The 115,343-nt window shown below is 67.6% G+C and carries 94 protein-coding genes and 1 tRNA gene (1 of these 95 only partly in view); 48 read left to right on the top strand and 47 right to left on the bottom strand.

The features are described from left to right. Positions 1-548, top strand: the 3' portion of a protein-coding gene (locus ACFWUR_RS21875) for a dTDP-4-dehydrorhamnose 3,5-epimerase family protein (protein WP_378909166.1). Its footprint begins 4 nt before the window's first position; 548 of the gene's 552 nt are visible here — the last part of the coding sequence; the start codon falls outside the window, past its left edge; the stop codon is at positions 546-548. A 60-nt stretch (positions 549-608) separates the two neighbouring features. On the opposite strand, the gene ACFWUR_RS21870 is transcribed toward ACFWUR_RS21875, so the two are convergent. After that, the gene (locus ACFWUR_RS21870; protein ID WP_378909165.1) at positions 609-2,087 is read right to left on the bottom strand and encodes an MFS transporter; all 1,479 of its coding nucleotides are present in this window, start codon (positions 2,085-2,087) and stop codon (positions 609-611) included. A gap of 85 nt (positions 2,088-2,172) precedes the next feature. Between ACFWUR_RS21870 and ACFWUR_RS21865 the strand changes: the two genes are divergently transcribed. Further along, positions 2,173-2,595 (top strand): MarR family winged helix-turn-helix transcriptional regulator, encoded by a 423-nt coding sequence (locus ACFWUR_RS21865; protein ID WP_378909163.1) that lies wholly within the window; start codon positions 2,173-2,175, stop codon positions 2,593-2,595. On the opposite strand, the gene ACFWUR_RS21860 is transcribed toward ACFWUR_RS21865, so the two are convergent. Further along, positions 2,579-3,424, bottom strand: coding sequence for a helix-turn-helix domain-containing protein (locus ACFWUR_RS21860; RefSeq protein WP_378909162.1), 846 nt, complete (start codon positions 3,422-3,424; stop codon positions 2,579-2,581). The two genes, ACFWUR_RS21865 and ACFWUR_RS21860, sit on opposite strands and share 17 nt — an antisense overlap. A 123-nt stretch (positions 3,425-3,547) precedes the next feature. Further along, positions 3,548-4,132: a DUF4282 domain-containing protein gene (locus ACFWUR_RS21855; RefSeq protein ID WP_378909161.1), complete on the bottom strand. Its 585-nt coding sequence runs from the start codon at positions 4,130-4,132 to the stop codon at positions 3,548-3,550. A gap of 192 nt (positions 4,133-4,324) precedes the next feature. Between ACFWUR_RS21855 and ACFWUR_RS21850 the strand changes: the two genes are divergently transcribed. The 3 genes from ACFWUR_RS21850 to ACFWUR_RS21840 all read left to right on the top strand — a co-directional run bounded on the left by ACFWUR_RS21850 (position 4,325) and on the right by ACFWUR_RS21840 (position 7,876). Next, the gene (locus tag ACFWUR_RS21850) at positions 4,325-4,816 is read left to right on the top strand and encodes a hypothetical protein (protein WP_378909159.1); all 492 of its coding nucleotides are present in this window, start codon (positions 4,325-4,327) and stop codon (positions 4,814-4,816) included. A gap of 107 nt (positions 4,817-4,923) precedes the next feature. Further along, entirely contained in the window at positions 4,924-7,083 is a 2,160-nt protein-coding gene (locus ACFWUR_RS21845; RefSeq protein WP_378909158.1) for a molybdopterin oxidoreductase family protein, read from the top strand. Between the two features lie 169 nt (positions 7,084-7,252). Then, on the top strand, positions 7,253-7,876 hold the full coding sequence (locus ACFWUR_RS21840) for a pyridoxamine 5'-phosphate oxidase family protein (RefSeq protein ID WP_378909157.1): 624 nt from the start codon (positions 7,253-7,255) through the stop codon (positions 7,874-7,876). Position 7,877: 1 nt separating this feature from the next. Here the strand turns inward: ACFWUR_RS21840 and ACFWUR_RS21835 are convergent, their stop codons facing one another. Further along, on the bottom strand, positions 7,878-8,333 hold the full coding sequence (locus ACFWUR_RS21835) for a GtrA family protein (RefSeq protein ID WP_378909156.1): 456 nt from the start codon (positions 8,331-8,333) through the stop codon (positions 7,878-7,880). Between the two features lie 68 nt (positions 8,334-8,401). Here ACFWUR_RS21835 and ACFWUR_RS21830 point away from each other — a divergent pair, with 68 nt between their 5' ends. The 3 genes from ACFWUR_RS21830 to ACFWUR_RS21820 all read left to right on the top strand — a co-directional run bounded on the left by ACFWUR_RS21830 (position 8,402) and on the right by ACFWUR_RS21820 (position 12,703). Then, positions 8,402-9,817 carry an FAD-binding protein gene (locus ACFWUR_RS21830; RefSeq protein ID WP_378909245.1) on the top strand — a complete coding sequence of 472 codons (1,416 nt, stop codon included), beginning with the start codon at positions 8,402-8,404 and terminating at the stop codon, positions 9,815-9,817. Further along, positions 9,814-10,593, top strand: coding sequence for a decaprenylphospho-beta-D-erythro-pentofuranosid-2-ulose 2-reductase (locus ACFWUR_RS21825; RefSeq protein WP_378909155.1), 780 nt, complete (start codon positions 9,814-9,816; stop codon positions 10,591-10,593). The genes ACFWUR_RS21830 and ACFWUR_RS21825 overlap by 4 nt, the downstream gene beginning before the upstream one ends. 115 nt (positions 10,594-10,708) lie before the next feature. After that, positions 10,709-12,703 carry an arabinofuranosyltransferase gene (locus tag ACFWUR_RS21820; protein WP_378909153.1) on the top strand — a complete coding sequence of 665 codons (1,995 nt, stop codon included), beginning with the start codon at positions 10,709-10,711 and terminating at the stop codon, positions 12,701-12,703. Between the two features lie 43 nt (positions 12,704-12,746). On the opposite strand, the gene ACFWUR_RS21815 is transcribed toward ACFWUR_RS21820, so the two are convergent. Continuing rightward, on the bottom strand, positions 12,747-13,376 hold the full coding sequence (locus ACFWUR_RS21815; protein WP_378909152.1) for a TIGR03086 family metal-binding protein: 630 nt from the start codon (positions 13,374-13,376) through the stop codon (positions 12,747-12,749). 83 nt (positions 13,377-13,459) lie between these two features. On the opposite strand from ACFWUR_RS21815, the gene ACFWUR_RS21810 reads away from it, so the two are divergent. The 5 genes from ACFWUR_RS21810 (at position 13,460) to ACFWUR_RS21790 (ending at position 19,719) form a co-directional block, all read left to right on the top strand. Next, positions 13,460-14,422 carry a helix-turn-helix transcriptional regulator gene (locus tag ACFWUR_RS21810; protein ID WP_378909151.1) on the top strand — a complete coding sequence of 321 codons (963 nt, stop codon included), beginning with the start codon at positions 13,460-13,462 and terminating at the stop codon, positions 14,420-14,422. Positions 14,423-14,588: 166 nt separating this feature from the next. After that, positions 14,589-15,131 carry a hypothetical protein gene (locus ACFWUR_RS21805; protein ID WP_378909150.1) on the top strand — a complete coding sequence of 181 codons (543 nt, stop codon included), beginning with the start codon at positions 14,589-14,591 and terminating at the stop codon, positions 15,129-15,131. A 192-nt stretch (positions 15,132-15,323) separates the two neighbouring features. Then, positions 15,324-15,833, top strand: coding sequence for a hypothetical protein (locus ACFWUR_RS21800; protein ID WP_378909148.1), 510 nt, complete (start codon positions 15,324-15,326; stop codon positions 15,831-15,833). Positions 15,834-15,993: 160 nt separating this feature from the next. Then, complete coding sequence (locus ACFWUR_RS21795; protein ID WP_378909147.1) at positions 15,994-19,395, top strand: arabinosyltransferase domain-containing protein; 3,402 nt, start codon at positions 15,994-15,996, stop codon at positions 19,393-19,395. A 183-nt stretch (positions 19,396-19,578) separates the two neighbouring features. Next, positions 19,579-19,719, top strand: a complete 141-nt coding sequence (locus ACFWUR_RS21790; RefSeq protein WP_378909145.1) for a hypothetical protein — start codon at positions 19,579-19,581, stop codon at positions 19,717-19,719. 74 nt (positions 19,720-19,793) lie between these two features. Here the strand turns inward: ACFWUR_RS21790 and ACFWUR_RS21785 are convergent, their stop codons facing one another. Then, positions 19,794-23,126, bottom strand: a complete 3,333-nt coding sequence (locus ACFWUR_RS21785) for an arabinosyltransferase domain-containing protein (RefSeq protein WP_378909144.1) — start codon at positions 23,124-23,126, stop codon at positions 19,794-19,796. Positions 23,127-23,546: 420 nt separating this feature from the next. Between ACFWUR_RS21785 and ACFWUR_RS21780 the strand changes: the two genes are divergently transcribed. Next, the gene (locus ACFWUR_RS21780; protein ID WP_378909142.1) at positions 23,547-24,194 is read left to right on the top strand and encodes a hypothetical protein; all 648 of its coding nucleotides are present in this window, start codon (positions 23,547-23,549) and stop codon (positions 24,192-24,194) included. Positions 24,195-24,565: 371 nt separating this feature from the next. Then, positions 24,566-25,063 (top strand): peptidylprolyl isomerase, encoded by a 498-nt coding sequence (locus ACFWUR_RS21775; RefSeq protein WP_378909141.1) that lies wholly within the window; start codon positions 24,566-24,568, stop codon positions 25,061-25,063. Between the two features lie 60 nt (positions 25,064-25,123). On the opposite strand, the gene ACFWUR_RS21770 is transcribed toward ACFWUR_RS21775, so the two are convergent. Next, on the bottom strand, positions 25,124-25,435 hold the full coding sequence (locus ACFWUR_RS21770) for a hypothetical protein (protein ID WP_378909140.1): 312 nt from the start codon (positions 25,433-25,435) through the stop codon (positions 25,124-25,126). After that, positions 25,432-25,803, bottom strand: a complete 372-nt coding sequence (locus tag ACFWUR_RS21765; RefSeq protein ID WP_378909139.1) for an AbrB family transcriptional regulator — start codon at positions 25,801-25,803, stop codon at positions 25,432-25,434. Before ACFWUR_RS21765 ends, ACFWUR_RS21770 begins: the two co-directional genes overlap by 4 nt. 853 nt (positions 25,804-26,656) lie before the next feature. On the opposite strand from ACFWUR_RS21765, the gene ACFWUR_RS21760 reads away from it, so the two are divergent. Continuing rightward, a complete protein-coding gene (locus ACFWUR_RS21760) occupies positions 26,657-27,217 on the top strand; it encodes a Uma2 family endonuclease (protein WP_378909138.1) in 561 nt (186 codons plus the stop codon). Between the two features lie 2 nt (positions 27,218-27,219). Here ACFWUR_RS21760 and ACFWUR_RS21755 read toward each other — a convergent pair whose 3' ends face one another. The 21 genes from ACFWUR_RS21755 to ACFWUR_RS21655 all read right to left on the bottom strand — a co-directional run bounded on the left by ACFWUR_RS21755 (position 27,220) and on the right by ACFWUR_RS21655 (position 57,175). Next, positions 27,220-27,801 (bottom strand): Uma2 family endonuclease, encoded by a 582-nt coding sequence (locus ACFWUR_RS21755; protein ID WP_378909137.1) that lies wholly within the window; start codon positions 27,799-27,801, stop codon positions 27,220-27,222. Between the two features lie 94 nt (positions 27,802-27,895). Then, positions 27,896-29,440, bottom strand: a complete 1,545-nt coding sequence (locus tag ACFWUR_RS21750) for an acyl-CoA carboxylase subunit beta (RefSeq protein WP_378909136.1) — start codon at positions 29,438-29,440, stop codon at positions 27,896-27,898. Positions 29,441-29,444: 4 nt separating this feature from the next. Further along, positions 29,445-34,667: a polyketide synthase Pks13 gene (pks13, locus tag ACFWUR_RS21745; protein WP_378909135.1), complete on the bottom strand. Its 5,223-nt coding sequence runs from the start codon at positions 34,665-34,667 to the stop codon at positions 29,445-29,447. Between the two features lie 99 nt (positions 34,668-34,766). Continuing rightward, entirely contained in the window at positions 34,767-36,677 is a 1,911-nt protein-coding gene (gene fadD32, locus ACFWUR_RS21740; RefSeq protein ID WP_378909134.1) for a long-chain-fatty-acid--AMP ligase FadD32, read from the bottom strand. A gap of 181 nt (positions 36,678-36,858) precedes the next feature. Beyond that, entirely contained in the window at positions 36,859-37,878 is a 1,020-nt protein-coding gene (locus tag ACFWUR_RS21735) for an LLM class F420-dependent oxidoreductase (RefSeq protein WP_056822285.1), read from the bottom strand. Positions 37,879-38,018: 140 nt separating this feature from the next. Continuing rightward, positions 38,019-39,011, bottom strand: a complete 993-nt coding sequence (locus tag ACFWUR_RS21730; protein ID WP_378909244.1) for a cutinase family protein — start codon at positions 39,009-39,011, stop codon at positions 38,019-38,021. After that, positions 39,005-39,508, bottom strand: coding sequence for a DUF732 domain-containing protein (locus ACFWUR_RS21725; RefSeq protein WP_378909133.1), 504 nt, complete (start codon positions 39,506-39,508; stop codon positions 39,005-39,007). The genes ACFWUR_RS21730 and ACFWUR_RS21725 overlap by 7 nt, the downstream gene beginning before the upstream one ends. A 110-nt stretch (positions 39,509-39,618) precedes the next feature. After that, entirely contained in the window at positions 39,619-41,412 is a 1,794-nt protein-coding gene (locus tag ACFWUR_RS21720; protein ID WP_378909131.1) for an alpha/beta hydrolase-fold protein, read from the bottom strand. A gap of 203 nt (positions 41,413-41,615) precedes the next feature. Continuing rightward, entirely contained in the window at positions 41,616-42,617 is a 1,002-nt protein-coding gene (locus ACFWUR_RS21715; RefSeq protein WP_378909130.1) for an alpha/beta hydrolase, read from the bottom strand. Positions 42,618-43,007: 390 nt separating this feature from the next. Continuing rightward, positions 43,008-44,069, bottom strand: coding sequence for an alpha/beta hydrolase (locus tag ACFWUR_RS21710; protein ID WP_378909128.1), 1,062 nt, complete (start codon positions 44,067-44,069; stop codon positions 43,008-43,010). A 324-nt stretch (positions 44,070-44,393) separates the two neighbouring features. Further along, positions 44,394-45,464, bottom strand: a complete 1,071-nt coding sequence (locus tag ACFWUR_RS21705) for an alpha/beta hydrolase (RefSeq protein WP_378909127.1) — start codon at positions 45,462-45,464, stop codon at positions 44,394-44,396. Between the two features lie 232 nt (positions 45,465-45,696). Continuing rightward, a complete protein-coding gene (gene zomB, locus ACFWUR_RS21700) occupies positions 45,697-47,592 on the bottom strand; it encodes a flagellar motor control protein ZomB (protein WP_378909242.1) in 1,896 nt (631 codons plus the stop codon). A gap of 4 nt (positions 47,593-47,596) precedes the next feature. After that, positions 47,597-48,529 (bottom strand): decaprenyl-phosphate phosphoribosyltransferase, encoded by a 933-nt coding sequence (locus ACFWUR_RS21695; protein ID WP_378909126.1) that lies wholly within the window; start codon positions 48,527-48,529, stop codon positions 47,597-47,599. 66 nt (positions 48,530-48,595) lie between these two features. Then, a complete protein-coding gene (locus ACFWUR_RS21690) occupies positions 48,596-49,192 on the bottom strand; it encodes a phosphatase PAP2 family protein (RefSeq protein ID WP_378909240.1) in 597 nt (198 codons plus the stop codon). Between the two features lie 26 nt (positions 49,193-49,218). Beyond that, the gene (locus ACFWUR_RS21685; protein ID WP_378909124.1) at positions 49,219-51,291 is read right to left on the bottom strand and encodes a glycosyltransferase; all 2,073 of its coding nucleotides are present in this window, start codon (positions 51,289-51,291) and stop codon (positions 49,219-49,221) included. A 71-nt stretch (positions 51,292-51,362) separates the two neighbouring features. After that, positions 51,363-52,601: a UDP-galactopyranose mutase gene (gene glf / locus ACFWUR_RS21680; RefSeq protein WP_378909123.1), complete on the bottom strand. Its 1,239-nt coding sequence runs from the start codon at positions 52,599-52,601 to the stop codon at positions 51,363-51,365. Positions 52,602-52,763: 162 nt separating this feature from the next. Beyond that, entirely contained in the window at positions 52,764-53,396 is a 633-nt protein-coding gene (locus ACFWUR_RS21675; RefSeq protein ID WP_378909121.1) for a hypothetical protein, read from the bottom strand. A 90-nt stretch (positions 53,397-53,486) separates the two neighbouring features. Beyond that, positions 53,487-54,032 (bottom strand): hypothetical protein, encoded by a 546-nt coding sequence (locus ACFWUR_RS21670; RefSeq protein ID WP_378909120.1) that lies wholly within the window; start codon positions 54,030-54,032, stop codon positions 53,487-53,489. Positions 54,033-54,109: 77 nt separating this feature from the next. Continuing rightward, on the bottom strand, positions 54,110-54,517 hold the full coding sequence (locus tag ACFWUR_RS21665; RefSeq protein WP_378909119.1) for a hypothetical protein: 408 nt from the start codon (positions 54,515-54,517) through the stop codon (positions 54,110-54,112). A gap of 248 nt (positions 54,518-54,765) precedes the next feature. Beyond that, complete coding sequence (locus tag ACFWUR_RS21660; protein WP_378909117.1) at positions 54,766-55,524, bottom strand: MerR family transcriptional regulator; 759 nt, start codon at positions 55,522-55,524, stop codon at positions 54,766-54,768. Positions 55,525-55,741: 217 nt separating this feature from the next. Then, complete coding sequence (locus ACFWUR_RS21655) at positions 55,742-57,175, bottom strand: SpoIID/LytB domain-containing protein (protein WP_378909116.1); 1,434 nt, start codon at positions 57,173-57,175, stop codon at positions 55,742-55,744. 214 nt (positions 57,176-57,389) lie between these two features. Between ACFWUR_RS21655 and ACFWUR_RS21650 the strand changes: the two genes are divergently transcribed. Further along, a complete protein-coding gene (locus ACFWUR_RS21650) occupies positions 57,390-59,780 on the top strand; it encodes an N-acetylmuramoyl-L-alanine amidase (RefSeq protein ID WP_378909115.1) in 2,391 nt (796 codons plus the stop codon). Positions 59,781-59,862: 82 nt separating this feature from the next. Here ACFWUR_RS21650 and ACFWUR_RS21645 read toward each other — a convergent pair whose 3' ends face one another. Beyond that, the gene (locus ACFWUR_RS21645; protein ID WP_378909114.1) at positions 59,863-60,690 is read right to left on the bottom strand and encodes an HAD family hydrolase; all 828 of its coding nucleotides are present in this window, start codon (positions 60,688-60,690) and stop codon (positions 59,863-59,865) included. 86 nt (positions 60,691-60,776) lie between these two features. Here ACFWUR_RS21645 and ACFWUR_RS21640 point away from each other — a divergent pair, with 86 nt between their 5' ends. The 13 genes from ACFWUR_RS21640 to ACFWUR_RS21580 all read left to right on the top strand — a co-directional run bounded on the left by ACFWUR_RS21640 (position 60,777) and on the right by ACFWUR_RS21580 (position 77,158). Next, positions 60,777-61,754 carry an ABC transporter permease gene (locus ACFWUR_RS21640; RefSeq protein ID WP_378909112.1) on the top strand — a complete coding sequence of 326 codons (978 nt, stop codon included), beginning with the start codon at positions 60,777-60,779 and terminating at the stop codon, positions 61,752-61,754. Continuing rightward, positions 61,751-62,719, top strand: coding sequence for an ABC transporter permease (locus ACFWUR_RS21635; protein ID WP_378909111.1), 969 nt, complete (start codon positions 61,751-61,753; stop codon positions 62,717-62,719). Before ACFWUR_RS21640 ends, ACFWUR_RS21635 begins: the two co-directional genes overlap by 4 nt. After that, positions 62,716-64,560 carry a dipeptide ABC transporter ATP-binding protein gene (locus tag ACFWUR_RS21630; RefSeq protein WP_378909110.1) on the top strand — a complete coding sequence of 615 codons (1,845 nt, stop codon included), beginning with the start codon at positions 62,716-62,718 and terminating at the stop codon, positions 64,558-64,560. Before ACFWUR_RS21635 ends, ACFWUR_RS21630 begins: the two co-directional genes overlap by 4 nt. Positions 64,561-64,593: 33 nt before the next feature. Continuing rightward, the gene (locus ACFWUR_RS21625) at positions 64,594-66,291 is read left to right on the top strand and encodes an ABC transporter family substrate-binding protein (RefSeq protein ID WP_378909109.1); all 1,698 of its coding nucleotides are present in this window, start codon (positions 64,594-64,596) and stop codon (positions 66,289-66,291) included. After that, the gene (locus tag ACFWUR_RS21620) at positions 66,288-67,976 is read left to right on the top strand and encodes an ABC transporter family substrate-binding protein (RefSeq protein ID WP_378909108.1); all 1,689 of its coding nucleotides are present in this window, start codon (positions 66,288-66,290) and stop codon (positions 67,974-67,976) included. The genes ACFWUR_RS21625 and ACFWUR_RS21620 overlap by 4 nt, the downstream gene beginning before the upstream one ends. Positions 67,977-68,014: 38 nt before the next feature. Further along, positions 68,015-69,691 (top strand): ABC transporter family substrate-binding protein, encoded by a 1,677-nt coding sequence (locus tag ACFWUR_RS21615; RefSeq protein WP_378909107.1) that lies wholly within the window; start codon positions 68,015-68,017, stop codon positions 69,689-69,691. Positions 69,692-69,710: 19 nt separating this feature from the next. Continuing rightward, entirely contained in the window at positions 69,711-70,352 is a 642-nt protein-coding gene (locus ACFWUR_RS21610) for a hypothetical protein (RefSeq protein WP_378909106.1), read from the top strand. A gap of 146 nt (positions 70,353-70,498) precedes the next feature. Further along, entirely contained in the window at positions 70,499-71,230 is a 732-nt protein-coding gene (locus ACFWUR_RS21605; RefSeq protein ID WP_378909105.1) for a FadR/GntR family transcriptional regulator, read from the top strand. 18 nt (positions 71,231-71,248) lie between these two features. Further along, entirely contained in the window at positions 71,249-72,043 is a 795-nt protein-coding gene (locus tag ACFWUR_RS21600; protein WP_378909104.1) for a sterol desaturase family protein, read from the top strand. Positions 72,044-72,210: 167 nt separating this feature from the next. Then, complete coding sequence (locus ACFWUR_RS21595; RefSeq protein WP_378909103.1) at positions 72,211-73,626, top strand: MFS transporter; 1,416 nt, start codon at positions 72,211-72,213, stop codon at positions 73,624-73,626. A 54-nt stretch (positions 73,627-73,680) separates the two neighbouring features. Then, a complete protein-coding gene (locus ACFWUR_RS21590; RefSeq protein ID WP_378909102.1) occupies positions 73,681-73,881 on the top strand; it encodes a heavy-metal-associated domain-containing protein in 201 nt (66 codons plus the stop codon). A 20-nt stretch (positions 73,882-73,901) separates the two neighbouring features. Continuing rightward, positions 73,902-74,840: a hypothetical protein gene (locus tag ACFWUR_RS21585; protein WP_378909101.1), complete on the top strand. Its 939-nt coding sequence runs from the start codon at positions 73,902-73,904 to the stop codon at positions 74,838-74,840. A gap of 62 nt (positions 74,841-74,902) precedes the next feature. Next, positions 74,903-77,158: a heavy metal translocating P-type ATPase gene (locus ACFWUR_RS21580; protein WP_378909100.1), complete on the top strand. Its 2,256-nt coding sequence runs from the start codon at positions 74,903-74,905 to the stop codon at positions 77,156-77,158. A 59-nt stretch (positions 77,159-77,217) separates the two neighbouring features. Here ACFWUR_RS21580 and ACFWUR_RS21575 read toward each other — a convergent pair whose 3' ends face one another. After that, on the bottom strand, positions 77,218-77,832 hold the full coding sequence (locus tag ACFWUR_RS21575; RefSeq protein ID WP_378909099.1) for a hypothetical protein: 615 nt from the start codon (positions 77,830-77,832) through the stop codon (positions 77,218-77,220). 147 nt (positions 77,833-77,979) lie between these two features. Next, positions 77,980-78,051: transfer RNA gene (locus tag ACFWUR_RS21570), tRNA-Gly, on the bottom strand. 227 nt (positions 78,052-78,278) lie between these two features. On the opposite strand from ACFWUR_RS21570, the gene ACFWUR_RS21565 reads away from it, so the two are divergent. After that, positions 78,279-78,701 carry a hypothetical protein gene (locus ACFWUR_RS21565; RefSeq protein ID WP_378909098.1) on the top strand — a complete coding sequence of 141 codons (423 nt, stop codon included), beginning with the start codon at positions 78,279-78,281 and terminating at the stop codon, positions 78,699-78,701. A 63-nt stretch (positions 78,702-78,764) separates the two neighbouring features. On the opposite strand, the gene ACFWUR_RS21560 is transcribed toward ACFWUR_RS21565, so the two are convergent. Beyond that, positions 78,765-79,613: an NAD(P)H-binding protein gene (locus ACFWUR_RS21560; RefSeq protein WP_378909097.1), complete on the bottom strand. Its 849-nt coding sequence runs from the start codon at positions 79,611-79,613 to the stop codon at positions 78,765-78,767. An 86-nt stretch (positions 79,614-79,699) separates the two neighbouring features. Here ACFWUR_RS21560 and ACFWUR_RS21555 point away from each other — a divergent pair, with 86 nt between their 5' ends. Further along, positions 79,700-80,497 (top strand): helix-turn-helix domain-containing protein, encoded by a 798-nt coding sequence (locus ACFWUR_RS21555; RefSeq protein WP_378909096.1) that lies wholly within the window; start codon positions 79,700-79,702, stop codon positions 80,495-80,497. A 26-nt stretch (positions 80,498-80,523) separates the two neighbouring features. On the opposite strand, the gene ACFWUR_RS21550 is transcribed toward ACFWUR_RS21555, so the two are convergent. Then, positions 80,524-81,285 carry a lysophospholipid acyltransferase family protein gene (locus ACFWUR_RS21550; protein ID WP_378909095.1) on the bottom strand — a complete coding sequence of 254 codons (762 nt, stop codon included), beginning with the start codon at positions 81,283-81,285 and terminating at the stop codon, positions 80,524-80,526. Between the two features lie 200 nt (positions 81,286-81,485). On the opposite strand from ACFWUR_RS21550, the gene ACFWUR_RS21545 reads away from it, so the two are divergent. The 3 genes from ACFWUR_RS21545 to ACFWUR_RS21535 all read left to right on the top strand — a co-directional run bounded on the left by ACFWUR_RS21545 (position 81,486) and on the right by ACFWUR_RS21535 (position 84,389). Beyond that, positions 81,486-82,379: a hypothetical protein gene (locus tag ACFWUR_RS21545; protein WP_378909093.1), complete on the top strand. Its 894-nt coding sequence runs from the start codon at positions 81,486-81,488 to the stop codon at positions 82,377-82,379. A gap of 101 nt (positions 82,380-82,480) precedes the next feature. Next, complete coding sequence (locus ACFWUR_RS21540) at positions 82,481-84,016, top strand: Rieske 2Fe-2S domain-containing protein (RefSeq protein WP_378909091.1); 1,536 nt, start codon at positions 82,481-82,483, stop codon at positions 84,014-84,016. Between the two features lie 103 nt (positions 84,017-84,119). Next, positions 84,120-84,389, top strand: a complete 270-nt coding sequence (locus tag ACFWUR_RS21535; protein ID WP_378909090.1) for a DUF4242 domain-containing protein — start codon at positions 84,120-84,122, stop codon at positions 84,387-84,389. Here the strand turns inward: ACFWUR_RS21535 and ACFWUR_RS21530 are convergent, their stop codons facing one another. Next, entirely contained in the window at positions 84,390-87,269 is a 2,880-nt protein-coding gene (locus ACFWUR_RS21530) for an ATP-binding protein (protein ID WP_378909089.1), read from the bottom strand. 150 nt (positions 87,270-87,419) lie between these two features. Here ACFWUR_RS21530 and ACFWUR_RS21525 point away from each other — a divergent pair, with 150 nt between their 5' ends. After that, entirely contained in the window at positions 87,420-87,782 is a 363-nt protein-coding gene (locus ACFWUR_RS21525; protein WP_378909087.1) for a cupin domain-containing protein, read from the top strand. Positions 87,783-87,809: 27 nt separating this feature from the next. Continuing rightward, positions 87,810-89,186, top strand: coding sequence for an FAD-binding oxidoreductase (locus ACFWUR_RS21520; RefSeq protein WP_378909086.1), 1,377 nt, complete (start codon positions 87,810-87,812; stop codon positions 89,184-89,186). 16 nt (positions 89,187-89,202) lie between these two features. On the opposite strand, the gene ACFWUR_RS21515 is transcribed toward ACFWUR_RS21520, so the two are convergent. From ACFWUR_RS21515 to serS, 9 genes are all read right to left on the bottom strand, one after another. After that, entirely contained in the window at positions 89,203-90,252 is a 1,050-nt protein-coding gene (locus ACFWUR_RS21515) for a Gfo/Idh/MocA family oxidoreductase (RefSeq protein ID WP_378909085.1), read from the bottom strand. 64 nt (positions 90,253-90,316) lie between these two features. Continuing rightward, on the bottom strand, positions 90,317-92,218 hold the full coding sequence (locus ACFWUR_RS21510; RefSeq protein ID WP_378909083.1) for a protein kinase: 1,902 nt from the start codon (positions 92,216-92,218) through the stop codon (positions 90,317-90,319). Further along, complete coding sequence (locus tag ACFWUR_RS21505) at positions 92,215-94,053, bottom strand: serine/threonine-protein kinase (RefSeq protein ID WP_378909082.1); 1,839 nt, start codon at positions 94,051-94,053, stop codon at positions 92,215-92,217. The genes ACFWUR_RS21510 and ACFWUR_RS21505 overlap by 4 nt, the downstream gene beginning before the upstream one ends. Positions 94,054-94,090: 37 nt before the next feature. Further along, the gene (locus ACFWUR_RS21500) at positions 94,091-95,248 is read right to left on the bottom strand and encodes a hypothetical protein (RefSeq protein WP_378909081.1); all 1,158 of its coding nucleotides are present in this window, start codon (positions 95,246-95,248) and stop codon (positions 94,091-94,093) included. Between the two features lie 96 nt (positions 95,249-95,344). Continuing rightward, a complete protein-coding gene (locus ACFWUR_RS21495; protein ID WP_378909080.1) occupies positions 95,345-97,312 on the bottom strand; it encodes a serine/threonine-protein kinase in 1,968 nt (655 codons plus the stop codon). A 31-nt stretch (positions 97,313-97,343) separates the two neighbouring features. After that, a complete protein-coding gene (locus tag ACFWUR_RS21490) occupies positions 97,344-98,285 on the bottom strand; it encodes a DMT family transporter (protein WP_378909079.1) in 942 nt (313 codons plus the stop codon). 82 nt (positions 98,286-98,367) lie between these two features. Further along, a complete protein-coding gene (locus ACFWUR_RS21485; protein WP_378909077.1) occupies positions 98,368-99,681 on the bottom strand; it encodes an MFS transporter in 1,314 nt (437 codons plus the stop codon). An 89-nt stretch (positions 99,682-99,770) separates the two neighbouring features. Next, positions 99,771-101,606, bottom strand: coding sequence for a putative bifunctional diguanylate cyclase/phosphodiesterase (locus ACFWUR_RS21480; RefSeq protein WP_378909076.1), 1,836 nt, complete (start codon positions 101,604-101,606; stop codon positions 99,771-99,773). Between the two features lie 76 nt (positions 101,607-101,682). Further along, on the bottom strand, positions 101,683-102,939 hold the full coding sequence (gene serS / locus ACFWUR_RS21475) for a serine--tRNA ligase (protein WP_378909075.1): 1,257 nt from the start codon (positions 102,937-102,939) through the stop codon (positions 101,683-101,685). An 80-nt stretch (positions 102,940-103,019) separates the two neighbouring features. Between serS and ACFWUR_RS21470 the strand changes: the two genes are divergently transcribed. The 6 genes from ACFWUR_RS21470 to ACFWUR_RS21445 all read left to right on the top strand — a co-directional run bounded on the left by ACFWUR_RS21470 (position 103,020) and on the right by ACFWUR_RS21445 (position 108,587). Then, complete coding sequence (locus ACFWUR_RS21470; RefSeq protein ID WP_378909073.1) at positions 103,020-104,702, top strand: aldehyde dehydrogenase family protein; 1,683 nt, start codon at positions 103,020-103,022, stop codon at positions 104,700-104,702. Between the two features lie 36 nt (positions 104,703-104,738). Next, positions 104,739-105,806: a septum formation family protein gene (locus tag ACFWUR_RS21465; protein WP_378909072.1), complete on the top strand. Its 1,068-nt coding sequence runs from the start codon at positions 104,739-104,741 to the stop codon at positions 105,804-105,806. A gap of 14 nt (positions 105,807-105,820) precedes the next feature. Then, on the top strand, positions 105,821-106,159 hold the full coding sequence (locus tag ACFWUR_RS21460) for a metallopeptidase family protein (RefSeq protein ID WP_378909239.1): 339 nt from the start codon (positions 105,821-105,823) through the stop codon (positions 106,157-106,159). 109 nt (positions 106,160-106,268) lie between these two features. Further along, positions 106,269-106,580, top strand: coding sequence for a PE family protein (locus ACFWUR_RS21455; protein WP_378909071.1), 312 nt, complete (start codon positions 106,269-106,271; stop codon positions 106,578-106,580). 46 nt (positions 106,581-106,626) lie between these two features. Beyond that, entirely contained in the window at positions 106,627-107,754 is a 1,128-nt protein-coding gene (locus ACFWUR_RS21450) for a PPE family protein (RefSeq protein WP_378909070.1), read from the top strand. Then, positions 107,751-108,587, top strand: a complete 837-nt coding sequence (locus tag ACFWUR_RS21445; RefSeq protein ID WP_378909069.1) for an ESX secretion-associated protein EspG — start codon at positions 107,751-107,753, stop codon at positions 108,585-108,587. The genes ACFWUR_RS21450 and ACFWUR_RS21445 overlap by 4 nt, the downstream gene beginning before the upstream one ends. 95 nt (positions 108,588-108,682) lie before the next feature. Here ACFWUR_RS21445 and ACFWUR_RS21440 read toward each other — a convergent pair whose 3' ends face one another. Genes ACFWUR_RS21440 through ACFWUR_RS21430 form a run of 3 tightly spaced genes read right to left on the bottom strand, consistent with a single transcriptional unit; the run spans position 108,683 to position 110,725 of the window. Further along, complete coding sequence (locus ACFWUR_RS21440; RefSeq protein ID WP_378909068.1) at positions 108,683-109,351, bottom strand: histidine phosphatase family protein; 669 nt, start codon at positions 109,349-109,351, stop codon at positions 108,683-108,685. Then, positions 109,348-110,262, bottom strand: coding sequence for a prephenate dehydratase (gene pheA / locus ACFWUR_RS21435; protein WP_378909066.1), 915 nt, complete (start codon positions 110,260-110,262; stop codon positions 109,348-109,350). Before pheA ends, ACFWUR_RS21440 begins: the two co-directional genes overlap by 4 nt. 40 nt (positions 110,263-110,302) lie before the next feature. Continuing rightward, positions 110,303-110,725: a hypothetical protein gene (locus tag ACFWUR_RS21430; protein WP_378909065.1), complete on the bottom strand. Its 423-nt coding sequence runs from the start codon at positions 110,723-110,725 to the stop codon at positions 110,303-110,305. A 102-nt stretch (positions 110,726-110,827) separates the two neighbouring features. On the opposite strand from ACFWUR_RS21430, the gene ACFWUR_RS21425 reads away from it, so the two are divergent. The 5 genes from ACFWUR_RS21425 (at position 110,828) to ACFWUR_RS21405 (ending at position 115,253) form a co-directional block, all read left to right on the top strand. After that, positions 110,828-111,589 carry a DUF2470 domain-containing protein gene (locus tag ACFWUR_RS21425; protein ID WP_378909064.1) on the top strand — a complete coding sequence of 254 codons (762 nt, stop codon included), beginning with the start codon at positions 110,828-110,830 and terminating at the stop codon, positions 111,587-111,589. Positions 111,590-111,641: 52 nt separating this feature from the next. After that, the gene (locus ACFWUR_RS21420; RefSeq protein ID WP_378909062.1) at positions 111,642-112,418 is read left to right on the top strand and encodes a type II CAAX prenyl endopeptidase Rce1 family protein; all 777 of its coding nucleotides are present in this window, start codon (positions 111,642-111,644) and stop codon (positions 112,416-112,418) included. Positions 112,419-112,599: 181 nt separating this feature from the next. Then, positions 112,600-114,015 carry an LCP family protein gene (locus ACFWUR_RS21415; protein WP_378909237.1) on the top strand — a complete coding sequence of 472 codons (1,416 nt, stop codon included), beginning with the start codon at positions 112,600-112,602 and terminating at the stop codon, positions 114,013-114,015. A gap of 10 nt (positions 114,016-114,025) precedes the next feature. Next, positions 114,026-114,556: a ferritin gene (locus ACFWUR_RS21410; protein WP_378909061.1), complete on the top strand. Its 531-nt coding sequence runs from the start codon at positions 114,026-114,028 to the stop codon at positions 114,554-114,556. Positions 114,557-114,704: 148 nt separating this feature from the next. Further along, positions 114,705-115,253 carry a ferritin gene (locus ACFWUR_RS21405; RefSeq protein ID WP_378909059.1) on the top strand — a complete coding sequence of 183 codons (549 nt, stop codon included), beginning with the start codon at positions 114,705-114,707 and terminating at the stop codon, positions 115,251-115,253. The last annotated feature ends 90 nt before the right edge of the window (positions 115,254-115,343 follow it).

Below are 115,343 nucleotides of genomic sequence, written 5' to 3'. Positions count from 1 at the left end.
AGTTTCGTGAACTGGCCATCCCCGGCGCCTGGGTGGTGACGCCACGTCTGCTCGGCGACGACCGCGGCATGTTCTGTGAGTCGTTCAAGGCCTCGGAGTTCGAGAAAGCCACCGGGCGGGCGTTCGAGCTGCACCAGGTGAACACCTCGGTCTCGGCGGCCGGGGTACTGCGCGGTATCCACTACACCGACGATCCGCCCGGCCAGGCCAAGTATGTGACCTGTGTGCGCGGTGCGTTCCTCGACGTGGTGGTCGACCTGCGGCCCGCCTCGCCCACCTACGGCCGGTGGGACAGCGTGCTGCTCGACGACGTGTCCCGCCGCTCGGTGTTCCTGTCCGAGGGCCTCGGCCACGCCATTCTCTCGCTGGAGGACCAGTCCACGGTGACCTATCAGTGCTCGCTCGAGTACTCCCCCGAATTCGACAGGGATATGGACGCTTTCGATCCACGACTCGGAATCGACTGGCCGACCGAGGGCAGAGACGGTCGCGCGTTGACCTACATTCGCTCGGCGAAAGACGAAGCAGCGCCGAAGTTCTCCGCCTGATTCACGTGAAACGCGCGACGGCACCACCTGGCCGAGGTGGTGCCGTCGCGCGTTGTCCGATCAGGCGACCGGTTCGAGAACCTTCGCCTCCACGACCGGCAGGACCTCCGTCGGCTTGCGGAACCGGGGCAGGAAGACCGTCAGCGCGACCAGTGCGCCGACGATGGTGACACCCGCCGCGAACTCCAGGCCCGGTCGGTAGGCGTCGAGCATCTGCTGCGGAGTCGCGCTCGTGACGTGCCCACCGGAGGTGACGATGGCGGTGGTCACCGCGAGCACGATGGCCGCACCGACCTGCATGGAGGTCTGCAGCACACCGGCCGCGAGACCCTGCTCGTCGTCGTCGATACCGCTCGTGGCCTGCACATTGATGGCCGGGAACCCGACCCAGCCGATGCCGATCAGCAAGATGGCGGGCAGCAGCATGGTCCAGTAGTCGGGCGCGGTGTCCAGCCGCAGGAACAGCAGGTAGCCGATCGCCATCACGCTCAGGGTGACCGCGATGACCGGCCCGGTGCCGAAACGGTCGATCAGCTTCTCGGAGAAGAAGGCCGACCCGACAACCATGATGCCGACCGGGAGCAGCGCCATCGCCAGCTTCAGCGCCGACCATTCCAGGGTGTCCTGCATGTACAGGGTGACGATGAACTGCCAGGAGAAGTAGGAGCCGGCGACCGCGATGATGGCCAGGCTGGCTCGCACGAGCGTGGCCTTGCGCAGGATGCCGAGTCGAACCAGCGGGTGCTTCACGCGCTGTTCGGTGATGACGAACGCGGCGAACAGGGCGATCACGGCGAGGAACGACCCGACGGTGCGCACAGAGGCCCACCCGACTTCCGGCGCGGTGACCACGGTGTAGACCAGCAACAGCATGCCCGCGGTGGACAGGAGCGCACCGAGTAGATCGTGTCCGCCTTCTTCGGCCTTACCGTCCTTTGGCACCAGCGCGAACGCGGCGATCAGGGCGGCCACGGCGATCGGGACGGGCAGTAGGAAGGTCCAGCGCCAGCCGACGCCGGTCATCAGGCCACCGAACAGCAGACCCATGGAGTAGCCGCCCGCACCGAAGACGGTGTAGATCGACAGCGCCTTGTTGCGCGCTTTTCCTTCGGCGAAGGTGGTGGTGATGATCGACAGACCGGTCGGCGCGGTGAACGCGGCGGCCAGGCCCTTGATGAAACGGGTGGCGATCAGGAGCGCGGGGTCGCTCACCAGGCCGCCGACGAGCGAGGCGACGGCGAACACCGCGAGTGCGATGAGGAAGACCTTGCGGCGGCCGAGCAGGTCGGCGGTGCGTCCGCCCAGCAGCAGCAGGCCGCCGTAGCCGAGGATGTAGCCGCTGACGAGCCACTGCAGGGTGGAGGTGGACAGATCGAGTTCGGCGCCGATGGACGGCAGCGCGACACCGATCATCGAGACGTCGAGGCCGTCGAGGAAAAGAACGATGCACAGAGTGATCAGCATGCCCCAGAGCCGGAGGGGCCACCTGGTGGGATCGGTCGCCTGATCTGCGGCCGAAAGCGAAGCTGGCGAAGTCATGCGAGGGACATTACATGCGCACGCATTAATTGCCAACACATAAATTGTGGTTGCATAGACTTGCGTGCACCACTAGGATGGGGCCATGTCGAACCCGGCCGTCACATCAGCTCGGCGCAACGAGGCGCCCACCGAGCTGGTCGGTCAGTGGCGCGAACTGCTCGATCGGCATGCCGCCGTGAGCTGCGCGCTGGAGAAGGCGCTCCAAAACGACCACGAGATCGGTCTCAGCGAATTCGAGACCCTCGACAGACTGGTCGACGCAGCGTGTCAGAAGTACCGCATGACGGAGCTGGCCCGAGACATCTACCTGAGCCAGAGCGCGCTCTCGCGCGCCGTGGCCCGGCTCGAACGCGACGGCCTCGTCGAACGCAGCATGTGCGATCTCGACCGCCGCGCGATCTTCGTGCATCTCACCGAGAAGGGCAGGCAGGTCTACGACCGCGCCCTGCCCACCCACCGTTCGGTGCTCGCCGGCTCCTGGGACAGTCCTACAAAGTGCCCGTAGCCGCCACGGTGATCTCGGTGAACGCACGCCGGTAACGGTCACATTCGACCGATTTGTCCAGATAGGTGCTGCCGGCGAGGGTTTCCACGTAGACCACCGGCGGTTCCGGTCGATCCACCGAATCGTCGACCCCGAAATCCAGGATCACGAACCTGCCCGACTCGAGGCCGGCGTGATAGCCGGAATCGGCCGGAACCACCCGGATGCGCACCGTTTCACGCTCGGCCAGCTCCCGTAATCGCGCGAGCTGGCCCGCGCGCACGCGGTCGTCGCCGATGGTGCGGGTGAGCACCGACTCGGCCAGCACCACGTCCAGTCGCAACGGGGTGTCGGCCCTGCTGATCAGGGCCTGCCTGGCGGCCAACACCCGCAGCCTGCGCTCGAGCTCCGCCTCGGTCAGCTCGGGAATCGCCTGCTCGAGCAACGCTTTCGCGTAGTCTTCGGTCTGCAACAGCGCCGGAACCGCGCCGTCCGCGTAGAGCGACAGCCCCGACGCGGCCTCCTCCAGCCCGATGTAGACCTCGAATCCCTCCGCGATCACGTCGCCGTAGCTCGTCCACCAACCCCTGGCTTTGGTTTCGCGAGCCAACGCGGCCAGCGGTTCGACCAGGTCGGCCGGCGCGCCGTACACCTTGCACATGGCCTCGACGTCGAGGCTGCGCAACGACGTCTGCCCCGTTTCGATCCGCCAGATCTTCGCTTCCGACCACTCCAGCTGCGCCGCCGCGGTTCTCGTCGTCATCCGCGCTCGATTGCGCAGGTCACGTAAGTGCCTGCCCAACTGCCTGCGCGGCATCGTGGACCCCGTGACGCCCTGTGGTGAAGCCATATTTCCCCCCTGTATCCGAACTCCGGTCTCCGGACAGAACTTTCGGAGACCGCCCTACGCAGCCGACATACCGCCGGATCTGCGTACGGATCATTTCACAATGAATCGGACACCGCGCAAGACCTATTTTTTCTTCCTGAACCGCCAGAACTGCACTGCTCGAACATCTTCGGAGAGCTGGTTCACCGGCTCGGCGACATCGGACAACGCCTGGAACAGGCCGTCGGCCAGGTCACTGATGTGTTCGACCCGGCCTGCCAACCGGGCCGCGTTGTCGGCGAATTCGAGCATCAGGCGAACCGAGGCGGCGATGGTGAGCCCCAACGGAACGGCCACCAGCATGGTGAGCACCCCGAGTACAGCGGAGGTCTTCCACATCAGCACCGTGAGCGCGATCGGCAGGCCGATCCCGAAGGAGACGACGCCCAACACGTAGGCCAGCGGCAGCAATGTCCTGGTCGCGGGCCTGCGGAACTGCACGTCGAGCAGGGAACGGCCCGCCTCGGCGGCCCACTGTTTGGCCGAACCGGTGCTGCGGAACGGCTCGTCGAACCCCGCGTCGCGAGCCAGGTCCGCCTCGTAGGAAGCCTCGTCGGCACGCGTCGGCCGCTTGCCGTCGGTCTCTTTCCAAGACAGCCAACGGGATTCGGCTTCGAACTCCTGCGCGTCCTCGTCGTTCGACTCAGGGGTGCCCGGCGCTTCGGTCATGGCCCGAATCCTGCCCGCTTTCGGCCCCTACGCCAACCTCGGCGACCCCGTACCTGCGATAGCGAAGGTTATCGGACTGAGACGTAGGAGACACTCTCGAATATTTTTCGGCAATCGCGTAACAAGTCGACTACCCCGCACCGATACGCCCATGAACGCAGGAACAGAGCTCTTCGGGGAATGGAGAACACAGTGCGCACGACGTTTCCGACCACCACTACGGCCGCCGACAGAGGTGCCGCCGCGCAGGAGTACGCCGCGCGTGGATGGACGGTTGCCGAAACAACCAACGGCCTGTGCTTGATCACCGACGACGATGTCTCGGCCATCGAGATCATCGGCGAGATGGCGGGCGAGGTCCGCCGCTTCCTGCGCGCCAACAACCTGTCCGGCCCCGTAATCGAGATCCCGGGCCAGGAGCGTCGCGAGATCCACCTGGTCACCGGCGTCGGCAAGGCCACCATGGCGATCGAGGCCATGCGTGAGGCAGGCGTCATCGTGCACACCGACGGTGCCAGCATCCCGCTGCCGCCGACCCAGCTGGCCGCGGGCAGCGCCTCCTGGGGTGTCGCTCCCACCGAAGCTCGCTGGATCCCGCCGGTCGTCGCCCTCGGCGCGGCTGTGCGCTCGGCGATGGCACGCAAGCAGACCGGCAAGCGCACCACGCTGACCCTGGCCAGCTGAGACCGAACCTCCCGAAACCCGCGATCCGCGACGCTCCCCGACGTCGCAGCTCGCGGGTTTTCGGCGTTTCCGGCCGCAGCCCGGCCCGGTGGGCGTAAGCATGAGATATGGCTCCGCGTTCGCTGCTTCGAACCTGTCCGCTCTGTGAGGCCGTCTGCGGTCTCGCGATCACCCTCGACGACGACGACAGGGTGCTGTCGGTGCGCGGTGATCGCGACGATCCGTTCAGCAAGGGCTTCCTGTGCCCGAAGGGCGCCAGCTTCGGCAAGCTCGACGACGACCCCGACCTGGTCAGCACCCCGCTGATCCGCGAGGGCTCCGGCTTCCGCCCCGCGAGCTGGGACGAGGCATTCGACCTGATCGCCGCGGCGTTCGCCGAGCTCCCCACCGGCTCGACCGCCGTGTACCTGGGCAATCCCAACGCGCATACCGTCGCGGGCGCCCTCTACGTGCCCGCCCTGATCCGCGCGTTGAGCACCCGCCACATCTACACCGCGAGCTCCGCCGATCAGATGCCCAAGCAGGTCGCGGCCGGGCTCATGTTCGGCGACCCGCTCACGGTCCCGGTTCCGGATCTGGACCGCACCGATTTCCTGCTGATGCTCGGCGCCAATCCGCTCGAGTCCAACGGATCGCTGTGCACCGCGCCGGACTTCCCCGGGCGCTTGAAGGCGCTGCGGGCTCGCGGGGGCAAGCTGGTCGTGGTCGACCCGCGAGAAACCAGAACCGCCGCACTCGCCGATCAGCACCTGTTCATCCGCCCGGGTTCCGACGCGTATCTGCTGTTCGGGGTCGTGCACACGCTGTTCGACGAGGGTTTGACCGATGTGCGCATCGACGTCGCCGGGCTCGACGACCTGCGCGAGGCCGCCCTGGACTTCCCGCCCGAGGCGGTGGCGCAGCGCACCGGCGTCCCCGCCGACACCATCCGCACGCTGGCCCGCGAACTCGCCGCCGCGCCCACGTCTGCCGTCTACGCGCGGATCGGCACCTGCACCGCCGAGTTCGGCACGCTCACCCAGTGGCTGGTCGACACCGTCAACACGCTCACCGGCAACCTCGACTCCCCCGGCGGCGCCATGTTCGCCGACGCGGCGGCAGGCGGAGTGCGGCGCAGCAAGCCCTTCCGGCTCGGCCGCTGGACCAGCCGGGTCCGCGGGCTGCCCGAGTCGATGGGCGAGCTGCCCGTCGCCACCCTCGCCGACGAGATCGCAACTCCCGGGGAAGGCCAGATCAGGGCGCTGGTGACGGTGGCGGGCAACCCCGTGCTGTCCGCGCCGAGTGGTGCGCGGCTGGACAAGGGCTTGGCCGGGCTGGACTTCATGGTCAGTGTGGATCGCTACGTCAACGAGACCACCAGGCACGCGAACGTGATCCTGCCGCCGCCGCGCTCGGTGCAGTCACCGCACTTCGACTTCGCGCTACTGCAATTCGCGGTGCGCAACTACGCGCGCTACTCGCCGCCGCTGGTCCCGCTGGGCGAGCGGCCGTCGGAATCGGCCGTGGTGGCCCGTCTCGCGGCCGCGGTGAGTGGTCAGCCGCATGCCGGGACGGGCGCGGACAGCGCGATCGCGATGGTCGACGAACTCGTCATCGCCGCCACCTTGCACAAGGCCGACATGAGCGAACGCCGCGAGGAACTGACCGGCGCGAACACCACCGAACAGCGCCTGGACCTGATGCTCAAGCTCGGGCCCTACGGCGCGTGGAACGGCGGCGAACTGAGCTTGAAAACCCTGCTCGACAACTCACACGGCATCGACCTCGGCCCGCTGCGACCCCGGCTGCCCGGTGCGCTGCGCACCGCGTCGAAGCGGGTCGAGCTGGCACCGCCGCAACTGCTGGCGGACGTGACGCGCCTGCGCGCCGGACTGGCGAGCACCGCGCCGGCGATGGTGCTGATCGGACGACGTCAGCTGCGCTCCAACAACAGCTGGATGCACAACATCGCCGGCCTGGTCGGCGGCTCCAACCGCTGCACGCTGCAGGTCCACCCCGACGACGCGTCTCGGCTCGGCCTCGGCGAGCAGGCCGAGATCACCTCCGCGGCCGGATCGTTGACGGTGCAAGTGGAGCTGACACCGGCGATCATGCCCGGCGTGGTGAGCCTGCCGCACGGGTGGGGCCACGGCGCGAGCACCACCCAGACGGTCGCGCGGGCGCACGCCGGGGTGAATGCCAATGTGTTGACCGATGATTCGGTGGTCGACGAGGTGAGCGGCACCGCGGTGTTCAACGGAGTGCCGGTGACGGTAGGTCCGGCCTGATCGGTCGGCGATCCGGAAACCATTGCGCAAACCCCGCATTCATTTCGTTCGCAACAATGGACACGCCCCGCTGTTGGTGAGAGTCCCCTAGACTGGGTGAGATTGCGGTCACAGCGGGGGTTTCGGCTAGAAGCCCGCATCAACCGGTACGGCTAGCAGAGGGGGCCCGATGCCCGAAAAATTCGTCGGCAGCGACGGAGAACACGAGCTACAGGACACGTTGGGCACCACCGACAGGGCCGAGCGGTTCTACGACGACCAGGTGATCGACTACCTGAATCCCACGATGGTCGATTTCGTCGCCCGGATGGACATGGCCTTCATCGCCACCTCCGATTCGCACGGCGAATGTGACTCCAGCTTCCGGGCGGGAACCCCCGGATTCCTGCACGTGATCGACGATCGCACGATTGCGTACCCCGAGTATCGAGGTAACGGGGTGATGGCCAGCCTGGGCAATCTCCTCGAGAACCCGCACGTCGGGATCTTGATGATCGACTTCGTTCGCGACCTCATCGGCCTGCACATCAACGGGAAAGCCCGCATGGTCGCCGACAGCGAACTGCGCGGCACCGTCACCGATCTACCACCGGCAGAGCGGGGAAAGACCTCGCAGGTATGGGTCGTCGTCGATGTCGAGGAGGCCTATATCCACTGCCGCAAGCACATTCCGCAGATGGTGCCGGTCGCGCGTGACCAGCGCGAATGGGGCACCGACAACGTGCGAGCCAAGGGTGGCGACTACTTCGGCGTCAAGGCGGGCCGACAGCATGTCGAGGCCAAGGCAGGCTGACCTACCTGATCTTGAAGATCACCACACGCTGCACGACGAAGTTGATGACGGTTGCGGTGCCCTGCGCGACGACGAACGCGAGGGGCTGGCGCCACCATTCGTCGGCGAGCGCGAAGTACAGCAGCGCGTAGATCCCGACCTGCACGGCGAAGGTCACCGCGTACAGCGCCACCACCGCGAGGAACCGCGCCCTGCTCGGCTCGGCGTTGAACGTCCAGCGGCGGTTGATCAGGTACGCGGTGGTCGTGCCCGCGACGAAGCTGATCGCCTTGGCGAGGATCTCGGGCAAACCGAGCACATTCGACAGCAGGGTGAGCAGGCCGAAGTCGACGACAGCGGAGAAACCGCCGGTCAGCGTGAACCGCACGATCTGCGTCTTGAGGTCGACATCGGTCCCGCCGGGCTCGTCGACCAGGGGAATTTCGGCGGGCAGCGGCAGATGCGGTTGGGCTTGCACGTGAGAAGAGTACGAGACCAGCGCCCTGTCATGCCATGCATGTAGCCTCTAAGCCGATGTCTGAGAAGATTTCGACCACCGCCGACGCTGCGTTCGCGCTCCCCACGCGCACCCGCACGCTCACCGGTTGGGGTCGCACCGCACCCACCTCCGCAGAAGTGCTCTCGACCGGCGATCCGGAACTGATCGCCAAGGCCGTGAGCATGGTCGCGCAGGACAACGATTCCAAGCCGGCGCATCTGCGACGCGGCGTGATCGCGCGTGGCCTCGGCCGCTCGTACGGCGACCACGCCCAGAACGCGGGCGGGCTCGTCATCGACATGCCCGCGCTCAACCGCATCCACCGCATCGACCGCGACTCCCGCATGGTCGAGGTGGACGGCGGCGTGAGCCTGGACCAGTTGATGAAGGCCGCGCTGCCGTTCGGCCTATGGGTTCCCGTGCTACCCGGTACTCGCCAGGTGACCATCGGCGGCGCCATCGCCTCCGATATCCACGGCAAGAACCACCACAGCGAGGGCAGCTTCGGCAACCACGTCCGCTCGATCGACCTGCTCACCGCCGACGGTTCGGTGCGCACGATCTCGCCGACCGCCGATGCCGAGCTGTTCTGGGCGACTGTCGGTGGCAACGGGCTGACCGGCATCATCCTGCGGGCCACCATCGAGATGGCGCCCACGGAGACCGCGTACTTCCTCAACGACGGTGTCAAGACCTCGACGCTGGACGAGACCATCGCGGCGCACAGCGACGGCAGCGAAGCGAACTACACCTACTCGAGCGCGTGGTTCGACGTGATCAGTCCGCTGCCCAAGCTCGGTCGCAGCACGATCACCCGGGGCCGCCTCGCCAAGCTCGATGAGCTGCCCAAGAAGCTGCAGAAGAAGCCGCTCGCGTTCGACGCGCCCCACTTGATGACGGTGCCGGACATCTTCCCGAACTTCACCATGAACAAGCTGACGCTGTCGGCCGTCGGTGAGGCGTACTACGCCATGGGCGGGAACTACACCGGCAAGGTGCAGAATCTGACGCAGTTCTACCACCCGCTCGACATGATCTCGGAGTGGAACCGGGGCTACGGCTCCAACGGCTTCCTGCAGTACCAGTTCGTGGTGCCGACCGAGGCCGTCGAGGAGTTCAAGCGGATCATCATCGACATTCAGGCTTCCGGGCACTACTCGGCGCTGAATGTGTTCAAGCTGTTCGGCCCGGGTAACCAGGCGCCGTTGAGCTTCCCGATGCCGGGCTGGAACATCTGCGTCGACTTCCCGATCAAAAAGGGCCTCAACGAGCTGGTCACCGATCTGGACCGGCGCGTGATGGAGTTCGGCGGACGGCTCTACACCGCGAAGGACTCGCGCACGTCCGCCGAGGCTTTCCACAAGATGTACCCGCGGATCGACGAGTGGATCAAGGTCCGCCGCAGCGTCGACCCGAATGGCGTGTTCATGTCCGATATGGCCAGGAGGCTGGAACTCCAGTGATCAACGCAGTTGGCAACCCGCAGACCATCCTGCTCTTCGGTGGCACCTCCGAGATCGGTCTCGCGATCTGCGCCGAGTACCTGAGCAAGAGCCCGGCCCGGATCATCCTGGCGAACCTGCCCGGCGATCCGCTGCTCGAGAACGCCGTCACCACGCTGAAGGCCGCCGGTGCGACCCAGGTCGACGTCATCGACTTCGACGCGCTCGACACCGACTCGCACCCGAAGGTCGTCGATTCGGCGTTCGCCGCGGGTGACGTCGATGTCGCGATCGTGGCGTTCGGTGTGCTCGGTGACGCCGAGGAGCTGTGGCAGAACCAGCGCAAGGCGGTCATGACCGTCGGCATCAACTACACCGCCGGTGTGTCGGTGGGCGTGCTGGTGGGCGACAAGTTCAAGGCTCAGGGCCACGGCCGGATCATCGTGATGTCGTCGGTGGCGGGCGAGCGCGTTCGCCGCTCCAACTTCGTCTACGGCTCCACCAAGGCCGGCCTCGACGGCTTCTACCTCGGCCTCGGCGAGGCGCTGCGCCCCCACGGTCCGCGCGTCACCGTCATCCGCCCGATGCAGGTGCGTACCTCGGCGACCAAGGCCCACTGGGAAGCCACCGGCTCCAAGGAAGCCCCGCTCACCGTCGACCCGGAAGACGTCGCTCGTCTCGCGGTCGCCGCCTCGGAGAAGGGCACCGAAATCGTGTGGGCCCCGAACGAGGCCCGCTTCCTGATGTCGGCCCTGCGCCACGTGCCGCGCCCGATCTTCCGCAAGCTCCCGATCTGATCGTCTGCGTGTCGGACTGCCGCATCATCCCCGGATGGTGCGGCAGTTCTGCGTCGCGGCTCCACTAGGCTGGCCCGGACCGTGGAGCACAGTGGAGCCGGAGGATTGCGCGCCGATGACGACCAATGACGAGGTGCGGGCGGTGCGCAGGATCTGGACCGGTGTCGGCGAGGGGGCTGCGGCCGCGGCGGTGGCGCTTGTTGTCGCCGTGGTGGGTCTGTTCGCGTTCTCGGCGGTGCAGTGGCCTGCGTTCAACTCCTCCAATGTGACTCGCGCGCTGACCACGGTGGGACAGGTCGCCGCGGTCGCGCTGCTGGTGGTGTCGGTGCTGTTGCTTCGGCTGCGCAAGTGGCCGGTGGTGGCGAAACTGCTCTCCTGGGTGGGGATTTCGAGTTTTGTGACGGTCACGCTCGGGATGCCGTTGGCCGCGACGAAGTTGTATCTGTTCGGTGTCTCGGTGGATCAGGAGTTCCGGACCGAGTATCTGACGCGGCTCACCGACAGTGCCGCGCTGCGCGATATGGCCTATGTGGATCTGCCGCCGTTCTATCCGGCGGGCTGGTTCTGGCTCGGCGGGCGCGTGGGCAACGTGCTCGGAATGGACGGCTGGGAAGTGTTCAAGCCGTACGCGATCGGGCTGCTCGCCGTCGCCGCCGCGGTGGCGTTGGTGTTGTGGATGCAGTTGGTGCGCGCCGATATGGCGGTGGGCGCGGCTGCCGCGGTGACGGCGATGACGTTGGCTTATGCCTCGCCGGAGGCGTACGGCGCGGTGCTCGTGGTGTTCGTACCGCCGGTGTTGGTGCTGGCGTGGGGTGCGTTGCATCGGCGGTCCGGTGGGTGGGGCGCGGCGCTCGGAACCGGGGTGTTCCTCGGGGTGGCGGCGTGTTTCTACACCTTGTACCTGGCGATCGCGGCGTTCACCGTGGTGATCATGGGGGTGGTGGCTGCCGGGCTCGCCGTCTACTCGCAGCGGGCAGCTCGACGGCGAGCGAGTCGGGTGGGCGGCGCGCGGGCTGGTTCAGCGGTCGCGTCCGCCACCACCTCGGCCGGAGCCACCTCGACGAGCGCGTCGCCCGCCTGGCGTGCCGCGATCGCGCCCCTGACCAAGCTGGCGGCAATGGGCGGTATCGCTATCGTGCTCGCCCTTGTCGTGTGGGCGCCGTATCTGCTGGAGATGCTGTCCGGTGCGAAGATGCCGTCCGGCAACGCGTTCCACTACCTGCCCGAATCCGGCGCCCAGCTGGCGTTCCCGATGTTCGAGCTCTCCCTGCGCGGAGCGCTCTGCATGCTCGGTGTGCTGTGGCTGGTGATTCGGGCCGGATCATCCAGGCGCGCACAGGCACTGGGCATCGGCGTCGTCTCGATCTACCTGTGGACGCTGCTCTCGATGGCGGCGACCGCGGCGGGCACGACCCTGCTGTCGTTCCGCCTCGAGCCGGTCCTGCTCGCATTGCTCGCCGCCGCGGGTGTTTTCGGTTTCGTCGAAGGCGCGACCGCCGTCTACCAGGCATTGAACGAGCCCGCCCCGATGCGCACCGCGGCCGCCGCGATCGCGGTACTCGGCGCCATGGCCTTCGCCCAGACCATCCCGACCGTGCTCACCCACGAAATCGACACCGCCTACACCGACACCGACGGCAACGGCGAACGAGCCGACCAGCGCAAACCCTCCGCCGTCTCCCACTACCGCGAGATCGACGCGGCCCTGCTGGCCCAAACCGGCCGCCCCCGAGACGAATCCGTCGTCCTCACCGCGGACACCACCTTCCTGGCGTTCTACCCCTACTGGGCCTTCCAGGCTCTCACCTCCCACTACGCGAACCCCTTGTCCGACTTCAAGGCCCGCGCCGCCGCCATCGCCGAGTGGAGCAAGCTCCCCGACTCCCCCGCCCTCGTAGAAGCCCTCGCGAAGTCTCCCTGGCGGGCCCCCGACGCGTTCCTGTTCCGCAACGACGGCGACAACTACACCCTCCGCCTGGCCGAAGACGTCTACCCCAACGACCCGAACGTCAAGCGCTACACCGTGTCGTTCCCCAAATCCCTCTTCACCGACCCTGCCTTCACCCCCACCGAGATCGGCCCCTTCACCCTGATCACAGTCCGCCGCTGATCCTCGCGACTGTGGCCGACGGGCCCGCTCGGACGAGCCCAGCTCACGCCGAGGCGCGGCCGAGATAGTGGAGGAGTTCGGTGGTCGGCGTGGTTGTCGGCGCTTCGACGACGGGGGCATAGGCACCCCATTGGCGCAGCGGTTCGATGATCTCGGCGGCGGTGCCCGAACCGGGGGCCGGGTGGATCGTGCGGGCGGCCGTCAAAAGGTGGGTCGAGAGGTCGTCGGTGAGGGGCGACGGCTGGCCGGTGGCGATCGCGATGTCCCAGGCGTGGACTGCCGCGTCGAGCGCGGCGAGGGTGGCCGCGACGGGGGTGGGCAGGTCGCCGTGGGGAAGGGGGGTCGCGACGGTGGCGGTGTCGATGGAGACGGTGGTCCAGGCCGCCGCGGTCTGGTCGACGGCTTCGCGGACCAATTCCACCGCGGAGCCGTCGATCTCCCCGGAGGGATCGAAGGGGTTGTAGGACGGGCCGGGGCCGACCCCGAGGGCGGCGGCATAGGCGAGCTGGTCGCCCGCGGCGTGCTGAACGACCTGCGTGACGGTCCAGTCCGAGCAGGGGGTGGGCAGGTTCCACTGGTCATCGGCGATACCGGCGACCACCTCGCTCAGTGCCCGGTAGGAGGTGGCGACCACGTCGCGCCAGACGTTTTCGAGGGCTGCGGTGCTGTTCATGATGGTGCCTTTCGTTTCGGTGACGACTCCAGCCTAGAAACCCATTAGGATTGTTTCTTTCCTAATTTTCTACGAGGTGAAAAATGGCTGCTACGACACCGCGCGTGCTGCGTTTGCTCGCCTTGCTGCAGGACCGCAGCTTCACCGGCCGCGAACTCGCCGACCGCCTCGAGATCACCGAACGCACCGTGCGCAACGACATTTCGCGCCTACGCGAACTCGGCTATCCCGTCCACGCGGAACGGGGCGCGATCGGCGGGTATCGCCTCGGCCGTGGCGCGACAATGCCGCCGCTCCTGCTCGACGACGAGGAGGCCGTCGCGGTCGCGCTGTCCATCGCCGTCGCCCACGACGGCTCGCTCGCGGTCTCCGACATCGGCGACCAGCTCACCAGAGCCCTGCGCAAGATCGAACAGATTCTCCCGAAACGGCTGCAGCGCAAAGTGTCCGCACTGCGCGACGCCACCGAGATCGGCCCCGCCACCACCGGCTCCCGCGAACCGGACGCGCCGGTCGCCACGGGCATCCTCACCACCCTCGCCGACGCGGTCCGCCGCACCACCACCGTCAGCATCGAAACACCCGACGGCACAACAGAACTCGAGCCCTACCGGCTGATCAACTGGCAACGCCGCTGGTACCTGGTCGCCTACGACATGAAAACTCATGACTGGACGGCACTTCCCGCCGCCGGGATCACCCGGGCCGAGACCGGCGCTCGCGCCTTCGCCCCGCGCACCCTCCCGGACGAGGACCTCGTCGCCTTCGTCATGCGCCACATCGCGTCCACCGGCTGGCGTGTGCACGCCCGCGTCATCGTCCTCGAATCCGCCGAGACTGTCATCGCCAGGATCAACCCGGCGGTCGGTGTGGTCGAGCCGATCGACGAACACCGTTGTGTGCTGCTCACCGGCGCCGACGCGATGGAGACGATCGCGATCTACCTGAGCATGTTGATGATGGATTTCCGCGTCGACGGCCCGCCGGAACTGGTCGAACACCTGCGCACCCTGGCCCGTCGCTATACCGAGTCGGTGGCCCCCTGATCGTGTGCATCCGTGCCGGAACCGGGTGTTCATCCCACCCGACGGCACTACACTGACGGGTGCGGCACGGTCGTCGCCGACGGATCGCACAACCCCTCGGCGGCCGGCGTTGGAATCAGATCCTGCACGTCACGGGTCCCGGCGACCCGCTACCGGAGGAGGACGTATGTCCGATCCGTTGCACACGAGGGTGTGTCTCACCGGCCTGAACTGTTCCTGCCCGAGCATCAGCGTGTTCCTGGTGCCCGAACCGCTGGTCCTCGGCGGGCAGATGATGCACCTACTCGAACAGGCGCCGGTCGCCGGGCGAATACCCCAGCCCACCCCCGACTCCGAGCTGATCGACCTGATCCAGGCCGTGCGCACGCCGCTGGACACCCGTGGGCTGGCTCGCGCACAGCAGGTCGCGTTCTCGGGGCCGCGGCACGATCCGCCGGTCGCGCGGGAGGTGCTGCACGACCATCTCATCGAAGAACCCGCACCGTGGGGGCTCGATGTGGACGATCCGGCCGAACTGATCCGGCTGGCGATGCTGCCCGAGCGTCGCATCGGGGTACGTCGCATCGACGATTTCCAGGCGCATTCGGTCCGTCAGGCGATGAATGCCGTCTACCGGTATTTCGAGATCGACCAGCGCATCCCGTTGGTCTATCACGGCTTCGCCGATCCACGCGACGGGTGGTTCGCACTGCGCGCCTCGGCGGCGTGATCGGGACATGTGTTGATGGACACCCGTTAGCCACTGGTGTGCGGGCACGCGATAGACCACAATATGTGCGGTCAGTGTCAACAAACCGCGCGGTCGGTGTCGCGGGGCGAGTACGCTGCGAAATGTTGGAAGTTCGGCCGACCGAAATCAGTTTTTGGTAGTGCTGATCGGTACGGATGCAGAGGTATAGCTATGACGCTCAGCCGACCGGAGCGGATCGATCTCCTGTTGACGCCGCAACGCCAGGGCCGTGAACCCCAACAGCGTGCGCAGCTCGACTCCCTCGCCGCGATCGAGCGGGTGGTCATCGACGCCACCATCGACCTGCTCGCACCCGGCCAGAAATTCGCCCTGCTGTGGTCACTGCAGGTCGGCGAGAACGCGGTCGCCGGGGTGCAGATCAAAGAGCGGGACGGAACGGTCACCAACCTGATGCCGCCCACCGAGGTGCTCGACTACCTCACCGACCACAAGCGCATGTCCTACAACCCGGATGTCGGCGCCTGGCTCAGTGCCGAGATCTTCATCGCGGGCCCCACGCGCTACAAGACCAACTACTCCACCACCGCCGTCGCGGACTGGATGCCGGAGATATCCGCCGACGATCTCACCGCCGAGTTCGCGGCCTTCCCGCGCCCCGACGCCGAGATCCCCGACTGGGCCCGATCCCAGCTCGACTGGGCCGCCCGCCGCACCGGCTGACACCTGCCCCGGCCGTGCGCGGTCGAGGAGCGCCGCGTCGGCGTTACCGAGGCATACTTCGTCTTCGCTCGGGCCTTGCTCAACCCACGAACACCGCGCGTGCGCCCATATCAGGGCGGCGCCGACCAGCGCACAGGTTCGATGGCTAGCATCAACCCCCGTGCGACCGGACCGATCTGAACGAGCGTTCACCCGATACCGCCTGATCGCCCTCGTCTGCGGGCTGCTCGGGTTCGTGCTTGCCCTGCTCGCGCCGCTGTTGCCGGTGCGCCAGGACCGCGCGAGCCTGGAGTGGCCGCAGGCGGGCGCGACCAGCGTCGAGGCACCGCTGGTGTCGTATGTTCCGCAGCGTCTCGACGCGCAGCTACCGTGCACGATGCTGAGTGGGTTGCCCGCTTCCGATGCGGAGAACCCGACCACCACCACGCTCTTGACGACGATTCCGGCTGCCTCCGGCAAGGCCGACCGCGGTCTGAGCGTCACCGTGCGCGACGGCGTGGTGGGGGTGCAGGCGCGCGATGTGCCGATGCTGTCGGCACCGATCGCCGAGATCGCCGGCTGTGCGCACATCAGCGTCGTCTCGACCATCGAGGCGACCACCGTCGAGTTCGTCGGAGCAGCGCGCCAGGACGGCACCCCGTTCCGCAACACCGTCACCGTCGACAAGCGCCCGCAGATCGTGGGCGTCTACACCGACCTCGACTCGGCCGCCCTCGCCGGCGCCCGGCTGCACGCCGACATCGACTCCCGCTTCACCTCCACGCCGACAACGCTGAAACTGGCGGCGATGATCGGCGCCGGGGTGTTCACCCTTCTCGCCCTGATCGCCCTGCACCTGCTCGACACCACCGACGGCCGCCGCGCCCGCCACTTCCTGCCCCGGCACTGGTGGCGGATCACCCCGACCGACATCGTGGTGGTCGTGACGCTGCTCGGCTGGCACGTGATCGGCGCCAACACCTCCGACGACGGCTACATCCTCAACATGGCCCGCGCGTCGGGCCCGTCGGGCTACATGGCCAATTACTACCGTTGGTTCGGCGTGCCGGAGGCGCCGTTCGGCTGGTCCTACGAACTGCTCGCCTGGATGACGAAGGTCTCCGACGCCAGCCCGTGGATGCGGTTGCCCGCGCTGGCCGCCGGACTGGTCTGCTGGGCGGTGATCAGCCGTGAAGTGCTGCCCCGCCTCGGCGCTCGTGTGCGCCGCGACAAGGTGGCGCTGTGGACGGCGGGCCTGGTGTTCCTGGCCTTCTGGCTCCCCTACGACAACGGCCTGCGCCCCGAACCGCTGATCGCGGCGGGCGCCCTGCTCACCTGGTGCCTGATCGAGCGCGCCATCGCCACCGCGCGACTGCTGCCCGCCGCCTTGGCGATCCTCGTCGCCGCGTTCTCGCTGGCGGCCGGCCCGACCGGCCTGATCTGCATCGCCGCACTGATCGCGGGCACCCGCCCGGTCATGCAGATCATCATCAAGCGAGCCCAGGGTCTGCGCCCGCGCCGGATCGCGGCGGACAGCGACGTCGACCCCGCGCACGACCGACCGACGACCGATGCGGGTAGCACCGTCACGCCGGACGGTACGGACAGCGCGAGGAGCACGGCTGATCCGAGCGGCTCAGGGAGACGACTGTCGCTGGGCACCAAGATCTTCCGGTACGCCGCGCTCCTTGCCCCCGGTGTCGCGGCGGGCACGCTGGTGCTGATCATCGTGTTCGCCGACCAGACGCTGGCCACCGTCATGGAAGCCACCCGCGTCCGCACGCTCGTCGGCCCGAACGTCGCCTGGTTCGACGAACGCACCCGCTGGGACTCGCTGTTCATGCTCTCCCCCGACGGCTCACTGGCCCGCCGTTTCGGCGTGCTGGTGATGCTGTTGTGCCTGCTCGTCTGCATCCTGCAGGTCCTGCGCAAGGGCCGCATCCCCGGCACCTCCCGCGGCCCCTCGGTGCGCATCCTCGGCATCGTCTTCGCCGCGCTGCTGCTGATGATGTGGACGCCGACCAAGTGGACCCACCACTTCGGTGTCTACGCGGGCCTGGCCGGCTCGCTGGCGGCCTTGGCCGCGGTGGCTGTGGGCACCAACGGGATTCGTGCTCCACGCAATCGATCGCTGTTCGCCGCGGCCGTCCTGTTCCTGCTCGCGATGACCTTCACCGGCTCCAACGGCTGGTGGTACGTGTCCAGTTACGGCGTGCCGTTCTGGGACAAGGCGCCGATGGTGGCGGGTAAGGGCGTCTCCACGCTGTTCCTCGGACTCAGCATCCTCGCCCTGATCGTCGCGCTGTATTTCCATTTGCGCGCCCCCTACCGGACGCCCTCGGACACGGGACGGTTCGACCGCTTCGCGACCATGCCGCTGACCATCGCGGCGGCATTGCTCGTGCTGTTCGAGGTGGCGTCGATGGCCAAGGGCGCCATCACCCAGTACCCCGCCTACTCCATCGCGAAGTCGAATATCAACGCACTACAGGGCGATACCTGCGGGATGGCCAACGATGTCCTGGTGGAATCGAATACCGCCGATTCGCTGCTCACCCCCTACACCGGCGCCCCCGCCGACGGGCTGGTCGCCGAATCCACCGGCTTCACCCCCAACGGCGTAGCCGAGGACCTCACCGCCGATGCCGACGAAACCGTGGTCGGCGGCGCCAACTCGGTCGACAACGACTCCGCCAACAAGACCACCGAGACCACCGGCGCGGGCACCGGCGGTGGCACCAGTGCCGAACCAGGTATCAACGGCAGCACCGTCGCCCTCCCGTTCGGCCTCGACCCCGCCCGCACCCCGGTCCTGGGCTCCTTCCAGGACGGCGTGCAGCAGCAGGCGAAGCTCACCTCTCAGTGGTATCGCGTCGACCTCGACGACAGCGTGCGCGACGATCCCGCCTATCAGGCCCTCGTGGTCACCGCGGCCGGGCGTATCCGCTATGTCGACACCGACGGGGTCGTGCACTACGGCCAGGATCTGCGTCTGGAATACGGCACCCGTGCCGCCGACGGCTCGGTCGAGGTGACGGGCTCGGTGGTGCCCATGGATATCGGTCCCTCGCCCTCGTGGCGCAATCTGCGCGTGCCGATCGATCAGCTGCCCGTCGGCGTGAACGCGGTCCGCCTGGTGGCCGCCGACAACGACATCACCGGCAAGCAGTGGCTCGCGGTCACGCCGCCGCGGCTGCCGAGACTGGAATCCCTCGACTCGGTGGTGGGGCGAGAAGACCCGGTTCTGCTCGACTGGCACGTCGGCCTCGCCTTCCCCTGCCAGCGGCCGTTCGAGCACCACGACGGCGTCGCCGAGGCTCCGCGCTGGCGAATCCTGCCCGACCGGGTCGGCTCCGACGCGTCCAACGCCTGGCAGGACGACATCGGCGGCGGCCCGCTCGGGTGGACGAACCTGCTGTTGAAGGCCGAGACTGTGCCCACCTATCTCGACCACGATCTCGGCCGCGACTGGGGCTCGCTGGAGCGGTTCACGCCGCATCAGCCCGCCCCGCCCGCGAAGATCGAGGTGACGGTGATCGATCAGTCGGGTCGGGCGAAGGAACCGGCAATTCGGGCACAGTGATGCGGGTGACAGACACAGGCAGCGTAAGGGCAGTGACCAGGCACTGGCGCATGTCTCTTACGAAAAACTCAGTGCCCGTTAGGGTTTCGATTGGATGAAGCACCTGTAAATGACAGCGTAAAGAACCTGTGCCTGCACGTTTGAGCACGTACGCTGGTGGGTATGACAGGAGCCTTCGATGACATGGATCTACGAGATCTCGTCGAGTTGCTCAGCAACGACGAGAAGCAAGAACTACGACCGGCCGTAATGCGGGTACTGGAAAGACTGCCTTCACAAGAGGTATTACGCCGCGACCTCACCCGTCGCATGCTCAACGTCTGACTCCTGTTCCCCATCCAACCGAAAAGGCGCGGACCACATACATGTGATCCGCGCCTTTCACCGTCCGGCCGAGGTCAGAACACCCGCAGCGGGCCCGGGCTCCACAACCCGTTACGCGGCGCGGTGCCGGTCTCGAGCTCGGCGGGCGTCGCCTCCATGTACTGGTCGTAGCGTTCCAGCGAACCCCAGTCGCGGGCCCAGTCGTCCTTCAGGTAGGTCGGGATGGTGACCCGGGCCGCCAGCATCTGCGTGAGACCCAACGGACCACCGAACTCCTGCGCCTGCCAGGTGTCGGTCGACGAGATCGCCAGCGGACGGTCCGGCAGGATCCGGTAGTTCGGCACCTCGGCCACGCCGTTCTTGTGCGCGAACGGACGCTGGCACGGGAACTGCAGGCCGACGGCCCAGTCCAGCAGCACCGGCTGGTCACGGCCGATGAACGTGTCCAGCGTCTGCAGCTCGGGCACCCGCGGCGGGGTGAACGCCAGCCACTGATCGCCGATCAGGATCGGGTCGTTTGCGATCACACGCACCGCGTTCGCCTCGGCAGGCAGGTCGGCCAGCGGCACGCGCAGATTGCGCCACGACGGGGCGGGACCGATATCGCGCGGCTGGTAGGCGCCGAGTGCGGTGACGCTGCCATCGGGGTTGCGGGTGCCGTATTCGACGAACAGCGCCTGCCCGTAGTTGTCGGCGCCGGAGTCGCTCTTGGAGGCGATGCGACCAGCGGCGCTGATCACCACCAACGGTGAGTCGTCCGAGCGGGCGGGCAGCCCGTACCAGGCCGATTCCAGGTTGGCCGGTCGCTGCATGCCCTCCTGGTAGGAGCCGAGAATCGGGATCTGCGCCGGGTCGAGCCCGAACGGCAGCGCCACGGTCGAACCGTTGATGCCGCGTGCGCCCTCGCCGCCGCCGGTGCCCGCGCTCTCGCCTTCGGCGAAGGCCGCGCCGACCGACTGGTTGCTGGTATTACCGGTGCCCGGTTTCACCTCCACCGCGTCGGCCGACAGATCGCCCGGCACGCCGTTGGGAGTGAACCCGACCGAGCCGGTGCCCGCGAGCGGGTTGCCGGGGTCGGTGAACGGACGGGCCGGGTCGACGATCGGGTCGAGCCTGCCGCCGTTCGGGTCGGATTCGACCAGCACGTCGTTGGCCAGGCCACACGAGTTGTTGCTCAGCGCGTCGATGTTGGAGCGGGCGAGCGAGTAGCCCGGGTACTGCTGTGTCGCACCCTTGACCAGCGAGAGCACTTCGAACAGCACCATCAGGCCGACCACGACGGTCAGCGGGATCGCGGCGAACTTGCGAATCCTGTTGCCTCGCTTGGTCTTCACCGACGGCACCGGCTTCACATAGTCCTCGCGCAGCGCGTACCAGCCGACCAGCGCCAAGGCCACGCCGAACAGGATCAGCATCACGGTGTTGGAGTTGATGCCGCTCACCGAGATGGTCCTGTCGAACCACGGCACGCCGTAACTGGACACATACCAGTAGCCGTTGATGCCCGAGAACGACAGCGCGAGCACGAACAGCAATCCGGCCAGGAAGATCGCCCGGTTCTTGCGCGAACGCAGCGCGCTCTGCGACACCGCCACCGCCGTCACCGCCGCGAGCCCACCCGCGATGCCCGCGTAGGCGCCGAAGTGGTGGGTCCACTTGGTGGGGTTGAACATCATGAAGAAGATCGTGCCGAACACGATCCCCATCAACCGCCAGGTCGGACCCGACGCGATGCCCGGCACCTGACGGCGACGCAGCAGCACCAACAGCGTGGTGAACAGGCACAGCAGCATCACCAGGAAGGCGAAGCGCCGCGCCAGCGAGCCGTCGACGGTCTCGACGAACATGTAGTAGTAGCGCAGGTAGTCCTCGTACCAGGCCAGGTTCGGACCGGTGGCCTGACGCACCCGGTTGGCTTCCTGGATGCCCGCGAAGGTCTGGTCGCCGTAGACGACCGTGAGCACGAGCAGGCCCGCCGACGCGATCGGGGCCAGAAGCGCGACCGTGCCGAACTGGCGGTGACGACGCACGATGATCCGCACCAGCGGACGGATACCGGCCAGCAGCGCGGCCACACACATCAGGCCCGTCGGCGCGGCGGCGAGAGTGAAGGCCGCGATCAGCACCGCGATACCCGCGGGCAGCAGTCGACCGGTGGCGATGGCGCGTTCGATGGAAACCCAGGTGAGCAGCGCGCCGAGGGCGACGATCGGCTCCGAGCGCAGGCCGTTGTCGAACGGCAGCCAGAACGCCAGGAACACCAGACCACCGGTCCACAGCGCCACCTGAGAGCGCTTCACCGCGTTGCCGAGGCGAGGCACCACTTCGCGGCTGATCACCATCCAGCACAGGATCGCGCAGATCAGCGCGGGTACGCGCACCCACGGGCTGGCCGTGGAGATCTCGGCGAACACCTGGATGACGTAGTAGTACCAACCGAACGGCGCCTCGGGGACGCCGTACCAGCGGAAGTAGTTGGCCGTGTAGCCCGCGTCGGGGGCCACGCGCACCATCGACAGGATGTAGCCGTCGTCGGAGGTGTTGGCGCCGACGAAATGCCAGACGAGCAGTGTGCCGATGACCGCACCGTCGGCCCATGTGGGCTTCAGCCAGTTGCGCGGCAGGAAGCGGCGGTGCCCGCGCCCGTCACTGCCGTCGAGGCGGGCGAGCGCGCCGAGCGCGAGCAGGGTGCACAGCACAGCCGCGATGATCGCGACCAGCTTGATCGGCGACGGGCTCGACGAGAAGCGGGTGTCGATCGTCGAGGTCAGCGACAGACCCTGCGGCACCGCACCCTCGAGATCGGTGAACACGCCGACGATCTGCGGCCGCAGGTCACCGGCGAGCTGTCCCTGTACGGGCACCTGCACGGTTTCCACCGCACCCGGCTGGCCGGCGACAGGCCGTTCGACCTGCTTGGTCAGTCCGACGAACTCCGCACTCGTACGGTTCTGATCGGAGCTGATCCGGATCGCCGAGCACCCGTCCATCGCCGACCGGTCCGCCGAGGCGACCACGGCATTGCGATCCACCACGTCGACCGCGGTATCGGAGACGCGCACGAACAACGCTTCCAGGGCAGCGCGATCACCCTGCGCGGGCGCGGTCGCCAGCAGCATGCCGCCCTGCTCGGGCAGCGTCGCCACCGCCGAGCACGGGATCGACGCGTTCAGGTCGATCGGCACCTGCGACATCAGCGGCGCCTGCACATTGGCGAGCGTGCCGTTCTGTGGCCAGTTCAGTTGCGCGGTCGTCTGCGTGACCGGCAGAAACGGCGTCGCCACCGCGAAAAGGGCACCGAGGATCCCGGCGACCATCGCGATCCATCGCGCGGTCCGGAAGTCCTTCGCGGATGCCACCGGTTCTGCGGGTGGCTTGGTGAGAACAGCTGTTGCGGCGTCTGGCACGGTTCGCCATGGTATCTGTCCGCCCCTGGTTGTGAGGGGTCGCTCGCCACAGGGTGCGCAGTCAGGTCATCTTGACGGCGGTCGGCGGGTGACCCGACACCGAGTCGTTCCAGCGTCATATCGATCGGCTATCACTCCGAGCACGGTCGCGACATCCACACGCATCTCGGGTCTGCACAGGAGTTTTTCAATGGTAGCAGTATGCAAAATACACACCGATTGGAATTGCGGCAATAACGTCGTACCACATGCCCTTCCCGCATTTTAAGGGCGAGAACGCAGGCCGGGGACTGAATCACCGAGATCCTTTCCGCAGTAATACTGGAACAACGATTCACACACAACAAACAATTGCGGTTGTAATCTTAAATACGACAGCTTCACTTCGAATGTCTGTCGGTTTCACCCTAGGAGTACGCAATGTTCGACAAAAAGGTATTCGCGCGTGCGGCCATGGCTTCCGTGAGTTGCGCGGCAGCTGCGGTCACCTTCGGAATCGGACCGGCGCAAGCCGCCGGATCCACCACCATCGCCCCCGCGGGGGCGAATGTGACGGCGACCAATTCGGGCACGGTGAAATTCGTGGCGGGCAGTGTGACCGTCACCTGCACCAGCTCCACCACCACCGGAGCGGTACCCGCCGCACCCGGCAACACCAACCCGAGCGGGCCGGTGTCGGTGTCGATCGGGGCGCCGTCCTTCTCCGGCTGCACCACCAGCATGTGGGGTGTCAGCGCCACCGTCACCACCAGCGGAAGCTGGGCGATCACCGGCCAGAACGGCACGCCCATCACCGGTAGCCTGGCGATTCCCACCGGCGGCATGGTGATCAAGACCAGCGGCTTCGCCTCGTGCACAGCCGTAGTCGCGCCCACCGCGCCCGCCTCGATCGCCGGCACGTGGACCAACGGGGCGCCCTCGACGGTCTCGCTGGCCAGCGCGTCGGCCCCGATCAAGGTGACCGGCGGGTTCGGGTGCCCGACCAGCTCCACCACGGGCTCGGTGACGGGCACCTACAAGGTGGCCAACACCACCACCCCCTCGGTGCCGATCACGGTCGGCCCCTGATTCCATCGGGGATATTCGGGTGACGGGTAACGCGACGAAGTCACTGCGAATTCGATGAAATCTCTGCGATAAAGGCCCGCGTGCGTAGCACTACGCACGCGGGCCCACACATTACGGACCGTACTCCGTCGGCGATACCGCGCGCTTATTCGAAGCGCGCGGATTTCGGCATGCCATGGGCGCGTTCACGCTGACCTTCGACATCGATCATGTTATTGCGAATGCCCACGGAAATCAGTCCGCACGGTTATCCGTTCAGGTTGTGCCCACCGCGAGTATCCAGCCCGGCTTCGCACAGAAGAAGATGAGGCGACGCGCCCGCCCGGACCCCCGCGCCCTTCCTGGCCTGCACCCTCCTTAGACTCGACTCCATGACCAAGGTGAATCTCGAAACCAACTACGGACCGATCGTGCTCGAGTTGGACGACCAGGCCGCGCCGAACACGGTCGCCAACTTCGTGAACTACGTGAACTCGGGCCACTACGCCGGCACCGTGTTCCACCGCGTCATCCCCGGTTTCATGGTGCAGGGCGGTGGCTTCGAGCCCGGCCTGAAGCAGAAGCCGACTCAGGCGCCGATCCAGAACGAGGCCACCAACGGCCTGAAGAACGACAAGTACACCGTCGCGATGGCCCGCACCAACGACCCCCACTCGGCCACCGCCCAGTTCTTCATCAACATCTCCGACAACGCCTTCCTCAACCACTCCGCCCCCCAGGGCCAGGGCTGGGGCTACGCCGTCTTCGGCAAGGTCACCGACGGCTTCGAGGTAGTCGACAAGATCGCCGCCGTCTCCACCGGCAGCGCGGGCCCCCACCAGGACGTCCCCGTCGACGACGTCATCATCGAATCCGCTTCTGTCGCCTGATTTTTTCACCGCGGGGAAGGGTCGCATCCGATGATGCCGACCCTTCCCCGCGCGACGCGTTCAGGGCTGCCGGCAGATTCCGTGGTTGCCGATCCGTCGCCAGATAAGAATGGGATCGCCCTCGCCGGTCTTGTCCAGGTGGAATGTCGCGCGCCCATCAGGAGCCGCGAAATTCCATGTCAGTGAATAGATTTCGGTGTTGTTCAGCCGGTGTATTCGCAGCCGCTTCGGCCAAGGCGGGCTGCCCGCGAACGCACCCTCATCGATCGCAGGCAGGAAGTGGTCCCTGACCGTCGACTGGAACAGACGCTGATGTTCGGCCGGCAAACGTCGGAAATCACTGCGAAATGCGTCGAGAACTCGGTATTTCACTTCGACGGAGTCTCGGGCTCAGCCGCCATCGCAGCCAGGTCAGCGAGAAATGACTCGGCATCGTCGAATGTGCGGTACCGGCCTGCCTCCAGGTCCGCCTCAGCTTCCCGCTCGGCCGCCTGATGACCTTCCGACCAGAACCACATCTCGTCCACGGGAACCGGCAAAGTGGGTCGCAGCTCGATGACACCGTCGCTGCGCTCGGCAATTTCCAGTTGAGCTCCCGGTTCATCGAGTCGGTACTTACGACGCAGTTCAGCGGGCAGCGCGACAGTGCCACGCCCTTGAATCGCCGCGTATCCGTGGTAGTTACCCATACCCCCATGCTCCGATCTGGCTGCAATGCTGTCAAGCAGCAATACTGCCAATGACGAAGCGTTTCAGCTGTGCGCTGATCAGCAGTGCCCGGAACTCGGGGCCGGAGGGAAGGTTCTGGCGTTCCGTCGTGGCTGCTCGTCGCCAGGTCAGTGGGACCCGCCATCGAACGTGCTGGGCGAGAGTGCCGTCACTCATCCGCGTCTGCGAGGCGATCGCGGTGACGGCTGTGGTCGCGGAAGTCCCTGGCCAGAGCGGGAACTCGTTAGTTGCCAGTGCGGGCGGGAGTGTGTAGCGTCACACGAACAAGAACGGCCGCCCGGCGAGCGCCAACTCACCGAACGGCCTGGGTACGAAACAGTCAGAGCCTGTTCGCACCGTGGGATGAAATCCTACATGCAACGGCTCGGCGTCTCTTGATGCCGGGCTTTCGTCGTTCCAGGGGTCTGTCCGTGCCCTGACGGCGGGCTACCTGTGTCGTGTCCTGGGCTCCGGCCGCTCCTGTCGGTCGTTATCGGAGAGCCCGACCGAGGGACAGACAACCCTGACACCCAGCCTCCTGCGAGCACCTTCGTCGTACGCCTCGCACGTACGCACCTGGTCGGTTCGGGAGTGCACACCTTCGACCGGGTCCAACATCGCCACACGCCGAAACAGGCGTGGGGCCGATTGTGTTGGCCGAGGACGCAAATCGGGGTTCGGTGCGGGGAAACGGGCAGGGATGGTTACGACACCGGCACCCTTGGGTGCTCCGAACGGGGCACTACAGCCGCACTGTGCTGACGCACGCTACCCAGAACATGTAGACGGTCATAGCGTCGCGTACTCCTTCGAGCTTCCCCATCGCGCGATCAGACTTGGTCCAGCTGGTTCGCCGACCGCACGAGGATGTCCGGAAGGAGCGCCATGACTGCCATCGCCCCCGCGTTGGATGCACGAGCAGATCACGGCAGCGGAGTACGACACCTGGTCCGAGGAGCAGTGTGCGGCATCGAGATCGTGGACGGGATGGTCGTTGTGAGCCCGAGTGCGTCCAAGCGGCACAACCGACTGGCTCGCATTCTGGCAAACGCCTTGGATGCGGCGGCCGGACCGGACTGGAACGCCGACACCGTTTTCGACGTACGGCTACAGGACGTTCCGCTCACCAATCGGCGACCCGATGTGGTCGTTTACCGCGCCGACACCATCGACCTCACCCCAACGCGCCCGGAACATGTGCTGCTGGTCGTAGAGGTTGTCTCACCCAGGTCGGAGACCACCGACCGGATTGTGAAGCTGGACCAGTACGCGAAAGCAGGAACCGCCTTCTATTGGCGAGTCGAGCAGGCCGCGACCGGCCTCCCCCTGATCTACACCTACATTCTCGACCCCGCGACCGGGTCATACCGGACGGGCGACATGTTCACGGGAGTGGTCGCGGCATCGGCCCCGTTCCCGCTGGAGATCGACCTCGGCAAGATCTGACCTCAGGACACCCAGGCCTTCAGCGGTTCGGTGTCGAGGGTGATTCCGACTGGGTCCGGGATGGGAACTTCGGCTCCGAAAGGCTGGATCAGGATTCGTTCGTATTCGCCGTCGACGGGGTTGCTGCGGACTACGACACAGCCCTTCTCGCGGTCGATCAGAAGGTAGATCGGGATGCCCGTTCGGGCATAAGCGCGGGGCTTTTCACAGCGGTCGCGACGGTCGGTGTCTTGATCGTGCGAGGTCACCTCGACCACCATCAGGACCGGGGCCGGGTCGGCCCACTCCGACTGGCCTGCGAAGACTCCAGTGGGCGCCAGGGTGCCGTCTGGGCGTGCTCGGCCGGTGCGGTAGGAGTCGATCTTCAATCCACGTTCGGGGAATAGCCATAGCTCCGGTCGAAGCACCAGCAGGACCCGCATCAACCACTCGAGCACGCAGTCATGGTCCCCGTCCGGCACCGCTTTGGCCCCCAACTTCCCCTCGACGTACTCCAGTCGAACACCCTCCGAGACGCGACCGGCGACCCGAGCGAGTTCTTCGAACTCCCCGGTCGTCATGAGCGGCTCAGGCGCTGCGGTCATGCCACAACGATACCCAGCGGCGATACAGTCCGAGAAGGATGCGCGAACGGGCCGCAGCGGAAGTGCTCCGTGGCGGCCCGTCCGGGGGTTCGATTTACAGCGGCAACACGTGGTGCTTGCGCGGGTTGCGTTGGATCTTCTTGTCCTGGAGCAACTTCAGGGCTCGGCGGAGTTCGAGGCGGGTGGTGGCCGGCTCGATGATGGCGTCGATGAAGCCGCGTTCGGCGGCTACCCATGGGGTGGCGACGTTCTCGTTGTAGAAGTTGATCAGGTTCTGGCGGATCGCGGCGCGCTGGTCTTCGGGGGCGGCGGCGATCTGGGCGGCGCCCAGGAGGCTGACGGCGCCTTCCGCTCCCATGACCGCGATGCGGGCGGTGGGCCAGGCGAGGTTGATGTCGGCGCCGAGCTGCTTGGAGCCCATCACCGCGTAGCCGCCACCGTAGGACTTGCGGACCACCAGGGTGATCTTGGGGACCGAGGCCTCGACGTAGGAGAACAGGAAGCGGCCGCCGCGCTTGATGACGCCGACCTTCTCCTGTTCGACGCCGGGGAGGAAGCCGGGGGTGTCGACGACGAAGACCAGCGGGATCTCGAAGGCGTCGCACAGGCGGACGAAATGCGAGGCCTTGTCGGAAGCGCGGGCGTCGAGCGCGCCGGCCGCCGACATCGGCTGGTTGGCGACGACACCGACGGTGCGGCCGTCGATGCGGGCGTAACCGGTGATGATGTTCTGGCCGGTGTCGGCGCTGATCTCCTTGAACTCACCGTCGTCGAAGATGCGCAGCAGGATGTCGTACATGTCGTAGCCGGCGTTGTCGGAGTCGGGCATGAACGTGTTGAGCTCGCGGTCGGAGTCGGTGATCTCCGGCTCGAGACCGGGGTTCACCACCGGCGGCAGTTCCTGGCAGCTGCTCGGCATGTAACCCAGGTACTCGCGCACCCAGGTGAAGGCCGCCTCCTCGTCCTTGGCGACGTGGTGGATGTTGCCGTACTGCGCCTGCGTGCGCGCACCGCCGAGCTCCTCGAGGCTCACGTCCTCGCCGGTGACCTCTTTGATGATCTTCGGGCCGGTGACGAACATGTGCGCCGACTCGGTCGCGACCACCACATCGGTGCAGATCGGCTCGTACACCGCGCCACCGGCGCAGTTGCCGAGAATCACCGACACCAACGGAACCATGCCCGACAGCGGCTCGAGATTGGTCGCCATCCAGGCGTACCAGGCCAGCGAGCTGATCGCTTCCTGCACGCGCGCGCCACCGGAATCATTGATGCCGACCAGCGGGATGCCGACCTTGGCGGCGTACTGCATCAAGCCGCACAGCTTGCGACCGAACGCCTCACCGACCGAACCGCCGTAGACGGTCTGATCGTGGGAGAACACCGCGACGGGGCGGCCCTCGACCTTGCCGTGGCCGATGACGACACCGTCACCGTAGAGAGCGGTGGGGTCGCCGGGCTTGCGCACCAGCGCGCCGATCTCGACGAAGGTGCCGGGATCGAGCAGCTGGTTGATCCGGTCGCGGGCACTGGGAATGCCCTTGTGCGCCCGCTTCGCGATGCCTTTCTCGCCCGCGGGCTCTTTGGCGAGCTCGAGCCGCTCGTGCAGATCGGCAAGCTTTTCGGCGGTCGTGCTCACTTACTTATTCTCCCTTTGCGGAAATCGCGGCCAGCTTGGCGGCGAGGTCTGCACCGATCTGGCCGATCCGCGGTTCGTCGACAATCTGTAGGTGGTCGCCCGGAATGTGGACGACCTCCAGGTTGGGAATGAACTCGTCCCAGCCGCCGTTCGGCTTGCGATCGGCGAAGCGCGGCTCGAGCTGGATCATGCCGTCGTGGTAACGATCAGCCAGGTAGAGCACCGCGTCGCCGTCGTACCGGGTCGGCTTCGCCTTCGCGAGATGGCGGCTCTCGATCCATGAGGTGCGCTGGTGTTCGAGCACACCACCGGGGATTTTCGCGCCGGTCAGCTTCACCAGACTGGCGACGATGTCGTACTGCTCCTCGTCGTTGGCCTGGGCGAGTTCCTGCAACTGCTCGTCGGGCAATTCGCCCTCGACGCCGTAGGTGGTCTTGGCGAACTGCTGGTAGCGCTGAATGCGGCGCACCCGCTCCTCGGGGCTGTTGTCTTCGCCCTTGACCGGAAGCGCGAGGTCGATCAGGCCGACGACACGCACATCAGCGCCTTCTTCGCGAAGGAGCTGAGCGACCTGCAGCGACAGCACCGCGCCGAGCGACCAGCCGTACAGCACGTACGGGCCGTTGCCCTGGAGCTTGCGCAGCTCGGGCAGGTACTGGCGAGCGCGTTCCTCGATATCGCCCTCGACCCGCTCGAATCCGTACATCGGGGTGTCCGCGGCGAGACGCTTCAGCAGCGGCTCGTACACGAGGGTGTTGCCGCCCGACGGATGGAACACGAAGACCGGGATGGCGTCCGAGCCCTCGACGCGGGCACGCAGCGGACGCACGAAGCCGTCGACGTCGGCGCCGCTGTCCTGCAGATTGCGCACGATCTCGGCGAGCTGTTCGATCGACTCGCAGTCGAGCACGTCGTCGACAGTGACTTCTGCCTTGACCCGCTCGGTGAGGCGGGCCGCCATCTTCTCGGCGACCTCTTCCTCGAGGATCGGCAGGGTGTTGTAGACGCCGCCGGGCGAGGTGCCGGTGACGACGGCCCAGGTGGCGTAGGCGAGACGCTCGGCAGCGTCACGTGGCGGAACGTTGTCCTCGTCCGCGCTCGCATCGGCGAAGTAGTCGATATCGGCGACCGCCGACTCAGCGGACGCCTGCTCCGACACCGATTCGCCAGCAGCGGCATCGACTGATCCGGTCGCCGCAGCAGCAAAATCAGCGGCGGCAGCATCCGACACCGATTCGGCCTCGGCAGCATCCGACGGCAGCTCGGCACCGGCCTTCTTCGCCACCGCCAACGGATCCTCACCCGCGGCGATCGCGGCCCGAGCGGCCTCGACGAAGTTGGCGTCGACACCCAGCTCGACATCTTCACCGGCGGCCTTGGCAGCGGCCTGCTTCTCCGCCATCGCCGCGACCTCGTCACGATGCTCGATCGCGTAGCGCAGTACCTTCGACACCTCGTGGAGGCTGGCGTCGCGCACCGCGGAGATCTGCAACTGCGGGATGTCGAATTCGTATTCGACGCGGTTCTTGATGCGCATCGCCATCAGCGAGTCGAGGCCGAGTTCCATCAGCGGGATCTCCATCGGGAGGTCCTCGACGGCGTAGCCCATGGATTCGGCGACGATGACGCACAGCCGCTGCTCGATGGTCTCGCCGCTGTCGGGACTCCAGCGGTCGCCGGTGGCGATGGCGATCTCGGCGGCGGTCGGCGCGGCTTCGGCAGCAGCCGGAACCGCCACGGCGGCAACCGGTTCGGGGAGCGCGGCACCGGAGGTGACGACCGCGTCGAACAGCAGGGTGAACCCGACCGCGGACTTGGCGTGCACCTGCACCGACGCACCACCGAGGTGCGGGGTCAACGTGGTGGTCAGCGTGCCCGTGGTGGGCAGCACGGCGTGGGGATGGGAAACCGAGACCGCGACATCGGAAAGAACCTGTGCGGCAGCGGCTTTCACCAGCGCGGCCAGGTCGCTCACCGAGGACGCTTGGATCTCCCAGGCATGACGGCCGTCGGGCATGGCGACGTGCGCGCCGGGCACCCGAGTGCTACCACCACCGGAGGACATCGAGACCTTGGGCCAGTACGGCTTGCGCACGAACGCGGTTCGCGGCACGTCGGCGTAATCACCTTCGGGCACCAGCGAACTCAGGTTCACGGGGTGGCCGTGCACGTAGAGCTGGGCGAGCGCGCCGATCACACCGGCGGACTCGTCTTCCTTGCGCTTGAGCGTCGGGATGAGCTGCGCGTCGTGCACGCCCGCCGCGAAGGTGGTGCCCAGAACCTGCATCAGCGCGACGGAATTGGGCGCCAGCTCCAGGAACGTGGTGTGCCCGGAGTCGACGGCGGCCTTGATCGCGTTGGTGAACCACACGCTGTGGCGCATGTTCTTCACCCAGTAGGGCTCGTCGTGGATCGGCTCGGAACCGGGCTTGAAGAACAGGCCCTCGTGCACCGTGGAGTACAGGCCGGTCTTCAGCGAGGTCGGCTCGATGCCCGCCAGTTCGGCGGCGAGCTCGCCCAGCAGCGGGTCCATCTGGGAGGTGTGGCCCGCGCCGCGAGTGGGGAGGATGCGGGCGAACTTGCCCATCGCCTCGACCTCGGCGACGATCTGCTCCACCTGCTCACGCGGCCCACCGATGACGGTGTTGGTCGGCGCGGCGTACACCGCGCACTCCACGTCGGGATACTTCGGCAGCAGCTGCGCCACATCGTGGGCGCTGAGTTCGACCAGTGCCATGTTGCGCACCTCGTCGTCGGTGAGCATCTGCTCGCCCTCGCCCATCAGCCGCGATCGGGCGCAGATCACGCGCACCGCGTCTTCGATCGACAGGCCACCGGCGATGTAGGAGCCGGCCACCTCACCCATCGAATGACCCACCACCGCAGCGGGTTCCGCGCCGTGGGCACGCAGCACCGCGGCCAGGCCCAGCTGGATGGTGAAGATGCCGACCTGGCAGGTGCCGACGTCGTAGTCCTGCTCGTCGTCGAGGATCATCTCGCGGATCGAGTAACCGGCCTCGTCCTGCACCAGCTCGTCGACCTCGTCGACGGTCGTGCGGAAGACCGAGTTCTCGCCGTAGAGCTGCTTGGCCATCTTGCGGTGCTGGGAACCGAAACCGGCGAACACCCAGACCGGACCGTTGGACGCGGGCGAATCGGCGGTGAACACCCCGGCGCCGGGCTTGCCCTCGGCGATGGCGCGCAGACCGGTGACGGCCTCCTCGTGCGTCTTCGCCAGCACCACACCGCGCGAACGCTGGTGGCTGCGCTTGGCCAACGAACGGGCGACGTCGACCAGCGGCACGTCCTTGCCCGCACCTTCGAGCCAGTCGGCCAGCTCGGCGGCGGCGCGCTTGCGACGCGAGGGCAGGTAGGCCGAGACGGCCAGGATCACGGGCAGCGGCTCGTCGCGCTCGCCGTCCCATTCGACGACCGGCTCCACCGGCTCGACGGCGGCCTCGGTGATCGCGATGGCCTCGGCGACCACATCGGTGGTCTCCTCGCCCTCGATCTCCTCGGCGGCGACCTGCGCGGGGGTCACGTCCTCGACGACCGGGGCCGTGGGCACGTACTCCTGCAGCACCACGTGCGCGTTGGTGCCGCCGAAACCGAAGCCGGAGATGCCGACGGTCGCGACGCCGCTGTAGCGCGGGTACTCGGTGGCCTCGTCGACGACCTTGAGGTTGGCCTGCTCGAACGGGATGTACGGGCTCGGGCCCGCGTAGTTGATGTTCGGCGGAATCACGTTGTGCTGGAACGACATCAGCACCTTCGCGAGACTCGCCGCACCCGCGCCGGATTCGAGGTGGCCGAAGTTGGTCTTGGCCGAACCGAGCAGGGCCGGCTTGTCGGCATCGCGGCCACGGCCGATCACACGGGCCAGCGCCTCGGCTTCGATCGGGTCACCGATCGGGGTGCCGGTGCCGTGCGCCTCGATGTAGTCGACGGTGTTGGGGACGATGCCCGCGTCGCGGTAGGCGGCGCGCAGGACGTCGGCCTGTGCGTCGGGGTTGGGCGCGAACAGGCCGTTGGAGCGGCCGTCGGAATTCACCGCGGAACCCTTGATGACGCCCATGATGTTGTCGCCGTCGCGCTCGGCGTCGGCCAGGCGCTTGAGCACGAGCATGCCCGCGCCCTCGGAGCGAACCATGCCGTCGGCATCGGAGGAGAACGCCTTGATGTGCCCGTCCTTGGCGACGGCGCCGTTCTGGTCGAAACCGAGGGTGATGACCGGGGCCAGGATCATGTTCACACCACCGGCGAGCGCCACCTCGGCCTCACCGGTGCGCAGCGCGCGCACAGCCTGGTGCACGGCGACGATGGTGGACGAGCAGGCGGTGTCGACGGTGACCGACGGGCCACGGAAGTCGTAGAAGTAGGAGACGCGATTGGCAATGATGCCGGTCGAGCCGCCGAGCAGCGCGTATCCCCGAGACGAGGCGGGCGCGTCGGGATCGGTGTCGCCGAGACCGAGCGAGGCGATCATCTGGAAATCGTTGGTGGACGAGCCGACGAACACGCCGACCTGCCCACCCTTGAGGTCGCTCGCCGGGATGCGGGCGTGCTCGAGCGCCTCCCAGGTGAGCTCCATCATAAGCCGCTGCTGCGGGTCGACCTGCTCGACCTCGATCGGAGACATCGCGAAGAATTCGGCGTCGAAACCCTTGATGACGTCCTGGTCCAGATAGCCGCCGAGCGTGTTGGCCTGGTCGATGGTCTTGGCCACGGACGGATCGGTCAGGAACTCCGACCAGCGACCTTCGGGCAGCTCACGAATCGCGTCACCGCGCCCGATGATGAACTCCCAGGTCGACTCGGGAGTGGTACCCGCACCCGGCAGACGGGTGGACAGACCGACCACCGCGATGTCGTGCGCCTCGGAAGGCGCGTACGCGGCGGTGTACTCCGAGGAATCCTCGGCGGGCGGCTCCGGCTCACCGTGCACGATGACCTCGGCCAACGAGGCGATCGTCGGGTGCTGGTAGACCACCGTCGGCGTCAGCACCACACCGGTCAGGTCCTCGATGTCACCACCGAGGGCGAGGGCATCGCGCGAGGCGAGCCCGAACTCCTCCATCGGCCGGTCGACGGTGATCGCGTCGACGGACTGTCCGGTCGCGTCGGCGACCCAGCGTCGCAGCCATTCACGCAGCTCCGCCACCGAGAGATCGTTCGTCTCGGCGGGGAGGTCGGGGTTCGGGTTGGGCGTGCCCTCGTTGTTAGCCATCAATTCCTCAAGCTACCTGTCTGCGTACAGGGCGCGCCGTGGAATGACGCCCGGCCTGCGTGGCACACCGGGCGTCACCTCCTACTCGGACGTGCCGAATCACTCTTCCGGTGCATCGGGGAAAGCCTGCTGGGTGTAACCACCGCGCAGCGTTCCCTCGAGGTAGGCGGCCTTGCAGGCGCGCCGGGCGATCTTGCCGCTGGAGGTTCGCGGGATGGAACCGGCGGGCACCAGCAGGATGTCACGAGCTGTCACGCCGTGGCGGGTCGAGACCGCGGCACGCACCGCGTCGGCGATCGGGCCGGGATCGGCCTTGCCCGCGCCGGGACCACGTTCGGCCACCACCACCAGTTGCTCGGAGGCGTCGTCGACGTCGAACTTCAGGCCGGAATGGCTGTCGGCGGCGAAGACCTCGGCGGGCAGCTGATTGGCGGGCACCGCGAAGGCCGCGACGAAACCGGGACGCAGCGACTTGGACGCCTCCTGTGCGGAGAACTCCAGATCCTGCGGGTAGTGGTTGCGTCCGTCGACGATCACCAGGTCCTTGACGCGACCGGTGATGTAGAGCTCACCTTCGAAGTACACGCCGAAGTCGCCGGTGCGCATCCAGTCGGCATCGGGATCGGTGCCGTCGGCGTGCCCACCCTCGACGGGCTCGGTGACCTTGTTGCGGAACGCCTTGGTGGACTCGGCGGGACGACCCCAGTAGCCGATGCCCATGTTGTTGCCGTGCAGCCAGATCTCGCCGACCTGCCCGTCGGGCAGCTCACGGCCCTGCGCGGTGTCCGCGCTCTCGGGGTCGACGATCACGGCCCACTGCGACAGCCCGACGTAACCACACGAGACCTGCGCGATGGCCGACTCGTGGGACTGGTCGACGCGCACCATGCGGCCCGCGTTGAGTTCGTGACGATCGACGTAGACGTATTTGGCCTCGTCCTCGGCGCGGGTAGCCGAGACGAACAGCGTCGCCTCCGCCATGCCGTAGCAGGGCTTGATCGCGGTCTTGGGCAGCCCGTAGGGCGCGAACGCCTCGTTGAACTTCTTCATCGAGGAGACCGTCACCGGCTCGGACCCGTTGATCAGGCCGATCACATTCGACAGGTCCAGCGACTCGCCGGGCTTGGGCACACCGCGCGCGGCGGCGTGCTCGAAGGCGAAGTTCGGCGCGGCCGCGAACGTGCCCGCACCGTCGGAAACGGCGGCGAGCTCGTTGATCCAGCGCGAGGGACGACGCACGAACGCACTCGGCGACATGATGGTGATGAACTTGCCGCCGACCGCGGGCAGGATCACCGTGAGCAGACCCATGTCGTGGAACAGCGGGAGCCAGGTGACGCCGCGCGAGTTCTCGTTCATGTTCAGCGAGTTGATCATCTGCAGCAGGTTGGTGCCGACCGCGCGGTGGGTGATCTCCACACCGGCGGGCACCCGGGTGGAACCCGAGGTGTACTGCAGGTAGGCGATGTCGTCGATCGCGGTGTCGGGGCGCACCCAGGAGTCACCGAGGGTGTCCGGGATGGCGTCGACGGCGATGATGCGCGGACGCTGCGCGGCGGGCAGCGAGCGGAAGAACTGGCGAACGCCTGCGGCCGAGGAGGTCGCGGTGAGGATCGCCGACGGCTCGCAGTCACCGAGGACGGCGTGCAGGCGGTCGGTGTGGCCCGGCTCGTCGGGATCGAACAGCGGCACCGAGATGGTGCCCGCGTAGATCGCCGCGAAGAAGGAGATCACGTAATCCAGGCCCTGCGGCGCGAGGATCGCGACCCGGTCGCCCGGGTTGGTCACCTGTTGCAGGCGAGCGGCCACCGCGCGCAGCCGTACTCCGAACTCCTGCCAGGTCAGCTCGTGCACCTCGCCGTCGCGTTCCCGCGAATAGTCGATGTAGCGGTACGCGAGCGTATTCGCATCGTTACGGGTGTGCTTCTCGACGTGATCGACCAGGGTCCGGCCCTCGGGAATGATGATATTCCCGGTCGCGTCCAGGTAGTCGTCGAAAGTCTCTTCCATTCCTTCTTCTCCTTGCGAGGACGCGATGACAAGCTCTGCGGCCTCGACTCGCTATATCGCCACCGGACGTCGAACTCACACGAACGTGCGTCGACAGCCTGCGGATTTTCGAGCGGTCTGCGCGGTGACCGCTATCGGCTAGATGTTCTCAAACCAGAGTCATGTTACAGAGAGCCCCCGCTCAGTCCTCCCGCAGCAGCGGAATGACGGGCGCGAAAGCGTCCATCTGGGTGGGGAAGATGCCCACATACGACATCGAAGTGAGTTGTCGCACACGCTTGACCTGTTCGGCGATTTCCTCGAACGTGCCGATCGCGATGTAGGGCGAGCTCAAAATCTCCTCGACGGTCAGTTCGACGTCGACTTCGAGGTCGGGATGCAGGCCGCGTTCGATCGCGCGCAGCGCCATCTCGGCGGTCTTCTCCCGGTCGTCGGTGATGACGATGGCGGTGATGGCCCAGTTCAGTTCGATGTCGGCGAACCGGTCGCCGGCAGCGGCCTTGACGATGTTGACCTTCTCGATCGTCTTCTCGAGCGTGATGCCCGAGAGCAGGCCCTTGCCGTTCTTGGTGGTCTGCGGCACGACCGAGACGATGTCGGCGTGCTTGGCCGCCAGAGCCAGCATCTTCGGTCCGCCGCCACCGGTGCACAGCGGCGGGCGCGGGCCCTGCCGAGGCCGAGGAGTGCCCTTGATGCCACGCACCTGATAGTGCTTGCCCTCGAAATTGCACTCCTGGCCGCGCAACAGCGTGTCCAGGATGGTCAGCGACTCGTCGAGCTTCTCCAGCCGGATGCCCGGACGCTCGAACGGGATGCCCGCGTTGTCGAACTCTTCCTTGATCCAGCCCGCGCCGACACCGACCTCGAGCCGCCCCTTGGACAGGACATCGAGGGTGGCCAGCTCCTTGGCGACCACGACCGGATGACGTAAACCGTTCGCCAGCACCGAGGTGCCGAGGCGGATCTTGGAGGTGGCTTGGGTGAGTGCGCCCAGCGCGGCGATCGGGCCGATCTGATCGCCCAGGTGATCAGGAACGAAGAAGGTGTCGTAACCCATCTCTTCGGCTTCCTGCGCCGTCTGAACGAACTTGCGCGCGCCACCCTCCTGCTTGTTGCCCTCTCCGGCCGCTCCGAAGCGGAACGGACGCAGCGGCGTACCCAGCGCGGTCAACTCACCGACGGGTGCGGCAGCTTCGGTCATGAACTCTTCGCTCCTGGCTGGTGTGGACTCGGGCGCAATTCCCAGCGCACTTTACAGCGTGCGAGCGATCCAGCGTGCGGATGTCACAGCGAGGCGTGATCCATGGCAATCACGCCCCCGCTGTGACTGTGACAACTCCGTCAAGAATGCGGCGGATGCGGTGCGTTCTCGATGAGTTCGGCTGCCCAGTCGACCGTCCACTGGGTGGCCGTTGTGCCGTTGCTGTCCACCGGGTTCGAGGCGTACAGCGCGTGCACCGGATTGCCCGCGGAGCGGATCAACGCCGCGAGACTGCCGAGCGCGTTGGCCGGATTGAGGGCCTGGCGGGGCGCGTCGCAGATCATGTCGCCGGGCGCGCAGATGGAGTACACCTTCGGCGCCAGCGTGCCGAAACCGCCCGGTCGCGGGCCGGTCATGCTGATGCCGGGCACATTGACGCCTTTGAGCGCCACCTCGGCACCCTCACCGGTGGGCGGGGGGTTACCGATCTCGGTGGGTTGGCCGGGCCCGCTCGCGGTGCGACGGCCGTCGGCGATCACCGTCACGCCGAGCACATTGGCTTCCGGGATCGGGCCGTTGCCCGCACCGATCTGGGCGGCCACGTCGCCGGCGATCACCGCGCCCTGGGAGAAGCCCGCGATGACGAAGTTCGTCAACGGGCATTCCTTGTGTCGCTGGGCCAGCACATCGGTGGCGCGCGCGGTGCCCTCGGTGCGGCTGTTGTTGTAGGAAGCCTGGCCGTCGGGCGGGAACGCGATCGGGTTCGAGAACTGGGCCACGTACGGGACCGTGTACACCTCGAGCCGGTTGTCCGGGAACTGCGCGCGCAGCGGCCCGGACACGCTGAGCATCAACGAGATCGGGTTCGCCTGCGGGTTGTACGGATCGTCGGTGCTCGACGACTCCCAGGTGCCCGGGATCGAGAGCATCATCACATCGGGGCAATCCGCGGACTGCGACGTCGGCGGCGGCGGACCGGGCGGGGTCGGCGGCGGCTCTTTCAACCGGCCCGCGAGCAGGTACCAGAGCAGCACGATGACGATGATCGCCAGCACGAGCAGCGCCAGCACGGTGAAGCATCCCGCAGGCCAGAACCTGCGGGAGCCTCGCGTCGATCGGGGCGTCACTAGCAGTAGGTCGAGTTCGCGGCGGCGATGTAGATCTGCGCTGCCTGGTTGACGTCCATCTCGGTCGCGTCGAACGCCGGGTCGGTGCCCGCCATCGCGGCGACGAAGGTGGCGACATCGGCGTCACTGGCGCCGGTGCCCTTGGTCGAGCAGATGTAGGTCGCGGTGGTCAGCGCGGTCGTCTGGTCGCCCGGGGTGATGCCGTTCTTGGCCAGCTCGTCGAGAAACGCCTTGTCATTGCCGGTCGCGGGGGCGGCGGCACTGGTCTGCGGGAGGGGCGTCGGTTCCTCGGCCGGCGCGTTGGTCTCCGCTGCCGTGCTCGACGGCGCCTCGGCGGGCGGCTCGATGACCACGGGCGGCGTCGTCGACGACTTCGCGGCGGCGCTGCTCGAGAGGGTGGGCGTCTGCGACGCGGTCGAGTCGTTGCCGCCACAGGCGGACAACAGGGCGACGGCAGCGAGCGCCGCGACCGATCCGGCTACCGTGCCAGGGATCCGATGCATGAAGATGTTCCTCGATCGTTCGTCAGGGAAGCGGTCGCAGACCAGGCTAGCCGGACTGTCGGCGCTGCCGGGTACCGCGCGGCGATGCTCAGAGAGTTCTCAGCCCGAGCTCACACACCATGAACCTCGGATTTGCCGTCCCGCACCACGATGAACCCGGTCTGGAAGTTCTGCTGGATTCCGCCCGGAACGGTGAACTCGTCGCTCACCGGATACCCGAGCCTGCCGTTCTCGAACCCCTGCGCTCCCCAGGCGTCGGCGAGCGCGCCGTTGCGCACCGACCAGGCCCCCGACAGCGGGCTCCAATAGATGTTGCCGCCCTCGAACCGACTGTAGCGCCCGAGATCCTTCAGCGGCGCTTCCTCGGCGATCGGGAAACCGAGCGGGCTGGTCTCGAAGCCGAGCTGGCTGTACTTGTCCAGGACGAAGCCCTGTACCCGGTGCGCGCCGGTGGCCGGGCTGTAGAACATCGGCCCGTGCTCGAAGGCCTGCACGGAGCCGTGACGGCTGGGTGTGGGGGCTTCGGCGGCCACCGGATAGCCGGCGGGACCACCCTCGAACCCCTGCCTGCCCCACTCTTCGAGGAACGCCCCGCGCACCACCTGAGCGCCGGTCTGCGGGGTCCAGTAGATCGAGCCGCCCTCGAAGGTCTGCATGCGGCCGCGCCCGTCGGGCAGGCCGCGCTCGCCATCGGTGGGCAGGCCGAGCGGCGACGACGCGCCGCCGATGCCCGCGTAGGTGCCACCGATGCGCCCGGCCACCGCGTGCGTGCCCGCCGTGGCCGAATGGAACACCCGACCGTTCGAGAAGTCCTGCACCATTCCGGCGCCCGCGGGGTATTCCGCGGTCAGGCAGTTGCCCAGCCAGTTCGCCGCCTGCGCGACCCCGCCGATCGCCCCGCCCAGTGTGCAATTCGAGCCGCCGGGATCGGTTCCGAGCGCCGCGGCCGCCTGCGACCACGACTGCCGCATCTCGAAATCCCAGTACGGCCACGTATGTGTGCCCGCGGGACGGTAATTCGCCTGCACCGGGATCGCCAGCTTCTCCAGCTTGGCGACGAAATTCTGGGTCGACAGTCGCGAGAGGATCTCCAGGCCGGTGCCCGCCCAGTTCTCGCTCATCAACGGCACTTCGCCGAGCTGATCGTGCGAGCCGGCCAGACCGCTGCCGCTGGAGACATACATGCTCACGCCTTTGAGCTTGTCGGCCAGCAGATACGGATCGTGTGCCTCCCACTCGGGACTGCCGGGCGGGCCCCACATCGCGCCCGCGTCGAAACCGCCCGCGTCCTTGTTGGCGAACGTGATCGCCTGTGGCATTCCGAGCGTCGTGGTGGTGAGCAGGCCCGAGTACGAGGCCACATATCTCATCAGCCCGGGATTGCGGCCCGCGAGGTTCATCGCCGCCGTGCCACCCATCGAAAGTCCCTGCACCCCACGAACATCCGTGGTTCGCCAGTCACGTTCCAGGATCGGCGGAAGTTCCTCGGTCAGGAACGTCTCCCACTTGTAGGTGAAGCCGTTGTCGGGCGCTAGCCAGTCCGAATACCAGCTCGACTGGCCGCCGACCGGCAGCACCACGTTCACGTTCTTGTCGGCGTAGAAACCCTCCGCATCGGCGTCCTTGGTCCAGCCGTTCTCGTCGTCCTGCGCGCGCAGGCCGTCGAGCATGAGCATCATCGGGAACTTCGCGTCGGGGCGCACATTCCAATCCCGCGCCAACAGCATCTGCACCTGGATCGGGGTCTTCATGGCCGCCGAGTACACCCACAGCGCTACCCGCCGATCCGAGAGCCAGTCCACTCGCTGCACCGCCGACACCGCGGGCTGCGCCTGCGCGGGAACGGTGACAGTCGGGGCGAGCAAGGCCGCCGCCATGGCCGCGATGCCGAGAATCCGCCGCATCGGCGCTGAAACACTATGAACCGATACACGATGTTTCATCACACGCGACCCTCCTCATCCCGGAACGGGGACACAGCATCACTGTCGGTTGTACCGCAGCGATTGCCGATAACTGGGGAGGACACGCGAAGGGCTCACACAGCAAAAAGACCGGCTCACCCTGGGGATGAGCCGGTCTTCGAGTTGTTGCTGAGCGGAAACTACTAGGCGCCCAACGCATTCAGGATGTGCGGACGCGCCTTCCACAGCTCGTCTTCCCAGTACTTCCACGAGTGGGTACCGGAAGCGCCGATGTCGTAGACGGCATTGATGCCCAAGCTGTTGAGCCGACGCTGGAACGCCAGCGTGCTCACGAACGAGATGGCCTCGATGGCCATCGCGTTACCGGTGTTGTAGACGCCGCCGAGACCGGCCGGCTTGTCGTGCTGGGCGGGCAGGCCGTTGGCCGAGGAGATGAACATCGGCAGGCCGCGCAGCTCGGGCGCGAACACCATCGGGTCCATCCGCAGCCACGCCGAACTCCACGGGGCGGCCATCGCGTCGACGTTGAAACGGCCCGCGTCGAGCATCATCACGCGGATGGCCTCACGCATACCCGGAGCGCCCCAGTTCAGCGGGCCCGAGAGCGAGGAGGCGTGCTTGAACTGATTGCGGTTCAGCGCGGCCAGACGCAGCGCGGCCGGGCCCGACATCGACAGGCCGAGCACCGCGTTGTTCTTGCGGGAGACGCCGTAGCCTTCGAGGAAGGCGGGCAGCTCTTCGGTCAGGAAGGTCTCCCACTTGTAAGTGGTCTTCTGGCCGTTGGTGTTGCTCGCGGCGGTCCAGTCGGCATACCAGCTGGACTGGCCACCGACCGGCATCACGAGGGTGACGTTGTCGTTGCTGAACTGCTGCATCGCGTTGGTCTCGAAGGACCACGCGTTGCGGTCGTCGCGAGCGCGAAGGCCGTCGAGCAGGTAGAGCGCGGCGTTGCCACCATTGCGCGCCCACTGCACCTGGACCTTCACCGGGCCCATCTTCGAGGGCACCATGAGTTCTTCGTAGCCACCTGCCGGCGCACGCAGCGCGGGTGCCGACACCGGGGCGGCGAATGCGGTCGGGGCCGCTCCCGCGGCGATCGGCAGCACGAGGGCTGCAGCGCCGACAGCTAGAATTCGTTTACGCCAACTACGAGATGCCGGCGCGACGGCCTTGCCGAAACGCATGTGAATTCCGCTCTCTTTCTGCTGTTATGGCATGCCAGACCCGTCCCCGACGTCGACACGGCCCCGACAGCACGGTCGATCAGCGGGCGAAACAACGATCTGGTCACACTTACGCTCGCTGGAGGATATTCGACGCGCGAATTAACTGCAAGGGCAGGGATATTCGCGGCTGGCGCCGCGGGGTTTTCGGCCCTGTGGGCCTCGAATCCGAGGGGCGATACTGCGCCTTCGGCGTTCCGTCTCGCCCGTCGGATCCGAGGCGGCCGAAAACCCGTGGTCGGCGAGTTCGACATGGGGCGTGGTCAGCTTATGGACGTATTGTTCAGTCGCCGCACGGGCCGGGACACACGGAACCGGCACCGCAAACTTTGCGGTGCCGGTTCGTGATGTTCACCCGATGTTGTTCGACAAATCCGGGATCATCCGCAGGGCTTCGTCATTCCAGTTGTTCCAGGCGTGGATGCCGAAGGCCGGGAAAGAGTAGTGGACGTTGCGGGCGCCCAGGGTCGCCATCCGGACCTCGAAAGAGCGAGTGTTGGCCAGCGCCAGCGCTTCCAGTGCCATGCCGTTGACGGTGCCCATGTTCGGGCCGTCGGTATTGGTGGGCAGGCCTGAGCCCGCCGCTATCCACAGGCGGGTGTTGTTGGCTACCAGGTTGGGGGCGAACACGAACGGGTCCATCCGCAGCCACTGTGGGCCCCACGGCGGTGCCATGGAGTCCACGTTGTAGCCGCCCGCGTCGAGCATCGCGATACGGATCGCCTCGCGCATGCCGGGCGCCGAGATGTTCAGGTAGCCGGAATACGCACCGGCGAAGGAGAACTGGTCGGGATGGTAGGCGGCCAGGGTCAGCGCGGCCGAGCCGCCCATCGACAGGCCGAACACGCCGTTGCGGAAACGATTGAAGCCGAGGCGGTCGGCGAGGGCGTTGCGCAGGTCGCCGGTGAGGAACGATTCCCATTGGTAGCGGTAGCTCTTGCCGGGCCCGCCCGACAGCGCGTTGCCCGCCCCGGAACCCGAGGACGGCGCACCGTTGCCGGGGATGCCGAAGAAATTGCTCGGCGCGTTCCAGTCGGCGTAGAAGCTCGACATCCCGCCCACGGGCATCACCACATTGATATTGGCCGCGGCGAGCGCATTGGGGATATCGGTTTCGATCTCCCAGCCGTTGAGGTGTTCCGGTGCGCGCATGCCGTCGAGGACGTAGACGACGCGGTTGGTATTGCCGTCGGCGGCGCGCAGCACGCGCGATTTGATCGGACCCATGCCGGAGTCGACCCAGAAGTCGAAAGCATTGCCGTTGAAGCCGGCCGAGGCGGGCGCGATACCCCCGGAAACAGCCGTCGCGATCGGAACGAGCAGAGCCATGGATACGCCCGCGGCCCAGCGCCGCGCCCACGAACCAGCGGCTGCGGTCTTCACGGGCCCACGCTTGCGGCGCAGTGTTCGCATTCGACTAGACCTTTCTCGCAGACCGAACGCGCAAACCCCGAGCTACGCAGTCGGATCCCTCATCGGACGTCGAGAAAAACCAATCCAGGGCAAAACGGACGATTCAACCTCGACGCATGCTCACTGTGTATAAATCGGTGACGATTGGTCTACATGTTGCTGGAAAGTGACCCGAAGCACAACTCCGGGCAATCTGTCGCCCATGATTCGTCACCGAGCATCACTCGGATCGTGACAGAAACGAGAAAAACCCGCCCCGTGCAGGTGCACGGGGCGGGTCCAACTCAACACGCGGCGCCGGCCGCCGAGAAGTCAGCCGAAAACTCAGCCGATGTTCGCGGACAGGTCCGGGATCATGCGGTTGACTTCGGTTTCCCAGTTGCGCCAGTTGTGCACGCCGGTGATCGGGAAGTCGAAGTGGGCGTTGCCGCCGCCGAGGGTGGCCATGCGGACCTGGAACGCGCGGCTGTTCACCATCGCGAGCAGCTCCAGCGGAACGCCCTGAACGATCTCCATCGGGTTGGACACGTCGCCTGCACCGGGGATACCGCTGGCCGCGGAGACCCAGATCCGGGTGCCGTTGGCGACCAGGCGCGGGGCGAACACGAACGGGTCCATCCGCAGCCACTGCTGGCCCCACGGCGGCGCCATCGCGTCGATGTTGAAGGCGCCGGCCGAGATCATCGCGACACGCATGGCTTCACGCATACCGGGCGCCGAGATGTTCAGGTAACCGGAGAACGAGCCCGCGAAGCTGAACTGGTCGGGGTGGTAGGCGGCCAGCGTCAGCGCGGCGGAGCCGCCCATCGACAGGCCGAACACGCCGTTGTTGTTGGGGTTGAAGCCCAGACGAGCCGCCAGCGCGTTGCGCAGGTGGCTGGTGAGGAAGGTTTCCCACTTGTAGGTGTTCTTCTTGCCTGCCACCTGGGTGGGCGCGACCGACGAACCGGTCATCGACGACCCGGTCGCGGCCGAACCGGTGGAGCTACCACCCGAACCGGCATCGAGACCGAAGTAGCTGCTCGGCGCGTTCCAGTCGGCGTAGAAGCTGGACTGGCCGCCGACCGGCATCACGACGTTGATGTTGGCGTCCATCAGCGCGCGGGCGACATTGGTGTCTTTTTCCCAGCCGCTGAGGTCGTCGCCGGCACGCATACCGTCGAGCGCGTACACGACCCGATTGGTGTTGCCATCGGCCGCGCGGAAGATCCGCGACTTGATCGGGCCCATCTCCGAGTCGACCCAGAAGTCGAAACCGGTGGGATCGAAGGCCGCCGTCGCGGTGCCGGTGGGACCGGCCACCGCCGCACCGATCGGCAGCACTACAGCCAGGGAGAGAAGCACCGATCGTTTGAGCCAGCCGGCTCCCCGGGCTCTGAGACGTCCGCCACGCATTCTGGTATGGGCCTTTCCTCGTGCGGTTCGCGCGGAACCGCGGTTGCAATGACCGCCGACTGGATACCGGCACACCAGTGCGCCGACGGGCCGTTCTTCAGAGACCATATCGCTACATCGATAGCCTGGCGTTACCGAAAAGTGATTTAGCGGCGAACGCCACTAAATAAGTCCAGGCCAGCCGGTGTAGTTCATAGCTCGGTGGGTAGCTGAACCGGCCATCCGGACCGGTTCAGCGAGGAGGTTCAGGGAAGGGGTCGACCAGCCCACAACGCTGGATTTCGTACTTGGGGATCCGATCTATCCGGTACTTCGAGAACGCCAGGGCATTGCGGAAGTTGTGCTTGAACCGGTCGAAGGTCAACGGGTCGCGCACGGAGACCATCAGCGCCTGGGTCTGCGGGCACGACATCGCCGTACGCGCCTGGGTGACCCATTGTTCGTCCAAGTACCAGGGCATCCACGGGTGGATGTCGACCATCCCCGAGTCGGCGACGACCCAGTCCGGCAGCAGGCTCTTGTCGTGGCCGATGCGGCCGTCCGCGAGCCGGTCGGAGTGCGCGGCGAGCGGGTAGGCCAGACCCATCGGATCGATCACGCGGACATCCAGCGGCACGTTCATGCTCGTCATGCCCAGGTTCAAGAAGTAGACCGTGTGCCCTGCGCCCCCTTCGGGGATCGGCTCCGGCGGCGGGTCGAGGTACCAGAAGGTGAACGCGGGCGAGTTCAGCAGCAGGCCGCCCTCGGGGTTGGCGGCGATGTCGTTGACCATCGCCCGCATCCGCGGGTAGTCGAGGTAGTCCTCGGCCAGGATCGGGTGGTCCTTGCCGGTGTTGAGCACGTAGTAGATGCGCTCGTCGACGATGCCGGAGGGCCGGATCTTGGTGCCGGTCGTGATCGCCGTCGTGTTCGACGCGTACAGCGACCAGCCCGCGGCGCCGAGCAGCGCGATCAACAGCGCCACGACCGACCAGTCGGCCTTCTTGATACGCGTCGGGATGGGCACGACGGCCACCGGCAACAGCAGCAGGAACAGCTGGGTGAGCAGCATTCGCCCGTGCATGAAGTCGCCGCCGACGCGCACCGCGTACACGGTGAGCAGCAGACCGCTGCCGAGCACCAGCGCGACCACCGCGCTCGGCGAACGCAGCCACGCCCGCACCCCGGCCACCGACAACGACGGCAACGCGAAGCCGCGCGCGATGCCCGCGACCACACCGGCGATCAGCAGCACGAGCAGCGGAATCCACAGGTGGTACGGACCGACCAGGTCCCACAGGTACGTGAGGCCCTGGCTCCACTTGGCGCCGCCCGCGTCCTTGGCGACCGCGGTGTTCGGGTAGGGCAGGCCGTAGTAGCCCATCCGCCAGATCTGGTAGCCCACCGGCACGATCCCGGCGACGAACACGATCAGCGCGCGCAGCGCGATCGGCCCGAAACGGAACCGCGGCATCGGCGCCAGGAAGATCATCCCGAGCGCGAGCACACCGATCAGCGTGGCCTCGGGACGGACCAGCGGCGCGAGCCCGGCGAGGAAGACCAGGCCCAACAGGCTCGGCACCCGGACGACAGCGGCCTGACTCCAGCGGATCATCAGCCACCACAGCAGCCCGACCCAGCAGATCACCAGACCGCTCTCCAGCCCGGAGGTGGCGTAGTCACGCGCGGGCGGCAGGGCGATGTAGACCAGCACACCAGCCGGGATCAGCAGTTGACCACCGGTTCCACCCCACAGCCGCGCGGTGCCGAGCATCGCGAACACCACCGCGAGCACCGAGACCACCAGCGCAACCCCGAGCACCACGTACTCGAGGCGGGCCTGGGTGACCCAGGAGAAGAACCAGATCAGGTAGGTCCACACGGTGCTGGTGTTGGCCTCGACCCGCTCGTCGGCATTGAAGACCGGGCCGTTGCCCGCCAACAGGTTGCGGACCGTGCGCAGCACGATCAGGCCGTCATCGGCGATCCAGCGCCGCTGCCACGCACCCACCGTGAACAGCACGGCGGCGAGTACCACCCCACCGACGAAGATGGTGCGGGACAGAACCGAGGAACGCGCGTCGGTACGCGGCGACTCGTCGTCGCGTAGCTGCTCGTGTTCGGTTGAATCCTGCTCCGCTACCAGCATCTCGTCAGGTGAGATAGACAGCGACACCTACCGCTCCGATCCAGGCAATAGCGAGGAACTGCAGGATGCGGTCCCCCAACGCGATCTCTTCGGGTTCACCGGCCCCGCCACCATCGACGTCGACCGCGTAACGCAGGATTGCGATGGTAAACGGGACCATCGAGATCGAGTACCACTGGGTGTCCCGAGCGGAGTCCTGCTGGAATGCCCACAGGCCGTAGAAGACCACGACCGCGGTGGCCGCGAGCGTCCAGATGAAGCGCAGGTAGGTCGGGGTGTAGTACTCGAGCGACTTGCGGATCTTGGCGCCGGTGTCCAGCGCGTACTGCAACTCGGCGTACCGCTTGCCCGCCGCCATGAACAGCGAACCGAACGCCATGACCAGCAGGAACCACTGCGACAGCGCGATGTTGGCGGCCGCGCCACCGGCCACGGCGCGCAGCAGGAAGCCCGAGGACACGATGCAGATGTCGAGCACGGCCTGGTGCTTGAGACCGAGGCAGTAGGCGAGCTGGATGCCGATGTAGACCGCCATCACCACGGCCAGCTGCCACGACGCCAGCAGCGAACCGGCGATCGACCCGATCAGCAGCACCGCGGCGAGCGCGTAAGCCAGGTTGACAGGAACCACGCCCGCCGCGATCGGCCGGAAGCGCTTGGTCGGGTGGGCCCGATCGGCGTCGACGTCGAGTGAGTCGTTGACCAGGTAGATACCCGAGGCCGCCATGCAGAACACGACGAACGCGATCGCGACGTGCAGGAGAATGCCCGCGTCGCCGACCGTTTCCGGTCCGGCGGCGAGCGGCGCGGCGAGCACCAGGACGTTCTTGACCCACTGACGCGGGCGCATGGCCTTGATGACACCACCGAGCAGCGTCTTCGGCGGGCCCTTCACAGCACCCTCTTCGAGGACGGCGGCGGACGGTTCTTCACTCATCTTGGCCAAGGTTCTTTCAGTCGCGGTCACTGTGTTCCATTCTGGCGCTCACAAGCCCTGCGTGGTTTACGCACGGCTTCCGCCTCCGGGCTTTGCGCTCGCGCCAGGGCGAAGTCTCTTCTCAGCGGCTAGCACGGCAGCAGCCGACGCGGCCCCCAACGCGGAACCGGCGATCACGTCGGAAGGGTAATGCACCCCGAGCACAACTCGCGACAGCAGCATCGGCGGGACGATCACCGCAGGCAAGGGTAGCCCGGTCAGTCGGCCGAGCAACACCGCCGCGGCCGTGGTGGATGTGGCGTGCGAGGACGGGAAGCTCAACTTGCTCGGCGTCGACACGTTCACCTGCACCGACGGATCGTTGGGCCGCGGGCGCCGCACGATCCGCTTGATCACGATCGACGCAGCGTGCGCGCCGACCGCGCCCACCGCCACACCCGCCCACTGACGGCGGCGTGGCTTGTCGACCAGCCAGCCCGCGGCGGCGATACCGACCCAGCCGAGCGCGTGCTCACCGAAGTGCGACATGCCGCGCGCGGCGGAGACGACGGCCGGGTTGTTGCCGATGGTGCCTTGCACGGCGTTGAGGATCGCGACCTCGACCGGGACCTCGACGTAGTCGCCGCCGCAATCGCAGCCGCCGCAGCAGCCTTCCTCGGCCATGTCCACTTCGGGCATTTCGGTGTTGGTCACTTCGCGGTTCCGTTCAGGCTGTCGTCTTCTGGGCGTTCCCGGGGCTCTGCGTGGTTACGCTCGCTGCCGCCGCCGAGCCCGTCGTGAATGCCGAAGGTCTTCTCCCACGCCGCCGTGCTGGTGAGCTCGGCGTGCGCGGCCCGGTAGCGCTGCTGCATCTCCGGGAAGCGGGCGGTGAGTTCCTTGCGCAGGCGCATCGCTTCCTTGAGCAGGTCGCGGGCCTGGCGCGGGTCACGCTTGCGGTAGACGACGCCGCGACCGTCGGCGGTGGTCACGGTGACACCGTCGACCTGGGAGAGCAGGTACCAGCGCGCGTCCAGGGTCGGCACATTGAGCTGCGGCGTCTCGTAGGCGGCCGGGTCGGCCTTGCGGAAGTTGTGCACCACGCCCTTGGCCAGGCGCGCGACCTTCGCGATGGGGTTGCCCGGTTCGCCGACCGCGCCGACTCCGTGCCGATTGGCCAGCGGCAGTTCGGTGGACGAGGGCACCACCACCGCGTCCGGGAACTGCTTGCGCATGGCGTGGATCTTGCCCAGCGCGGTGGGGAGCAGGTCGAACAGACCCTCCGGGCCTGCCAGGAAGTCGCGGATCGCCTCGTTCTGGATGGCGACCGTGGAGTACTCCAGGCACAGCAGGTGCTTGAGGGTGGCCTTGATCGTGTTCACGATCATCGGCTTGCCGTCACCGGGCAGGTGCAGGGAGGCCACGACCAGGCGGTTGCGCAGGTGGAAGTAGGCCTGCCAGTCGATCGCGTCGTCCTTGTCGGACCAGGCCATGTGCCACACGGCCGCACCGGGCAGGGTGATGGTCGGGTAGCCGGCATCGCGCGCGCGCAGGCCGTACTCGACATCGTCCCACTTGAGGAACAGCGGCAGCGGCTGACCGATCTGCTCGGCGACCTGACGCGGGATCACGCAGGTCCACCAGCCGTTGAAGTCGACGTCGATGCGCCGGTGCAGCAGCTTGGAGTTGTCGCGGTCCTTGAGCGGGTACTTCGAGAAGTCGTGGTCGTATTCGACATTCGGTGCCGAGGACCACATGAAGATCGAGCGGTCCACGACCTCGCCCATGCTGTGCAGGTGCGAACGCTCCTGCAGGTTCAGCATCTGCCCACCGACCAGCAGCGGCGACTTCGCGAACCGGGAGAACGCGAGGGCCCGCAGGATGGAGTCGGGCTCGATCTCGATGTCGTCGTCCATGTAGACGATGTACTCGGCGTCGGTCTCGAGCGCCTCGTACATGACGCGGCTGTATCCGCCGGAACCACCGAGGTTGGGCTGGTCGCAGATGGCGAGCCGGTCACCGAGCGTCGCGGCGGCCTCGGTGAAGCCGGGCTCGTGGACGACCTTGCGGTTGCCCTGGTCGGCGACGATCACGGCGGCGATGTTGTTGAGCACCAACGGATCCGAGCCCAGTGCGCCGAGCGTCTTGACCAGGTCGGTGGGGCGGTTGAACGTGGGCATGCCGACCGCGATCGAGCCCGTGCCCGGCGCTTCCCGCGGTGCGTACCAACCACCGGACAGCAGCGTGACGGCCGTGTCGGTGGTGATGTCGAACCAGATCCAGCCGCCGTCCTCGAACGGGCCGAGATCGGTTTCGAACTCCACGACCACCGAGTCCGCGGCTGTGTCGAATTCGCCGAACTCGCTGTCCCCTTCGTGGTTACGCTCCGCTGCCGCCTCCGGGGCCTGAGCTCGCCCGGCAAGCGCGACGGCGAACTCCTTGCCCTGCACATGAATTCGCGAGCCGTCGGCCTTGGAACGGTAGACATCGACTCGGCCGTGCCCGGCCAGTTCCAGGCGAAGAACCACCGACTTCAGCACGCTCCAGCGACGCCAGTAGCTGGCGGGCAGCGCGTTGAAATAGGTGCAGAACGACACCTCCGACTCCGCGCCGATCGAGAGCGCGGTACGGCTCGTGGCATGCGCGCGACGGGCGTTGGTGGTGGATTCCTCCAGGTAGAGGGTTCGCACATCCAGCGGCTCACCCGGCCGGGGCAGGATGACGCGCTGCAGCAGCGAGATCGCGCGGGATTCGGTCGTCACGTCTTCGAGCATGGCCTTGGTCATGCCGCGTCCTTCCTGGCGTGCTCGGGCGCCCTGCGTGGTTACGCGGGCTGCCTCCTCCGGGCGCTGACCGCTCACGCCGGATCCACCAGCGTCGCACCGGATTCCAGGTGGGGGCGCAGCACATTCTCGAACATGTTCAGCGCCGAACCGATCGCCATGTGCATGTCCAGGTACTGGTAGGTGCCGAGCCGGCCGCCGAACAGCACCTTCTTCTCGGCGGTTTCCCGCTTGGCCCGCTCGCGGTAGGCCAGCAGCTTGGCGCGGTCGTCGGGGGTGTTGATCGGGTAGTACGGCTCGTCGCCGGTCTGCGCGGAGCGGGAGAACTCGCGCATGATGACCGTCTTGTCGGTCGGGTAGTCGCGCTCGGGGTGGAAGTGGCGCGGCTCGATGATGCGGGTGAAGGGGACGTCGGCGTCGTTGTAGTTCATGACGCTGGTGCCCTGGTAGTCACCCTGGGAGAGCACCTCGGTCTCGAAATCGATGGTGCGCCAGCCCAGTTCACCTTCGGCGTAGTCGAAGTAGTGATCCAGCGGGCCGGTGTAGACCACCGGGGCGTCCGGGTTGGCGGCGACGATCTCGTCACGCACGTCGAACCAGTCGGTGTTCACCCGCACCTCGATCAACTCGGATGCGGCCATGTTCTCCAGCCACTTCGTGTACCCCTCCTTCGGCAGGCCCTCGAAGGTGTCGTTGAAGTAGCGGTTGTCGAAGTTGTAGCGCACGGGCAGGCGGGTGATGTTGCCCGCGGGCAGCTCACGCGGGTCGGTCTGCCACTGCTTGGCGGTGTAGTCGCGCACGAACGCCTCGTAGAGGGGGCGGCCGATCAGCGAGATCGCCTTCTCCTCGAGGTTCTGCGCGTCACCGGTCTCGACCTCGGCGGCCTGCTCGGCGATGAGCGCCTTGGCCTCTTCCGGGGTGAAGTAACGACCGAAGAACTGCGAGATCAGGCCCAGCCCCATCGGGAACTGGTACGCCTGCCCCTTGTGCATCGCGAACACCCGGTGCTGGTACCCGGTGAACTCGGTGAACTGGGTGACGTAGTCCCAGACCTTCTTGTTCGACGTGTGGAACAGGTGCGCGCCGTACTTGTGGATCTCGATACCGGTTTCCGGTTCGGGCTCCGAATAGGCGTTGCCACCCAGGTGGTAGCGGCGGTCGAGCACCAATACCCGCTTGCCCAGCACGTTCGCTGCACGCTCGGCGACGGTCAGCCCGAAGAAACCGGAGCCGACCACGATCAGGTCGTACTGGTTGGCCGGGGCGGTGGAATCTGCGTTGACGGGGTTACCCTCAGGCGATGCGGCGGTCACGGGTGCCCAGCGTATCGGAAGACCACGGTTTGTCCCGGCGGAGTCTCCCACCAACCCCTGACCAGGGGTTATATCGCCGGTCCGCCAATGGGGGTATCCAAGCCGACTCGCAACGCCTCGGAAACAGCACGACGACCGGCGTGCGGCGGCCGCCTGCCGATCTCAGTACTGCGGGTAGTGCTGATGGCCGCTCGGTCGCCCGGCCCGGATCCAGCGGCCCGTAGACGGTGCCGCGGCCAGGCACAGGATCAGCAGCGCGAGGCCCCCGCCGAGCACGCCGCCGATGATGGTGGGGGCGGGGTCACCGGTATTTCCGAGGCTGACCACCGTGGAGACGCCCATGCCGAGCACAGCGAGCGAGGACAGCATGATCAGGATCACCCGGCCCGCGGCCTTGCGGCGGAACAACAGGATGGAGCCGAGGAACCACAGCAAGCACACGCCGCCGCCGACGATGAGCGGCACCATGACGACAGGGGCGTCGATGCTGCTGGACTTCGAGGATCCGAGTGTCGCGGCTACGCCGATCGCGAGGAAGAGCCCGGAGATCAGCGACAGCAGCAGCGTGATCACCGCGGCGGTAATGGCCGTGCCACCGCCCGGGCGCGGCTGACCGTAGCCCGGCGCGTACGGGTAAGGCGCGGCACCGTAAACCGGTGCGCCATAACCAGGTTGAGCGTATGGCTGTGCGGCGTATCCCGGCTGACCGCCGTACGGGTCCCCGTAACCGGGTTGCGCGTACCCCTGTCCCCCGTATGGGTCGTGGCCCTGCTGTGGGCCGTACGGATACCCCATGGTGTTCCCCCTCCTGGCGAGCTGTATCTGTCGCCGCTATCTCGTACCCGGCCGCGCAACACCCTCCGCGGCGATGCTGACCTGCTGAAACTATACGTCCGGTCCGACAACGCTTTCCGGGCGAACGAGCGTGTAGGCCGCGGTCTGCGGCAGCACCGCGGGCAACAGCACCACCCCTCCGAACACGGTGCACGAAAGTGCCGCCGCCCAACTGTGATTCACGATCGCTGTCACGGCTCCGGGCACCCCGCCGAGGCCGATCAGAATCGAGCGAACAACGGGTTCGTCGGCGAACCAGTGGATGCCGTACCCGGAGTCGTAGTTCACGAGTGTGGCGAGCAGGCCGAGTACTCCGAGGGCGAGCTGCGCGCCCGCGGCGACAGCGATCACCCACCGACCGGACTCGTCCCGGCGCGCCAGCAGTACGCCCCCGTAGGCGAACGCGAACATCGCCACCAGCGCGCCGAGCGTGGCGAACAGTGCCAGCGAGTCGTCGAGCTCGCCCGGATCGCTCAGGAACGACCGCACGAGAACCACGGCCCCCACCAGGTTCGCCGCCGCGGCGAGCCCCGCGAGGCACACGGCGACGATCGCCGCCACCTCGCCCCTCTTCGATTTCGTCTCCAGCACGACCATCCCCCGAACTTATCCCGTTCCGCCTCGATCGGCGCGCCCGTCAGCTGCGCGCGGCCGGTGCGAAGCAGCGAGTACCCCTACCGCGTAGTGGTCCAGCGCCGCGTCGGCTCGCTCAGACTGAGGGCGAGGATCACCACATTGAGCACCAACCAGAAATCCAGCGGCCCGAACCGCCATCCGTGGCTGGCCCCGTTGAGCACGATGACCAGCGAAGTCGCCCCGGCCATCACCGCCGCCACGGTGAGCAGCGCTCGCCTGCCGAGCATTCGCCGCCGCAGCAACAGCACTGCCCCGAGCAGGTAGACCACCCCGAGCCCGCCGACGATTCCCGCGCCCACGTAGTCGAGGTCGAGCTCGCGCCCGACCGCCCGCAGCGCCGCGGTCGCCGTGCCGACACCGATCCCCGCCACGCCGACCAGCACCCCGAGCCAGCCCGCCACCAGCGCGGTACCACGCCGCGGCCGCCGCTCCCGCTGATCCACCACAGTCCCCCGCTACCTACTCGACGTCGTCGCCGTCAGTTATACGGCGCGATCCGCGATCGAGCACGGTGGTGCTCCGCTCCCGCACCGCCGATGCAACCTCCGCGCGAGCACGCCGCAGCCGCTGGACGCGCACGCACCGAAATCCGATCGCGGGCGAAACCGTTGCGGGCGAACAGCACTGCGCCGCGCCCCGACCAGCGGGGCGCGGCGCGGCTGACAACTCATCGACCTGTCCGGCAAGCCCTCCGTCAGGCGGACTGCCCGGCGACGTAAGCCCGGAAGGCCTCGAGGATGTACTCGGCGACGCCTTCGCCGTGCACGTCGTAGTTGCCCCGGAAACGCGGGTCCGCGACGTACATCTCACCGAGCCCGAGAAGGTATTCGTTCGACACCGGCCTGCCTTGCGTGCCGACGCCGAGCCAGGCGCGATGCCGGGCGACGATCGCCTGCACGACGTCGCCTTCCACGGGAAGACCTGCGGTGCAAGCCTTTCCGAAGTCGTCGGCGATGTCGAGCTGGGTCTGTTGAAACGCCTTCTTCTCGTTGTCGGTCAGCGAACGCCACCAGCGATCACCGCTCTCGTACGCGTCCTTACCCCAGCGCTCGGTGACTTCGTCCTTGTACTGGGTGTGGTCGAAACCGTCGAAAACCTCTGCGGCCATGAGTGGTTCACCTCTTTCTGTCTTGCGCAGCGTGGTCGACACCGATTCGATCTGCCGCGCCACCCGATCCTGTTGCTGCCGAAGCAGTTCCAGGTGGGTGCGCAGCGCACCGGCGGTGTCCTGTTCACCGGCGAGAACTTCGGCGATCACAGGAAGGCCGAGGCCGAGTTCGCGCAGCAGCAGAATGCGCTGCAGTCGAACAAGGGAGGTCTGGTCGTAATAGCGGTACCCGTTGGCCCCGATCCTGCTCGGTTCCAACAGCCCGAGTTGCCCGTAGTGGCGCAACGTACGACTGGTGGTGCCCGCGGCCTTCGCGAGGTCCTGAATGGACCATTCACCCACCATGACCTGCTCCCTTTTCTCGCCGGTACCTCCACTGTGCAAGTTGACGCTACGTCAAGGTCAAGTGGTGATGCCGACCGGCGAAACCCGGCCCGGTGCCGCCCGTCCGCCCTTCAGCGACCGGCCGGCCGGAATCGGGCCGAACACGGTCGCCGCGAGAGCTACTCCGAGGTTCCGGCCGTCGGACCGGACGACACCACTGCCGACCGGCAGGGCCTGCTCACTCCCCGTCGTACACGCTGGGCGCGGCGGCGGGGTTCACCGGGCCGTGCACGGGCTCACCCCTGACCTCGGCATCGGAGGGAATCTGCATGCCCTGCGGGTCGCCGGGTGAGACGACCTGGGGGCCGGCGATCTCCGGCGCCCGCAGGCCCGGCCGACCCGAAGCCGTCGCGGGCAACTGATCACCCACGTCGGGAACGAGCTGCAACAGCGTGGAGAAGTCGACAACCTGGGCGCCGAGCGTCTCCGTCGCGACGATCACCCCGTTGGCGTACAGCCGATAGGTGCCCGCCCGTTGCGGCAGCAGCATTTCCGGACCGATCGGCTCGCCGACCGCGCTGTCGGCACCGCCGATGCGCCGGTACTCGGTGTCGATCACCGATTCACCCGCCAATGCCTCGATGGTCAGGTCCGGTTGCGCCGGTGCGGCGGGCACCGCTGGGGCCGGGACGGTTTCGACGAAATCGCCGGGCGCCGGTCCCACCGCGAAGGTTTCGATATCGGCGGGCCTACCGCCGTCCGGAGCCGCCGAGTATTCCGAGCGCAGGATCTGCCCGCGACGCAGCAGCACGGTGCCCGAAGTCGCGGCCACCGCTTCGGTGGAGCGCGAATCCTCCTTCACCGTCCCGGGATACGCCTGGCAGTCGGTGGTGTCACAGGTTCGCGCGTAGTCGTAGCGGGTCTCGGCCAGCGCGTAGGAGCGGGCCGCGATCGCCTGTGCGCGTAAGGCTTCGAAGGCGCCCTGGTCGGCCCAGTTGGCCTGCATCTCCGCGGGCAGCACGCCGGCGAGGTAGTCGTCGAGGTCCACCTGGTTGACGGTGCGATAGGACTCGCCTTCCAGCGCCACCCCGAGTGCGCCGCGGTAGGCGGTACCCCCGCACAGCGTCAGGTGTTCCTCGGCCGGCCTGCCCGCGCCCGCGCCGATCGGATAGACGAACGGATCGTCGGTCGCGTCCTGCCACAGCACTTCTCCGTCGCAGCCCGCGGTCACCACCACGTTCGCCCCGCCGTCGGGCAGCGGCGTGAGATGCGCCGCGTCGCCGGGGCCGATCATGCGACCGGCCACCTGCGCACCGGCGGCGGCGAAGGTGTCGAGGGTGGCGTCGTCCTGCGCCTGGAGCCGGACATCGATCGTTGTCGGCCCGATTTGCCCGAAGTCTGCGCCGGGGTAGTAGTGGCCGAGGATTTCCTCGGCCGACCAACCCGCCCGCGCGTTGTCGAAGGCGCCGACCTGGCTCATGCCGCGACCGTGCCCCGCGCCGACGGTGGGGGCGATCTGTCCGGGCAGGATCTGCCACAGCCCGATCGCCCCGGCCAAGGCCAGCACGGTGCCGCTGACCAGTACCGGCAGCGGGACGCTCCGAATCACTGGCACGGCCCGGCGACGGGTGCCACGGCCGGTTCTGCGGTTGATCGAGGCGTTCGGTCTCATGCTGCGCTCCCACGGTTTCGCGGTTCTACCGGCGGAGCTCGCGTCGGCATGTCGTCGTCGCCAAGCGGGTTCCGAGGGCTACATTCGAGCAATCACATAATCCTCAACTTGAGGTTGAGATGTGTGACGTATGTTAACTAGTGTGATGTGTGAGGTTAGAGGAAGCAAGCATCACATGCGCGAAACACGAGCTCGACCCTGATAGGAGTCGCACGTGCGATACCGAAAGCCGAAACGTTCCTATGTGCTCCCGGTGCTCACCACCTTCGCTGTGGCCGCGCCCATCGGTGCGTTCGCCCTCAGCGACTCGACCGATTACCGCAGCGCGAACGATTCCCAGGTCGCGGCCGTACCGACACAGCTGGCCGAGGTCGCGCTGACCTCGGTGCCCGACATCACGGTCCCGCTGCGTGACCTGACCGGTCTCGATCTGCCCGACCTGCACCTGTCGGACCTGCGCATGTTGCAGCTGCCGACCTCGATCCCGATTCCCCCGGGATTACCCGCGCCCCCGGGCGTGGCGCTGCCCACCGAGATCCCGCTGCCGCAGATTCCGACGAAGCCGCAGCCCACCCCGACTCAACAGACCGAACCGGGCGCCGCAGCACCTGCCGCCCCCGCGCCGCCCGCGCGTCCGCCGGTCCCGAGCACGTCGGTCCCCACCGCGCCCCCCGCTCCCCCGGCCGCGCCACAGGCAGCACCTGCTCCCGCTCCGGGCGCACCGGCCACCGAGGCTCCTGCCCCAGCACAGGCAGCGCCCGCTGCTCCAGCACAACCGATTCCGGGAGCACCTGAGGCCGCACCGACGCCTGCCGCGGCACCTCCCGCCGCGCCCACCGGCGCCCCGGTATCCCAAGGCCGTTCCACCGGAGCGAAATTCATCGCCGACCCGGAGAACCTCGAACCCGGCACCACCCCCGACACTCCCGCGTTGTCCCCGGGCGCGGTCGGCGCCGATGTCATCGACCAGGTGGGTGCGCAGGTCAAAGAGCTCACCCAGGACACCCCGTTCAGCATGGTCGCCGTCACCGCCCGCGACCTGGCCAACACCACCACCAAGCTGCGGGCTCGCCAGCTGGACGGCAACTGGGGCCCCTGGTACAACGCCGATCCGGTCGACACCAGGGCCACCGATCACGCCCCCGCCGACGCGCCGACCGGCACCGAACCGATCTACGTCGGTGAGACCACGGCGGTGCAGATGCTGGTCACCCGCAAGCCCACCGCGGGCCCCGACCACGACCCCGCCCACCTCACCGAGGCCGCGCTCAAGGCCGTCCTGATCAACCCGGGCCGGGCCGCGATCGATGCCGCGCTCAACGATGTCGCCGCGGCGTTGCCCGGTGGCGGGCCGAAGGTGATCACCCGCGCGCAGTGGGGTGCGGACGAGTCGATCCGTTGCCAGGAACCCACCTACGACGACGGCGTCGGCGGCATCACCGTGCATCACACGGCCGGTCGCAACGACTACAGCCGTTCCGAATCCGCGGGCATCGTCCGCGCGATCTACGCCTATCACGCCGAAACGCTCGGCTGGTGCGACATCGGCTACAACGCCATGGTCGACCAGTACGGCCAGATCTTCGAGGGCCGTTACGGCGGCCTCGACCGAGCGGTGCAGGGCGCGCACTCGGGTGGCTTCAACGAGAACACCGCCGGTGTGGCGCTGATGGGCAACTACGAGACCGAGCAGCCGAGCAACGAGTCGATCAACGCGCTCGGCAAGTTCATCGGCTGGCGGGCCGAGCTCGCCGGGCTCGACCCCAAGGGCTACACCACGATGTACTCCGAGGGCACCGAATTCACCCCGTACGCCCAGGACGAGGCGGTCGACCTGCCGGTGGTGTTCGCGCACCGCGATGTGGGCAACACCGACTGCCCCGGTGACGCCGCCTACGCGCTGATGGACCGCATCCGCGGGATCGCGGCGGGCAACAGCGGCACCTACACCTCACCGCCGATGGCGAATCGTCCGCCGAGCCAGCAGGCTCGGGCCCCGCAGGGCAATATGGCCGAGCTGGGCGCGATGGTCGACAAGTTCCTCGGCCTGTCCGGCGACAACGCGATCGCCAAGCACTGGGTGGCCAGCGGTGGGGTCGACGGTCCGCTCGGCGCTCCGCAGTCGGACCTGATCGCGGGCGCGCAGGGCCGTCAGTACGCGAAGTTCGCCAACGGTTTCGTCTATTCGGGCGAGGGCGGTGCGGTGTTCGAGGTGGTCGGCGCGATTCTCGACCGCTATCTGAGCCTGGGCGCCGACACGGGCGTGCTCGGCTTGCCGACCGCCAGTTCCTACCTGGTCCCCAACGGTCTGCGTACCGATTTCCAGCACGGTTCGCTGGTGCTCAACGAGCTCACCGGCATCGTCACGACGTTCTGGAAGACCTACGACGAGACCTACAAGCAGGAGATGAACGGCCGAGGGCCGCAACCGGGCCAGGCACCGACGGCCCCGACGCTCGGCCTGGCTGTGCCCGCACCCGCTGAGGCCGCGCCGGTCCCCGCCGATCAGCAGGCACCGCCTGTGGAACAGGCGCCCGTGGTACCCGCCCCGGTGGAACAGGTCCCGGCGGATCCGCCCGCCCCGGAACCCGCCCCGACCGGTTAGCCCCGGTCACGGCGAAGAACGGCCGGTGCGCCCTCCGAGCGAGGGGCACCGGCCGTTTTCGGTCCCGCGACTGCGGGTCCGCCTAGCTCCACCAGCGCTCGAGGACCATCGCCACGCCGTCGTTCATGTTGCTGCCGGTGACTTCGTCGGCTGCCGCGCGTGCCTCGGGGTGGGCGTTTCCCATGGCGACTCCGTGGCCGGCCATGGCCAGCATCGGTACATCGTTGGGCATGTCGCCGAAGGCCACGATCGACGAGTTCTCGGCGCCGATTCGGTGTGCGACCTCGGCCAGGCCGGATGCCTTCGTCACCTGCGGGACCGCCAACTCGATCAGCCCGCTCTCGGTGGAGTAGGTGATCTCGGCGCGGTCGCCGATGAGCGGGGCGAGGGCGGCGCGCATCTCGGAACTGCGAGCCGAGCTGAGCCGGATGAGCATCTTGATCGCGGGCGAGTCGATGACCTCGGCGTGCGAGACGACGGTGTCGTCGGGATTGAGCCAGGCGTGTTCGTAGGTGGGTGAACTGACGAACTGCGGAGTCACGGCGTCGTGCGCGCTGGCCCCGACCCGCTCGGTCGCCAGGCCGCATCCGGGTAACGCGTGTTCGGCGACCTCGGCGAGCCAGCTCAGTGTCTCGACGTCGAGGGTGTGGCTCGACAGCACCCGGTCGGTGGCGCTGTCGTAGAGGACCGCGCCGTTTCCGCAGATCGCGAGCGGTGCGTACCCGAGTTCGCTGACCACCGGGTCGATCCAGCGCGGCGGGCGGCCGGTGGCGAGCACGAAGGTGGCGCCGTCGGCGACGAGCGCTCCGACGGCGGCCTTGGTGCGCGCGGTGACCTTCTCTGAGTCGTCGATCAGCGTGCCGTCGACGTCGCTGGCCACCAGCCGCGGTTTCGGGTGCAGGTGCGTCATCCCATCCATCCTGCCGCACGTCGCCACACGGGGACGCCGGAGTGTCCCTATGATCAGGGCCTGATTACCCGATCCAGAGGGGACTGATGACCGGCTTCTTGTTGCGGCGCACACTCAACTACGTTGTGCTCCTTCTGCTGGCATCGTTTCTGACGTTCAGCCTCGCATCGCTCACGTTCAACCCGCTCGAGAGCCTCGAGCAGCGCAACCCGCGTCCGCCGCAGTCGGTGATCGACGCGAAGGCCGAGCAGTTGCATCTGGACGAGCCGATCCCCCAGCGCTATCTCACCTGGCTCGGCGGGGTCGTGCAAGGGGATTTCGGGACCACCCTCGCCGGGCAGCCGGTGAGCGAGGAGCTGGGCAGGCGGGTGGCGGTGAGTCTGCGGCTGCTGATCCTCGGTTCGATCATCGGTACCGTGCTCGGCGTGCTGATCGGCGCCGCGGGCGCGATCAGGCAGTACAGATTCAGCGATTACTTCTCGACGGTGCTGTCGCTGCTGATCCTGTCGACGCCGATCTTCTTGCTGGCGACGCTGTTGAAATACGGTGCGCTGCAGATCAACACGATGACCGGTACGCAGATATTCCTCTACACCGGCGAGACCTCGGCCACCGCGGTCCACGGGTTCTGGAACCAGATGGTCGACCGCGCACAGCATCTGGTGCTACCGACGTTGGCGCTGGCGTTGGGCGGCATGGCCGGCTACAGCCGCTACCAACGCAACGCCATGCTCGACGTGCTCGGCAGTGATTTCATCCGCACAGCGAGAGCCAAGGGCCTGACCCGCAATCACGCGCTCTACAAACACGGCTTGCGCACCGCGCTGATCCCGATGGCGACGCTGTTCGCCTACAGCCTCGGCGGCCTGATCACCGGCGCCACCTTCGTCGAGAAGATCTTCGGCTGGCACGGTGTGGGCGAATGGTTGATCGATTCGATCAACGCCCAGGATCTGTACGTGGTGGTGACGGTGACAGCGTTCGCCGGACTGGTGGTGCTGGTGTCGGGGCTGCTCTCCGATGTCGTCCTTGCCCTGCTCGACCCGAGGGTGCGTGTCTCATGACCGAAACCGAACTCATCGTCGTCGGCGCACCCGAGATCGCCGCCGCCGGGCGCCGCAAACTGGTGTGGCGTCGCTTCCTGCGCAACAAGCCCGCTGTGGTCGGCGCGGTGATCCTGATGGTGCTGCTGGTGGCCAGTTTCGCGCTGCCGCCGCTGCTGCCGTGGGACTACCAGCAGATGGACTACAAGGCACTGCTGAAACCGCCCAGCCTCGAGCATCCGTTCGGTACCACCCAGATCGGCCAGGACGTGCTCGCCCAGACCATGCGCGGTCTACAGAAGTCGCTCATCATCGGCTTCTGCGTCGCGATCTGTTCCAGCGTCATCGCCGCGACAGCGGGTGCGGTGGCCGGACTGCTCGGCGGCTGGTCCGACCGGGCCATCATGTGGTTGGTCGACCTGCTGCTGGTGGTGCCCAGCTTCATCATCATCGCGCTGTTCGCGCCGCGCACCAAGGGTTCCGGGTCGATCGTGATCCTGATCGTGCTGCTGAGCGTGTTCGGCTGGATGATCGCCGCTCGCATCATCCGCGGCCTCACCCTGAGCTTGCGCGATCGCGAATTCGTCCGCGCCGCACGGTATATGGGCGCGCCGACCCGGACGGTGATCCTCAGCCACATCATCCCGAACATCGCGTCGATCCTGATCATCGATACCACCCTGGCCGTCGGCGCGGCGATCAGCGCCGAAACCGGTTTGAGCTTCCTCGGTTTCGGTGTGCAGCCGCCGGATGTGTCGCTGGGTTCGCTGATCGCGGCCGGTACCAAGTCGGCGCTCACCTACCCCTGGTTGTTCCTGTTCGCCGGTGGTCTGCTGATCACGATCGTGTTGTGCGCCAACCTCGTCGGTGACGGCCTGCGTGACGCGTTCGACCCCGGCGCCCGGGGTGCGCGTAAAACCCGCAAGGAGGTCGCCGAGCGCAAGAGCCGAGCGCAGGTGGAGTCGAAGAAAGCCGAGAAGCGATGACCGCGTCGACCGCACCCCTGCTCGAGGTCACCGACCTGCGGGTCTCGTTCCCCGGTGAGGAAGGCCGCGTCGAGGCCGTGCGCGGGGTGAACTACACCGTCGCCGACGGCGAGGTGCTCGCCATCGTCGGCGAGTCCGGTTCGGGCAAGTCGGTGTCCTCGCTCGCGGTGATCGGCCTGCTGCCCGATCAGGCGCGAGTGCAGGGATCGGTGCGCCTGCGCGGGCGCGAACTGCTCGGCCTGGGCGACAAGCAGATGTCGAAACTGCGCGGTTCCTCGATCAGCATGGTCTTCCAAGATCCGCTCTCCGCGCTCACCCCGGTGTATCGCGTCGGTGACCAGATCGCGGAAGCCCTGCTGGCACACGGCAAGATGAGCCGTAAGGAAGCGGGCGAGCGGGCCGTCGAGCTGCTCGAACTCGTCGGCATCGCCGATGCGAGGGCCCGGTCGAGAGCGTTCCCGCACGAGTTCTCCGGTGGTATGCGCCAGCGCGTGGTGATCGCCATGGCCATCGCCAACGACCCCGCCCTGATCATCTGCGACGAACCCACCACCGCGCTCGACGTGACGGTGCAGGCCCAGATCCTCGACCTGCTCCGCAAGGCCCGCGACATCACCGGCGCGGGCGTCATCATGATCACCCACGACATGGGTATCGCGGCCACCGTCGCCGACCGGGTGGCGGTGATGTACGCGGGCAAGGTGGTCGAAACCGCGCCTGTCGCAGAGCTTTTCGCCGCTCCACGAATGCCGTACACCGTCGGCTTGCTCGGCTCGATCCCGCGTATGGACGGCCCGCCGCGCACCCCGCTGATCCCGATCCTCGGCGCCCCGCCCGCCATGCACGCCCTACCGCCGGGCTGCTCGTTCGCGCCGCGCTGCCCGGTCACGATCGACGACTGCACCGCCGCCGAACCCCCGCTGGAGAAGGTGAGCCCCGGCCATTCGGTCGCCTGCATCCGCACGGCCGAGGTCGGCACCCACGAACTCTTCGAGGCCTATCGCCAGAAGATCCCGACCCCGGCGCACCCCGACCGCACCGACGACGAGGTGGTGCTGCGCGTCACCGACCTGGTGAAGGTCTTCCCCCTCACCTCCGGTGTCCTGCTGCGCCGCCGCACCGGCGAGGTCCGCGCGGTGGACGGCATCAACTTCTCGGTGCGCGCGGGCCGTACCCTCGCACTGGTCGGCGAATCCGGGTCGGGCAAGTCGACGACACTGTCGCAGATCATGGACCTGGCGCGCCCACAGTCGGGCAGCATCGAGGTGCTCGGCCACGATGTCGCCACCCTCACCAAGTCGGGCATCCGCGAGATCCGCCGCAAGATGCAGATCGTCTTCCAAGACCCCAGTGCCTCCCTCGACCCGCGCCTGCCGATCTTCGACGTCCTCGCCGAACCGCTGCGCATCGACGGACGGTCGCGCGAGGAGGTGAACCGACGGGTGCCGGAGTTGTTGCGGCAGGTCGGATTACGCCCCGAGCACGCCGATCGCTACCCCTCGGACTTCTCCGGCGGGCAGAAACAGCGCATCAGCATCGCCCGCGCGCTGGCCCTGGACACCAGGTTGCTGGTACTCGACGAACCCGTCTCGTCGCTGGACGTATCGATCCAGGCGGGCGTGCTCAACCTGCTGCGCGACCTACAGGCCGAGCACGGACTGTCCTACCTGTTCGTCTCCCACGACCTGTCGGTGGTGCGCAATCTCGCCCACGACATCGCGGTGATGTTGCAGGGCAAGATCGTCGAATCCGGTCCGGCCGAGCGCATTTTCGCCGATCCTCAGCACGAATACACACGTTCGCTCATCGCGGCCGTACCGGAACCCGTCGTCAGCAGCTGAGCACGTCGGTCCAGCCGAACACCAGGAGACGCCATGAGAACCCGTCGAATGCAAGCAGGCCGTAGCGCCCGATTGCGCTGTGCCGCCGTGGTGGTGGCGGCCGGGATGATCGTGGCGGGCTGTGGGGGCGGCGGTGACGAGTCGGCGGCCGGGTTGAGCGATGCCATCGGCTCCACCAGTGACATCAACCCCATGGGCACCGACGAGCTGCGCGAGGGCGGCAACCTACGCCTGGCGACCACCGGCTATCCGGCCAATTGGAACATCCTTTCCAACGACGGCAACAACGGGGAGATCGGCTACATCGTGCGCGCGATGCTGCCGCGTTCCTTCGAGATCGACGCGGCAGGCCGGCTCAGCGTCGACACCGATTTCTTCACCGATATCCAGCTGACCGGTACCGATCCGATGCAGGTGACGTACTCGATCAATCCGAAGGCGGTCTGGTCGGACGGGTCGCCGATCACCTGGGAAGACCTCGCCGCCCAGGCGCACGCGCTCAGCGGCCGCGACAAGAGCTATCTGATCGCGATCACCAACGGTTTCGAGTTCGTCGACAAGGTGGAGCGCGGCACCGACGACCGGCAGGCCGTGCTCACCTTCAACAAGCCCTACGCCGACTGGCGCGGTCAGTTCGCCGGCAACTCCGCCCTCTACCCGAAGTCGGTGACCAGCACACCGGAGGCCTTCAACAACAGCCTCGCCGAGGCCATCACGCTCACCGCCGGACCGTTCATCGTCAGCGCCACCGACCGCGGTCAGGGTCGGATCACCCTGGGCCGCAACCCGAGATGGTGGGGTGACAAGCCCGTTCTCGACACCATCACCTACAGCGTGCTCGACGCCACGTCGTGGGTGCAGGCATTGCAGAACAACGAAATCGACCTGGTCCGCCTGACCACCCTCGACGACGTGAAAACCGTGCGCGGCACCGAGGGACTCGTCGTGCGCCGCGCTCCCGGTAATCGCTGGCGCCACCTCACGTTCAACGGAGCGCCCGGCTCCATCCTGGCCGAAGAAGGGGTGCGCGTAGCGATCTCACAGGCGATCGACCGCGTCGGAATCGTCAACGCCTTGCAGAACGGGCTGGTCGAAGATCCGAAGCCGTTGAACAATCACATCTTCCTCCAAGGCCAAAAGGGTTATCAGGACAACAGCCTCGCCTTCGACCCGGCCGCCGCAGCGGCACAACTGGACGCACTCGGCTGGAAACTCAACGGCGAGGTGCGCGAGAAGGACGGCCGCAAACTGGTCATCCGCGACGTCATGTACAACGACCCGACCTGGGTCCAGACAGCCCAGATCATCCAGCAGAACCTGGCCGCCATCGGCGTGCAGCTCACCATCGATACCAAGCCCGCCGCGGGCCTTTTCACCGACGTCATCCAGCCCGGCGACTTCGACGCCGCCCAGTACGTCTACGAAGGCGACCCCTTCCCGCTGAGCAGCATCCGCCAGATCTACTACTACGACCCCACCGACCTCCAAGCCAACTACGGCCGCATCGGTTCCCCCGAACTCAACGCCCTCATCGAACGCACCCTCACCGAACTGGACCCCCAAAAGTCCATCGAACTGGCGAACCAGGTCGACCGCAAGGTATTCGAAGAAGGCCACTCCCTGCCCCTGATGCAGTCCGACGGCAGCTTCGGCGCCCGCACCACCCTCGCCAACATCGGTTCCCCTGGTTTGGCAACGTACGACTACACGAAGATCGGATTCACGAAATGACCACAGCAACGTACGCCAGGCGGCTACGCCGGGCCGGTTTCCGTATCGCGGTGCCCGTTTTCGCTTTGACATTGGTGCTGGGTGGTTGTGGGTCCGATACCGACGTGCAGTCGGGGTCGAGCACGATCGGCGCGATCAACGACATCAATCCGCAGGACCGCGATGCCCTGCGTGACGGCGGTAATCTCCGGTTGGCGCTGACCAGCTTCCCCGCGACGTTCAACAACCTCCACGTCGACTCCGACGGCGAGATCAGTGACCTCACCGCGTGGGCACTCCCTGGCACGGTCAATTCCGACGCGGCGGGCAATCTCACGATCGACCACAACTATTACACCGATGTCGAGCTCACCAACACCAACCCGCAGCAGATCAAATACACGATCAACCCGAAAGCGGTCTGGTCGGACGGGTCTCCGATCACCTGGGAGGATCTACGATCTCAAGCCACTGTGTTGAGCGGGCGCGACACCGCCTTCAAGATCGCGGCAAGCCAGGGTTACAGCAGCGTCGAGAAGGTCGAACGCGGTGTCGACGACCGGCAGGCGATCGTCACCTTCGCCGAGCACTACGCGGAGTGGAAGGGCCTGTTCAATCCGCTGTACCCACGCCAGCTCACCGCATCGCCACAGGCGTTCGACGACTTGTACCGCAATGACATGCCGTTGTCGTCCGGGCCGTTCATCATCACTTCGATCGACCGCGCCCAACAGCGGGTCGTGTTGAGCCGCAATCCGAGATGGTGGGGCGACACCCCCAAACTCGATACCGTCACCTATAGCGTCCTCGACAACGCCGCGCGTCTGAATGCGTTGCAGAACAACGAACTCGACGTATCTACCCTGTCCGGCATCGAAGAGGTCAAAACCGCGACCGACACGCCTGGCATCGAAGTTCGCCGCGCGCCCGCGAACAGGTTCTCGCACTTCACCTTCAACGGCGCGCCCGGCGCGTTGCTGTCCGATCCGAAGCTGCGGATCGCGATCTCGAAGGGCATCAACCGGCAAGCGATCGCCACGGCCACCCAGAACGGTGTGGTCACCGACCCGAAGCCGCTGAACAACCACCTCTTCCTGGTCGGCCAAAAGGGTTACCAGGACAACGCGGAATCGGTCTCCTACGACCCTGTTGCCGCTGCTCGCATGCTCGACGAGCTGGGCTGGAAACTCAACGGCGACGTCCGCGAGAAGGACGGTCGCAAGCTGGAGATCCGCGACGTCATGTACCAGGCCGATACATGGACTCAAATCGCGCAGATCGCCCAGCAGAACCTCGCGGAAATCGGCGTGAAGCTGATCATCGAGACCTACCCCGGCAATGGCTTGTTCACCGATGTCATCGACCCCGGCAACTTCGATATCGCCCAATTCGTCTGGTCGAAGAGCATTTTCCCGCTCGGCGCATTGCCTCAGATCTACGCCTACGATCCCGCGAACCCGCTGAGCAACAAGGGCCGTATCGGTTCACCGGAACTCAACGCGCTGATCGAGGAGGTCATCGCCGAACTCGATCCCGAGAAGGCGATCGAACTGGCGAACAAGGCCGACCGAATGATCTTCGAAGAGGGCTTCTCCCTGCCCATCGTGCAATCCGCCGGCACGGTCGCGACGCGGGACGGCCTCGCCAATTACGGCGCGGAGGGGCTGGCATCCTACGACTACACCAAAGTCGGCTTCCTCGAGTAGACAGCACCCGTCAGCGAAATTCTGGAAAGGAGCGAACCATGCGGATTCGTTCAATGACCACCCGACTGGCATTACCCCTGGTCATCGTCAGTTTGATCGCTGCCGGGTGTGGCTCGGGCGATGACATCACGGCGGACGGCGACGCCAAGCTCGGCACCACCAATGACATCAACCCGAAGGACGTCAGCGAACTTCGCGACGGTGGCAATCTTCGACTGGCGATCACCTCGCTGCCGGAGAACTGGAACGGCCTGCACGCCGACGGCAATACCGGAAACACCGGCTCGATGCTGCGTCCGGTGATGCCGCGAGCATTCACGACTGACGCGGCAGCGGAACTCTCGGTCAACACCGACTACTTCTCCGACGTCGCATTGACCAACAGCGATCCGCAGCAAGTCACCTACACCATCAATCCGAAGGCGGTCTGGTCCGACGGTACTCCCATTTCGTGGGAGGACATTCGGTCCCAGGCCGCGGCACTCAGCGGTGTCGACAAGGCATTCCTGATCGCCAACAACAGCGGCTTCGATCGGGTCGAAAAGGTCGAACGTGGTGTCGATGACAGGCAGGCTGTCATCACCTTCAAGAAGCACTATGCCGACTGGCGGGGACAGTTCGCGGGCAACTCTTTCCTCTTCCCGAAGTCCGTCACGTCGAGCGCCGAAGCTTTCAACAACAGCCAGGTCGAGGCCCTCACTCTCTCGTCCGGCCCGTTCATCATCCAATCTGTAGACCGAGGGCAGGGCCGCGTCGTTCTCGGACGCAATCCCCGATGGTGGGGTGCCACACCGAAACTGGACACCATGACCTTCAGCGTGCTCGACAGTTCCGCGTTCACGCCCGCGCTGTTGAACAACGAGATCGACGTGGTGGGCATCGCCAGTATCGACGATTTGAAGTCGGTGAGCAGTGCACCCGGCATCGCCGTGCGCCGAGCGCCTGGCAACAGTTGGGGTCACTTCACCTTCAATGGCGCACCCGGTTCCATTCTGGAAGACCAGGGTGTGCGGGTTGCGATCTCCAAGGCGGTCGATCGGCAGGGTATCGCCAACGCGATCCAGAACGGCCTCGTCCGGGACCCCAAACCGCTCAACAATCACGTCTACCTGCAGGGCCAGGACGGCTACCAGGACAACAGCCTCGGCTTCGACCCGGCGGCCGCGGAAGAAGAGCTCGACGCCCTCGGCTGGAAGCTCAATGGGGATGTACGCGAGAAGGACGGCCGCAAGCTCGAGATCCGCGACGTGATGTACAACGACCCGATCAACATTCAGGTCGCGCAGATCATCCAGCAGAATCTCGCGCAGGTCGGCGTCAAGATGACCATCGACCCGAAGCCGGGGTCGGGCCTGTTCTCGGATGTCCTCGAACCAGGCAATTTCGATGTAGGCCAGTGGTTCTACGCCGGTGACCCCTTCCCGCTCAGCAGCCTGACGCAGATCTACGGCTTCTATCCGGACGATACCCAGGGTAATTACGGCCGCATCGGCTCGGCCGAACTCAACGACCTCATCGAGCAGACCATCTCTGAACTCGATCCGGCCAAGGCCAAGGAGCTGGCCAACCAGATCGATCGGAAGGTGTTCGAGGAGGGACATTCCCTGCCGCTCGTTCAATCCGCCGGCAATGTCGCTGTGCGCGACAACCTCGCCAACTTCGGTGCGGCGGGCCTCGCCTCCTATGACTACACCAAGATCGGCTTCCTGAAGTGAGCGCGAAAGCTCTCCCGCAGTGAGTTCCGGCCCGGCGCGCGCGCTCACCTATCCGTTGCTCGTCACGAGCGGCACCCTCGCGGTCATCGCCGCGTGGGTGCCGTTCGCGGATCTCGATCAGCTGAGCGCGCTCGCTGTGGTCGCCCTCGCCGTACTCGCCTACACCGCTTATCAATTGGGCCTGGCTTTCGGTGTATTTCCGAGCGGTCTGGTCGCGGCGGGCACGGTGCGCGGTAGGCGGGTGCGCCAGCAGTATCGACTGGTCAGCAGATCGTGGCTGGAGATCACCAGTGGGGATCGCATGGTGTGGCAGCCGGTGTTCTACGACCCGGCTCTGTCGACGCTGACCCCGACCGAACTGGAGCTGACCGGTCGCTCCATCCAGGACTGGAACACCCGCTTCTACCCGTCGGGCCGAGCCCGTACGACCGAGCCGACGGGCAAGCTCGTCGACAACCCCTCCCGCCCCGCCGATCCTCCCGCGTACGGCATCGCGCGCCGCCTGATCCTCGACAGCCAACCCGCGATCGGCGCACCCCTCGTCGGTCTGCTCTGGGTCTACGTCATGAACGGCGGCCTCGGCGCCTTCGCCGCCGCGACGACGGTCGCCGCCGCCGCCTTCACCTGGCTCACCGCCATCCGCGGCTCCGACCCCAGCTGACACCTTCCTGGACGGTCGTTCACCAGGTCTCCACGGTTTTTCCTTCTCGGGGAATGTCTACCTGAATGCCTGGTGATCAATCGACCAGCTTTGATTCACTGGTCTGACCACTTGACCTCTTACCTCTGACGGTGCACTATCGGGGTATGGCATGGACTCCTGTGGTGAAGCGCTCGGTTTCCGGTGATGTGTTCGAGCAGATCGCCGCCGAGGTGCTGGGTGGGGAGTTGGCGGCGGGGAGCGCGTTGCCCAGCGAGCGGCAGTTGGCCGAGGCGTTGGGGGTTTCGCGGCCCGCGGTGCGGGAGGCGTTGCAGCGGTTGGCGGCGGCGGGGCTGGTTGCCGTGCGACAGGGAGAAGCGACGACCGTGCTCGACTATCGACGCAGTGCGGGGCTGGAAGTGCTTCCGCGACTGTTGCTTCGGGGCGATTCCATCGATCCCGCGGTCGCTCGCAGCATTCTCGAGGCGCGGCTGCACAACGGGCCGAAGATCGCCGAGCTCGCCGCTGCACGGGTTCGCCGTGCCCAGGGCGCCGCGGTCGACGGTGAGCTGACCCTGTTGCGCGAATCCGTCGATGCGCTTGTCGCCGAATCGAATCCACTCGCCCAGCAGCGGGTCGCGCTCGAATTCTGGGATCACATCCTCGATCTCGCCGATTCCATCGCCTTCCGGCTGATGTATTCCATGCTGCGCGCCGCCTACGAACCCGCCTTGGCCGCGCTGGCGCCGATCATGTCCGCCGAGGTGGGCAATGCCGACGCCTATCGAGACCTGGCCGCCGCGATCACCGCGGGCGAGCCGGAACGGGCCGCCGACACCGCGCGAGCACTGCTCGGGCCGGCGACCACCGCCCTCATCCATGCCCTGGACGGGGCATGATCCACCCGAGGAAGCACCATGATGAACGACCGTTCGACAACGACGTCGCACAACACCGCCACGCCTGACGCTGCCGACCGTCAGCCCGCCGTCACGGTGAATGCCGACTCGACCCACGCCGTCGCCGCGCGCTCTACGGACCCGACACCACCCGCGGCTCGCCCCCCGCGCGCGATCCGCCGCAGCTTGACGTTGCGCGCGGCGGCGCGCGAATTTCTTCGGCACCCGTCTCCATGGATGATCGCGACGGTATTCGTCGCCGCGCTGGCGGCCCGCCTGGTGATCGGCGACTGGCAGCTCACCGACGCCCTGGTGCCCCTGGTGATTCTCGCCGCGTTCCCTGTTGTCGAATGGGTCATCCATGTCACCGTGTTGCACTGGCGCCCAAGGCATCTCGGTCCGGTGACCATCGACAGCGAATTGGCCCGCAAACACCGCGAGCACCACGTCGACCCGCGCGACATCCCACTGATCTTCATCCCGTCGAAGTCGCTGCTGCTCACGATCCTCGCGCTGGTCACGATCGCCCTCATCGCCTTCCCCCGCACCGGCCTAGGCCTCACCTTCCTGCTCACCATCACCACGCTCGGCCTGCTGTACGAGTGGACCCACTACCTCATCCACACCGACTACAAGCCGAAACATGGCTTGTATCGCGCGATTTGGCGCAACCATCGCCACCACCACTACAAGAACGAGCACTACTGGTTCACCGTGACCACCTCCGGCACCGCCGACCGCCTACTCGGTACCGCCCCCGACCCGGCCACCACGCCGACCTCCCCCACGGCGCGCAACCTCCACGCCGAGTAGGCCCGCCGAACCGCCACACGACGACCAGCCCGGCTCGCATCACCGCGAGCCGGGCTTTCGCATGTCCACCAGGGGAAATCCCATCCCTTCGACTGCTTGACACATTTATACCCTAGGGGGGTATGGTACCGAGCACGGAGATGCGCTCCGCTCGAAAGGACACAGTCGTGACTACGCAATCGCAATCCACCCGGAAGTGGTGGGCGCTGGCGGTGATCGCCGCCGCGCAGTTCATGGTCATCATGGACACCTCGATCATCGGGATCGCACTGCCGAAGATGCAGGGCGAGCTCGGGTTCACGCCGGGCAATCTGACGTGGGTGTTCAACGCCTATGTGGTTGCCTTCGGTGGGCTACTGCTGCTCGGCGGCAGGCTCTCCGATCTGCTCGGCGCTCGCCGGGTATTCGCCGCAGGCTGGGTGGTACTCGGCATCGGGTCCGTAATCGCCGGTGCCGCGGGCAGTGTGGGGGTCGAGCTGGCGGGCCGAGCGATTCAGGGTGGTGGTGCGGCACTGATCGCACCGTCTGCCCTCACGCTGTTGATGATGTTGTTCGGTGGCTCGCCGCAGGAACTCACCAAGGCGCTGGCCGTGTACGGCGCGGCCGCACCCGCCGGTGGTACCGCGGGAGTGTTTCTCGGTGGTGTGATCACCGAATACATCAGCTGGCCTTGGGTTTTCTACATCAATGTTCCGATCGCCGTGCTCGCGTTGATCGCCGTGCCGATGCTGATGCCCGCGGCTGCGGCACGTAAGGGATCCATCGATATCGCCGGATCCGTCACTGTGACAGCCGGGCTGGCGGCCGCGGTGTATGCGATCGTGCAGGCGCCGGAGGCCGGTTGGGCGTCGGGTGAGACCTGGGGCGTGTTGGCGTTGGCCGCGGCACTGCTGGCAGGCTTCGTCGCCATCCAAGCCCGGCGCGGCGAACCACTCATGCGGCTGAGCGTCTTGCGCGCACCGAACCTGGCCGCCGCCAACTTCGCCCAGTTCGCGCTGGCCGCCGCGTGGGTGCCGATGTGGTTCTTCCTCAACCTGTATCTGCAGCAGGTGCTCGGCTACAGCGCCTTCCCGTCGGGCGCGGCGCTGCTGCCGATGACCATGCTGATCATGCTCGGCATGGTGGTGCTGGCCCCGAAGGCGATGCAGCGTTTCGGCGCGAAGCCGATGATCGTCACCGGACTGCTGGTGCTCGGCGTCGGCCTCGCCGTGATGTCTCTGGTGCGAGCTACCGGCAACTTCTGGATCGACGTCCTGCCCGCCTCGCTGATAGCGGCGGGGGGTATGTCACTGGCCTTCATCCCCTCGCTCGGCACGGCCATCTCGGCGGCGCGTCCCGAGGAAGGCGGGCTGGCCTCGGGCATCGTCAATGTCAGCTACCAGGTGGGTTCCGCGCTCGGCCTGGCCGCGATGACGGCGGTGGCCGCCGCGTTCGGGGCGAGCGAGCTCGGGGATGCCTCGGCGCTGACCGACGGCTATTCCGCGGCCTTCCTTGGAGCGGGTGTGCTGGCGCTGGCGGGCGCGGCTGTCACCGCGGTGACCATGCGCAACCCAGCCACGGACAGAGTCGACGCGGCCGTTTGACAACGTACCCTAGGGGGGTATGGTAAAAGCTGAGTGCGAAACGAGGAGAGTTCCATGACCACCACCGTCACCGTCAACGGCATGACCTGCGGCTGCTGCGTCGACAAGGTCCGCGACAAGGTCGTCGCCCTTCCTGGCGTCACCGGTGTCGACGTCGACCTGGTCGCGGGCACGGTAGCGATCGACGGCATCGCACCTGAACGCCCGGCCCTCGCCGACGCCGTGGCCGCGGCCGGCTTCCAACTCGCAGACTGAACCCGGAACGGAGCATCCCGATGAACGCAACACCCAAGTTCGCCGGATTCACCCTCGGCCTCGCGGCGGTCTTCGGGATCGCTCTGACCGTCGGAGCCCTGGTCGGTCCGGAGCCTTCCGCACCGACCGGGCACGACGAGCATTCGACCGCGGCCACACCGTCGGGCGATCTGCCCGGCGGACTGCTCGCCTCCGACCAGGGCTACACGCTCGCCCTGGACAATCCGACCACCACCACCGCACCGCAGTCGCCGACGAGTTTTCGCATCCTCGACGCGAACGGCGCACCGGTCACGAAGTACGTGACCAGCCACGACAAGGACCTGCACCTGATCGTGGTCCGCCGCGACATGACGGGCTTCCAGCACGTCCACCCCGTCCTCGATCCGGCCGGAACCTGGACCGTTCCGCTGAACCTCAGCCGGGGCGGCGACTACCGCGTATACGCCGACTTCACTCCCGAGGGCGGGTCGAACCTGACCCTGGGCGCCGATCTGCGCGTCGCGGGCAACTACGACGCGCGGGCGCTCCCTGCCCCCGCCGCCACCGCGCAGGTCGACGAGTACTCGGTTTCGCTCAACGGCACCGTCACGCCGGGCACGGCGTCGAAGCTGACGCTCTCGGTCAGCCGCGACGGCGCGCCCGTCACCGACCTCCAGCCCTACCTCGGCGCCTACGGTCACCTGGTCGCGCTTCGGGCCGCCGACCTCGCCTACCTTCACGTTCACCCCGAGGGCACGCCCGGCGACGGGACTACCCCGGCCGGTCCCGGCATCGACTTCGTGGTGAACGCGCCGAGCACCGGCGACTACCGCCTGTTCCTCGACTTCCAGCACCGAGGCGTGGTGCGCACGGCCGAGTTCACGGTGCGAGTCGCCACACCGAACGCCACAGGTGCGAGCAATCCGGCCCCGACCAGCGCACCCGCCGACCACGGCACACCCGGCCACGGCCACTGACCCCACCTGTTTCACCCGCGATCGCTCAGCGAGAATTGCTATCAGGAACGAAGGAGCACCCCATGACCACCGTGACGCACCCACCGGGCACCGGCCAGGTAGAACTGGTGATCGGTGGCATGACCTGCGCTTCCTGCGCGAACCGGATCGAGAAGAAGCTCAACAAGCTCGACGGAGTCACCGCCACGGTCAACTACGCCACCGAGAAGGCGCGCGTCGACTTCACCGGTGACGTCTCCCCCGAGGAGCTGATCTCCACCGTCGAGCAGGCCGGCTACACCGCGGCACTCCCCGCGCCGAAGAAGCCCGAGACCGACGAGACATCGACCGCCGAAGCCGACCCGACCGCCTCGCTGCGCACCCGGCTGATCGTGTCGGCGCTGCTCACCGTCCCGGTGATCGCGATGGCGATGGTCCCGGCGCTGCAGTTCACCAACTGGCAGTGGCTTTCGCTGACGCTGGCCGCCCCGGTCGTGATCTGGGGCGCGCTTCCCTTCCACAAGGCGGCGTGGACAAACCTGAAGCACGGCACCGCCACCATGGACACGCTGGTGTCGATGGGCACGCTCGCCGCATTCGGTTGGTCGCTGTTCGCCCTGTTCTGGGGCACGGCGGGCACCCCGGGAATGAAGCACCCGTTCGAATTCACCATCGCGCGGATGGACGGCACGGGCAGCATCTACCTCGAAGCCGCGGCGGGGGTGACCACGTTCATCCTGGCAGGCCGGTATTTCGAGGCGCGGTCGAAGCGTCGGGCGGGCGCGGCCTTGCGGGCCCTGCTCGAGCTCGGCGCGAAGGATGTCGCGGTTTTTCGCGACGGCGTCGAGACGCGAATCCCGGTGGAACAGTTGGTCGTGGGTGACGAGTTCATCGTGCGCCCGGGCGAGAAGATCGCCACCGACGGTGTGATCACCGAGGGCACATCGGCGGTCGACGCGTCCATGCTGACCGGTGAGTCGATGCCGGTGGAGGTCGGCGTCGACGACGCTGTCACCGGCGCCACCGTGAACGTCGGCGGCCGACTCGTCGTGCGCGCCACCAGGATCGGCGCCGACACCCAGCTCGCCCAGATGGCACAACTGGTCGAGGACGCGCAGACCGGCAAGGCGCAGGCACAGCGTCTGGCCGACAGGATCTCCGGCATCTTCGTTCCGATCGTCATCGCGCTCGCCGTGGCGACGCTCGGATTCTGGCTCGGCACAGGCGGTTCCATCGCCGCGGCCTTCACCGCGGCCGTCGCGGTGCTGATCATCGCCTGCCCCTGCGCCCTCGGCCTGGCCACCCCGACCGCGCTGATGGTCGGCACCGGACGCGGCGCGCAGCTCGGCATCCTGATCAAGGGCCCCGAGGTGCTGGAATCGACCCGCGAGGTCGACACCATCGTGCTGGACAAGACCGGCACCGTCACCACCGGCAAGATGACGCTGCTCGAGGTGATTCCCGCCGACGGTGAACCGCGCGGTCGGGTGCTGGCACTCGCTGGTGCGCTGGAGGATTCGTCGGAGCACCCGATCGCGCAGGCGATCGCCAAGGGCGCACGCGAGGAGTTCGCCACGTTGGCGCCGGTGGAGGGCTTCGCCAATGTCGAGGGCCTCGGCGTGCAGGGCGTGGTCGACGGACACGCGGTGATCGTGGGCCGGGCGCGACTGCTGGCCGACTGGTCACAACCGCTCGACGAGAAGCTGGAAACCGCACTGGCGCAAGCGGAATCGGCGGGCAAGACCGCGGTCGCCATCGGCTGGGACGGCAAGGCGCGCGGCGTGCTCGTTGTCGCCGACGCGGTGAAACCGACCTCGGCCCGGGCCATCGCCCAGTTCCGCGAGCTCGGTCTGACCCCGATCCTGCTCACCGGCGACAATGCCCGCGCCGCCCGCACCATCGGCGACGAGGTCGGTATCGACGAGGTGATCGCCGAGGTGCTGCCGCAGGACAAGGTCGACACCGTCAAACGGCTGCAGGCGCAGGGCAAGGTCGTCGCCATGGTCGGTGACGGCGTCAACGACGCGGCTGCCCTGGCCCAGGCCGATCTCGGCCTGTCCATGGGCACCGGCACCGACGTCGCGATCGAGGCCAGCGACCTCACCCTCGTCCGCGGCGACCTGCGTGCCGCCGCCGACGCGATCCGGCTGTCGCGGCGCACGCTGGCCACGATCAAGGGCAACCTGTTCTGGGCCTTCGCCTACAACGTGGCCGCCATCCCGCTGGCCATGGCAGGCCTGCTCAACCCGATGCTGGCCGGCGCCGCCATGGCGTTCAGCTCGGTCTTCGTGGTGAGCAACAGCTTGCGCCTGCGCCGGTTCAAGTCGACCGCGCAATAGACCGGTCGAGTAGGCGAGGTCCGCGAATCCACGGACCTCGCCTCGTGCTGTGGTGGTGGTCAGAACAGGTACTGCTGGTCGGCCGCGATGAAGAAGCCGCGACCGCCCACGTCGCAGCGCACGCCCTGTTCGGTGGAGGTGCAGGCGGCGGAGCGAACGATGACGGTGTCGCCGTAGTTCAGCACCTTGCCCCCGCCCTTGCTGGTGCCGTCCACCGGTTCGCCGACGAAGAAGCCCTGGTTGACGCACAGGAATTCGGATCTGCCGCCGGCCACATGGGCGGCGACCTTGCGGGCGGGGGAATTGTCACAGGTGGGTAGGTCGGCCGGAATCACCTTCGCATCGGCCAGCTGGCAGCCGACGCCGAGCGACTCCGCCTCGACGAAGCCGCACATGATGTTGCCGCTGGGCGATTGGAAGTAGAAGTTGTCACCGTGCTGCTGGTAGTCGCGGGCGTCGACGGTGGCGTCGTCACGCGAGGGGAGGTCGGAGCGATCCGCACCGGTGCCGGGCGCGGCGGGCGGCTCGTTGGAGGCAGGCGCGATGGTCGAACCCCCGCCCTGATCGGCGGGCTGAGTGGTCACCGGCACCCGCGATGGCGACGACTCACCGTCGCAGGCGGCGAGTCCCCCGGCGAGCACCACGACCACGGCCGACACGAATGCTGATCTCATGAGAATTTCCCCTCGCGTATCCCGACCCTTACGAGTGAGATCGAGGGCAACCGCGCAATCGTTTCCTCAACTCAGCAACCGTTACCGCACCGAGTCGGGCCCGAAACGACGAATGGGCGAGGTCACAAGGACCTCACCCATTCTTCGAGCGGATGACGAGATTCGAACTCGCGACCCTCACCTTGGCAAGGTGATGCGCTACCACTGCGCCACATCCGCGTGCCTTCCGAAGCCGTTGCGGCGACCGCCGCTGACTTCGTCGTGCGAGAAGGAACTCTAGCGCGAAACTGTCGAACTACGAAATCCGCGCTCACCGACGACCCCGGATGGCGGTGAGTTCCGACAGTGGCCGGCCTCGTTAAGCGGGTCACAAGCTCGCGGAAATGGTTGCGGGGCAGAGTCTTTCCCAGGGCGGTCGGGACCGCGGGAATCATGGGAGGAACACAATGAAGACTCTGAAGATGATCGCGGCGGGTGTTGCGGTGGCGGCGATGACCGTGCTGGGGGCCGGGTACGCGCATGCCGACTTCGCCGATCCGGTAGAGCTCAGCGACAGCGACGAGAACATGCCGGACGAAGGGTTCGGGGAGTACGCGGTCAACCGTGCGGCGCCGGGGTCGTGCCTGGTGGTGCAGAACCACACCGGCAAGGGGGTGACGATGCGATTGAACTACCCGGCCAGCCGTGGGAAATGGCAGTTCAGGCACAACCAGATCGGCGTGCTCACCCACAACGGCAAGGTGGTGACCTCGCCGTCCGGCCGGTGGAATGTGCGAACGAACCCGCCGATCGAGTTCGTTTGGGTCTACGACGCCAACATGAACAGGCACATCGGCTGCAACGGGGCGTGGCTGCTGACGATGAACTGAGCGAACGGGGTCCGGTGCGCGCCGGACCCCGTTCGGCGCGGTCGCGACGACCGCACCGCGACGTCAGGCGAAGGAGTCGCGGTGGTCGGCGGCCCAGGTGGCGTAGCTGCGGGGCGGGCGGCCGAGGACATGTTCGATGTCGGCGGTGAGCAGCTCGTTGTGGCCGTGCCGGATGAATGATTGGCCGTTGGCGGCGGCCTCGACGAAGGCAGGTGGCAGGCCCGCCGACCGCATGAAGTCGGCCGCGTCGTCCTCGGCGATATCGGTCACCGTGATCGGGCGGCCGATAACCTCCGCCAGTGCGCCGGCCTGCTCACGTCCGGTCTGCAGGATGGGGCCGGTGAGGGTGTAGGTGCGGCCGTGATGCGCTTCGCCGCGCAAGGCGGCGGCAGCGACCTCGGCGACGTCACGGGGGTCGACCACCGCCTGCCTGCCCTCGCCGGTGAGGTTCGGCACCGGCGCACCGGCGCGCAGCGGTTCGATCCAGCTGAGGGTATTGGAGGCGAAAGTGTTGGGGCGCAAGATCGTCCACTCCAGGCCCGACTCGCGCACCGCTTCCTCACCGGGCACGTGCCAGCGGCCGGGCTCGCCGAGACGGGGATCGCCCGCGCCGATGATGGACAGTTTCACCACCCGTCGCACGCCGGCGGCGCGCGCGGCCTCGACCAGCGCGGCGTCGACACCGGTGTCGTCGGGACCGGGCAGGCCGTTGAGGAACGCGGCCTCGATCCCGGCCATGGCGGGGGCGAAGGTGTCCGGGTCGCGGTAGTCGACGTGAACCGCCTCGACGCCGGCGGGAAAGCTCGCGTTCGCCGGGTCGCGGGTGGTGGCCCGGACGGAGACGCCGTCGGCGACGAGATGGGCGAGCAGGGCGCTACCGATGGTGCCTGTCGCACCGGTGATCAGGATCATGGTTCGAGCATGGTCGTGCGACCGCTCGTGCCGATAGGAAAAATCGGCACGGACGAGCAGGCCGTGGCCCGCCTACTGTTGACCGGGTGAGCACCCGGTACCTGACCCCCGCGCAGATCGAGACATCGGTGCCGATGCCGGAGTCGCTGCGCCCCTGGCTCACCGAGCTGACGGCAACCTCCGTGCGACACGACCTCATCCAGCCCTTCGCCCATCCGCCCGGGACTGCGACGACGGTGGTATTGCGCACCGAATCAAGCGGCAGGACAGCGGCTTTCGTTATCGGAGCGCAGACGAAAGCGGCCTACTCACAGCCGGAGAAGCCCGGCGGATGCGTGCGACTGCGGGTGGCGCCGGGGGCGACCCGTCAGCTGCTCGGCGTGGCCGCGGCCGAGCTCACCGATCGCGTGATCCCCCTCGGCGACCTGCCCGGGCTCCTCAGCGCGGTGGCGCCCGCGCTCACCAGGCTCACCGCCGACGAGGCGATCACCCGTCTGGCCGACGCACTCCCGCGTCAGGCGTCCGAGAGCGAAACCCTGCGTGCGCACCGCCTCGTGTTGCGCGAGGCGATCTCCGTGCTCACCGCGAACACCGCCCAGCCGGTTTCCGACCTCGCGGCCCGGCTCGCGGTCAGTGAACGTCACCTGCGCTCGCTGTTCGTCACCGGAATCGGGCTGTCGCCCAAGCACTTCGCCCGGATCGCGCGCGTGCTGCGGGTGCTCGCCCACGCGGGCGACACCCCGTGGTCGACCCTCGCGGCCGAGGTCGGCTACTACGACCAATCCCATCTCACGGCCGACTTCCGCGCCCTCATGGGCGTGCCTCCGGGCGCCTACCTCCACGGCGAGCTGCCCCACCCGGTCCGCTGCCGGGCGACGGGCTGAGCGCAGCCGTGGGTGGCCCGGCGCGGTCAGGCCTCCGGGTTCGCCCGCTCGGCGGCCTTGCGGGCCACCCGCTCGGCGGCTTCGGCGTCGTCGAGGGCGGTCGCCTCTTCCAGTGAGGGCGCGCTGCCGCCGAGGCGCTTGGGCACCCAGTAGGCACCGGGCTCGTGCTCGTAGGATTCCTGCAGGTCGGCCAGCATTTCCTGCATGGTGGAGCGCAGCTGTGCGGTGAGGTCGGCGATGGGTTCGTAGGGCTGAATAGGCGCGCCGACCGCGATGGAGATGGGGGTATTGGTGCGACCGAGGCGCTTCGGGAAGCCCTTGGTCCACACGCGCTGGGCACCCCAGATGGTCATCGGGATGATCGGGACATCGGCTTCCAGCGCCATGCGGGCCGCGCCGGACTTGAATTCCTTGATCTCGAAGCTGCGGCTGATCGTGGCCTCGGGATACACGCCGACGAGCTCGCCGTCGCGCAGGTATTTCACCGCTGACTTGTAGGAGTCGGCGCCCGCGGTGCGGTCGACCGGGATGTGCTTGAGAGCGCGCATGATCGGGCCGGAGATGTTGTTGTCGAACACCTCCTGCTTGGCCATGAACCTGATGTAGCGACCAGGGGTGCGCGCGGGCAGACCTGCGTAGGTGAAGTCCATGTAGCCGGTGTGGTTGATCGCCACCACGGCACCGCCGGACGCGGGGATGTTCTCCGCTCCCTTGACGGTGAACTTCAGACCTTCGAGGAAGAAGACGGTTCGGGCCAGGCCGATGATCGACCGGTAGACGGGTTCCACAATTCAGTGAGCGTAGTCGCAGATCCTCGTCTCCGGCAGGTCGCCGCCGACCGGGCATATCACCGTACAATCGCGGCGTTCGCTCGCGCAGGCGAAACCGCTTCGCGCACACCGGTCTACACCCGGCGAGTCCGCTCGCCCCGACAGTCAACGCCCGCAGCACCGCGGGTGCCACGACCTAGGAATTGAGGAACGTCGAAGTGCAACGCGCTCAGCTGGCCCCGTTCGTCCCGCACCGTCGCGCGTACGCGCTGGTCGCGGGACTGACCGTCACCGCGGCTCTGGTCACCGGGTGCGATTCGGTCTCCGGCATCCCGGGCGATCCGGTCGAGGCGGCCACCACCGAGTCGACCACGGCGGCCGCGCCTGCCACCACGGCCGCTCAGGGCGTCGCACCGGGCGAACCGGCGCCGACCAGCCCGCTACCCGCCGACGCACCGCCGGTCGGCGCGGTCGCGGGTCATGCCGACGCGGTCACCGCCGTGCGCCGCTGGGCCGTCGACCTACAAAGCGGCACCACCGCTGAACTCCAGGCGAAATGCTGGACCATCCCCCCGGCCACCGTCACCGAGATGTACGCCGACCCGCAGTCGGTGCTGGCCGCGCTCGCCGGCCCGGGCACCGCGACCGCCGACACCGTGACCTGGCGTAACAGAACCACAACGGTCACCGTCGAACGCGAGTCCGTCGCCTCGGGCTACGCCTGTGGGCGGGTGTCCGCGGCCGGCGTCGAGCCCGCTTACGACGACGCGGACGCGCGCCACACCGTCCGCCGCTACCTGGCCCGCGCCAGCGGCAAACCCCTCGACCCGGCCGACATCGAAGCAGACCATCCACTGACCTGCAAGGCCTCCCCCGCCACCTGGGATCCGGAGGGCACCGGCAACCCCGTAGCAGCCCCCTTGACAGGCGACTCGGGCAAAGTAGGCAATGTCACCTCCTACACCGGCGAGGAGTTACGATCCGAGCAGGTTCGTGGCGACTACCTGGCAGTTCACGTTCCGGTGACCACCTCGCCGGGGGGCACGCGGACGCGCACTTTCACGGTTGTCGCGACCGCTGAGGGCTATTGCATCGGTGACGTAACGATTTAGCCACTACCCTGGTTGGCTGGTACGCCGAAGCAGTCAGGGGGCCTGAGGCGGTAGCTCGCCATTGATCCGGCGAATCAGATCCTGGTAGGAGGAAACAGCTCGTGCAGATCACCAGCGTCGGACATGCCGGCTTCCATATCCGAACCGAGGCCGGCACGATCCTGTGCGATCCCTGGGTGAACCCCGCCTACTTCGCGTCGTGGTTCCCGTTCCCGGACAACTCCCAGCTCGACTGGGAAGCCCTCGGCGATGTCGACTACCTGTACGTCTCGCACCTGCACCGCGATCACTTCGATGCCGCGCACCTGGCGAAGTACGTCAACAAGGACGCCACGGTCCTGCTGCCCGACTACCCGGTGCTCGACCTGCGCCGTGAGCTCGAGGCGCTGGGATTCACCAAGTTCTTCGAGACCGAGGACTCGGTCAAGCACACGATCACCGGGCCGAAGGGGTCCGTCGACATCATGATCGTGGCGTTGCGCGCGCCCGCCGACGGCCCGATCGGAGACTCCGGCATTCTCATCTCCGATGGTGAGACCACCTGCTTCAACATGAACGACGCCCGGCCGGTGGACATGGACGTCATCCACGACACGTTCGGCGACATCGACATCCACCTGCTGCAGTACTCGGGCGCGATCTGGTACCCGGCGGTGTACGACATCCCGGCGCGGACCAAGGCCAACTTCGGCAAGCAGAAGCGTCAGCGCGGAATGGATCGCGCGCGCTCCTACATCGAGCAGGTCGGCGCGACCTGGGTGGTGCCCTCGGCCGGGCCGCCGGTGTTCCTCGACCCCGAGCTGCGCTATCTCAACGACGATCGCGGCGACGAAGGCAACATCTTCCCTGACCAGATGGTGTTCCTCGATCAGATGAACATCCACGGCAACGCGGGCGGGATCTTGATGATCCCCGGCTCGGTCGCCGATGTGCGCGGTAAGGAACTCGACCTCGCGCACCCGTTCGACCCCGCGAAGATCTACGGCGACAAAGCCGCCTACATCGAGGAGATGGCGCAGCGTTTCGCGCCGGTCCTGGCCGCGGAGAAGGCGACGTGGGAGACCGGCGAGGGTTCGCTGCTCGAGCCGCTGCGCGAGCTGTTCGAACCGATCATGAAGCAGAGCGCGCTGATCAGCGACGGCATCGGCTACCCCGTGGGCCTGGTGATCGGCGAGGAGACCATCGTCCTGGACTTCCCGCATCGCACCGTGCGCGCGCCGCTGGAAGGTGAAGGCCGCTACCGCTACGGCTTCCGTATCGCCCCCGAACTGGTGCGCACGGTGCTGCGCGACAACGAGCCCGACTGGGTGAACACGATCTTCCTGTCCACCCGCTTCCAGGCGTGGCGCATCGGCGGCTACAACGAGTTCCTCTACACCTTCTTCAAGTGCCTCACCGACGAGCGCATCGCCTACGCCGACGGCTGGTTCTCCGAGGCCCACGACGACTCCGCCGTCACCGAACTCGACGGCTGGGAAGTGCAGCGCCGCTGCCCCCACCTCAAGGCCGACCTGTCCAAATTCGGCGTGGTGGAGGGCAACAACCTCACCTGCAATCTGCACGGTTGGCAGTGGGATCTGGAATCGGGCCGCTGCAAGACATCGAAGGGCCACGAGCTGCGCTCTCGGAAGCTCTGAACCTTGAACCGGGAACGGCAGCAGAGGAAGCTTGAGTCGGGGGTTCGCCGTTCCGGCCGGTGACCTGCGCGGTGCCGCCGGAGCACGATGAAAGGCACAGCCGATGCCGGTATTCATGGTGGAGCGGCAATTCGCCGAACAGCTCGAGGTCGCGCCGGAAACGGCCGCGGAGATCAACCGGATCAACGACGAGGCCGGGGTGCGCTGGCTCAGCTCCTTCCTGTCCTCGGACAAACGCAAGACGTTCTGTCTCTACGAGGCGGACAACGTCGACGCGATCCGCGCCGCGGCGGTGCGCGCGGGAATCCCCGCCGACGCGATCATGGAACTGTCCGGCACGATCGCGCCGGACGGCACCTTCGCGCCGATGTGACTAGAGCAGCCCGTGCTCGGTGGCGAAGATCGCGGCCCTGGTGCGATTGGGTGCGGCGGTCTTGATCAGGATGCTGCGCACGTGGTTGGCGGCGGTGTTGGCGCTGATGAACAGCCGTTCGCCGATCTCCCGGTTGGACAGGCCGTCGGCGACCAGGCGCAGTACGTCGACCTCGCGATCGGTCAGTCCGTTCGGTAACGGCACATGGTCGGTACGTGGCGCCGGGTCGGCGTCGAGATCTCGCAGGATGCGCCGGTGCCCGATCCGCCGTGCCAACGCGCGCGCCTCGGTCGCGAGGTCGGCGGCGGAAGGGCCTGCCACGTCGCCAGGGCGATGGAGTCGGTGCCGACTCCAGGCCGCCAGCGTTTCGGCCTGGTGGGTCACCGCGCCCATTCGCCGGTCCATGGCCAGGGCGAGTTCGAAGTGCCGGTCGGCGGTCTGGGCGCCCAGCACGGAGTCGAGTTCGGCGAGATAGCGGTCCGCACTGCCGAACACCGCGACGCTCGCGCCCGCCATCAGGTTGGCCCCGGCGTATTCGGCCAGCAACGGACGCAACGTCGCCGCCGCCACGGTGTCGTCGAGCCCGACCGCTGCCTCGGTCGCGAAAGCCAGTACCGCGGCCCATTGCGCGCCGGAACGGTGATCGTCGAGCCCGGCGCACAGGTGGGTCAGCAGGCGGGCGGCGGGCGGCCACATCTCCAGCTCGGTGTACACGGCGAGCAGGCCGGGCAGCCAGTGGTCGTCGAAGCTCTCCGTGCCGGTGATGAGCGGGCGCACCTGTTCCAGGCCACCGGTGACCCGCCGCAGCATGAATTGCTGTACGCCCCAAGAACCTTCGGTGGCGCCGTCGAACTCGTGGGTGAACTGGTCGTCGAGCCAGTCGATGATGCGCTCGGTGCCCGCGAAGTCGCCGACCGCGTACCGGTGCGCGCAGCGGGAGCACCCGGCGACATAGCGGAAGAACGGTTGCCCGCGGGCGAGCGCCAGTTCGGTCAGGTCACGCTGGGCGCTGCTCCAGGCGGGCTCGTCACCGAGCAGGTAGGCGAAAACCGCGCGGTGGAAGGCGGCGGGACCGCGGTGATCGTCGTCGCCGAGGCGTGCGCCGATCTCGTTGAGCTCGACAGCTCTGGCCAGCAGCTCAGGTGCGAGGTCGGGGCGCAGGCCTTGCCACAGCGTCGTACGCAACGCGTGTGCGAGCAGTTCCTCGTCGCCGAGAGCCCTGGCGCGCGTCAGCGCGTCCTCACCGACCTGTCGAGCCTGCTGGGAATCCCCGGTGAACGAGGCCGCCCGGCCCATGCTCGCGCCGGCGCGCACCGCCAGCGGATCGTCATGATCCAGGCCGGCCGCGGCCAGTGCCTCGCGCAGCAGGGTCAGCGAACGCTGACCATTCGCCGAGGGGCGCCACGACGCGTCCTCGTGGCCGATGGCGGCCGTCAATCGGACACGGGGGTCCTCGTCGGCGCACAGGTCCTCGTAAAGGCTTCTGGCCGTTGTGAAGTCACCGCCGTGCATGTGGCAGCGCGCTGCCGCCGAAAGGAGCTCGACCCGCGTCGGGCCCTGCGCGACACGCACCTGCGCGGCGCGCTCGTACAGCACCGCCGCCTCACGGTAGGCGATTCCCCGCTCGGCCTGGTGGGCGGCGAGCACGAGATAGTGCACCGCTTTGTCCGCGTACCCGCGAGCGCGAGCCCGAAAATAGTGATGAGCGAGCGCGACGACCAGAGCTGGATCCCGCGCTTCGATCGCCCGCGCGATCCCGGCGTGCGCCGCCGCGAGATCGCTCGACGACATCCGGTCGAGCACGGCCTGGCGAGCCAGGGCATGCGCGAAGCGGTACTCGCCCTCGGCGGCGTCGGCGACGAGGAGTCCGGCTCGCACGCCGAAATCGATGCCCGCGAGGACCTCGGTCGGGTCGAGCGCGTCGGCCAGCAGCGCCGGATCTACGGCGTCGCCCGCCACCGCGGCCAGTTCGATCACTCGCGTGTGGTCGACATCGAACGCCGCGAGCCTGCGGGCGAGCGCGTCCTGGACCGAGCGCGGCGCGGCGACGCCGGATCGAACCGCGGCGAGGCCGCCTCGATTGGCCAGGTCGTGCCAATATTCCTGGAGGAAGAACGGATTGCCGCCGGTGTGATCGCGCAGCACCGGCGCGGCCGATCTCGCCGAGCCGGGCGACACCCCGGCCGCCCGGACGAGGTATTCGGCCACATCCTCGGTACTCAGCCCGACCAGGTCCATCCGGGCGACGCCGTCGAGGCGGTGCAGATCGGCGAGGGCGAAGCTGACCGCGTCGGTGAGGTCGGGGGCGGTGGTCCGGCGGGTCGCCAGCACCAGTAGTCGCTCCCCTGCCGTCGACTCGACCAGATGGGTGAGCATCGCCAGGGTCGGTTCCTGGGCCCAGTGCAGATCCTCGAGGACCAGCACCAGCGGGCGTCGCTCGGCGGTCGCCAGCAACACCCGCAACAGGGCGTCGAACAGGGCGGGCCGCGAGTCCGGCCCGCCGGGAACGGGCTCCGCGCTCGGCCAGTACCGCGACACGCTCGCGGTCAGGCGCCGCAGCGGAGCCGCCGCCGTGGGCGCGATATCGCGCAGGACCTCCGGCGGCAACTGCTCGAGTGCTTGTTCGAGAACGGCCACGAAGGGCCGGTAGGCGATGTCGAGATCTTCGCGGCACGCACCCCACAGCACCGTGGCGTGGGGGCGCAGCGCGGCGGCGGCCTCGGCGACCAGCCTGGTCTTACCGACGCCGGGTTCCCCACCCACGAAGACGACCTGCCGCCGATCGCTCTCGACGGCCGCCCAGACGGCTTCGAGCCGCTCGACTTCCGCACGCCGACCGACGAAGTCGGTGCCGCTGCTCGGCGAAGCCGATTCCGTCACTCATCGACCATAGCCGGATTCTATGACCGGCGAATAGTCCGATCTGACCCCCTCGCGATCGCGCGGATTCGGTCAGATCAGGTCAGGTGCGCGGAACCGGTTCTTCGTAGCGTCGGAAGAACCACAGCGCCCGCCGCGAAGGAGCACACCATGGCCACTCCGATCGAGGATCTGCCCATCGAGGTCGCCCAGGGCGACATGCAAACCCGGTACATCGAGTTGGGTGACATGGCTGTCCGGCACGCCCGGGTACCGGCCGGGACCGACTTCGGCCCTGTGCTGCGAGGCCTGCCCGACGACCGTTGTCCCTCTCCGCACTGGGGGATCGTGCTGGAGGGGTCGCTGCGCCTCGAGCACGCCGACGGCACGGTGGAGACCGCGAACGCGGGCGAGGTCTACTACTGGCCCGCCGGACACACCGCGACCTCGGCCGATGGCGCCGTTTTCCTCGAAGTCGGTCCTGTGGCGCCGATGCGCCAATTCCACGATCACGCGCTGCGCTTGTTCGGCTGACCGATCCGACCCGTCCAGGGAGCGACAATGAACGGCACACCCGTACTGACCATGCTCGAAGCGGTCCGCGGCGAGGTGATCACCTCGCAGTCGCCTGACTACGACGAGGCTCGCTCGGTGTACAACGCGATGATCGACCGCCGACCCCTCGCCATCGTCGGCGCGGTCGACGTCACCGATGTGCGCATCACCGTCGATGCCGCCCGCGAGAGCGGACTCGACCTCGCCATCCGCGCGGGCGCCCACAGCGTGCCGGGGTTCGGCACCGTCGACGACGGCATCGTCTTGGACCTGAGCGCGATGAAGGGCATCCGCATCGACCCCGAGCGGCGAACGGCCCGCGTGCAGGGCGGCTGCGACTGGGGCGATTTCGACCATGCCGCGCATTCCTTCGGGCTCGCCACCACCGGCGGCATCATCTCGACCACCGGCGTGGCAGGACTGACCCTCGGTGGCGGCATCGGCTACCTCGCCCGCGCGTACGGTCTGTCCATCGACAACCTCCGGGCCGCCGATGTGGTGCTGGCCGACGGCACCTTCGTGACCACGAACGCGACCGAGCACCCCGACCTGTTCTGGGCACTACGCGGCGGTGGCGGCAACTTCGGTGTGGTCACCGAGATGGAATTCGATCTGCACCCGGTCGACACGATCTACGGCGGACCCATGTTCTTCGAGCTCGACGCCGCCGAAGAGCTGTTGCGGACCTACCGCGACTGGATCGCCGCGGCACCGCGTGCGATGGGGGCCTTCCCCGGCTTCCAGATCGCCCCGCCGCTGCCGTTCATCCCCGAGGACCGCGTCGGTGAGCCGTTCGTGCTGGTGGTGTCGTGCTTCAACGGCGCCGACGAGCAGGCCGAGGCGCTGCTCGCGGACTTGCGGGCGGTCGCGACACCGGTGGCCGAACACGTCGGCCGGATGCCCTACCCGGCCCTCAACGGCGCCTTCGACGGACTGCTTCCCCCCGGCCTCCAGCACTACTGGAAAGCGGCGTTCCAACCCGAGCTCACCGACGGCGCCCTCGCCGCCCACCTCGAGTTCGGCCCGCGCGTGCCCGCTGTGCAGTCCACGATGCACCTCTACCCGATCGACGGCGCCGTGCACGACGTCGCGGTGGGTGACACCGCGTTCGCCTACCGCGACGCGAATTTCGCCCCCGTGATCGCCGGTATGTGGCCGGATCCGGCGGACAACGAGGCCAACATCGCCTGGGTGCGCGACTACCACGGCGCGCTCGAGCCCCACACCGCCGACGGTGGCTACATCAACTTCATGGCCTCCGACGACCAGGGCCGCATCCGCGCCAACTACGGCCCCAACTTCGACCGTTTGACCACCGTCAAGAAGACCTACGATCCGACCAACCTGTTCCACCTGAACCAGAACATCGCACCGGCGCGATAGTCGCCGGTGCGAGTTGTCAGGAAGTGAGATCGGCGGGTTCCGCTACGTGGCGGGCGTATTCGAGGATGCGCAGGGTTTCCACGGCGTCACGAGGGTCGACGGGGACCGGAGCTCCGTCGAGCAGGGCGGCGGCCATACCCGCGTAGAAGGCGGGGTAGTCACCGGGGAGGGTGGGAATGGTGCGTAGGTCCTCGCCCGCGCCGAAAGTGCCCCACTTCTCGGGTACGACTGTGCCCCAAGGTTTTCCGTCATCCGGGCGGCGGCCTGCGCGCAGATCGTCTTCCTGGGGGTCGAGGCCGGAGACGGTGTAGCCGCTGGCGGAGCCGAGCACGCGCATCCGCGGACCCAGCTGCGGCGCAACGGCGCTCATCCACAGTTGGGAGCGGGTGCCGTTGGCGTGGGTGAGGGCGATGAAGGCGTCGTCATCGGCTTTGACATCCGGGCGGCGGCGGTCGAGTTCGGCGTACACCTCGGTGACCGGACCGAACAGCGTCACTGCCTGATCAACGAGATGACTGCCGAGATCGAACAGGATGCCCGCGCCGTCCTCGGCATCACCGACTTCGCGCCAACCGCCCTTGGGCACCGGCCGCCACCGCTCGAACCTGGACTCGAACCGGCGCACCTCACCCAGCTCACCGGCCTCCATCAGCGCACGCACGGTCAGGAAGTCGTTGTCCCAGCGACGATTCTGGAAAACACTCAGCGGCAGGTCGGCCCGCACGGCGGCGTCGACCACTTCCTCGGCGTCGGCCGCCGTCACCGCGAACGGCTTGTCCACCACCACCGGCAACCCGGCGGCCAGCGCCTGCAACGCCAGCGGCGCGTGCGAGCGGTTGGGCGTGGCGATCACCGCGAGATCGACGTCCTCGTCCTCGACGAACATCTCCTGTGCCGACCCCCACACCCGCACCCCCGGATGCTCGGCCCGCGCCTGCTCGGCCCGCTCTTGCGATGAGGTCACCACGGCAGCTACCCGCATGCGCGGATCGGCGGCGATGAGCGGTGCGTGGAACACCGACCCGGCCAGGCCGTAGCCGACTACCGCAACTCCGAGCTGGTCCATCGCTGCCCCTTCGTGGTGGTCTGTCGGGAATCGAGTATGCCCCGGCGACCCTCCTGACGGAATCTCAGCGCGCGGGCAGGCGCCCCACCACCTCGCGCAGCACCGCGACGGCGACGGCGCAGTATTCGTCGCGTCGGTCGGCGCCGATGCCCGCGATCTCGACTTCGATCGTCTCCTCGTCGGAACCCGGCGCGCGGGCGGCCCGGGTGCAGATCGCAGAAGATCTTCCTTGGTCGACGAATATCGGGAGGCCGTCGACGGTGGTCACCTTGTCGCCGGTGGTGAAAGTGCTCGTGCGGAGCAGGTCGACGGTGAGGTCGACCCGGCCGGTCCACTCGCAGGTGTGCGCGTCGGCGACGGTCGGTTCCTTCGGCAGTGGGCCGATCTTGCGATCCAACTCCGCACGGTCGAGCAGCTCGCACGGGTCCTGCGTGACCAGCGACTTGTCACGGCCGGGAGCTCGCGGCGCACTGGTCAGTGACCGCGCGATCGCGCCGATCAGGTAATCGGCTGCGCCGCAATCCTTCTCCTCGGTGTGCTGGCTGAAATCGACGACCAGTCCGGCATGGCGCTCCCTACCCGGGCTCGCGATCACGCGGGCACAGCCGTGCGGGGTGCCGTGGATGATCGGGACATCGTCGACGAAACTCCGGTGCGCCGTCAGGTACTCCATTTCCTTGCCGAGGTTCAGCTCGAGATTGTTCTTGCCCGATACGGCCCGACAACCCCAACTCGAGGTCGGCGTCAGCTTCCAGGCGTCCTTGGGCAGCGGGGTCGGCGGGACCGGGACCGAATCACCCATAGCCGTGTCGAGCCAGGCGCAGGCGTCGATCTGGCGCAGTTCGGCGAGAGTCAGGCCCGTCACGGGCGCGGCCTCGCCCGAATCACGGCCGAGCACAACGACGCTCGTGGCCACGATGAGCAGCAGCGCTGCCAGGCCTGCCGCGAGCGCACGCCGAGCCCGTGGCTCGGTTTCTCGCCACCGGCGCACTGCCTCCGCGCGGACCGTCGCCACCGCAGCGGTGATGATTTCGGGAAGCGCACGCGTGGGTGCGGGCTCCGGCGCGATTGCCGGTGGCAACGCGGCAAGCAGCGACGACACCTGCTGCTCGATGCTGTCGATGTCGGCGACGACGGCCGGGGGCCACGGCGCCGGTGCGCTCGACGGCCCACCGAGATAGTCCAGGATCTGCGCCGGAGTCGGGCGTGCGCCCGGCTCCTTACGCAGGCACGCGGCGATCATCTCGCGCAGCGGCTCGGGTACGTGGCTCAGGTCGGGTTCACGCTGGGCGATGTTGAACAGGATGTAGGGCACCGACGGCGCGGTGAACGGGGCGAGGCCGCCCGCGGCGAACGCGAGCACCGAGCCTAGGGCGAAGACGTCGGCGGCCGGGGTGAGTTCGAGGCCGAGTGTCTGTTCCGGGGAGAGGAACTCGGGTGTGCCGAGGACCGTCGCCGTCCCGGATCGTGGCGGGCTCGCGGCCGGGGTGATGCCGATCTCACCGAGGCGGCCGCTGTCCCTGGTCAACAGGACGGTGTCGGCGCGCACTCGCTGGTGCACCAGACCAGCGCCGTGCACGGTTCGCAGTGCTGTCGCCAGCGCGGCGGCGAGCGCGCGCACCGCGGGCACCGACAGTGGGCCGTGCGTCGCGACCGCACGGTCGAGCCGCGTTCCGGGCACGAATGCCGACGCCAGCCAAGGCTTTTCCGCATCGGCATCGACATCGAGCACGGTGGTGTTCGACGCGCCGGCTACGCGCATCCCCGCGATGGCGCTGTGCCGCAGCCGGATTCGGAGATCCGGTTCGGCGAGCAGTTCCGGCTGCACCTGGTGCACGACGACCAGGGAGTCGTCCGGGGCGACGGCGAGCATCGGCCGGAAGCCGACCGTCGGCTCCAGCGCGCCGAGCAGGCGGTAGCGGCCGATGCGTTCTGGATCATCGGGGCCGAGCGATTGGATCGTCATGAGGTGGGCAACTTCGCGAGAATGGGGGCGAACAGCGCGGCCGCGGTGTCGCAGGCGTCGGGTGCGGGGGCGTTCGGGTAATAGGCCATCTTGATGATCTCCGCCCGGTCGTCGCGGGTCGGCCGGTGCATGGCGATGAGCACGCAGTGGTGGGGGGACCGCAGGTCGATATAGGCGGTCCGACCCGCGACGGTCATCTCTTTGTCCTTGTTCTCGCTGCCGTTGTCCGGCCGCATCCGGTCGTCGAAGGCGAGTCCGACCGCCCCGTCGGGACCCAGTGCCATACACCCGTGCGGGCCGTCCACCCGCGGCCACGCCGGGTCACCGATGATCGGCAGCACTGCCGCGCGATCCAGCACGACACAGGGATCGAGGAGCAGGACCGAATCGGATTCGTAGTCGACCAGCGGTGGATTCACCGACAGCCGATGCACTATCGCGGCGAGCGCACGTTCCGCGGTGGGACAACCGTCACGTTTCGACGGCTTCACCTGGGCCTGCATCGTAATGGCCAGCGGTAGGCCGCTCTGGGTCAACACGGTACGGTCGCAGGCGCCCGCCTCCTTGCGCTGCCCGAGGACCGGCATCCAGGCGATCGTGCTGCCGAACGGCGTCTTGTCCCTGATGATCTCCTCTTGTGGGACAGCGACATTGAAAGTGAAGAACGTCTGGTCCTCGTCCCAGCCGTAGATCGTGCTGCACCCGTCGGCGCCGTTTCTCGTGAGCTCGGCGGTGTGCTTACCGAAATCGCGCAGGACATCGGGCTTCAACAGCTCGCAGATGTCGAGGCGGCGGGCCTCGTCGGCGGTCAGCGCCAGCGGCGGATCCGCCATCGCCCGCGCGTGCCCGTCCATCCCGATTCCCAGGAACGCGATACCGGCGAGCACGAGCGCCGAGACCGCGGCGGCACCGACGACGAGGACGGCGCGGCGCGGAGGGCGGCCGAACGCGGGTCTGCTCGGTGGCGGCTCGTCCACCGCCTCGATGCCGGCCGCCCACCGCCCCGCCTCGGCCTGATGGTCGGCGATGCGTCTGCGGATGCGGACCGGCCAGACCGGTGTGGCGTCGAGCCCGCTCGCCACGTCGAGCAGCTGTTCCGGGGTGGGGCGCTGCGCCGGGTCCTTGGCCAGGCACGCGTCGACCAGCGGGCGCAGTCGCTCGGGAAGCGCACTGGTATCGGGCGTCCGGTACAGCACGTTGTAGAGCACCTGCGGTGTCGATGCCGCCTCGAACGGGCTCGCGCCGGACGCGGCCATCGCCAGGATCGCGCCCACCGCGAACACATCGGAAGCCGGGGTGAGCGGGCGGCATTCGGCCTGCTCGGGCGACATGTACGCCGGTGAGCCGAGAATCGCGCCGGTCGTGGTGAGCGCGACGTCGTCCTCGAGCGCCCTGGCGATACCGAAGTCGATCACCCGGGGACCGTCATTGGTGAGCAGCACATTGCTCGGCTTGAGATCGCGATGGATCAGTCCGGTGCGATGAATCTCGAGCAGCGCCATCGCCAGCCCGGTGGCGAGCAACCTGAGCCCGCTCGAGTTCAGTTTCCCGAACTCGCCGACCGCCTCCTGCAGCGACGGGCCCGCGATGTATTCCGAAGCCAGCCAAGGAACCTCGGCATCCGCGTCGTGGTCGACGACGCCCGCGGTGTACGCGCCGGTGACCTGCTGAGAGGCCAGCACCTCCCGGCGGAAACGCGCACGGAACTCGGGGCTGCCGGTGAACTGCGGGTGAATCTGCTTCACCGCGACCAGTCGGCCGTCGGGACCCTGGCCGAGCAGCACCTGGCCCATGCCGCCGCGACCGATCGTCGCGAGCATGCGATAGCGGCCCACTGTTTCAGTATCCTGCGGCCCAAGGGCTTTCATCGAACTACGCCCCCTCGGTACCGGCGAGCAACGCGTACTGCGCCGCCGCCATCTGCCGGACATCGTCGTCCTGGTTGCTCAGCAGGCGAACCACGAACTCGCCGTGTACCACCACGCAGGAGAACCGGATGGCCTCGAACTCGGACGGATTGGGCCGCAGCGCGCGGTGACACCGCACCATGGGGAGCTCGGGCACACCCGCCATGTCGGTGTAGTCCGCGGTCAGGGAGGCCGCGAGCTCATCGGCGTAAGCCACCGCGGCGGCGGGTGAGCCGGTGCGGAACAGAAACTTGTTGTGGGACACAGCGACCGCGGTGACCTGAGTGCGCTCGAACAGCGCCAACCGCGCCGACGGCCGACCTACCAGCAGGGCGAACGCGCGCGGACCGTACACCGCGAATTCCTGGTGCTCCGGGATGGTTCGGCCGGTCGACACCACCCGGGTCAGCAAACCGTCGGGGTCCATCCTGGTCATCGCGAATCGCTCGGGAGGCGTCGACGTGAAGCCGTCCAGCTCGGCGAGTTGCGCGCGATAGGTGCGGGTCAGCAGGTCGGTCAGCACGTCGGGATTCGGTTCGACGACCTTGGCGTAGATCCGGATCACCAGGTTCTTCCACACCAGCCAGCTACCGACAGTCGGCACACCGGGGCGCCAATGGTTCAGTGCCGCACCGAACTCCGGCACCGGCAGCGGCGCGTTGTCGATATTGGCCGCGAAGTCGGACGCGGCCATCGCGGCGGCGGCCTGCCCGGCGATCTCCTCGCTGGGCAACGCCAGGATCGCGATCGACAGAAATTTGAGAGTGGCCTCGTTGTGCACTTGGTCGTTGCCCGCGATCGCGCCGAAGCCCGCCAGCACGTCGAAAGGCGCCAGCGCCTCGCGCTGTGCGCTGGACAGCATCTCGTCGATTCCGTCGAAGTCGACGATCACTCCGCCGCCGCGGGTCCGCGACAGGTCCGGGTCGATCTGCTCGGCGATCACCAGCCGCTCACCGATCCGCAGCGACTCGGTCAGGACACCGCGGTGATAGCTTGCCTGAGTGTCGTAGTCGACGGCGATCGGCTGGATCGCGTAGTCGCCGTAATCGGGACCCGGCTGGTCTCCACACGCCGTGGCGAGGCCGACGATCAGAACTGTGAGCGCCGCGAACCTACGCGACATGTACCGCACGAAACATTCCCCTCCGACCGAGCCGCCGCCGTGCGCGGCCGGTCCTCCCTACCTGCGGTGAAACTATCACCAGATGATCCGTGACCGCTACCGCGGCAACCGGCCGACGATCGCCTTCAGCACTGTTTCGGTATCGGCGCACAAGCCCGCGTCGGGCTGTCCGGTCGGGCGGGTGACCTGGACCGTGACCGCTTCCACGTAGGACTCGCCGATGTCTCGGAAGCGGTAGAGGCGTGGACAATCGGTCATCGCATCGGCCGCGTTCAGTTCCTCGAACACCACACCGTCACCGACATCGAAGGTCTTGCGCAGGAATGTCGGGAGGTCTTCGCGCCGGGGAACGGCGAGGGTGAGCCGCACGGTGGATGCGCCTCGCCACTCACAGGTGTGCGCGACACCGGAGCCGGGGACCGCTGCTCCAGCGGCGGTGATCTCGGCGTCCGATGCCAGCGCGCACGGATCGAGCGTGGCCAGTGTCCGCAGGGCTGCCGGCCTGCGCGGTGCGGCGGCGATCGTGGCGGCCAGCCGATCGAGGGCGTACTCGGCCAGCGCACAGGTTGTGCGTTCGGCGGTGCTGAGGGAAATACCCCAGCGCCCGGTGGCCGTGCCGTTGTCGATGCCGAACAGGCATTCGGAGCCGCTGCGCTGCACGGCGAAGCCGTTGGTCTGGGCGCCGGTCGGTGTGAATCCATCGGTGGCCGTGCCGATCTCGATCGTTATTCGGGCCGCGGCCGAGGTGCCCTCGCAACCCCAGCTGGAGGTCTGCTGCCACCGCCACTGCGCGATTTCGGCCTGACCTCCGGAGACGAGGTCATCGGGCAGACTGGCGCCGAGCGCCTGGGGCAACCAGCTGCAAGCATCGATCTCGCGCAGTTGCGCCATGCTCGGCAGGACCGCGGCCGGACTCGCTCGCACCGCGGGTTCCTCGCCGCGCAGCAGGACCGCACCGACCGTCCCCGTGATCACCACCGCCGTCACCACCGCGAGCGCGAGCGTGAGCCTGCTCCGATACCGCTTCCGGGCCGGGTCGGGCGGCAGCGCGGAGGCCTGGGGGATCGCGAAGGACGAAATAATCTGCGTCGCTTCCGGATCCGAGGTGAGCGAGACCAGAAACCGTGACTGCTCAGCGATCTCGGCATGGATCGATGCGGGCCAGGGCTGCGCCTGCACCGGCAGTACGCCCAGATAGTCGAGGATCTGCGCCGCCGTCGGGCGGGCAGCCGGGTCCTTGCGCAGGCACGCGCCGATCAGCTCTCGCAACTCGGGCGGCACCGCGTCGAGCTGCGGTTCGCTGTGCACGATGTTGAACAGGGTGTACGGCGCCGAGGTCGCGGCGAACGGACTCTGCCCGGTGGCCGCCATGACCAGCAGCGAACCGAGCGAGAAGACATCACCGGCCGCCGTCACCGGCCCGCTCATCGCCTGCTCCGGCGACATGTACGCGGGCGAGCCGACCACGGCTCCGGTCTCGGTGAGCTGTGCGCTGCTCTCGCCCGCATGGGCGATACCGAAGTCGATCACCCGTGGTCCGTCGGCGGCCAGGATCACGTTGGCGGGCTTGAGATCTCGATGTACCAGTCCTGCGCCATGAATGGAATGCAGCGCCGAGGCAAGGCCGGAGGCGAGCATGCGCAGGGCGGCTACCGGCAGCGGGCCGAGGTCGCGCACCGCCCGGTCGAGCGGCACTCCGGCGATGAATGCCGAAGCCAGCCAGGGATTCTCGCCGATGTCGAAATCGACCACGGCGGCAGTGAACGCACCCGAGACGCGGGTGGAGATGCTGACCTCGCGAGCGAAACGGGCCCGAAAATCACTGTCGTCGAGCAGATGTGGATGAATCTGCTTGATCGCGACGAAACGCCCATCCGGCCCGGAGCCGAGCAGGACTCGGCCCATGCCACCAGCGCCGAGGACCCCGAGCGTGCGGTAGCGGCCGATGATCGGCGGTTCGTTCGTCGCCAACGGTTCGATCACTTCGGTGCTCCCCCACATCGATACCCGCGCCGACGGCGCGCCTGCCGACTCACCGGACCAGTGCGGCTGGTTCGCCAGCAACCTAGCATCCGCGGCGAGCGGCGATCAGCGATCAGCGAGCGGCGCCCGATACCTTGCTCGCGACGAGCACCGCGCACAACACGATCACACAGCTGAAGGCGGCGGTGAGCGAGAGTTTTCCGGCAGCGGCGTCGAGTAACACAGCCGCGACGAGTTGGCCCGCCACCGAAGTGAGGCCGAGCAGCAGGACGCCGATCAGGCCGACTGCGACGGCGGCCAGGGCGATGAACGCGACGCCGATCAGGCCGCCGGTGTAGAGCCAGGGTTCGGTGGGGAATTCGGTGGGCAGGCCGGTGGTGGACAACGTGTAGAGGTCGAGCAGGAGCAGGGCGGTCAGGCCTATTCCGAAGTTGATCAGGGTGGCGGTGAAGGGGCCGCCGGTGGCGCCTACTCGGCCGTTGACCGCTTGCTGCCAGGCCAGGCCGATGCCCGCGAGGGCGGGTAGGACGATGAGCAGGGCGGGAATGTCCGGGACGCCGGTGGCTACCGTGGTCGGCGCGGATCCTGCTCCGGCCGACAGGACGACCCCGGAGAGGCCGAGCGCGGCGGCGAAGACGCGCCACGGGGTGATCGGGGTTCGGCCGTTCGGGGCGATGCCGAGGCGGTCGACCATGAGGCTGCTCAGTAGTTGGCCCGCGACCACGGCGACCGTGAAAGCGGTGACCCCGATCGCGGCGATGGTGAGACCCTGGGTGGCGACGAAGAACGCGCCACACAACCCGCCGAGCAACTGCCACGCCGGTAACTCGCGCCGGGCTACCGCGACCCGAACCTTGGCCGCACCCGCTCGCAGCGCCGGGCTGAAGGCGAACGCGACCAGCAACGCGACGAGCCCGGTACCGAAGCTGATGGTGGCCGCCGCGATCCCGTCGGACAGCCGCGCACCCAAGGCCCCGTTGATCCGCCCCTGCACCGCGACACCGGCGCCGATACAGAGCCCGAACCCCAGCCCGACACCATGCCGCCCGACCACCGCACTCCCCTCGCCACCGACCATGCCCGACCACGAGCATGCCAGCCTGCACCCGCGGGCCCGCCGTCGAGCGCGCCGCCGGTTATTGTTCCGCTCGGCGGGGCGGGAGCCACGTCGGTGTCAATGCCGCGGCGACCAACAGCACCAATCCGAGCAGCGCGATCGTCGTCGACATCGACAACCACCGCGTCGCCACCGCGACGAACCCGAACACGCCCAGCGCGACGATCTCCGAGAGCAATCCCGACACCGAGGTGACAGTGGCCCTGGCCGACCCCTCGATCGCATCCTGCAGCCGAGCGCCGGCGATGACCTCGGCATTGAAGTCGATGCCGTAGGCGATGCCGATACCGATGAACCCCACCCAGACCAGTGCCGGGCCCGCTGTCACACCGACCGTCAACGCGCCGGCGATGAACAGGATCGCGGCGGCCAACAGCGCGAAGGCCAACGTCCGAGCCGACACGACCTCGGTGCGGCCCGCCAGCAGTGAACCGATCAGCGAGCCCGCGACGGTGACGCCGACCAGCAGTGCCGAGGTACTGGTCGAAGCACCTCCGGAGACCGCGAGGAGGCCGAAGTACTCGTCGAAGGCGGTGACGCCGTAGAGGAGTGCGCCGAGCAGCACACCACGACGGACCTTCCGGACGTGAAGTGCCTCGGAGAGCCCGGTTTCGAGCATCGTGAGATATCGAGACGAGGGGCGATCGTGCGAATTCGGTGGGGCCGCAGCCGCACCCGGCTTGACGTGCGGGCCCAGCGGTTCGGGTGCGGGCTCGTCGTCCAGATCGTCGACGGCGGTGGCGGAGATGGCCACGGGCGCGCTGGGTAGTGCCAGTGCGGTGAGCGTGTGCACGAGACCGACACCGACGCTCACCCAGCCCACCAGCGCATAGCCGCCGACAGCGAACAGCGGTGCGGCGGCGAGGATCGCCACGAGGACGGTGCCCTCCTGCGCACCGCGCGCCCAGCCCATGATTCGCGCGTACGCCGACGGTTCACCACGCGCGACCAGATCGTCGTAGACCAACGCCTCGAAGGTGCCCGATTCCAGTGCGCCCGCGATACCCCAGACGAGGAAGCCCAGCGCGAATCCGACGAACGACGGTGCCAGCATCCAGATCGCGAAGCACGCGGCCTGCAACACACAGCTCAGGATGAGCAGGTGACGGCGGGAAACCGTGTCGGCCCAGGCGCCCGAGGGCACCTCGAGCAGGAACGCGGTCACCGACCAGATCGCCAGCAACAACGAGATCTGCGCGGTACTCAGCCCGTGATCGGCGAAAAGCACGCCGTAGAGGGCATAGATCGGCAGCAGGTCGCGCGTCGCCTTGAACAGGACCGCGCGCACGGTGAGGTCACGGACGCCGGTCGGATCACGCCTCAACCAGGCCACCGCGTGCCGGAGCGGGGAAGGTCAACAGCCGTAGAGGAGCATTCGCATGGGCTCTATCGTTCGCGTCGCGTCCAGCCGGGTCAAGCGAATTATCCGAGCGGAATCCAGCCGTTGGCGGCGAGGGAATCGTCGTCGTCGGTGGTGGCGCCGGTCAGGGGGCGACCGTCGTTGAGGTCGTTGATGAGTTCGGCCACCGGGTGGGAGTCGCTGTAGTGGTAGCCCTGGGCCAGGGCGAAGCCGAGCTCGGTGAGGACCGCGGCCTGGTACTCGGTTTCCACGCCCTCGGCGATGACCTGCAGGTCCAGGGACTTGCTGAGGGCGGCGATGACGCTGAGCAGCGGCGGAGCGGGGGAATCGGAGCGGATGGCGGCGACGAAGGACTGGTCGACCTTGAGGATGTCGCTGGGGATGGTGGCCAGGCGGCTCAGCGAGGAATACCCGGTGCCGAAATCGTCGATGGCGATGCGCACGCCACGGTCGCGCAGGGTGTGCAGGTTGGTGATCGCGGTCTGGGATTCGGCGGCGAGTTCGCTCTCGGTGACCTCGAGGACGAGTTGGTCGGCGGGCCAGCCGGTATCGGACAGGATGGTCGCGACCCGCTCGGCGTATTCGGTTTCGGCCAGCTCGAGGCCGGAGACGTTGACGTTGAGGGTGAGGTTCAGCGAGGCGAAGCTCTCCTGCAGGCGGGCGGCGTCGGCGCAGGCGCGGCGCAGGACCAGCTCGTCGAGGTCGGAGATGAGGTCGTATTCCTCGGCGACGCGGATCAGGCCCTCGGTGGTGACCTCCGGTTGCGCGCTCGACGACCAGCGCAGCAGCGCCTCGACACCGACCGCTTGGCCGCCGTCCTCGGTCAGGCTGACGATCGGCTGGTAGTGCACATCGAGCGCACCGCGGTCGATCGCCTCGCGCAGTTCCACCGCCAGCGGTAGCTGACGCGACGACTCGAGCACCGTGCGGTTGCGCCCTGCCTGCTTGGCCCGGTACAGACCCACATCGGCACGGCTGACCAGCAGCGAACCGGATTCACCCGGCTGCCAGGAGGTGACACCGGCCGAGCAGCCCATGGTCACCGCGGCGCGCAGCTGTTCGGTGAGCAGGATCGCGGCCTGCTCGGTGGTGCCAGGCAACAGCAGCGCGAACACGTCGCCGCCGAAGCGGGCCAGCACCTGGCCGGGGGCGAGCAGGTCGAGCCAGGTATCGGCGACTCGCTGCAGGACGGCGTCGCCCGCACGGTGGCCGAGGTGGTCGTTGATCTTCTGGAATCGGTCGAGGTCGACGAGCACCAGGGCCATGCCCTGACCGCCACGACCGGCCGCGTCGATCGCCGGGTTGAGCTGCTTCTCGAAACCGCGACGGTTGAGCAGGCCGGTGAGCACGTCGATATCGGCTTCCGACGCCATCCTGGTAAGGATGCCGACCACCACACCCGCACCGAAGGTGACACCGGCCGGGATCAGCCCGGACCACCACGGCAACCCGCGCGCGGGCAGCACCAGCAGACACAGCACCATCGCGAAACCGATATGCGCCGCGGCCTGGGTCCAGGCGAAGAACAGCGCCGCGTCACAGGCGACGAACACGAAGAACGAGGCCAGGGTGATGGCGCCGACCAAGTTGGGGAAGTCGTAGACCGCGATCGCGACGAGCACGGCCGCGGTGGCGAGATAGGCGTGATGCAGACCGTGCGGCATCCGCGGACCCCACGCCAGCAGCGTGAGCCCGAGCAGCACCGAGATCGCCGCCGCGGTACCGACCACGGTGCGATTGCCGTCGTCACCCGGTGCGACGGCAGTGATCATCAGGCCGAGGACACCACCGAGAACGTAGAACGCCCCCGTTGTCCTGGCCATGACCTTTGCCGTCGCCAACGCCGATGCCGCCCGCACCCGGGTTCGGGTATCGCCGCGCGCCCCGATTCCTCGCACGAGCACCAGCCTAGATGTTGATGGGTCAGGGTGTTTGCCACATCCGACAAATGGACGTCAGCAAACAATGAGCATCCTACGGCGTCAGCACATCGGTGCCGACGAACGGGACCAGCGCCGCGGGCACGCGCACCGAACCGTCGGCCTGCTGGTGGTTCTCCAGGATCGCCACGATCCAGCGCGTGGTGGCCAGTGTGCCGTTCAGCGTGGCCGCGACCTGCGCTTTCCCGTTCTCGTCGCGGTAGCGGACCGAGAGCCTGCGCGCCTGGAAGGTGGTGCAGTTCGACGTGGAGGTGAGCTCGCGATAGGTCTGCTGGGTGGGCACCCAGGCCTCGCAGTCGAACTTGCGCGCCGCCGAGCTACCCAGATCGCCGCCCGCCACGTCGATCACCCGGTAGGGCACCTCGATCGCCGCGAGCATCTCGCGCTCCCACGCCAGTAGCCGCTGATGCTCGGCTTCGGCCTGGTCAGGGGTGGTGTAGACGAACATCTCCACCTTGTCGAACTGATGCACGCGAATGATGCCGCGGGTGTCCTTGCCGTAGCTGCCTGCCTCGCGGCGGAAGCACGACGACCAGCCCGCGTACCGCTTCGGCCCCTCGCTCAGGTCGAGGATCTCGTCGGAGTGATAGCCGGCCAGCGGCACCTCCGAGGTGCCGACGAGGTAGAGGTCGTCTTCCTCGAGGTGGTAGACCTCGGCCGCGTGCTGACCGAGGAACCCCGTGCCCGCCATGATCTCCGGGCGAACGAGCACCGGCGGGATCATCATGGTGAACCCGTTGGCCACCGCCTTCTGCGCGGCCAGCTGCAGCAGGCCCATCTGCAGCAGCGCGCCGTAGCCGGTCATGAAGTAGAACCGCGAACCCGACACCTTCGCGCCGCGCTCCATGTCGATCAGGCGCAGCGCTTCGCCGAGCTCGAGATGGTCCTTGGGCTCGAAGTCGAAAACCGGTGGGGTGCCGACGGTCTCGAGTACGACGTAATCGTCCTCGCCGCCCGCGGGCGCGCCTTCCTGCACGACATTGGAGATCGCGCGCTGCGCGGCGTCCAGATCGGCGTCGGCGGCGTGCTGGGCGAGCTCGGCCTCTTTGACCTTGGCGGACATGTCGGTGGCGGCGGCCAGCAGCGCGGGGCGCTCCTCCTTGCTCGCCTTGCCGATCACCTTGCCCATGGCCTTGTGCTCGGCGCGCAGGTTGTCGGCGGTGGCCACGGCGGCCCGGCGCGCGGCGTCGGCTTCGAGCAGGGCGTCGACGAGCGCGGGGTCCTCACCGCGGGTCCGCTGCGAGGCACGGACGGCTTCCGGGTTCTCGCGCAGGAATCGGAGGTCGATCATGAGAATCAAGCGTAGTTGTTTACGCAACCCTTAATCTTTCGGCCTATGCCAATCGGGCAGCGCAGGGGCATAGTTGCGGTGTGAGTACCTCTTTCGACACCGCCGTCATCGATACCGCGCTCGCCGATCTCACCCAGGGGGAAAAGACCTGGGCCGCGACAGACCTGCGTCGCCGCCGCGAACTGCTCGACGAACTGCACGCGCTCACCGCCCGCGACGCCGAGGCCTGGGTCGCCGCCGCCCGCACCATCAAGAAGCTCGACGCCGACAGCCCCCTGCTCGGCGAGGAGTGGATGTCGGGCCCGATGACGATGCTCGCGGGCGCCGCGGCGCTGAGCGAGTCGATGGCCGCCCTCGAGAAGGGTGTGGGCCCGATCGACGGCGTCGAACTCACCACCGCGCCCGGCGGCCGGGTGGCGGTGCCCGCACTGCCGTACGGCATCTACGACAAGCTGCTGCTGAGCGGGTTCAGCGCCGATGTCTGGCTCAAGCCCGGCGTCGATGCCGCGACCGCGCGTCGCAAGGCGGGCCTGGCCCAGCGCGAACCCGCGAAGACCAACGGTGTCGGCGCGGTACTCGGCGCGGGCAACATCATGTCGATCGCGCCGCTGGACACCCTCTACGAGCTCTACGCCAACAACCGCGTCGTCGCGCTCAAGCTCAACCCGATCACCGATCCGCTGCTGCCGGTGTTCCAGGCGATCTTCGCGCCGTTCATCGAGCTCGGTGTGGTGCGCATCCTCACCGGTGGCGCTCCCGAGGGCGGCTATCTGGTGAACCATCCGCTGGTCGCGCACGTGCACATGACCGGCGGGGCGCCGACCCACGACGCGATCGTGTGGGGACCGGGCGCCGACAAGACCGGCGAGCCCATCCTGGACAAGCCGATCACCAGCGAACTCGGCGGTGTCGCGCCGTGCATCGTGATCCCAGGCGACTGGGCGGCCGCCGATCTGAAGTTCCAGGCCGAGCACGTGGCCACCCAGCGCCTGCACAACGGTGGCTACAACTGCGTCGCCGCGCAGACCGTGGTGCTCGCGGCGGACTGGCCGCTCAAGCAGCAGTTCCTCACCGAACTGCGGGCCGCGATCGACAACGCGCCCGCGCGCACCGCCTACTACCCGGGCAGCGACAACCGCGTGGCGGACGCACTCGCGGCCTACCCCGACGCGGGCCGCGCCAACGGCCGCCTCCTGGTGGAGAACCTGCCTGCGGTCGGCACGCCGCTGTTGCGCACCGAGTACTTCTCGCCGGTTCTCGGCGTGGTCGAACTGCCCGGCACCGGAGCCGAATTCCTCGGCAACGCGGTCGATTTCGCCAACGAACAGCTGATGGGCACCCTGGGCGCCAACATCATCGCCGACCCCGCGACCATCAGCGAGCTCGGCCCGAAGCTCGACACCGCGATCGAGAACCTGCGCTACGGCACCGTCGCCCTCAACGCCTGGACCGGCCTCGCGTTCCTGACTCCGCGCGCCAGCTGGGGCGCCTACCCGGGCCACACCATCGACGACATCCAGAGCGGTATCGGCGTCGTACACAACGCCTTCCTCCTCGACGACGTGGAACGCACCGTGGTGCGCGGCCCCTTCCGCCCAGCCCCGCGCTCGATCCTGCGCGGCGAATTCGCCCTCACCCCGAAGCCGCCGTGGTTCGTCTCGAACAAGACCGGCACCTCCACCGGCCGCAAGCTGACCGATTTCTACGGCGACGGCAAGCTGCGCCGCATCCCGGGCATCTTCGTGTCAGCTCTGCGGGGCTGACCCGGCAGCCCGCCACGACAAATACACTCGTCGACGATGTCGAAGAAGCAGAGCAACCCAGCCGAGGGACCCGCCGCGCCCAGTCGCGGCGGCGCCCTGCACCTGTCCGCGACGAAACTGCGTTGGGGGCTGCTGTTGGCCGCCCTCGGGGCGGTGATCGCGGCCATGGTCACCATGACCGTGACGGGCTTCGACACCGACAAGGTGGAAGCGCACCAGCCCGGCGCCGAACCGGTGGTGCGCGACAAGGAGTTCAGCAAAGCGGCGAAGGGCGACTGTCTGACCTGGTCCAGACCCGACCGCAGCGACCTGGTGAAGGTGGGCTGCGGCGACAAGCACCTGTTCGAGGTGGCGGGCGTCATCGATCTCAGCGCCTATCCGGGGCGTGAGTTCGCCGAAGGCACCCGCCACCCCGATTCGCTGCGCATGACCGAACTGCGCGACGAACACTGTGTGACCGCCGTGCAGAAGTACTTGGGCGGGCGGTTCGATCCGCGCGGCAAGTTCATGGTGAACGTGATGTCGCCGAGCCCGGCAGGCTGGCAGCACGGCGATCGGACCCTGCGGTGCGGGGTTCAGGTCGCCGCCACCACCGCCAGCCCCGCCTCCACCGGCAGCCTGCTCGACAGCGATCAGTCCAAGATCCACGCCACCGGCACCTGCCTCGGCATCAACCAGAACCTGCCCACCGATCCGGTCGACTGCGCCCAGCCGCACTCGGTGGAGATCGTCGGCACGGTCGATCTGGCCACCAACTTCACCGGTGGACCGCCGTCGGAAGCCGAACAGGACAAGTTCGTCGAAGCCGAGTGCAACCGCCTCTCCGCCGACTATCTCGGCAGCCCCGACGCGATCCGCAACAAGACGCTCACCCTGTTCTTCGACTACCTGGAGCCCGCCAGCTGGCTCGCGGGCAGTCACAAACTGGACTGTTGGCTCGGAAAAGGTGCCGACCGTGAGGGTTTCGCACCCATCGTCGGCTCGGCCCGCGGCGAGATCCTGATCGACGGACAGGCCCCGGTGCCCCCGCCGAACACCGGACGCTCGACACCGGCTCCGTTGCCGGGCGCCGCGCCACTGCCGCCGCAGCCCCAGCCGAGGTGATGTTGTCCGAGCGGATGCCGCAGCGGCGATTCGAGGAGTTGGTCAGCGATGCCCTCGACCGGATCCCGGCGGAACTGGCCAATGCCATAGACAACGTTGTGGTGCTGGTAGAGGCCCGCAACGACGAGGAACCGTCGCTGCTCGGGCTCTACCACGGGATCGCCCTCACCGAACGCGACAGCTATTACGCTGGATCGTTGCCGGATACCATCACCATCTATCGAGAGGCTATTCTCGACATCTGCAACACCGACGACGAGGTGGTCGAGGAAGTCGCGATCACCGTGATCCATGAAATAGCACACCATTTCGGGATTGACGACGAGCGGTTGCATGAGTTGGGATGGGGTTAGCGAAACTGGGTGGGGAATCGATGGAACCGAATGACCCGCTCTCGCGTCCAAGTACTCGTAGGGGGAATTCTCGTGGTTCCCGATAGCCGCCACCAGAAGGAGTCGGGTCATGGTTGGACACGTTCTCGTTGCACCTGAAATCGTCCTCGCCGCTGCCGCAGAGCTGGATCTGCTCGCGGAGCGCCTCGCCATCGCCGCCGGCCTCGCCGGGCCGACGACCCATGTGTTGCCGTCCGGCGCCGAAGAGGTGTCGCTGCTCGCGGCGTCCCACTTCAACAAGGCGGCGGCCACGCACGACAGCTCGATCGCCCAGGGCATCCTCGAGCTGCATCACGCGGCCGCGACCCTGCGCTCGCAGCTGACGACTCATATCGGGGAAGACGTGGTCCGCGCGGCGACGATCAACGCCGTCCAGGTGTAGTCGCACCGAACTCGTCGATGATCATTTACTCAGGGGAGAAACAAGCATGACCGCAGGGATCACCGGGGTGTTCTGGCTGCCTCGTATGGCCGAAGTGAACTCCACCACGCTCAACGCGGGCGCACACGCGATCCCGATCAGCGCGGCCGCCACCTCGTGGGGCACGCTGGCCGCCGCGTGGGGCGATGCCGCCTTCACCGTCACGCGGGTGATCGCGGAGGTCGGTGTCGGCCTCCAGGGCGTCAACGGCATCGCCGTGCTCGCCCGTCTCGCGCCGTTCGCCGGCTGGGCCAGCCAGCAGGGCATCATGTCCGCCGCGCTCGGTGCCAAGTGCGCGGCCAACGCCACCGCCTACACCGTCGCCTCGATCGCGATGCCGAGCCTGCCCGAGATCGCCGCGACCAACACCGCGGTCGCCGCCTCGGCCAACCCGCCCGGTGTCGTCTCCGGCGCCTTCGAGGTCGCCGAGGTCGCGCGCCACGCGATGGACATCCGCGCCGCGCTGGTGATGGAGACCTACGAGGCCGCCACCACGGCCACCGTCACCACGCCCGGTGAGTTCTCCATGCCGCCGGCGATCGCCAGCGGCGCGGGCTCCGCGGCGCAGGGCGACTTCGGTGGGGGCGACCCGCTGCAGACCGCGGTCGCCGCGGCGCAGGCCTTCGTCAGCAACCCCGGCGTGGTCAGCGCGGCCACCCAGGCGGCCAACACCGCGGGCGGCGTGCTCACCAGCGGTGTCGGCACCGTCGGCAACATCGGTGCCTCCGCCATCTCCGCGGCCACGGCCACCGTGCCCGCGGGCACCGCCGCCGTCGCACCCGCGATGGCCGGTGTCGGTGCCGCCGGTGCCGCGGTCGGTGGCATGGCCACCACCTCGGCCGGTCTCGGTGGCGTCAGCGCGGGCTCGCTGAAGCTGCCCGAGGGCTGGGGTGCTCCCGCCGCGAACGCGACCGCGAGCGCGCCGGTCTCGGAATCGGTGGTCAACCGGGTCGACAGCGCACCTGTGCGCAACACCGGCACCGGTGCGGGCAACCCGCTGATGGGCAACCGGCAGAAGGGCGAGGAGGACGACGAGCACGAGGGCGTCGACTACGTGCGCTCCGACGAGTTCACCGATGGTCGCTACGCGGCCGAAGGTGTGATCGGCGCCGATCTCGCCGGATCGGCCAAGTGACGGTTCTCGGCACCGGCAGCGGAGGTTCGCTGCTCGGCGCCGTCGTGCTCTCGCTCGACGACATGCAGTTCCTCCTGGAGAAACTGGAATTCGACGAGATGCCCGTGGTGCTCGACGCCATGGGCCGCTATGACAACGTCACCGCGCACGACGCCGCCATGAACGTGGCACAAGCCGCCCTGGCCGAACGCGAACTGCTGTTCGGCCAGGTGGTGGCACCCGAACTGGCCGAACGGCTGCGGGTGCTCTACCGGCCGCAGTGGATCATCGCGCTGCGGTGGGTGGTGGCGGGCCAGGTCAACCGATTCTGTCTGGCCCAGGGCGACGACCGTGCGGTGGTCGCCCTGCGCGGGCCGGAGTCCTACGTCATCGACGACGCCGGTCTCGATCTGCCCGGCGCGGTGCTGCAGGCACTCGGACCGGTCGAGGCGCTCGAGCTGTACGGAATGAACGCTCCCACCGAACAGTTGGCGCCGATCTTCGGCGACACCGGCGACGCGGCCGCCACCGCCCAGCGCCTGAGCAAGGTGGGCAATCCGACCACCGACGCGCAGGTGCTGTCCTCGGCGCTGGTGGAGATCCACTCCTACGCCGAGATCGTCGGCGTGGCCTACGGTGACGGCACCCGCGATATCCAGGACAACCACATCGCCGTATTCAACACGCGCGCAGGCAGATTCATCATCACCGCCAGCGTCGCCGACGACGGAGTGAAGTGGTCGTCCATCGCCAGCGGCACCAACGCCCGCCTCCGCACCGCCGTAGCCGACCTCATCGAGTCCCTACCGGTCCGCACCGAATTCCCTACCGCGGCAGCCACTAACCCGGCGTAAGCCCACCCCACCCCACCCCGCCCCAACCCAACCCCAACCGCCCCCACCAAACGCCCCCACAAGTCAACCGTGAACCGTAGGCGCAGCCGGAGCGTTCAACCCATCGGGTCGTCGGCCGAGGAGTCTGCCTTGGTGGTGAACGGTGGGGTGAATTTGCCCCAGCGTAGGCATTCCCAGCCGCCGTCCTCGGTCGGGAGCAGTTCGATGGTCTCGGTGTTGTCGAGGTGGTTGTTCGTCGTGAACGGCGGCGCCACCCCGGCGAGCGCCTTGCCGATCAGGCGCATGGCGGCGCCGTGGTTCACGACCACGACGTCACCGTCGGCATCGTCGGTCAGGAACTCCGCGCGCAGCCCGTCGAGGACGGGCAGGATGCGGGCAAGCACTTCGTGGCCGGATTCGCCGCCGGGGGCTCTGACGTCGAGTTCGCCGAGGTGCCAGCCGCGATAGATCCGCTGGAAGAGCTCGTGCGCTTCCCGGTCGGAGCGGCCGTGTAGCTCGCCGACCTGCACCTCGCAGAGGCCGTCGAGCACGTATGCCGGTGTGCCGGTGGCTTCTTCGATGTAGCCGGCGGTCTGGCGGGCACGCAACGCGTCCGACGACACCAGCACCTGGGGCGCGCGCTCCAGGCCGGCGCCGAACGCTTTGGCCTGTGCCACACCACGTTCGGTCAGCGGCAGACCTGGCACCGCGGTGTCGAGGATCTTCGCGACGTTGCCCTCGGTCTCGCCGTGGCGCACCAGAATCAGTTTCGCGCGGGTTGTCATAGGTCCGCGACCCCCTTTCGCAATTGCGTCAACCATTCCGCCGCGGGCTCGTCCGACGGCGGCGGTGTACCGACCGCCGCTGTCGCGGGCCAGGAGCCGAGGAATCGGACCCGGGTGGTGCGGTGCAGGGCTTTCAACGTTTCGGCCACCGCCGGGTCGTCGAGGTGGCCCACGCAGTCGAGGTAGAACCGGTAGGTGCCCATGCCGGTGCGGGTGGGGCGCGATTCGATGCGCGTGAGATCGACTCCACGCGTGGCGAATTCGGCGAACGCGCGCATCAGCGATCCGGGCTCGTTGGGCAGTTCGAACACGACGGAGGTCCGGTCGGCGCCGGTGGCCGCAGGTGCGACGCCCGGCGGGGTGACCAGGACGAAGCGGGTGATGGCCTGGTCGTGGTCGGCGACACCGCCCGCCAGGGCGACCAGGCCGAGTCGTTCGCCCGCCAGCGCGGTCGAGACCGCCGCATCGGCCGTACCGGCTACCACGTCTTCGGCGGCGGCCGCGTTGGACGCCGAGGTGAACGGGCGCGCCTCGGGCATGGTGCGCGCCACCCACTCCCTGACCTGTGCCGCGGCCACCGGGTAGGCGGCCAGCGTGCGCACGTCGGCCAGGGATGTTCCGGGCCTGGCCAGGATCGTGAAGGTCACCTCGAGCTCGGTTTCGGCCATGATCTGCAACCGCGGCCCGATGGCGAGGGAATCCAGGGTCGCCGGGATGGAGCCCTCCACCGAACTCTCGATCGGCACCACCGCGCCGTCGACCTGTCCGGCCCGGATCAAGTCCAGCGCGGCCCCTTGGCTCGGCGCGGCGACCCGCTCGACCGGGCCGTGGAAGGCCCCCGAGTTCTCGAACTTCGCCAAGGCCATCTCGGTGAAGGTTCCGGACGGTCCGAAATACGCAATACGCGGCACACACAAAGATTAGCTGGACCGCCGTCGAAGCTCGCCGGGCTCAGGAATCCAGGACCGCGAGCGCCGCGGTGACCGCCTGTTCGTCGGGGGTTTCGATGGCGAGCAGGACGGTACGGGTGGCCTCGATCGCGGCGGGTTTCAGCGACGTCAGGAAGGGCAGGTCGGGGGTGGTGAGGGCGGTGCGGATGTCGTCGCCGCAGAGGGCGGCGACTGTGCCCGCGACGACGGCGAGGGCACGGGGACCGCTGGTGGTGCGGGCGGTGAAGCCGTGGTCGGCGTGGGCGATACCGGCCAGGAAGGCGGCGAGCTCGGGATCGGGAATGTCGACGTTCACCGGGGTGGGGGAACTGCCGTCGGGGCGGACCAGGTCGGCCACGAGGCTGCGGCGGGCGGGGGCCGACAGGCTCAGCAGGACGGGTTCGGCGGGGGCGGAGTGGTCGTCGCCGTGGTCGTCGTGCGTCATCGGTCCACCGTATCGGCTCGATTCTTCGGGGTGTCCTCTTGCGTGGCGAGCGTTTGTAACTTAGCTTAGGTTTACCTAATCAAACGTTTCGCGGAGGTTGTCATGCCGAGCCCCACCACGATCCTCGCGCCGACCACCGCCGAGCGGGTGCGAAGCGCGTGCGCTCATGCCGAGACAGCGGTGCTCGCGCTTCCCGGGATCGACCCGGTCCCCACATCGCTGCACCACCTGCGCCACTGCGGCGACGCGGTGATCGCGGTGCCCGCGTCCTCGCTGGCGGCCGCCCTGGCCGCCACGGCCAACGAGACCTCCGCGGTCCTCGAACTCACCGATCACGCGCCGCTGCCGCTGCGCGAGCCGGTCCGGGCGCTGGTGTGGTTGCGCGGATGGGTGCGCCAGGTACCCGAGCACGCGCAGCGCGCCCTCGCCGTCGAAATCGCCAAGGACTACCCGCATCCGGGCCTGCTCGATGTCGGGCACGGGGTCACGTTGCTGCGGATCGTGGTGAACTCGGCGGTGCTGGCCGACACCGCGGGCGCCGAATCCGTCGACCACGCCGACCTGCGCGCCGCCACCGCCGACCCGTTCTGCGAGCTGGAAAGCGCTTGGCTGCAGCACATGTCCGAGGATCACGCCGACGTGGTGGCCCAACTGGCCCGCCACCTGCCGACCCGGCTGCGGGGCGGGCTGGTGCATCCGCTCGCCATCGACCGCTACGGCATCACGCTGCGGATCGAGAGCAAGGACGGTGATCACGACGTCCGCCTGCCCTTCCCCACCCCTGCCGACAACATCGAGTCGCTGAGCCGCGCGGTGCGCGTGTTGGCGGGCTGCCCGTTCCTGAACGGCCTGCGCCGCATCTGACAGGGCCCGCCGGGAACCGACTCCGCCGCGGTCGCTGCTTACACTGCGCGGCATGCGTGTCGATCCTCCCCAGGACCAACTGAGCGAGCGGGACAGGTTCGGGCTGCGAGTCGAGATCGCGGTCGTGCTGCTCGTGACCTTCGGGTTGAGCGGGATCAGTGCCGGTCTGTCCCTGCTCGATTCGGCGCTGTCGCCGGGTGGGGTCGGTGGGCGGACGGTGGCGTTGAACGCGTCGCGGTCGAACAATTCGTTTCTCGATCTGCTGTTCCAGCTCGTCGGGGTGACCCGGCTGCTGGCGTGGGCGGCGCTGGGCCTGTATCTGTTGTGGCGCAGCGGGATCGGGCCGCGGCTGATCGGGCTGGCACGGATCCGGCGCGGCGATGTCGTGGCGGGCCTGGTGTTGGCCGCGGTGATCGGGGTGCCGGGGCTCGCGCTGTATCTGATCGCGCACGCGATGGGGGTGAGCGTGACCATCGTGCCGAGTTCGCTGTCGGAACACTGGTGGCGGCTGCCGGTGCTGGTTCTGTCGGCGTGCGCGAATTCCGTCGCCGAGGAAGTGCTGGTGGTGGGGTATCTGATCACCCGGTTGCGCAAGCTCGGCTGGTCGGAGAACTCCTCGCTGGCCGCGTCGGCGCTGCTGCGTGGCAGCTATCACCTGTATCAGGGGATCGGCGGCGGCCTGGGCAACATCGTGATGGGCGTGATCTTCGGTCGATACTGGCAGCGCACCAACCGCCTGTGGCCGCTGATCGTGGCGCACGCGACGATCGACGCGGTGGCCTATCTGGGCTACCACGTCCTGCGTGGACGCGTCGGCTGGCTGCCGTGACAGCGAGGCTGCCGTGATCGGTCGGCCGATGGGCCGTTCGCTGATGTGGGCGGCGTGTCGCGGCGAGTTTCACCACATCACCGCGTTTCGCGCTAACAGTGGCCCTCGCACGGGGTATCCCAGTAGAGACCGAGCGCGCAGAACCCCCACGCGCCCCCACGATCAGTAGAGTTTGACGGTGATGAACGGCGACGACCCCCGCGAGGACCCCCGTAGACGCCGGGTGCCGCCGACGTCCGGCCGACCCGGCGGTCCCCCGGTGCCCCCACCAGGTCGTCCGCCGATGCCGCAGGGTCGCGCGATGCCCCCCGATCCGCGCTACGGCCGCCCGCCCGGCAACGATCGGCGCCCGAATCCCGAAGACGGGCCGACTGTTCGCTACAACCCGGCGCCTCGGCGCGGCGCGTCGCACATCGAACCCACCCAGGTGATGCACCGCGGCAACTCCGGCGACCAGCCGTTGGCCTATTCGCAGATGCCGTACGAGCGCGAGAAGCCGCGTCAGCCACCACCGCCGCCCCCGCCACGCCCACGTCGTGACCAGGTCAGGCACGCGCCGACCCAGCGTCCGGTGCCCCACCACGACGCCGTCCCGCCCCGGCGCACTCCCCCGCCCGTCGACCTGGGCAGACAGCCGCGGCCGCCGCGGCGCAGGCGCAAACGTCATCCGTTCCGGTGGCTCACGGTGATCATCGTGCTGGTGATCGCGGGCCTCATCGCCGCGGTCGTTCACCTGGACAACTCGCTCACCCGCATCACCGCGCTGCCCTCCTACAGCGACCGCGTGAGCAATACCCCCGGCACCAACTGGTTGCTCGTCGGCTCCGACGGCCGCGGCGACCTCTCGACCGAGCAGGAGCAGGAACTCGCGACCGGTGGCGACACCGGACCCGAACGCACCGACACGATCATGCTGGTGCACATTCCGTCCTCCGGCCCGACCACCATGGTCAGCCTCCCGCGCGACTCCTACGTGAGCATTCCCGGCCACGGCAAAGACAAGCTGAACGCGTCGTTCGCGATCGGCGGCGCGTCGTTGCTGGTCCAGACAGTGGAAGTAGCGACGGGCGTGCGGATCGACCACTACGCGCAGATCGGTTTCGGTGGTTTCGCCAGCGTTGTCGACGCGCTGGGTGGGCTCGAGATGTGCCTGGACGAACCGATCGTCGACCCGCTGGCCGGACTCGACCTGCCCGCGGGCTGTCAGGAACTGTCCGGCCCGCAGGCACTCGGTTTCGTGCGCACCCGCGCGACCCCGACCGCCGATGTCGACCGGATGAACCGCCAGCGCATGTTCATGGCGGCGCTGCTGAAGAAGGCGACGAGCACGGGCACCCTCGCGAATCCGTTCGCCTTGTGGCCCATGGCAACCGGAGTCGCGGGCTCGCTGAAGGTCGACGACGGTGACCACATCTGGAACCTGGCCGCACTCGGCTGGGCGATGCGCGCGGAGACCGTCACCACCAGCGTGCCGATCGGCGGATTCGACGACACCGAGGTGGGCAACGTCTTGCTCTGGGACAAGGCGAGGGCCACTGGCTTCTTCGAGGCGCTCGCTGCCGATCAGCAGATTCCGGAGGAGCTGCTCACGCGGTAACGTCGTGGGTATGTCCGAAAAGCTGTCCTTCGCCGAAATGCTTCGTGACCAGGTCAGAGCGGGTCTGACCGCGGCGCATCAATATCTCGCCGCCGCCGTCTATTTCGACGCGCAGGACTTACCCGAGCTGGCCACGCAGACCTACGCGCGCTCGACGGCCAATCACGGGCACGCGATGCGCATGGTGCAGTACCTGCTCGACCGTGATGTGCCGATCGCGATCGGCGGGCTCGACGACGTGCGCGCGGAATTCGAATCCCCGCGCGACGCGATCGCGTTTCTGCTCGACCGCGAACGGGTCACCACCACGCAGGTCAGCGCTCTCGCCGCGGCGGCGCGGGACTCGAACGACTTCCTCGGCGAGCAGTTCATGCAGTGGTTCCTCGCCGAACAGGTCGACGATGTCGCCAAGATGTCCACCCTGCTGACCGTGCTCGACCGGCAGGACAACCTGTTCGACGTCGAGGAATTCGTCCGCCGCGAGCTGCGTGGCACGGTGCGCGTCGATACCACCGCTCCCCGAATGGCAGGCGCGAGTTAGGCGTACCGCCGCCTTCGCCCCGGCCGTACGCAGCTGACGAACGCTGCCTCGTCGGCGCTTATTAGGAAATACTTTGTTAGGGAATACTGTCCTCAATAAGGCTGCACTTGGATGACAACCCCCTATGACCAGCATTAATGTTGCCGCTATGTCGATTCATCCGGAAGCTCCGCGTAGCAAGTTCCACACTCTGCTTCAAGACCAGATCCGGCATGAGTTCAATGCCGAGCATCAGTACATCGCCATCGCGGTGTGGTTCGACAACCACGACCTGCCGCAGCTGGCCAAGCGTTTCTACGCCCAGTCGGTGGAGGAACGAAATCACGCGATGATGATCGTGCAGTATTTCGTCGACCGCGACATCTCCGTGGATATCTCGGGCATCGACGCGGCGAAGTCGAAGTTCGACTCCGCCCGTGAGCCGATCGAACTGGCGTTGACCCAGGAGAAGACGGTCACCGATCAGATCGTCCAGCTGGCCAGCACCGCCCGCGAAGAGGGCGATTACCTCGGCGAGCAGTTCATGCAGTGGTTCCTGAAGGAACAGGTCGAAGAAGTGGCGCACATGACAACGCTGCTCAATATCGCCGACCGCGCCGGGTCGAACCTGTTCGACCTGGAGGAGTTCATGTGGCGTGAGCTGAGCACCCCGAAGGACGCCTCGGGTGCGCCGTCGGTCGCCGGCGGCAGCGTCTAGCTCGAACGCGAAAGGGGTTGGGGGGGCGGGGCGCCGGCCCGCCCCCGGGGAGGTTTAAAAAAAAACGAGCCCCCCAGACCAAAAGGAATA

The sequence above is a fragment of the Nocardia sp. NPDC058633 genome, from assembly GCF_042717045.1.
Lineage (GTDB): Bacteria > Actinomycetota > Actinomycetes > Mycobacteriales > Mycobacteriaceae > Nocardia.
Note: the sequence above shows the minus strand (reverse complement) of the source record. Positions and strands in the feature narration are given on the sequence as shown.

What these genes read in the sequence shown, in the direction of transcription:
- ACFWUR_RS21870 (WP_378909165.1), bottom strand. Translation starts at nt 2,087, where the DNA reads ATGACTTCGCCAGCTTCGCTTTCGGCCGCAGATCAGGCGACCGATCCC.
- ACFWUR_RS21865 (WP_378909163.1), top strand. Translation starts at nt 2,173, where the DNA reads ATGTCGAACCCGGCCGTCACATCAGCTCGGCGCAACGAGGCGCCCACC.
- ACFWUR_RS21860 (WP_378909162.1), bottom strand. Translation starts at nt 3,424, where the DNA reads ATGGCTTCACCACAGGGCGTCACGGGGTCCACGATGCCGCGCAGGCAG.
- ACFWUR_RS21855 (WP_378909161.1), bottom strand. Translation starts at nt 4,132, where the DNA reads ATGACCGAAGCGCCGGGCACCCCTGAGTCGAACGACGAGGACGCGCAG.
- ACFWUR_RS21845 (WP_378909158.1), top strand. Translation starts at nt 4,924, where the DNA reads ATGGCTCCGCGTTCGCTGCTTCGAACCTGTCCGCTCTGTGAGGCCGTC.
- ACFWUR_RS21840 (WP_378909157.1), top strand. Translation starts at nt 7,253, where the DNA reads ATGCCCGAAAAATTCGTCGGCAGCGACGGAGAACACGAGCTACAGGAC.
- ACFWUR_RS21820 (WP_378909153.1), top strand. Translation starts at nt 10,709, where the DNA reads ATGACGACCAATGACGAGGTGCGGGCGGTGCGCAGGATCTGGACCGGT.
- ACFWUR_RS21815 (WP_378909152.1), bottom strand. Translation starts at nt 13,376, where the DNA reads ATGAACAGCACCGCAGCCCTCGAAAACGTCTGGCGCGACGTGGTCGCC.
- ACFWUR_RS21810 (WP_378909151.1), top strand. Translation starts at nt 13,460, where the DNA reads ATGGCTGCTACGACACCGCGCGTGCTGCGTTTGCTCGCCTTGCTGCAG.
- ACFWUR_RS21805 (WP_378909150.1), top strand. Translation starts at nt 14,589, where the DNA reads ATGTCCGATCCGTTGCACACGAGGGTGTGTCTCACCGGCCTGAACTGT.
- ACFWUR_RS21800 (WP_378909148.1), top strand. Translation starts at nt 15,324, where the DNA reads ATGACGCTCAGCCGACCGGAGCGGATCGATCTCCTGTTGACGCCGCAA.
- ACFWUR_RS21790 (WP_378909145.1), top strand. Translation starts at nt 19,579, where the DNA reads ATGGATCTACGAGATCTCGTCGAGTTGCTCAGCAACGACGAGAAGCAA.
- ACFWUR_RS21780 (WP_378909142.1), top strand. Translation starts at nt 23,547, where the DNA reads ATGTTCGACAAAAAGGTATTCGCGCGTGCGGCCATGGCTTCCGTGAGT.
- ACFWUR_RS21775 (WP_378909141.1), top strand. Translation starts at nt 24,566, where the DNA reads ATGACCAAGGTGAATCTCGAAACCAACTACGGACCGATCGTGCTCGAG.
- ACFWUR_RS21760 (WP_378909138.1), top strand. Translation starts at nt 26,657, where the DNA reads ATGACTGCCATCGCCCCCGCGTTGGATGCACGAGCAGATCACGGCAGC.
- ACFWUR_RS21755 (WP_378909137.1), bottom strand. Translation starts at nt 27,801, where the DNA reads ATGACCGCAGCGCCTGAGCCGCTCATGACGACCGGGGAGTTCGAAGAA.
- pks13 (WP_378909135.1), bottom strand. Translation starts at nt 34,667, where the DNA reads ATGGCTAACAACGAGGGCACGCCCAACCCGAACCCCGACCTCCCCGCC.
- fadD32 (WP_378909134.1), bottom strand. Translation starts at nt 36,677, where the DNA reads ATGGAAGAGACTTTCGACGACTACCTGGACGCGACCGGGAATATCATC.
- ACFWUR_RS21735 (WP_056822285.1), bottom strand. Translation starts at nt 37,878, where the DNA reads ATGACCGAAGCTGCCGCACCCGTCGGTGAGTTGACCGCGCTGGGTACG.
- ACFWUR_RS21725 (WP_378909133.1), bottom strand. Translation starts at nt 39,508, where the DNA reads ATGCATCGGATCCCTGGCACGGTAGCCGGATCGGTCGCGGCGCTCGCT.
- ACFWUR_RS21720 (WP_378909131.1), bottom strand. Translation starts at nt 41,412, where the DNA reads ATGCGGCGGATTCTCGGCATCGCGGCCATGGCGGCGGCCTTGCTCGCC.
- ACFWUR_RS21715 (WP_378909130.1), bottom strand. Translation starts at nt 42,617, where the DNA reads ATGCGTTTCGGCAAGGCCGTCGCGCCGGCATCTCGTAGTTGGCGTAAA.
- ACFWUR_RS21710 (WP_378909128.1), bottom strand. Translation starts at nt 44,069, where the DNA reads ATGCGAACACTGCGCCGCAAGCGTGGGCCCGTGAAGACCGCAGCCGCT.
- ACFWUR_RS21705 (WP_378909127.1), bottom strand. Translation starts at nt 45,464, where the DNA reads ATGCGTGGCGGACGTCTCAGAGCCCGGGGAGCCGGCTGGCTCAAACGA.
- zomB (WP_378909242.1), bottom strand. Translation starts at nt 47,592, where the DNA reads ATGCTGGTAGCGGAGCAGGATTCAACCGAACACGAGCAGCTACGCGAC.
- ACFWUR_RS21695 (WP_378909126.1), bottom strand. Translation starts at nt 48,529, where the DNA reads ATGAGTGAAGAACCGTCCGCCGCCGTCCTCGAAGAGGGTGCTGTGAAG.
- ACFWUR_RS21690 (WP_378909240.1), bottom strand. Translation starts at nt 49,192, where the DNA reads ATGGCCGAGGAAGGCTGCTGCGGCGGCTGCGATTGCGGCGGCGACTAC.
- ACFWUR_RS21685 (WP_378909124.1), bottom strand. Translation starts at nt 51,291, where the DNA reads ATGACCAAGGCCATGCTCGAAGACGTGACGACCGAATCCCGCGCGATC.
- ACFWUR_RS21675 (WP_378909121.1), bottom strand. Translation starts at nt 53,396, where the DNA reads ATGGGGTATCCGTACGGCCCACAGCAGGGCCACGACCCATACGGGGGA.
- ACFWUR_RS21670 (WP_378909120.1), bottom strand. Translation starts at nt 54,032, where the DNA reads ATGGTCGTGCTGGAGACGAAATCGAAGAGGGGCGAGGTGGCGGCGATC.
- ACFWUR_RS21660 (WP_378909117.1), bottom strand. Translation starts at nt 55,524, where the DNA reads ATGGTGGGTGAATGGTCCATTCAGGACCTCGCGAAGGCCGCGGGCACC.
- ACFWUR_RS21655 (WP_378909116.1), bottom strand. Translation starts at nt 57,175, where the DNA reads ATGAGACCGAACGCCTCGATCAACCGCAGAACCGGCCGTGGCACCCGT.
- ACFWUR_RS21645 (WP_378909114.1), bottom strand. Translation starts at nt 60,690, where the DNA reads ATGACGCACCTGCACCCGAAACCGCGGCTGGTGGCCAGCGACGTCGAC.
- ACFWUR_RS21640 (WP_378909112.1), top strand. Translation starts at nt 60,777, where the DNA reads ATGACCGGCTTCTTGTTGCGGCGCACACTCAACTACGTTGTGCTCCTT.
- ACFWUR_RS21635 (WP_378909111.1), top strand. Translation starts at nt 61,751, where the DNA reads ATGACCGAAACCGAACTCATCGTCGTCGGCGCACCCGAGATCGCCGCC.
- ACFWUR_RS21630 (WP_378909110.1), top strand. Translation starts at nt 62,716, where the DNA reads ATGACCGCGTCGACCGCACCCCTGCTCGAGGTCACCGACCTGCGGGTC.
- ACFWUR_RS21625 (WP_378909109.1), top strand. Translation starts at nt 64,594, where the DNA reads ATGAGAACCCGTCGAATGCAAGCAGGCCGTAGCGCCCGATTGCGCTGT.
- ACFWUR_RS21620 (WP_378909108.1), top strand. Translation starts at nt 66,288, where the DNA reads ATGACCACAGCAACGTACGCCAGGCGGCTACGCCGGGCCGGTTTCCGT.
- ACFWUR_RS21615 (WP_378909107.1), top strand. Translation starts at nt 68,015, where the DNA reads ATGCGGATTCGTTCAATGACCACCCGACTGGCATTACCCCTGGTCATC.
- ACFWUR_RS21605 (WP_378909105.1), top strand. Translation starts at nt 70,499, where the DNA reads ATGGCATGGACTCCTGTGGTGAAGCGCTCGGTTTCCGGTGATGTGTTC.
- ACFWUR_RS21600 (WP_378909104.1), top strand. Translation starts at nt 71,249, where the DNA reads ATGATGAACGACCGTTCGACAACGACGTCGCACAACACCGCCACGCCT.
- ACFWUR_RS21590 (WP_378909102.1), top strand. Translation starts at nt 73,681, where the DNA reads ATGACCACCACCGTCACCGTCAACGGCATGACCTGCGGCTGCTGCGTC.
- ACFWUR_RS21585 (WP_378909101.1), top strand. Translation starts at nt 73,902, where the DNA reads ATGAACGCAACACCCAAGTTCGCCGGATTCACCCTCGGCCTCGCGGCG.
- ACFWUR_RS21580 (WP_378909100.1), top strand. Translation starts at nt 74,903, where the DNA reads ATGACCACCGTGACGCACCCACCGGGCACCGGCCAGGTAGAACTGGTG.
- ACFWUR_RS21575 (WP_378909099.1), bottom strand. Translation starts at nt 77,832, where the DNA reads ATGAGATCAGCATTCGTGTCGGCCGTGGTCGTGGTGCTCGCCGGGGGA.
- ACFWUR_RS21565 (WP_378909098.1), top strand. Translation starts at nt 78,279, where the DNA reads ATGAAGACTCTGAAGATGATCGCGGCGGGTGTTGCGGTGGCGGCGATG.
- ACFWUR_RS21560 (WP_378909097.1), bottom strand. Translation starts at nt 79,613, where the DNA reads ATGATCCTGATCACCGGTGCGACAGGCACCATCGGTAGCGCCCTGCTC.
- ACFWUR_RS21535 (WP_378909090.1), top strand. Translation starts at nt 84,120, where the DNA reads ATGCCGGTATTCATGGTGGAGCGGCAATTCGCCGAACAGCTCGAGGTC.
- ACFWUR_RS21525 (WP_378909087.1), top strand. Translation starts at nt 87,420, where the DNA reads ATGGCCACTCCGATCGAGGATCTGCCCATCGAGGTCGCCCAGGGCGAC.
- ACFWUR_RS21520 (WP_378909086.1), top strand. Translation starts at nt 87,810, where the DNA reads ATGAACGGCACACCCGTACTGACCATGCTCGAAGCGGTCCGCGGCGAG.
- ACFWUR_RS21515 (WP_378909085.1), bottom strand. Translation starts at nt 90,252, where the DNA reads ATGGACCAGCTCGGAGTTGCGGTAGTCGGCTACGGCCTGGCCGGGTCG.
- ACFWUR_RS21510 (WP_378909083.1), bottom strand. Translation starts at nt 92,218, where the DNA reads ATGACGATCCAATCGCTCGGCCCCGATGATCCAGAACGCATCGGCCGC.
- ACFWUR_RS21500 (WP_378909081.1), bottom strand. Translation starts at nt 95,248, where the DNA reads ATGTCGCGTAGGTTCGCGGCGCTCACAGTTCTGATCGTCGGCCTCGCC.
- serS (WP_378909075.1), bottom strand. Translation starts at nt 102,939, where the DNA reads ATGATCGACCTCCGATTCCTGCGCGAGAACCCGGAAGCCGTCCGTGCC.
- ACFWUR_RS21465 (WP_378909072.1), top strand. Translation starts at nt 104,739, where the DNA reads ATGTCGAAGAAGCAGAGCAACCCAGCCGAGGGACCCGCCGCGCCCAGT.
- ACFWUR_RS21460 (WP_378909239.1), top strand. Translation starts at nt 105,821, where the DNA reads ATGCCGCAGCGGCGATTCGAGGAGTTGGTCAGCGATGCCCTCGACCGG.
- ACFWUR_RS21455 (WP_378909071.1), top strand. Translation starts at nt 106,269, where the DNA reads ATGGTTGGACACGTTCTCGTTGCACCTGAAATCGTCCTCGCCGCTGCC.
- ACFWUR_RS21450 (WP_378909070.1), top strand. Translation starts at nt 106,627, where the DNA reads ATGACCGCAGGGATCACCGGGGTGTTCTGGCTGCCTCGTATGGCCGAA.
- ACFWUR_RS21440 (WP_378909068.1), bottom strand. Translation starts at nt 109,351, where the DNA reads ATGACAACCCGCGCGAAACTGATTCTGGTGCGCCACGGCGAGACCGAG.
- ACFWUR_RS21430 (WP_378909065.1), bottom strand. Translation starts at nt 110,725, where the DNA reads ATGACGCACGACGACCACGGCGACGACCACTCCGCCCCCGCCGAACCC.
- ACFWUR_RS21425 (WP_378909064.1), top strand. Translation starts at nt 110,828, where the DNA reads ATGCCGAGCCCCACCACGATCCTCGCGCCGACCACCGCCGAGCGGGTG.
- ACFWUR_RS21420 (WP_378909062.1), top strand. Translation starts at nt 111,642, where the DNA reads ATGCGTGTCGATCCTCCCCAGGACCAACTGAGCGAGCGGGACAGGTTC.
- ACFWUR_RS21415 (WP_378909237.1), top strand. Translation starts at nt 112,600, where the DNA reads ATGAACGGCGACGACCCCCGCGAGGACCCCCGTAGACGCCGGGTGCCG.
- ACFWUR_RS21410 (WP_378909061.1), top strand. Translation starts at nt 114,026, where the DNA reads ATGTCCGAAAAGCTGTCCTTCGCCGAAATGCTTCGTGACCAGGTCAGA.
- ACFWUR_RS21405 (WP_378909059.1), top strand. Translation starts at nt 114,705, where the DNA reads ATGTCGATTCATCCGGAAGCTCCGCGTAGCAAGTTCCACACTCTGCTT.